This is a genomic window from Tissierellales bacterium (genome assembly GCA_025210965.1).
Classification (GTDB): domain Bacteria; phylum Bacillota; class Clostridia; order Tissierellales; family JAOAQY01; genus JAOAQY01.
Genome location: JAOAQY010000034.1, coordinates 1 through 115,343, shown reverse-complemented (window position 1 = coordinate 115,343; position 115,343 = coordinate 1). Strand labels below are relative to the sequence as shown.

At 32.8% G+C, this 115,343-nt stretch carries 109 protein-coding genes, 1 other RNA gene and 3 riboswitches (1 of these 113 running past the window's edge); of the genes, 8 read left to right on the top strand and 102 right to left on the bottom strand.

The window, feature by feature from the left end:
- From N4A40_02485 to N4A40_02400, 18 genes are all read right to left on the bottom strand, one after another.
- Positions 1-984: the 5' portion of a nucleoid-associated protein gene (locus N4A40_02485; protein MCT4660701.1), read on the bottom strand. The gene continues 24 nt to the left of window position 1, outside the view; 984 of the gene's 1,008 nt are visible here — the first part of the coding sequence; its start codon is at positions 982-984; its stop codon lies beyond the left edge, outside the window.
- A 143-nt stretch (positions 985-1,127) separates the two neighbouring features.
- Entirely contained in the window at positions 1,128-2,300 is a 1,173-nt protein-coding gene (locus N4A40_02480; GenBank protein ID MCT4660700.1) for a phosphopentomutase, read from the bottom strand.
- A 176-nt stretch (positions 2,301-2,476) separates the two neighbouring features.
- Positions 2,477-2,632, bottom strand: a complete 156-nt coding sequence (locus N4A40_02475) for a hypothetical protein (protein ID MCT4660699.1) — start codon at positions 2,630-2,632, stop codon at positions 2,477-2,479.
- Positions 2,633-2,769: 137 nt separating this feature from the next.
- The gene (locus tag N4A40_02470) at positions 2,770-3,804 is read right to left on the bottom strand and encodes a hypothetical protein (protein MCT4660698.1); all 1,035 of its coding nucleotides are present in this window, start codon (positions 3,802-3,804) and stop codon (positions 2,770-2,772) included.
- Between the two features lie 27 nt (positions 3,805-3,831).
- Positions 3,832-5,427 carry a proton-conducting transporter membrane subunit gene (locus tag N4A40_02465; GenBank protein ID MCT4660697.1) on the bottom strand — a complete coding sequence of 532 codons (1,596 nt, stop codon included), beginning with the start codon at positions 5,425-5,427 and terminating at the stop codon, positions 3,832-3,834.
- Positions 5,428-5,760, bottom strand: a complete 333-nt coding sequence (locus N4A40_02460) for a cation:proton antiporter subunit C (protein MCT4660696.1) — start codon at positions 5,758-5,760, stop codon at positions 5,428-5,430.
- A complete protein-coding gene (locus N4A40_02455; GenBank protein ID MCT4660695.1) occupies positions 5,760-6,137 on the bottom strand; it encodes a hypothetical protein in 378 nt (125 codons plus the stop codon). The genes N4A40_02460 and N4A40_02455 overlap by 1 nt, the downstream gene beginning before the upstream one ends.
- Before the next feature lie 11 nt (positions 6,138-6,148).
- Positions 6,149-6,412 carry a hypothetical protein gene (locus N4A40_02450; protein MCT4660694.1) on the bottom strand — a complete coding sequence of 88 codons (264 nt, stop codon included), beginning with the start codon at positions 6,410-6,412 and terminating at the stop codon, positions 6,149-6,151.
- Positions 6,396-6,947 (bottom strand): DUF4040 domain-containing protein, encoded by a 552-nt coding sequence (locus N4A40_02445; protein MCT4660693.1) that lies wholly within the window; start codon positions 6,945-6,947, stop codon positions 6,396-6,398. The genes N4A40_02450 and N4A40_02445 overlap by 17 nt, the downstream gene beginning before the upstream one ends.
- A 4-nt stretch (positions 6,948-6,951) precedes the next feature.
- On the bottom strand, positions 6,952-7,239 hold the full coding sequence (gene mnhG, locus N4A40_02440) for a monovalent cation/H(+) antiporter subunit G (protein MCT4660692.1): 288 nt from the start codon (positions 7,237-7,239) through the stop codon (positions 6,952-6,954).
- Positions 7,236-7,493, bottom strand: coding sequence for a monovalent cation/H+ antiporter complex subunit F (locus N4A40_02435; GenBank protein ID MCT4660691.1), 258 nt, complete (start codon positions 7,491-7,493; stop codon positions 7,236-7,238). The genes mnhG and N4A40_02435 overlap by 4 nt, the downstream gene beginning before the upstream one ends.
- Position 7,494: 1 nt before the next feature.
- Positions 7,495-7,986: a Na+/H+ antiporter subunit E gene (locus tag N4A40_02430; GenBank protein ID MCT4660690.1), complete on the bottom strand. Its 492-nt coding sequence runs from the start codon at positions 7,984-7,986 to the stop codon at positions 7,495-7,497.
- Positions 7,987-8,136: 150 nt separating this feature from the next.
- Positions 8,137-9,888: an EAL domain-containing protein gene (locus N4A40_02425; protein ID MCT4660689.1), complete on the bottom strand. Its 1,752-nt coding sequence runs from the start codon at positions 9,886-9,888 to the stop codon at positions 8,137-8,139.
- A gap of 154 nt (positions 9,889-10,042) precedes the next feature.
- Positions 10,043-10,400: a transfer-messenger RNA gene (ssrA, locus tag N4A40_02420) on the bottom strand.
- Positions 10,400-10,861, bottom strand: a complete 462-nt coding sequence (gene smpB, locus N4A40_02415; GenBank protein MCT4660688.1) for an SsrA-binding protein SmpB — start codon at positions 10,859-10,861, stop codon at positions 10,400-10,402. The genes ssrA and smpB overlap by 1 nt, the downstream gene beginning before the upstream one ends.
- Positions 10,862-10,915: 54 nt before the next feature.
- Positions 10,916-11,278, bottom strand: coding sequence for a YccF domain-containing protein (locus tag N4A40_02410; GenBank protein ID MCT4660687.1), 363 nt, complete (start codon positions 11,276-11,278; stop codon positions 10,916-10,918).
- A gap of 147 nt (positions 11,279-11,425) precedes the next feature.
- Positions 11,426-12,391, bottom strand: a complete 966-nt coding sequence (locus tag N4A40_02405) for a carbohydrate kinase family protein (protein ID MCT4660686.1) — start codon at positions 12,389-12,391, stop codon at positions 11,426-11,428.
- A 101-nt stretch (positions 12,392-12,492) separates the two neighbouring features.
- Positions 12,493-13,065 (bottom strand): DUF502 domain-containing protein, encoded by a 573-nt coding sequence (locus tag N4A40_02400; GenBank protein MCT4660685.1) that lies wholly within the window; start codon positions 13,063-13,065, stop codon positions 12,493-12,495.
- Between the two features lie 222 nt (positions 13,066-13,287).
- Here N4A40_02400 and N4A40_02395 point away from each other — a divergent pair, with 222 nt between their 5' ends.
- Positions 13,288-14,505 (top strand): dicarboxylate/amino acid:cation symporter, encoded by a 1,218-nt coding sequence (locus N4A40_02395; protein ID MCT4660684.1) that lies wholly within the window; start codon positions 13,288-13,290, stop codon positions 14,503-14,505.
- Positions 14,506-14,594: 89 nt separating this feature from the next.
- Here the strand turns inward: N4A40_02395 and N4A40_02390 are convergent, their stop codons facing one another.
- From N4A40_02390 to N4A40_02210, 37 genes are all read right to left on the bottom strand, one after another.
- Positions 14,595-15,965: an NAD(P)/FAD-dependent oxidoreductase gene (locus N4A40_02390; GenBank protein ID MCT4660683.1), complete on the bottom strand. Its 1,371-nt coding sequence runs from the start codon at positions 15,963-15,965 to the stop codon at positions 14,595-14,597.
- 110 nt (positions 15,966-16,075) lie between these two features.
- Positions 16,076-16,747, bottom strand: coding sequence for a TetR/AcrR family transcriptional regulator (locus tag N4A40_02385; GenBank protein MCT4660682.1), 672 nt, complete (start codon positions 16,745-16,747; stop codon positions 16,076-16,078).
- Between the two features lie 127 nt (positions 16,748-16,874).
- Positions 16,875-18,674, bottom strand: a complete 1,800-nt coding sequence (gene pepF / locus N4A40_02380; protein MCT4660681.1) for an oligoendopeptidase F — start codon at positions 18,672-18,674, stop codon at positions 16,875-16,877.
- Positions 18,675-18,716: 42 nt separating this feature from the next.
- Complete coding sequence (locus N4A40_02375; GenBank protein ID MCT4660680.1) at positions 18,717-19,169, bottom strand: YaiI/YqxD family protein; 453 nt, start codon at positions 19,167-19,169, stop codon at positions 18,717-18,719.
- Position 19,170: 1 nt separating this feature from the next.
- The gene (locus N4A40_02370) at positions 19,171-20,073 is read right to left on the bottom strand and encodes a YitT family protein (protein ID MCT4660679.1); all 903 of its coding nucleotides are present in this window, start codon (positions 20,071-20,073) and stop codon (positions 19,171-19,173) included.
- A gap of 112 nt (positions 20,074-20,185) precedes the next feature.
- On the bottom strand, positions 20,186-21,379 hold the full coding sequence (locus tag N4A40_02365) for a dicarboxylate/amino acid:cation symporter (protein ID MCT4660678.1): 1,194 nt from the start codon (positions 21,377-21,379) through the stop codon (positions 20,186-20,188).
- Between the two features lie 166 nt (positions 21,380-21,545).
- Positions 21,546-23,669 (bottom strand): ribonuclease R, encoded by a 2,124-nt coding sequence (rnr, locus tag N4A40_02360; GenBank protein ID MCT4660677.1) that lies wholly within the window; start codon positions 23,667-23,669, stop codon positions 21,546-21,548.
- A 105-nt stretch (positions 23,670-23,774) separates the two neighbouring features.
- Positions 23,775-24,953 (bottom strand): D-alanine--D-alanine ligase, encoded by a 1,179-nt coding sequence (locus N4A40_02355; GenBank protein ID MCT4660676.1) that lies wholly within the window; start codon positions 24,951-24,953, stop codon positions 23,775-23,777.
- Positions 24,954-24,977: 24 nt separating this feature from the next.
- Positions 24,978-26,621 (bottom strand): UDP-N-acetylmuramoyl-tripeptide--D-alanyl-D-alanine ligase, encoded by a 1,644-nt coding sequence (locus tag N4A40_02350; protein ID MCT4660675.1) that lies wholly within the window; start codon positions 26,619-26,621, stop codon positions 24,978-24,980.
- Positions 26,622-26,648: 27 nt separating this feature from the next.
- A complete protein-coding gene (locus N4A40_02345; protein ID MCT4660674.1) occupies positions 26,649-27,419 on the bottom strand; it encodes an alpha/beta hydrolase in 771 nt (256 codons plus the stop codon).
- A 194-nt stretch (positions 27,420-27,613) separates the two neighbouring features.
- Complete coding sequence (locus tag N4A40_02340) at positions 27,614-29,608, bottom strand: sodium-translocating pyrophosphatase (GenBank protein ID MCT4660673.1); 1,995 nt, start codon at positions 29,606-29,608, stop codon at positions 27,614-27,616.
- Positions 29,609-29,633: 25 nt separating this feature from the next.
- A complete protein-coding gene (gene secG / locus N4A40_02335) occupies positions 29,634-29,864 on the bottom strand; it encodes a preprotein translocase subunit SecG (protein MCT4660672.1) in 231 nt (76 codons plus the stop codon).
- 104 nt (positions 29,865-29,968) lie between these two features.
- Entirely contained in the window at positions 29,969-31,258 is a 1,290-nt protein-coding gene (eno, locus tag N4A40_02330) for a phosphopyruvate hydratase (GenBank protein ID MCT4660671.1), read from the bottom strand.
- A 48-nt stretch (positions 31,259-31,306) separates the two neighbouring features.
- Positions 31,307-32,845, bottom strand: coding sequence for a 2,3-bisphosphoglycerate-independent phosphoglycerate mutase (gene gpmI / locus N4A40_02325; GenBank protein ID MCT4660670.1), 1,539 nt, complete (start codon positions 32,843-32,845; stop codon positions 31,307-31,309).
- A gap of 14 nt (positions 32,846-32,859) precedes the next feature.
- Positions 32,860-33,606, bottom strand: coding sequence for a triose-phosphate isomerase (tpiA, locus tag N4A40_02320; GenBank protein ID MCT4660669.1), 747 nt, complete (start codon positions 33,604-33,606; stop codon positions 32,860-32,862).
- Positions 33,607-33,618: 12 nt separating this feature from the next.
- The gene (locus tag N4A40_02315; GenBank protein ID MCT4660668.1) at positions 33,619-34,812 is read right to left on the bottom strand and encodes a phosphoglycerate kinase; all 1,194 of its coding nucleotides are present in this window, start codon (positions 34,810-34,812) and stop codon (positions 33,619-33,621) included.
- A 244-nt stretch (positions 34,813-35,056) separates the two neighbouring features.
- Complete coding sequence (gene gap, locus N4A40_02310; GenBank protein ID MCT4660667.1) at positions 35,057-36,067, bottom strand: type I glyceraldehyde-3-phosphate dehydrogenase; 1,011 nt, start codon at positions 36,065-36,067, stop codon at positions 35,057-35,059.
- A gap of 20 nt (positions 36,068-36,087) precedes the next feature.
- Positions 36,088-37,113 carry a sugar-binding transcriptional regulator gene (locus N4A40_02305; GenBank protein ID MCT4660666.1) on the bottom strand — a complete coding sequence of 342 codons (1,026 nt, stop codon included), beginning with the start codon at positions 37,111-37,113 and terminating at the stop codon, positions 36,088-36,090.
- A gap of 157 nt (positions 37,114-37,270) precedes the next feature.
- Entirely contained in the window at positions 37,271-38,671 is a 1,401-nt protein-coding gene (gene rpoN / locus N4A40_02300; protein ID MCT4660665.1) for an RNA polymerase factor sigma-54, read from the bottom strand.
- A gap of 195 nt (positions 38,672-38,866) precedes the next feature.
- On the bottom strand, positions 38,867-39,838 hold the full coding sequence (locus N4A40_02295) for an ABC transporter permease (protein MCT4660664.1): 972 nt from the start codon (positions 39,836-39,838) through the stop codon (positions 38,867-38,869).
- Positions 39,831-40,955 carry an ABC transporter permease gene (locus N4A40_02290; GenBank protein ID MCT4660663.1) on the bottom strand — a complete coding sequence of 375 codons (1,125 nt, stop codon included), beginning with the start codon at positions 40,953-40,955 and terminating at the stop codon, positions 39,831-39,833. The genes N4A40_02295 and N4A40_02290 overlap by 8 nt, the downstream gene beginning before the upstream one ends.
- Positions 40,948-42,477 carry an ABC transporter ATP-binding protein gene (locus tag N4A40_02285; GenBank protein ID MCT4660662.1) on the bottom strand — a complete coding sequence of 510 codons (1,530 nt, stop codon included), beginning with the start codon at positions 42,475-42,477 and terminating at the stop codon, positions 40,948-40,950. Before N4A40_02285 ends, N4A40_02290 begins: the two co-directional genes overlap by 8 nt.
- Positions 42,478-42,672: 195 nt before the next feature.
- The gene (locus N4A40_02280) at positions 42,673-43,770 is read right to left on the bottom strand and encodes a BMP family ABC transporter substrate-binding protein (protein ID MCT4660661.1); all 1,098 of its coding nucleotides are present in this window, start codon (positions 43,768-43,770) and stop codon (positions 42,673-42,675) included.
- Between the two features lie 249 nt (positions 43,771-44,019).
- Positions 44,020-45,330 (bottom strand): glycine reductase complex selenoprotein B, encoded by a 1,311-nt coding sequence (gene grdB, locus N4A40_02275; GenBank protein MCT4660660.1) that lies wholly within the window; start codon positions 45,328-45,330, stop codon positions 44,020-44,022.
- Positions 45,331-45,366: 36 nt separating this feature from the next.
- The gene (gene grdA, locus N4A40_02270; GenBank protein ID MCT4660659.1) at positions 45,367-45,825 is read right to left on the bottom strand and encodes a glycine/sarcosine/betaine reductase complex selenoprotein A; all 459 of its coding nucleotides are present in this window, start codon (positions 45,823-45,825) and stop codon (positions 45,367-45,369) included.
- 44 nt (positions 45,826-45,869) lie between these two features.
- Positions 45,870-47,156, bottom strand: a complete 1,287-nt coding sequence (locus N4A40_02265; protein MCT4660658.1) for a glycine/sarcosine/betaine reductase component B subunit — start codon at positions 47,154-47,156, stop codon at positions 45,870-45,872.
- Between the two features lie 41 nt (positions 47,157-47,197).
- Complete coding sequence (gene trxB / locus N4A40_02260; protein ID MCT4660657.1) at positions 47,198-48,133, bottom strand: thioredoxin-disulfide reductase; 936 nt, start codon at positions 48,131-48,133, stop codon at positions 47,198-47,200.
- Between the two features lie 47 nt (positions 48,134-48,180).
- Entirely contained in the window at positions 48,181-48,555 is a 375-nt protein-coding gene (locus tag N4A40_02255) for a GrdX family protein (GenBank protein MCT4660656.1), read from the bottom strand.
- A 153-nt stretch (positions 48,556-48,708) separates the two neighbouring features.
- A riboswitch (glycine riboswitch) is annotated at positions 48,709-48,807 on the bottom strand.
- 258 nt (positions 48,808-49,065) lie between these two features.
- A riboswitch (glycine riboswitch) is annotated at positions 49,066-49,164 on the bottom strand.
- Between the two features lie 160 nt (positions 49,165-49,324).
- Entirely contained in the window at positions 49,325-50,965 is a 1,641-nt protein-coding gene (locus N4A40_02250) for a Na/Pi cotransporter family protein (GenBank protein ID MCT4660655.1), read from the bottom strand.
- 127 nt (positions 50,966-51,092) lie between these two features.
- A complete protein-coding gene (gene trmL, locus N4A40_02245; protein ID MCT4660654.1) occupies positions 51,093-51,563 on the bottom strand; it encodes a tRNA (uridine(34)/cytosine(34)/5-carboxymethylaminomethyluridine(34)-2'-O)-methyltransferase TrmL in 471 nt (156 codons plus the stop codon).
- 28 nt (positions 51,564-51,591) lie between these two features.
- Complete coding sequence (locus N4A40_02240) at positions 51,592-52,062, bottom strand: chemotaxis protein CheX (protein ID MCT4660653.1); 471 nt, start codon at positions 52,060-52,062, stop codon at positions 51,592-51,594.
- A gap of 84 nt (positions 52,063-52,146) precedes the next feature.
- A complete protein-coding gene (locus tag N4A40_02235) occupies positions 52,147-52,965 on the bottom strand; it encodes a Cof-type HAD-IIB family hydrolase (GenBank protein MCT4660652.1) in 819 nt (272 codons plus the stop codon).
- Position 52,966: 1 nt separating this feature from the next.
- On the bottom strand, positions 52,967-53,653 hold the full coding sequence (locus tag N4A40_02230) for a DUF2225 domain-containing protein (GenBank protein MCT4660651.1): 687 nt from the start codon (positions 53,651-53,653) through the stop codon (positions 52,967-52,969).
- A gap of 22 nt (positions 53,654-53,675) precedes the next feature.
- Positions 53,676-55,652, bottom strand: coding sequence for a rod shape-determining protein (locus N4A40_02225; GenBank protein MCT4660650.1), 1,977 nt, complete (start codon positions 55,650-55,652; stop codon positions 53,676-53,678).
- A 26-nt stretch (positions 55,653-55,678) separates the two neighbouring features.
- On the bottom strand, positions 55,679-56,320 hold the full coding sequence (gene nth / locus N4A40_02220; GenBank protein MCT4660649.1) for an endonuclease III: 642 nt from the start codon (positions 56,318-56,320) through the stop codon (positions 55,679-55,681).
- A gap of 219 nt (positions 56,321-56,539) precedes the next feature.
- A complete protein-coding gene (locus N4A40_02215) occupies positions 56,540-57,727 on the bottom strand; it encodes a glycine C-acetyltransferase (protein ID MCT4660648.1) in 1,188 nt (395 codons plus the stop codon).
- An 89-nt stretch (positions 57,728-57,816) separates the two neighbouring features.
- Positions 57,817-58,656: a deoxyribonuclease IV gene (locus N4A40_02210; protein MCT4660647.1), complete on the bottom strand. Its 840-nt coding sequence runs from the start codon at positions 58,654-58,656 to the stop codon at positions 57,817-57,819.
- A gap of 123 nt (positions 58,657-58,779) precedes the next feature.
- Between N4A40_02210 and rodA the strand changes: the two genes are divergently transcribed.
- Positions 58,780-59,889 (top strand): rod shape-determining protein RodA, encoded by a 1,110-nt coding sequence (gene rodA / locus N4A40_02205; protein MCT4660646.1) that lies wholly within the window; start codon positions 58,780-58,782, stop codon positions 59,887-59,889.
- Positions 59,890-59,959: 70 nt separating this feature from the next.
- Here the strand turns inward: rodA and N4A40_02200 are convergent, their stop codons facing one another.
- Both N4A40_02200 and N4A40_02195 read right to left on the bottom strand, forming a co-directional pair.
- Positions 59,960-61,315, bottom strand: a complete 1,356-nt coding sequence (locus tag N4A40_02200; protein ID MCT4660645.1) for a CCA tRNA nucleotidyltransferase — start codon at positions 61,313-61,315, stop codon at positions 59,960-59,962.
- Positions 61,305-62,966 (bottom strand): nucleoside kinase, encoded by a 1,662-nt coding sequence (locus tag N4A40_02195; GenBank protein MCT4660644.1) that lies wholly within the window; start codon positions 62,964-62,966, stop codon positions 61,305-61,307. Before N4A40_02195 ends, N4A40_02200 begins: the two co-directional genes overlap by 11 nt.
- A 213-nt stretch (positions 62,967-63,179) precedes the next feature.
- Here N4A40_02195 and N4A40_02190 point away from each other — a divergent pair, with 213 nt between their 5' ends.
- Positions 63,180-63,728, top strand: a complete 549-nt coding sequence (locus N4A40_02190) for an endolytic transglycosylase MltG (protein MCT4660643.1) — start codon at positions 63,180-63,182, stop codon at positions 63,726-63,728.
- An 87-nt stretch (positions 63,729-63,815) separates the two neighbouring features.
- Here N4A40_02190 and N4A40_02185 read toward each other — a convergent pair whose 3' ends face one another.
- The 15 genes from N4A40_02185 to N4A40_02115 form a co-directional block, all read right to left on the bottom strand.
- Positions 63,816-64,355, bottom strand: a complete 540-nt coding sequence (locus N4A40_02185) for a hypothetical protein (protein ID MCT4660642.1) — start codon at positions 64,353-64,355, stop codon at positions 63,816-63,818.
- A gap of 7 nt (positions 64,356-64,362) precedes the next feature.
- Positions 64,363-65,205, bottom strand: coding sequence for a YihY/virulence factor BrkB family protein (locus N4A40_02180; GenBank protein ID MCT4660641.1), 843 nt, complete (start codon positions 65,203-65,205; stop codon positions 64,363-64,365).
- 13 nt (positions 65,206-65,218) lie between these two features.
- Complete coding sequence (locus tag N4A40_02175) at positions 65,219-66,184, bottom strand: TIGR01212 family radical SAM protein (protein ID MCT4660640.1); 966 nt, start codon at positions 66,182-66,184, stop codon at positions 65,219-65,221.
- A gap of 65 nt (positions 66,185-66,249) precedes the next feature.
- Positions 66,250-66,990, bottom strand: coding sequence for a peptidylprolyl isomerase (locus tag N4A40_02170; protein ID MCT4660639.1), 741 nt, complete (start codon positions 66,988-66,990; stop codon positions 66,250-66,252).
- Between the two features lie 69 nt (positions 66,991-67,059).
- Positions 67,060-68,361: a M18 family aminopeptidase gene (locus N4A40_02165; GenBank protein MCT4660638.1), complete on the bottom strand. Its 1,302-nt coding sequence runs from the start codon at positions 68,359-68,361 to the stop codon at positions 67,060-67,062.
- A gap of 84 nt (positions 68,362-68,445) precedes the next feature.
- Positions 68,446-68,769: a DUF1292 domain-containing protein gene (locus tag N4A40_02160; GenBank protein MCT4660637.1), complete on the bottom strand. Its 324-nt coding sequence runs from the start codon at positions 68,767-68,769 to the stop codon at positions 68,446-68,448.
- Between the two features lie 42 nt (positions 68,770-68,811).
- Entirely contained in the window at positions 68,812-69,462 is a 651-nt protein-coding gene (locus N4A40_02155) for a TIGR01906 family membrane protein (GenBank protein ID MCT4660636.1), read from the bottom strand.
- Positions 69,463-69,544: 82 nt separating this feature from the next.
- The gene (locus N4A40_02150; protein MCT4660635.1) at positions 69,545-70,708 is read right to left on the bottom strand and encodes an AI-2E family transporter; all 1,164 of its coding nucleotides are present in this window, start codon (positions 70,706-70,708) and stop codon (positions 69,545-69,547) included.
- 36 nt (positions 70,709-70,744) lie between these two features.
- Positions 70,745-71,413 (bottom strand): amino acid ABC transporter ATP-binding protein, encoded by a 669-nt coding sequence (locus N4A40_02145; GenBank protein MCT4660634.1) that lies wholly within the window; start codon positions 71,411-71,413, stop codon positions 70,745-70,747.
- 3 nt (positions 71,414-71,416) lie between these two features.
- Entirely contained in the window at positions 71,417-72,058 is a 642-nt protein-coding gene (locus tag N4A40_02140; GenBank protein MCT4660633.1) for an amino acid ABC transporter permease, read from the bottom strand.
- Positions 72,059-72,862, bottom strand: coding sequence for an amino acid ABC transporter substrate-binding protein (locus N4A40_02135; protein MCT4660632.1), 804 nt, complete (start codon positions 72,860-72,862; stop codon positions 72,059-72,061).
- A gap of 237 nt (positions 72,863-73,099) precedes the next feature.
- The gene (ugpC, locus tag N4A40_02130) at positions 73,100-74,212 is read right to left on the bottom strand and encodes a sn-glycerol-3-phosphate ABC transporter ATP-binding protein UgpC (protein ID MCT4660631.1); all 1,113 of its coding nucleotides are present in this window, start codon (positions 74,210-74,212) and stop codon (positions 73,100-73,102) included.
- 115 nt (positions 74,213-74,327) lie between these two features.
- Positions 74,328-76,697 carry an AAA family ATPase gene (locus N4A40_02125; protein MCT4660630.1) on the bottom strand — a complete coding sequence of 790 codons (2,370 nt, stop codon included), beginning with the start codon at positions 76,695-76,697 and terminating at the stop codon, positions 74,328-74,330.
- Between the two features lie 33 nt (positions 76,698-76,730).
- The gene (locus tag N4A40_02120) at positions 76,731-78,281 is read right to left on the bottom strand and encodes a response regulator (GenBank protein MCT4660629.1); all 1,551 of its coding nucleotides are present in this window, start codon (positions 78,279-78,281) and stop codon (positions 76,731-76,733) included.
- 198 nt (positions 78,282-78,479) lie between these two features.
- A complete protein-coding gene (locus N4A40_02115) occupies positions 78,480-79,637 on the bottom strand; it encodes an iron-containing alcohol dehydrogenase (protein MCT4660628.1) in 1,158 nt (385 codons plus the stop codon).
- A gap of 221 nt (positions 79,638-79,858) precedes the next feature.
- Between N4A40_02115 and N4A40_02110 the strand changes: the two genes are divergently transcribed.
- A complete protein-coding gene (locus N4A40_02110; protein ID MCT4660627.1) occupies positions 79,859-80,689 on the top strand; it encodes an AraC family transcriptional regulator in 831 nt (276 codons plus the stop codon).
- Positions 80,690-81,272: 583 nt separating this feature from the next.
- Entirely contained in the window at positions 81,273-81,947 is a 675-nt protein-coding gene (locus N4A40_02105; protein MCT4660626.1) for a GGDEF domain-containing protein, read from the top strand.
- Between the two features lie 47 nt (positions 81,948-81,994).
- Here N4A40_02105 and N4A40_02100 read toward each other — a convergent pair whose 3' ends face one another.
- The 21 genes from N4A40_02100 to N4A40_02000 all read right to left on the bottom strand — a co-directional run bounded on the left by N4A40_02100 (position 81,995) and on the right by N4A40_02000 (position 102,087).
- A complete protein-coding gene (locus N4A40_02100; GenBank protein ID MCT4660625.1) occupies positions 81,995-82,336 on the bottom strand; it encodes a hypothetical protein in 342 nt (113 codons plus the stop codon).
- Positions 82,337-82,349: 13 nt separating this feature from the next.
- The gene (locus tag N4A40_02095; GenBank protein MCT4660624.1) at positions 82,350-82,985 is read right to left on the bottom strand and encodes a ribonuclease HII; all 636 of its coding nucleotides are present in this window, start codon (positions 82,983-82,985) and stop codon (positions 82,350-82,352) included.
- 67 nt (positions 82,986-83,052) lie between these two features.
- The gene (locus N4A40_02090) at positions 83,053-83,436 is read right to left on the bottom strand and encodes a response regulator (GenBank protein ID MCT4660623.1); all 384 of its coding nucleotides are present in this window, start codon (positions 83,434-83,436) and stop codon (positions 83,053-83,055) included.
- On the bottom strand, positions 83,429-84,631 hold the full coding sequence (locus N4A40_02085; protein ID MCT4660622.1) for a pentapeptide repeat-containing protein: 1,203 nt from the start codon (positions 84,629-84,631) through the stop codon (positions 83,429-83,431). Before N4A40_02085 ends, N4A40_02090 begins: the two co-directional genes overlap by 8 nt.
- A gap of 122 nt (positions 84,632-84,753) precedes the next feature.
- The gene (locus N4A40_02080) at positions 84,754-86,160 is read right to left on the bottom strand and encodes an APC family permease (GenBank protein ID MCT4660621.1); all 1,407 of its coding nucleotides are present in this window, start codon (positions 86,158-86,160) and stop codon (positions 84,754-84,756) included.
- Positions 86,161-86,483: 323 nt separating this feature from the next.
- The gene (locus N4A40_02075; protein MCT4660620.1) at positions 86,484-87,026 is read right to left on the bottom strand and encodes a YcxB family protein; all 543 of its coding nucleotides are present in this window, start codon (positions 87,024-87,026) and stop codon (positions 86,484-86,486) included.
- A 22-nt stretch (positions 87,027-87,048) separates the two neighbouring features.
- Positions 87,049-87,966 (bottom strand): EamA family transporter, encoded by a 918-nt coding sequence (locus tag N4A40_02070; GenBank protein ID MCT4660619.1) that lies wholly within the window; start codon positions 87,964-87,966, stop codon positions 87,049-87,051.
- Between the two features lie 113 nt (positions 87,967-88,079).
- Positions 88,080-89,576, bottom strand: a complete 1,497-nt coding sequence (locus N4A40_02065) for a YjjI family glycine radical enzyme (protein MCT4660618.1) — start codon at positions 89,574-89,576, stop codon at positions 88,080-88,082.
- Positions 89,577-89,858: 282 nt separating this feature from the next.
- Complete coding sequence (locus N4A40_02060) at positions 89,859-90,029, bottom strand: hypothetical protein (GenBank protein MCT4660617.1); 171 nt, start codon at positions 90,027-90,029, stop codon at positions 89,859-89,861.
- 98 nt (positions 90,030-90,127) lie between these two features.
- Positions 90,128-91,459, bottom strand: a complete 1,332-nt coding sequence (locus N4A40_02055; protein ID MCT4660616.1) for a sigma-54 dependent transcriptional regulator — start codon at positions 91,457-91,459, stop codon at positions 90,128-90,130.
- 81 nt (positions 91,460-91,540) lie between these two features.
- Entirely contained in the window at positions 91,541-92,029 is a 489-nt protein-coding gene (locus tag N4A40_02050) for a prolyl-tRNA synthetase associated domain-containing protein (GenBank protein MCT4660615.1), read from the bottom strand.
- Positions 92,030-92,033: 4 nt separating this feature from the next.
- Positions 92,034-92,504 carry a glycine/sarcosine/betaine reductase component B subunit gene (locus N4A40_02045; protein ID MCT4660614.1) on the bottom strand — a complete coding sequence of 157 codons (471 nt, stop codon included), beginning with the start codon at positions 92,502-92,504 and terminating at the stop codon, positions 92,034-92,036.
- Positions 92,505-92,516: 12 nt separating this feature from the next.
- Positions 92,517-93,275 carry a proline reductase cluster protein PrdD gene (gene prdD / locus N4A40_02040; GenBank protein MCT4660613.1) on the bottom strand — a complete coding sequence of 253 codons (759 nt, stop codon included), beginning with the start codon at positions 93,273-93,275 and terminating at the stop codon, positions 92,517-92,519.
- Between the two features lie 247 nt (positions 93,276-93,522).
- Complete coding sequence (locus N4A40_02035) at positions 93,523-94,914, bottom strand: sigma 54-interacting transcriptional regulator (protein MCT4660612.1); 1,392 nt, start codon at positions 94,912-94,914, stop codon at positions 93,523-93,525.
- A gap of 27 nt (positions 94,915-94,941) precedes the next feature.
- Positions 94,942-95,313: a DUF1667 domain-containing protein gene (locus N4A40_02030; protein ID MCT4660611.1), complete on the bottom strand. Its 372-nt coding sequence runs from the start codon at positions 95,311-95,313 to the stop codon at positions 94,942-94,944.
- 15 nt (positions 95,314-95,328) lie between these two features.
- Entirely contained in the window at positions 95,329-96,585 is a 1,257-nt protein-coding gene (locus N4A40_02025) for an FAD-dependent oxidoreductase (GenBank protein MCT4660610.1), read from the bottom strand.
- Positions 96,586-96,600: 15 nt separating this feature from the next.
- A complete protein-coding gene (locus N4A40_02020; GenBank protein MCT4660609.1) occupies positions 96,601-98,046 on the bottom strand; it encodes an NAD(P)/FAD-dependent oxidoreductase in 1,446 nt (481 codons plus the stop codon).
- A 181-nt stretch (positions 98,047-98,227) separates the two neighbouring features.
- Positions 98,228-99,727: a glycerol kinase GlpK gene (gene glpK, locus N4A40_02015; GenBank protein MCT4660608.1), complete on the bottom strand. Its 1,500-nt coding sequence runs from the start codon at positions 99,725-99,727 to the stop codon at positions 98,228-98,230.
- 76 nt (positions 99,728-99,803) lie between these two features.
- Entirely contained in the window at positions 99,804-100,148 is a 345-nt protein-coding gene (locus N4A40_02010) for a hypothetical protein (protein ID MCT4660607.1), read from the bottom strand.
- Between the two features lie 23 nt (positions 100,149-100,171).
- A complete protein-coding gene (locus N4A40_02005; GenBank protein MCT4660606.1) occupies positions 100,172-100,519 on the bottom strand; it encodes a hypothetical protein in 348 nt (115 codons plus the stop codon).
- 158 nt (positions 100,520-100,677) lie between these two features.
- Positions 100,678-102,087 carry a PLP-dependent aminotransferase family protein gene (locus N4A40_02000; GenBank protein MCT4660605.1) on the bottom strand — a complete coding sequence of 470 codons (1,410 nt, stop codon included), beginning with the start codon at positions 102,085-102,087 and terminating at the stop codon, positions 100,678-100,680.
- 126 nt (positions 102,088-102,213) lie between these two features.
- Between N4A40_02000 and N4A40_01995 the strand changes: the two genes are divergently transcribed.
- Positions 102,214-102,972: an ECF transporter S component gene (locus tag N4A40_01995; GenBank protein ID MCT4660604.1), complete on the top strand. Its 759-nt coding sequence runs from the start codon at positions 102,214-102,216 to the stop codon at positions 102,970-102,972.
- 20 nt (positions 102,973-102,992) lie between these two features.
- Here N4A40_01995 and N4A40_01990 read toward each other — a convergent pair whose 3' ends face one another.
- Both N4A40_01990 and N4A40_01985 read right to left on the bottom strand, forming a co-directional pair.
- Positions 102,993-103,910 carry a hypothetical protein gene (locus N4A40_01990; GenBank protein ID MCT4660603.1) on the bottom strand — a complete coding sequence of 306 codons (918 nt, stop codon included), beginning with the start codon at positions 103,908-103,910 and terminating at the stop codon, positions 102,993-102,995.
- Positions 103,894-105,822 (bottom strand): ATP-binding protein, encoded by a 1,929-nt coding sequence (locus N4A40_01985; protein ID MCT4660602.1) that lies wholly within the window; start codon positions 105,820-105,822, stop codon positions 103,894-103,896. Before N4A40_01985 ends, N4A40_01990 begins: the two co-directional genes overlap by 17 nt.
- Before the next feature lie 134 nt (positions 105,823-105,956).
- On the opposite strand from N4A40_01985, the gene N4A40_01980 reads away from it, so the two are divergent.
- Both N4A40_01980 and N4A40_01975 read left to right on the top strand, forming a co-directional pair.
- Positions 105,957-106,382, top strand: coding sequence for a MerR family transcriptional regulator (locus N4A40_01980; GenBank protein ID MCT4660601.1), 426 nt, complete (start codon positions 105,957-105,959; stop codon positions 106,380-106,382).
- A gap of 351 nt (positions 106,383-106,733) precedes the next feature.
- Positions 106,734-106,829: riboswitch (glycine riboswitch) on the top strand.
- Positions 106,830-106,939: 110 nt separating this feature from the next.
- Complete coding sequence (locus N4A40_01975; GenBank protein ID MCT4660600.1) at positions 106,940-107,983, top strand: PTS sugar transporter subunit IIC; 1,044 nt, start codon at positions 106,940-106,942, stop codon at positions 107,981-107,983.
- 72 nt (positions 107,984-108,055) lie between these two features.
- Here the strand turns inward: N4A40_01975 and N4A40_01970 are convergent, their stop codons facing one another.
- The 7 genes from N4A40_01970 to N4A40_01940 all read right to left on the bottom strand — a co-directional run.
- Complete coding sequence (locus tag N4A40_01970; protein MCT4660599.1) at positions 108,056-108,811, bottom strand: hypothetical protein; 756 nt, start codon at positions 108,809-108,811, stop codon at positions 108,056-108,058.
- A gap of 1 nt (position 108,812) precedes the next feature.
- On the bottom strand, positions 108,813-111,269 hold the full coding sequence (locus tag N4A40_01965; GenBank protein ID MCT4660598.1) for a phosphoribosyltransferase: 2,457 nt from the start codon (positions 111,267-111,269) through the stop codon (positions 108,813-108,815).
- Entirely contained in the window at positions 111,259-112,452 is a 1,194-nt protein-coding gene (locus tag N4A40_01960) for an HpcH/HpaI aldolase/citrate lyase family protein (protein ID MCT4660597.1), read from the bottom strand. The genes N4A40_01965 and N4A40_01960 overlap by 11 nt, the downstream gene beginning before the upstream one ends.
- A gap of 72 nt (positions 112,453-112,524) precedes the next feature.
- Complete coding sequence (locus N4A40_01955) at positions 112,525-113,130, bottom strand: TerD family protein (GenBank protein ID MCT4660596.1); 606 nt, start codon at positions 113,128-113,130, stop codon at positions 112,525-112,527.
- A 26-nt stretch (positions 113,131-113,156) separates the two neighbouring features.
- Entirely contained in the window at positions 113,157-113,732 is a 576-nt protein-coding gene (locus N4A40_01950; protein ID MCT4660595.1) for a TerD family protein, read from the bottom strand.
- 53 nt (positions 113,733-113,785) lie between these two features.
- Positions 113,786-114,364 carry a TerD family protein gene (locus N4A40_01945; GenBank protein ID MCT4660594.1) on the bottom strand — a complete coding sequence of 193 codons (579 nt, stop codon included), beginning with the start codon at positions 114,362-114,364 and terminating at the stop codon, positions 113,786-113,788.
- Positions 114,365-114,461: 97 nt separating this feature from the next.
- A partial coding sequence (locus tag N4A40_01940; protein ID MCT4660593.1) for a hypothetical protein occupies positions 114,462-115,343 on the bottom strand: 882 nt, incomplete at its 5' end.

The following is a 115,343-nucleotide window of genomic DNA, read 5'->3' as shown; positions in this document are numbered from 1 at the left end:
TATTATGAATGATAAGCTACCATCTGGGTTATTGATTATCTCAATCTTATCCTGCCTATCTAGATATTCTACTGGAAGTTTTATTTCAATACCTTCATCTATCAATATTTTGTGTTTTTTTGTGAGTGTCTTTTGCACTGGTTCGCTAACCTCTATCTTATCTTTAAGTAATCCTTTTTTATCCATTTCATCCTTGCATATTTCCTTTATTTCATGCTGTTCTTTAAAAACTGCATCTACAATTTCTTCAAATACAATTTCTTCATCTTCAAATGCTTTTCGAGACATCTCTGATTTAAATTTTTGCATAGCTTTTTGCTCATCATCACAATATTTTTTTACAACTGATTTCATTGTTTGCTCACATTGTTTCATTTTTTCATATGTTGACTTGCCCTCTTCAACCTCTAATACTAGTTCTGAAAGATAATATCTTTTTTCACCATCAATCTCGCATTTTTTTTCCTTTAGATATACCTCTAGTGTATTTAGATTGATTATAAAGCACTCTCCTATCTTTTGCTTTAATCCAGGAAGTGTAGTCATTTGCCTTATAATTTTATTTTGTTGACCATTTTCACTACTCTCTACATAATGAATATAACTCTCCTTATATGGAAATTTAAACATTCCAAAACATGGATCTCCATTCATATCGAATTTAACAAAAATATAGTCTCCAGCACTTATATCAACATATTTATCAAGTAATCCATAAAAAATTTGACCAATTTCTTTTGTAGCTTCTAAAAAATACTCCCCATCTTCACTCAATTTTTCAGCTATTATCCTGACCTTGTTGTCTTCCTCTCTAAAAAAAAGTTTCTTAACTTTTAAATCATCAATTAAATTCAATATGTGAGCATAAACGAAATCTAAACTCGCTTCATCATCCTCTAGAAAATTATCCGAGAAAATAGGCATACCATTTTCTATATCTAATATATGTAAAATCCCTCTATCAATTTTTATCTTATCATCCATATTAAAATCTCCTCATCTGCATTATTCTTTTATAAAACTTCGTCCATTCTTTATTATAAAGTTAATCAAGCAAATTGTCCATTAATCAAAAAAGAGAGGTTTTTAACCTCTCTCTAAAATACTATATTTATATACAATATAATTTATTTTAATATATCCTTTAAGAAACTATCTCCATTCTTGATAGATTCTACCTCGAATATATCAGCTATAGTTTGACCCATATCTGCAAAACTATTTCGAGTTTTTAAATCAAATCCTGCCTTTAATTCCTTTCCGTATGCCAAAAATGGAACATATTCTCTAGTATGATCTGTTCCTGGGTGCGTTGGATCACAACCATGGTCTGCCGTTATAAACAACACATCTGTATCTTCCATTTTGTCCATAAGTTCTCCTAAGCGTACGTCAAACTCTTCTAGACCACGACCATATGCTTCTACGTTATTTCTGTGACCCCATTGCATATCAAAGTCAACTAAATTTGTAAATATCAAACCTTTTTCACTTTGAGCCATATACTCTAATGTTTTGTCCATACCATCCATGTTATTCTTGGTATGAACAGCATCTGTAACACCTTGACCCAAGAATATATCTTCAATTTTACCCACTGCCATTACAGGATATCCTGCATCTTTTAAAGAATCCAAGACCATCTTGTGTGGTGGCATAAGTGAAAAATCATGACGGTTAGCAGTTCTTGTAAAGCTTCCCTTTGAACCTATAAATGGTCTTGCAATTACCCTAGCGACCCCATGTTCACCTTGTAAGAAATCTCTTGATTTTTGGCAAATATCATATAATTTTTCTAATGGAATAATTTCTTCATGTGCAGCTATCTGAAATACGCTATCTGCAGAAGTATATACTATAGGTGTCCCAGTTTTTACATGTTCTTCACCTAGTTCTTCTATAATTGCTGTTCCTGAAGCAGTTTTATTTCCAAGCATATCTAAACCTGTTACTTCCTTAAATTTATCTATAACATCTTGTGGAAATCCATTTGGATACGTTGGAAAAGGTTTTTCAGATACTATACCAACCATCTCCCAGTGACCAGTAGTTGTATCTTTTCCATTGCTCTGCTCTGCAAATCTTGCATAACAACCAATTGGTTCATTCACTTTTTTAGGACCAACTATCGACTCTATGTTTCCATAACCTAACTTTTCCATATTAGGTAAATTAAGCCCACCCATAGCTTCGCAAATATGTCCTATTGTATTTGCTCCTACATCTCCATATTTTTCAGCATCTGGCATGTAACCCATACCTACGCTATCCATTACTATCCATATTACTCTTTTAATCATATTTTATTCCCTCCTAATAACCTATACCTAAACTAATTATATGATACTTTCTCAAAGCCTTCCTGTCAATGATACTTATCACACTTTTACATTTATATTTTACTTCTAAAAACAAAAATAGAGCTTCGATTAATTTCAAACACAAAATCAATCAAAGCTCTAAATATTTATAGCTCCTAAGCTGGATTAAATACCAATGCATTTTTCTTTTTAGATCTCCATTCAAGCACTATCTCAAAATCTCCAATTTTAAAATTTAAAGTACAGTTTTCGTACTCAACGCCTTGTTCTTCATCTTTACTAATTAGTTCAAATCTATTAATATTTTCCATAAAATTCACATCCCATTCAAATTTATATATAATAAAAATCAGTTATTTTCTATGTTTTTAACTTATACCCTGATTATACTATTTAAATATGAATTTTTGATGAATAAAACAGTGTAAAATGTTAATTTTTTTAAACTTTAGCTAAATTCTATTGTAACTCCTTTATTCTCTTCATACATTCTGTATATCAAATTATAGTTTTTATCCATTTTGGAAACAAATCTTTGATTATAAACAACACTGCTTAACAAGAACCAATCGTCAGCTTTATGCTCATTCACCGATATAAAATTTATAAAATCGCCTTCTATATTTTTTATTATACCAGTATCTATAATTTCTCCGCTACTATCATATAAAACCGTGAAATCCTCTATAAATATTCCAAATAAATAATCTAAATATGTCATTATCAATATAGCTACATAATTTAGTACCAAAAATACTAATTCTATCAAAGCTAAATAAAATATGATCATAGAATTGTAAGGCTGTATATCACTAACTTCCAATATATTGTCATTCGAATCAATTTCTGAATCAACATAAGATATAGTAAGTATAGGACTCACTCTAAATTCATCAAATACAATTATAGTAAAGTGAAGCATCATGGATGCAGTAACTATATTAGCTAATATCATATTTATAAGAATTATATATTTGATTTTCTTGTGTAGTTGATGCAATCGTTTTTTTCTTCTCAGTAAGTAGATACTAATTGATATAACAACAATACCAGCCAATATTCTTTCTTTAGCTATAAAGCTAAAAAAGCCTAATACCTGTATACAATTTACAAATAGCACTCTGCTAAATTGACTATTGTATTTTTTTAAAGATATTTTGGAAGCATTGTTTAATCTCCATAGAATAAAAAATGAGTAAAAAAAAGGAATAAGGCATAATATATAAACAAAAAATGCTTGATTTTGACTTTCAAATCTAAGTATATTTCTGCTAACATTCGCCTTCATAAATATGCCAATCAGTACTCCAATTATAATCCAATAGGCATAATAGTATAATTCACTATTTTTATTTACTAAATGGCGTATAGAATGACTCCTTTTTAATTGTTTGTTGACCTGTCTTTGCAAGAAGAAAAAAAACACCATCGATAGTATAAACAATGCGATCATAAGAGCAATTACAACGTCTAAATCATTCATTAAAAATCCCCCTAAGTACATTACTTTTTATTTTAATTTAACCGAATAATAAACTTGAACTATAATCATAAACCAGAAAAAAATCACTGCACCCGTTGCTTCTGGGAAAGTTAATTTTCTTGAACGAATATACCTAACTATAGCTCTGTGACTAAGTTTGAGTTTTCTATATCCTATAGCTATTATAATTAAGAATAAAAAATAAATTCCTAATTCAGAAATAATGTTTCCAAAGTTAAGCCATTTATGAAGTAATTTTGTATCTATTACAATTGCTTCTATTGCTACCGATACTATTATAACTAAGCTCATCATTACAAAAACTAATTTTTGCTTAAATAACAAACTAGCTCTCTTGATAGTATCTCCCATAAGTATTTTTATAAATCTAAAATATACTGCCATTGTACCTAAATTCATCAAATAAAAAAATGCTGAAATATTAGTATCATAATAATTCTTTTTAACCAAGAATTTACTTAAAGCACCCGCCGACAAAGGTGCCCCTGTCATAGAAAGTATGGCTATAATCAATGCAAACGAAAGCATCGGGCTATATTGATATAACGATTTAATCTTTCTAATATCTCTCTCTTTAGTAAGTGTTATTATAGTTCCTACAATCAAAAATAACAAACTCTTAGAAAAAAAGTGATTAATCAAATGAAGCATAGTTCCACTGCTAGCTATCTCTTGTCCTGTCAAACTTATTATTATAAGCCCCATTTGAGATATTGTTGAAAAAGCTAATATGCGTTTCATATCATTATCTATAATAGCCATAAATATACCAAACAAAGCTGTAACTATTCCAACAATAAGCAAGAATGAATTCATATCGTAAATAGGCATCATCATTTGTATTCTAATAAAACCATATACTCCAATTTTTACAAGTAACCCAGATAAAAATGCCGAAATCGGAGTCATAGCAGAACTATGTGCTAGGGGCAACCAACTGCTCATCGGTACAACCGCAGACTTTAAGCAAAATGCAGTTATAAATAATCCATAGCATAATAATAGCTCTGGAGTATAACCTAACACTTCGACTGCATCGTGAACTAAGTCTATATTAAGAGTTCCTATCTTTACATATAGTAGTATTATTCCTAATAGATAAAATATCATTCCCACACTATTGTATAATAGATAATACAGACTCGCTTTCAATGATTTCGAATCCTTCTTTAATAAAATCATCAAACTAGAAAGTATGGTAACTAACTCGAATCCAACAAACATAGAAAACAAATCGTTAACGATAAAAAGCATATACAATGCTCCTTGTATGAATTCTATAAAAAACCAAAACTTTGTATTTTCAGCTTTTTCATCCCAAGAGTATAAAAATATTATCCATATGCCTATATTAGTCATTCCCATAAATGTGAGACTTATATTATCTAAACTAATCTCAATTCCAGCTATTTTGTCTAAATCACCTATGACCCACGAATAATTGGAGTATAAGTGCAATTTATAAATAAGCAAAATTATCCCCAAACTAAAAATTAATTGAAATATAAAAACAAATCTATTAGACTTTTTGCTGTCTAGAAGATATAAAAATATACCAAGAATCATTGGGATAAATACAAGTCCTAGTGCCAATACATTCATTTAATCAACCCTTTCAAAGATTCTCTTCCATTCTAATGTCCCATAATAGTGAAAAATTTTTATAGATATCATAAGAGTAAGAGCTGTAATAGATGCTCCAATCACTATGGCCGTAATCATTAATGCCTGTGGTAGTGGATCAACTGCAATACCTTTTCCTATTCCCTCTATAGGAAGTGTATTTCCTGTCTTATCCATAAAAAATACAAACATAAGTATCAATGCGCTCTGTATTGTACTCAATCCAATAATTGCTTTTATTATGTTTTTTGAAAAAACAATCATATAAAATCCAAGTGCTATTATAAAAAATACTAATACATATTTAATCATTAAACTTGCCCCTCTCCCAAGAATAGCCCTATTATTCCACCTACACCTAACGCAACTTTAAATCCTATGATTAAATTTAATATCATGAGCATCCATCTTCTCAGATCTCCAACATATGATCTATTAAATAGAATCATTGTCGAAAGTACTACCAGTAATAAAAATAAGAATTTCTCATATATAAATATTTTTTTTACATCTAGTATCTGTTCTCCCTTTATGAAATACAACAAAAAATATGAAGTAGCAAGTACTACCCCACCTTGAAATCCTCCACCTGGCGACAAATCGCCATTTATTATTATATACAATCCAAATATAAGTATATATGGAAAAAGTACTCGACTAATAGCTTTTAATACATTATACTCACTCACGCAAACTCCCCCTATTTTTCACTATGCCCTAGATAAGAAACGCCTGCTGCTACTATGAATAATATAGTAGCTTCAAATATCGAATCAAATAATCTATAGTCTAAGTATATAGCTGTCACATAATTTCTAGCTCCAGTCTCTGCAAAACTATTCGCTCTATAATAATTTGCTGCGCTAGTATTATATCCTGAAAATTCATTTAAAACTATATCTATTATCATAAAGGAAATTAACAATAAAAAAATACTAACCATTATCTTAAAATATTTTCTCATCATTTACCTCCTCTTTCAATTGTATTGATTCGTAAGACATCAATAGATATTTCAGTCTATTAATCATAAGATTTTGACTATTTCCCTCTATTTCGAGAAAATTTTGCTTTCCATTGTATGTTACCAATAAATCAATATGACCTTCTCTCAAAGCTTTTCTTCTTGAGGGTCTGTAATTTGCCTTGTAATGATATATTTTTAGTTTCAATTTGTAATACTCTGAAAACTCATTCATCAGATCTTCAAATTGTTTTTCTATTTTATCATCATTTAGCTCGCCTCTACCAACACCTCTAAATACAACAACTACGAATGTCTTCTGTTTTGAAACAGCAATTATATATATAAGTGGTACCAAACCACAACCTATAGATACTTCAGCTAATGATAAGTCTGGAGCATTGTATATAAAATATATGCTCGCCGTAATTAATGAAAAGAAAAAAGAATACATTATCAGGTAAAGATTGTTTTCCACTCTAATCATGCAAACCATAAGTATTATCAAAATAGCGAGTAAAAAATATACATACATATTATCACTTCCTATCTTTTGGTTCTATTCCATGCTTGTATGCCGAACTTGCAACAATTTGACTAGCTATAGGATTAGTCATGAGATAAAAAATCAATATAATAACAAGTTTCAACGACATTTCACTCCATCCTGATCTAACTATTAAAGCAAGCATCAATGTAAGAAATGTAACAGAATCTATTTTGCTGCTATTTAATAATTTTTCGTATATTCCCTTTAACCTAAATAATCCAGCAAGGCCAATTAAAAGAAAACACCAAGCTAAGACTATAAGTATTTCATCTATCATTTCAACCTACCCCCACTCAATAAAAACCGTGATATAAGTGTTATAGCAACAAAACCTATGATGCTATATGTTATTGTAATATCTAACATCACTGGCAAGTCCATTAAAACAGCAAACACAGTTATAAGCAATATGGTTTTTATACTAAGTAAATTAATAACCATGACTCTTTCCCAAACGTTTTTACTCCTGAGTAAATATATGACCAGTACTAATATCGCAAATATCAAAATATAACATGTAGCCTTTAACATATTACTCTCCCCTAATCCTCTGTTTTTTTACAAATGGTTTTTGAAACCTTGACAATATAGTGTGCCTTATTGCTTCTTCCTCAAATGAATCTTTTGCAAATCCAAGAACCGTAAGTTTTGACCCTTCCACTTTAAGTGTAATAGTTCCTGGTGTAAGAGTTATAGCATTTGCTATTAGCATGGTAATAAATGGATCTTTGAACTCGAGCTCTACTTCTAATATAACTGGTGTGTCGTCACCTATCATTATTCTTACTATATGCTGAAATGCAGCTTTAAACATCTCTACCATTACAATTTCTAAAAACCAAATAGTTCTCCAAATAGCTTGTCCTTTCAAATATTTAACATCATTATTTTTGAAAATTTTATTTGAAAACAAAAGAACTATGCTAGCAACTATAATCCCTTTTACCAATGATTCTATGGAAAAAGAAGATTCTAATATCATCCAAAAAAACAAATAGGACACCCATTTAAGCAATTTATTCATCAAAACCACCCTTATAAATACCGTATATTTTATTTCTATAACTTCATTTATAATCTTTTACCCCTTTTATGGAAAAGTCTAACATTTTTTGTATCTAAATTTTGTAAAAAAATAAGAAAAATCAATGATAATCATCGATTTCTCTTTCATCTAATCAACTAGTTTTTTATCAGGTCTACCAATATAATAGCCCTGCAAATAATTTGCACCCATTTTCTCCAATTCGTCTCTTAATTCTTTTGATTCTACAAATTCGGCAACAATCTTTACACTCTCTAATTTTAACATATTTATAATGCACTGAAGCCTCTTACGTGCTTTTTCATCATCTAATACATGTCTAACTAAACTTCCATCAATCTTTACAAAATCGACATCCAACACACGAAGTAAATTGAAATTTGAAAAACCAGAACCAAAATCATCTATCGCTATTTTAAATCCCTTATTTTGTAATTTTTTTAGATATCTTACAAAATTATCATTGAAATCATAAGCACTAGTCTCTGTAATTTCAAGTGTAATCAGACTTTCTGGTATATCATAACATTTTAGTTTTTTAACTAACTCATCTATAAACCTTTCATTTAATTCTATACCTGACAAATTTATAGAATATTTATACTTTGAAAATTCACTACTATCGCTTGTAAGTTTTTTGAAAAAGGCCTCATACAATTGCATATCTAGTACAGAAATCAAACCATGCTTCTCGGCAAAACAAATAAATGGATAAGGAGCTAACACTTCGTCTTTGTACTTAAAACGCATAAGTACTTCGTATCTTGTTATACTCTCATCTTTTACACTATAAAGTGGCTGAAAATAAGGTATTATAGATTTTTCGCTATATTCTAAGCATTCATCTAATATCCTCCCTATATTTTTCTCTCGTTCTCCATAGTGAATAACAGCATTCATACTAATCTGGCTTACGACTCCTAAATCATGATATTTGATATACTCATCTAATTCTTTTATATCTCCCGGATCAATATCCACATCAAATTTAATTTCAGAATACAATATTTTTGCACTCTTTTTTTTATTCAAAATCAAATCAGAAAATTCTTCGAAGAACCCTATCCAATATTCATTCTGATTTTTCGACAAAAACAAAAACGTTCCCTTTCTCAAATATATACATTTGATTTTTGTGTTCATTATCAAAAACCTTTTAATCATTCCAAAGCATTTTTTCATTGATCTTTTTTCACATATTACATCGAAATTTACAATGCTTACAATCAATGCTTTTCTATTAAGTTTTTCAGAATTAATCTTTCTTCTGTAAAAAAAGTCAAACGCTAAATAGTTTTTCATACCACTTTCGTCATTCATAAAATATCCTTCATAAATGTATACTAAAAACACAATTAAATATATGAGTAAATTGATAAGTATAGGATGCATGCTTACCATGAATTTCTTTCTAGCATAATTTATTATACTATCTGTATTCAAAAAATAAACTCGCTGTATTCCAAATTTATCTACTATTTCCCCATATATAACTTGATATGTTCTGCCATTTTCTTCTAGTACCTCTCTGTTATACCCTTCACAAATATATTTGTTGTTAAAAGTGCCTTTGCTATAATTACTCTGTCTAAATACACTTTTATCAAATAAATAAACATAATCATCTTCTTGCAAATACCTATATCCATATTCCACTCTAGAATCGCAATCTCTTCGATAAAATAATCTTTTTACCTCATCTATATTTTCTAAAGCCAATTTGTTATAGTATTCCGTATTTATAGATATTTGGTGATGTATTTCTTTTTCTGCACTTCTAATAAAGTCTTCACAATTTTGATTCATTCGTCTACTTAAAAAAAACATCATTTCTACGAAAATAAATATCATCAAAATAACATAGCGCTTCTTTATCTTCATTAAATTTCCTTTCCCCCGATACCACTAGTTTTTATTATAGCATATTTATTTTAAATTTATGTGTTCTTTATTACTTTTATTATCAAAACATTTTACTATATTCCGTATTTAACGTAACAAAAAAATCTCAGACAATGTCTGAGATTTTTTAATATGGTGGAGTCGGTGGGAGTCGAACCCACGTCCGAAAACATTTTCCACAGAGCTTCTCCTGATACAGTTGCTAATTTATATTTAACTTCAATGAACTCTTAGCAACAAGATTTCAAATCCGCGAGCCTATAATACAGCCATCTAGTCTAGACACCCTAGATGCCGTTTCCTGCTTTAATTTGAGACTTAAGCTAGACTAGGCAGGTCTAATCTAGTAAGTCAGCTGCAACTTAGGCAGCTAATGCGTAATTATTATTATCTGCGTTTATATTTATGTTCTAGTTTTTGAAGTGAACCCGAACGTAAACACTACCAGCTACTCTATGTTCCACATCCCCGTCGAAACCATTTTCGACCCCTAATATTTCTCACTCATATGCTTTCTCATTCGGCGATCAGCATCTTTTTTAGCAAGAGTCTGTCTTTTATCATGAAGCTTCTTACCCTTTGCTACTGCCAATTCAATCTTGGCTCTACCACCTTTTAAGTAAAGCTTTAGAGGAATCAAGGAATATCCCTTCTGCTGAACATATCCTATCAGTTTTCTAATTTCTCGCTTATGAAGCAATAACTTTCTAACTCTCAAAGGATCAACATTGTAGATATTACCTTGCTCATAAGGACTAATGTGCATAGAATACACAAATATTTCTGCATCCTTTATGCTAGCATAGCTATCTTTCAAATTAACTTTTCCTTTTCTAATAGACTTTATTTCAGTTCCAGTCAAAACAACTCCAACTTCAATAGTATCTTCTATAAAAAAATCATGCCTAGCTTTTTTGTTGTTTGCTATCACTCTGTAATTTTCACTTGCCATGCTCAACACTCTCCTTACAAGACTTCCCTATTATAGCAAATTTCAACGAATAAGTCAATTAATCTTGGCACCAAATGGTAATAATGCAAGTTTTGCTAGTTTAAAATGTTGTAATCCAAATGGTATCCCTATTACAGTCACGCATAATAACGCTCCAAATATCAAATGTCCTAAACATAATTCCCATCCAAGGAATATTATCCAAAGAATATTTAAAAGCAGACCGCCTGCTCCAAATTCACCAACTTCAGCGTTTCTGCCAAATGGAACTAAAGTAAGTCCTGCAATCTTGAAACACTGCATACCAAATGGTATCCCGACCACAGTTATACACAAAATAATTCCTGCTAATGTCCAGCCAATAGCTGACAACAGTCCTCCAAATATTATCCAAAGTAAATTCCCTAATAAACTCATTTATTTATTCCTCCTTTTTATTTCACATTTAGTATATCAAACCTCAAAAACTTAACCTAGTTACCAAAGTCATGATTGTAAATCACTCTAGTCATAAAAAATAGCCCTGCGGTAATTACCACAAGGCTATAAATCAACTAAAATAATTTAATTCGAAATATGTTTAAATGACTCCCATACCCATTCTGTTGTTTTCATGTATTCCCTAACCATAGATTCCTTCATATCAGGATTAATCGTCTCTTCATGTGCTATAGCTATATTTGCCATTGCAATTGCAAATTTAACAGTTTCTACTATGTCCACGTCATTATAATATCCATAGCCCAATCCTGCAACAAAAGCATCTCCAGCACCCGTAACATTTTTAATTGTCACTTCCATGGCTTTAATTTTCCCTTGATCTATACCATCAGAATAAAATATTCCATCTTCATCAAGACTTATAAATACTTTTTCGACGCCCTCTTCATGGAAGACTCTAGCTGCTCTGACTAAATCAGAATCATCTTTTATTTCAAATCCTAGTAATTTTTCTGCCTCAAATCTATTTGGCTTTATAGTATGAAAATATTTCACTAGATGTTTAACACTCTTTGCTTTTTCAGCTGATACTGGATCCAATACAAACTTAGTTTTATCACCAAATTTTGTTAAAACATATTCCAATATTTCTGGATCATCAGAATCAACAACAACATATTCAGCATTCTCAAAAATTGTAGCTTTTGAATCTATGAATTCAGTATTCATTTCATGAATACTGTCCAAATCTGCTATTGCAGATACCATTACACCTTTTTCGTCTAGTATTGCCAAATAAGTAGGCGTTCCTCCATCTTTTAGGACTAATGAATTTGTCATATCATATCCAATAACTTCAGCATGATCTAGCATTCTTCTACCTTTTTCGTCATCTCCTAATATCGAGATGAATTGTGTATTAATACCAACTCTTGCCATATTCTCTGCTATGTTACGACAAACCCCACCAAATGACATTTTCACTCTGCCTGGTGTTGAATTATATTGTCTAAATTTAGCTTTACTAAATCCAAAAATATCAACTACCGATGCTCCAAAAACTAAAATATAAGGCTCACTACCGCTCATTACCCCGTCTCCCTCCTAATACAAATACCTATGTATTGTACCACATTATGATACATTTTTATAGGAGAATCGCCAAAGTTTATAAAAAAATAATATAGACTCTAAAGTGCAGAGCCCACACTTCCCATACTCATAACCGTTTTAACTGCTTCATCTATAGTCAATTCAGATGGCTTTACTTTATCTGGATCGACCATGATTAAAAATCCATTTGTTGGATTTGGTGTTGTGGGAATAAATACAGCTACTTTCCCATCTTTATTTACTGTAATCTCTTCATTAGTTATAAATCCAATACTTAAAGTGTCCTTCATTGGAAATTCAACTAAAACCACCCTTGAAAAACCTTCTGTTGATTTTTTCGAAAGAGTCGTACTTACATCTTTTATTGCCTTATACACTAAATTAACAAATGGAATTTTTCCAAATAAATGTCCAAAAAAATCAAACAACCTCTTACCAATTACGTGATTTGCTATAATACCCACTATAAATATAAGCCCTAGTGTCAACAAAAATCCAAGACCTGGTATATAGAATCCTACAAAGTTCTGTATCACGTTTCTCGACATATTATCGAAAAAATTAAACACCAATTTTATAATATACAGAGTTAGTGCTAGTGGCAAAAGAGTAAACACTCCTGCCAAAAATGTTTTTTGTACTTTTTTCATTTTTTCCTCCTTTTAGATTGCAATTTCAAGCTTTTTATGTTTTAATAGTATTCATGTAATAACTTATTTACAGTTTCGTCATATTTGCATTTTCTATTTATGTATTACCCAATTTATACTTTAATAGTGACAAATAAAATGAATACAATACGATAATGCTAACACGAAAAAATTAAGTTTTCATTAATTTCATCAATTTTTAATTTTAGGAGGAGAATTTTTATGAAGCAACAAAATTTTTATTTTAAACACCTTGGCTTTATAATCATATTTGCTATGATTACCGGAGCTCTTATGGGATACTTTTTCCCAGAACAAGTTCATCTTGTAGCACCTTTAGGCGGCTTATTTATGAGTCTAATCAAAATGCTTGTAGTTCCACTTGTATCTGTTTCAATAATTGCAGGAGCAGCATCGCTTGGAAATACAAAATCAGCTGGTAAAATTGGTATTTCAACATTTGCATATTATATGCTAACTACTGTAGTTGCAGTATCCATTGGTCTGGCATTAGGTTCTATATTTAACATCGGCTCTGGACTCGACTTGGGAAATCTTACCTCCTCATTTTCCAATGAATACGCAGATCGCGGTGGCACTGCTGGTTTTTGGGCTACTATTCAAGGATTCATCCCTGAAAATCCATTTGATGCTCTTTCGAAGGGCTTTTTACTTCAAATCTTGTTTTTCTGTCTATTTTTTGGATTTGGAGTGGCCTCTTTAGAAGCTAAAAAGAAGGATAGTTTAATCTTTGGTCTTAACTCAATAACCGAAGCATTGATATGGATGGTTGAAAAAGTAATGTATATAGCTCCTATTGGAGTATTAGCTCTAGTTGCTGATGCAATAGCTACTTTCGGATGGCCAGTTTTCGCCAAGCTATTAGGCCTAGTTGGAGTTTATTTGATCGGAGTATTCATTCATACGTTTATATTCTATCCTGTTATGATAAAATGTTTCTCTAAGTTAAATCCATTTAAATTTATCAAGTCTATAGCTAAAGCTCAATTAATTGCATTTTCAACAGCATCTTCTATGGGTACACTTCCTGTAACACTAGATGTATGTGAGAATGATTTAGATGTTTCACCTGAAACTGCATCTTTCGTTTTACCTCTAGGTGCAACTATAAATATGGATGGAAATGCTATTTATTACGCATTAGCAGCTTTATTTTTTGCCCAAATGTTTGATGTCGAATTAACAGCTGCAAGCTATATTGCAATTATTGTAACCGCAACTTTAGGTTCAATCGGACAAGCTGGAGTACCTGGTCCTTCACTTTTGGTTGTTGCTGTCTTGATGGCTGCCGATATACCAATTATAGGATTACCACTACTTTTTGGAGTTGATAGAATTTTCGATATGATTCGTACAGCTGTAAACATCACTGGTGATGCTTCATGTGCTGTCATTGTTGATAGATTTTCAAAAGAATAAATAAAAATGAAAAGCTTAGCTAAAATAGAATTAATTATCTATTTTAGCTAAGCTTTTTTATTTACAATGATAAAATCATAAGATCTCTTTTAATTGTTAATTAGTTTTCTAGCAACATACACTCCACTCGCTGATGCTTGTGACAGTGAATGTGTTACTCCAGAGCCATCACCTATGGCATAAAGTCCTTCTATCTTTGTCTCTAAATTCTCATCCACTACTATTTTTGAGTTATAAAACTTGACTTCAACTCCGTAAATCAAGGTATCTTCATTTGCCGTTCCTGGAGCAATCTTATCTAAAGCATAAATCATTTCTATGATATCATCTAATTGTCTTTTTGGCATTACCAAACTCAAATCTCCAGGCGTTGCCTTTAATGTAGGTCTAGTAAAACTCTGTGACATTCTATGCTCATTTGTCCTTCGTCCTTTTATCAAATCACCAAATCTTTGAACTAATACCCCTCCGCCTAACATATTACTAAGTCTAGCTATCGATTCTCCATATCCATTGCTATCTTTAAAAGGCTCAGTAAAATGATTTGAAACAAGAAGTGCAAAGTTCGTGTTTTCTGTATGAAGTTCTGGATTTGCATAACTATGACCATTTACAGTTATGATTCCATTTGTATTCTCATTTACAACCTCGCCTCTAGGATTCATGCAAAATGTTCTAACTAAATCTCCATATTTCTGAGTTCTATACACTATTTTACTTTCATATACCTCATCTGTTATATGTTCAAAAACAGCTGCTGGAAGTTCTACACGAACTCCAATATCTACTCTATTACTTCGAGTATCTATTCCCATTTGCTCTGATATCTTAGACATCCATTTTGATCCAGATCTTCCTGTTGCCAATATTACTTTTTTAGCCTTAAAATCGCCTTTATCAGTTTTTATTACAAACAATTCGCTCTCTTTCTCTATGCTAATTACATCTGTATTAAATCTTATATCTATTTCATTTTTTATATTTTCATATATATTTCCTAGTATATCTAGGTTTCTGTCCGTTCCTAAATGGCGCACTCTAGCATCTAATAAATGCAAATCATTTTTGAGTGCTCTATTTTTGAGGTCACTTGAAGCTGTAGAATATAGTTTTGCCTCTGCACCACCCATTTTACATAGTACACTATCAACATATTCCATTAATTCTATTGCTTTTTTTTCACCAACATATTTGTACAATTCTCCGCCAAATTTATTAGTGATATTGTACTTGCCATCTGACAAGCTTCCAGCTCCACCAAATCCGTTCATTATATTACAAGGCTTGCACCCTATACATGATTTTATTTTTTCTCCATCTATCGGGCATACTCTTTTCTCCAATGCTCTTCCTTTTTCAAGCATTAGTACATTTAAATCTTTTTCACTATTGGCAAACTCATATGCAGAGAACAATCCACCTGCACCAGCTCCAACTATTATAACATCAAACAATTCCATCTGAACTCCTCCTATCACGAACGTATAATCAAATTGTATCAGTATTGTTCGTGTTTTGTCAAGGCATCAATATAAATTATTGCAAATAAAAAACGAGCTAATGCTCGTTTTTAAAATGGTAACTTTTTAGATTCATCTGCATAGACTTCCAAAACTTTCTTTATATAATACATTGTTTTTTGCTCTAATGCTTCATCTACTTTAACACTACCCTTTATAACTTTCTCTAACATTCCCTTATATGCAAACAATAGCAATTCAGAAAGATCATTTAAATCTTCCTCTTTGAAATAGCCTTCTTTCGCACATTCGCTAGTCAGAGTATGAACTCGTTTCTTCAAGTCATGGTCAAAAATCAATTTATATGCTAGACTATCCTCAGCTGATACCTCTTCTGGATATAACTCATAATACTCTTGCATATATTGACCAGCCTTGCCCTCAGTATCATTGAAAAATATAGTTGAAAAAATCTTAGGCTTTTGGAATGAGTAGTGAACAAAACAGTTCCAAATCTCAATCAATTTCCCTAGCGAATCTCCTTCTTTATTTCCAATCTCAGTTAATGCTGTAACATATTCTCGAGTTCCCGACAATGAAGATAGAAACAATAGGTGATTAAGATTGTCAAAGTACAAATATATAGTTGCGCTATTGTACTTTGCAAGTGCCGCTATCTTCCTAATTGATACTGCTTCAATACCGTTACTCATAATTATGTCATTAGTAATGTCAATAAACTTTCTTTTGATTTTAATTCTGTGTTGATCTTTTTCTGCCATAGCTCTCCCTCCATATTAATAATATCACACTTTATTAATACCCAACAATAATTAAAGGAAAAATATTATTTTTCTTGAAGGTGTAAATTAAAACATTCCTACCAAAACCTGTGTTAATTTAGCTTTTTTATTGAAAAAGTAGCCTTTCGAATTCGTCTACCAAATCAGAAAATAGGTTTAATGCATTTTCTACTGGTTCACTTGAAAGCATATCTGCTCCTGCTTTTTTCAAAATATCTATTGGACTTTGAGAACTTCCAGCCTTTAGAAATTCTAAATAATCAGCAACTGCCGCTTCGCCCTCTTCAATTATTCGCTGAGATAATGCAATCGCTGCTGAAAATCCAGTAGCATATTGATAAACATAAAAATTATAATAAAAATGCGGTATTCTCGCCCATTCCAATCTAATTGACTCATCACTTATCATTTCATTTCCATAATATTTTTTATTAAGCTCAATATAGTGATTACTCAATAACTCTTCTGTCAAAGCTTCTCCATTTTCAACCATTGTGTGTATATCTCTTTCAAATTCTGCAAACATAGTTTGTCTATAAATTGTTCCTCTAAACTGTTCTAAATAATGATTTAATATAAATAATTTCTTTTTTGGATTCTCTTCATTCTTGATAAGATAATGATTGAGTAAAGCTTCATTTGTAGTAGATGCAACTTCTGCAACAAATATACTATAATTTCCATATACGTATGGCTGATTTTTTCGTGTAAGATAACTATGCAACGAATGTCCCATTTCGTGCACTAAAGTAAATGCATTATCCAATGTGTTATGATAATTCAAAAGCATATACGGCTTGCTATCATAACTTCCCCACGAGTAAGCACCACTTCTTTTTCCCTTGTTCTCATAAACATCTATCCATTTATCTGAAAAACTTTTTTCAACTACATCTATATATCTATCACCTAAGGGTTTCAGTGCCTTTAGAGCCAAATCTTTTGCGTCTTCATACGAAACTTCTATTTTAGTGTTTTCTACTATCGGAGTATATATATCGTACATATGTAACTCCTCGACTTTTAGTGCCCTTTTCCTAATATCCATGTACTTGTGCATTGCAGGAAGCTTTTTATGTACAGCTTCTATCAAATGGTCATAAACACTCTCTGGTATATCATTTTCAAAAAGTGCTGCCTGTCTTGCAGTATCAAATCTTCTTGCTTTAGAATAGAAAATATCCTTTTTTACATTACCACTTAACATAGCTGCATATACATTTTTGTGATCTTCATAAACCTTGTAGTATGCCTCAAATGCATTTTTTCTAAGCAACCTGTCGCTTGATTCTAATGTTGGAACAAAATTTCCATGAGATAATTGTATTTTTTCTCCATTTGAATCTTCTACTATAGGAAATTTAAGATCAGCATTGTTTAGCATTCCAAATGCATTTTGAGCAACGGATCCAACTTCTCCCATTTGTGCCAACAGCTTTTCTTCTGATTCAGACAATATATGAACTTTTTTCTTAAATAAATCTTTAAAATACTTCTCATATAATTTTAACTCAGGGTCTTCATTCATATATTCTTCAATCACTGAGTATTCATTAGCTAGTAATTCAGTTGTCATAAAAGCAGTAGCTTCTTCAACCTCAAACGACAAACTCTCAGCTCTAGCAGTCATCGCTTGATAATCTGCTATTTGAGTATTTTCATCTTGTTTCATTTTCGCGTAAGTAAATAATCTAGAAACATTCCTGCTTAGTTCTAACTCTAATTCTATAGCTTGTTTAAAAACATTACTAGAATCAAACAAATTACCCTTATATTCTTGAATATTTTTAATTGCACTTTGAACATTTACATAAGATTTTTCCCACAGTTCATCATTTTCATAAAGAGAACTCAAATCCCATTTATATATTTCTTCTATTTCTTCTCTACTTTTAAGTTTTGACATTTCATCCTCCTAAATAGCTTAGATTTTTATACTCATTTTACTCTAATTATTAGCTTCATTCAAATGTTTCTTGATGATTTCGTCCAAATTTGAATAAAATACCTCATTTTGCATCTTAGTTCTCTTTTTAGGGCCTTTAGTTCTTGCTCCTTTTCGTCTTTCTTTTGCAGAAACATGACGCATCATGAGTAATTTATCCATATTATCATTTGTGTATCTCCAGCCATCTTGATGTAAAACATACTTTGTTTTTCCAAGAGCCATAGCTGCCAATCCATAGTCTTGTGTAATCAATATATCACCTTGACTAATCCGAGATACTATTTCAAAATCAGCCATATCTCTTCCCTTTCCAACCTGTACTATAGTTGCATAATTTTCTTTCCACTCATGACTGATGTTACTTACTAATACTATTTCTAAACCATACTTTTTAGCAATTTCTACACTTTCGCGAACAACTGGGCATCCATCTGCATCTATATATATTTTCATATTAATTTCCCATAAACCCTTCTCCCATTACTTCTCTAACATTGTGAGCTATTACAAAAGCGTCTGGATCTACTTTTTTTATATGATGTCTAAGTGCTATAAATTCTTTTCTACTCATAACTGCATGTAATACAAATTTAGGAGATCCTGTATAAGCACCTTTTGCTTCATACAATGTGGCACCTCTCTCTAAATCATCTATTATAAATTTCTGTACCTCATCCAATTTATAACTCACTACAGATATATTAATTTTCATATCTAATCCTTCAATCATATTATCTATGACTACCGCATTCATTATAACTCCAAGTAAGGCGTACAATCCTTTTGTAAGACCAAATATAAAGCATGCACCAAGCACAATAAGAAAATCTGACAATAATAATGCCTTTCCAATATTCATATTTGTAAATTTGTTTATAATCTTAGCAACTATATCTGTTCCGCCAGTTGAAGCTCCATAATAAAAAATAATTGCCATTCCAATGCCTTGTATCAATATTCCGAAAAATAAATTTAAAAACATATCATCTGTAAGCGGTTGTGTTACATGAAATAAATTTCCAGTCACTTTTACCAAATAAGATAAGAGCAAGCTTGAAAATATAGTTTTAGCACCAAATTCTTTTCCTATTACTATAAATGCAACTATAAATAGAACTATATTCATTATAAGCATCGCATCTCCAGTTTGGATACTAGGTATCATTTTATTAACAAGCATTGCGAAACCAAAAACTCCTCCAACTGCCAATTCTGATGGTTCTAAAAAGAAACTTAATCCTAAAACCATAATCAATATTCCACCTGTAATTACTGCATAATCCTTTAAATTCTTGATAATCTCTTTTTTGTCCATATCAATCACCTCTTCATAAGTCATATTGCCATACACAATCATCTTATCATGTACTAACTGGACTAGGAAACCCTTTTATCAAAAATAAATAATGACAAAAATTTAAAAATTAAAAAAGAGATGCTCAGCATCTCTTTTTTAATCAACTCTTTATTTATGCAGTTTTTTTAACTTTTTCACTCTTTGCATTCATTTTTGAATTTACATAATTCATTATTATAGCAATTGCTCCATCACCTGTAACATTAGTCGCTGTTCCAAAACTATCTTGCGAGAAGTGAAGTGCAATCATAAGTGCTTGTTGTGGTCCTGCAAAGCCAAGCATATTTTCTAAAAGACCTAACGCTGCATAAACTCCACCACCTGGTATCCCCGGAGCTGCAACCATTGTAACTCCAAGCATCAATATATATGGAACTATTTCTTGCAAGCCTGGCACAGTTCCAGATACCATCATTATACCCATAGCTCCAAGTACTAATGTTATAGTGTCACCAGCCAAGTGAATAGTTGCACAAAGTGGTACAACAAAATCTACGATATCATCATCTACTCCATTTTTTCTAGATGCCTCTAATGAAACAGGAATAGTTGCTGCTGAAGATTGTGTTCCAAGTGCTGTAAAATATGCTGGTAATAAATTTTTTATTGCTTTTACCGGATTCTTACCAGTTATAGCCCAAGCCAATGTATATTGAATTATCAAATACACCACCTGTAATATAAGTATCATTGCAAATACTGACGAAAATCCTTTAATAGTATCAAATATCTTACCTGTAGCTGACAATTTAGCAAATACACCAGCTATATAAATTGGTATACATGGAATCAATACATTGTTTACAACTAGCATAACTATAGATTGAAAATCCTTTATAACTCCAAGTAAATTCTTTTCCTTAAGAACCGCCATACCTAATCCTATAACAAATGCTGTTACAAGAGCTGTCATAACTCCCATAGCTGGTGGCATTTCAATAGTGAAAAATGCAGATACATCTGCTCCATTTCCAGCGGCTTCTTCACCAATTTTGATAAAGTTCGGTAAAATAGTACTTCCAACAAAAAATGCCATAAGTCCTGCTAATACTGCAGAAACATAGGCAAACACAGCTGTAATACCCAATAATTTACCTGCCTTATTTCCCAAGTCAGCTATACCCGGTGCAACAAATCCTACAATAATAAATGGAATAATAAATTTAAGAAAATTGCCAAATATACTACTAAATGTGGATAATATTCTCACCACTTCAAATCTTCCAGCTTGCGCTGATAAAAGTCCAATAGCTATACCCATTATAATGCCGATTATCAGTCTCGGCAGTAGCCCTATTTTTTTCATCTTGTTCCTCCCTTTTGTCTTCTCTGCGTCGACAAGTGTTTTTTGTTATTATACACATTTTATTAACATTTTGCAATACTTTTTGTGAAATTAATAAAAAGAAAAGGCTTTCCTGCTGTTTTTGTACAAAAAAATAGCAGCATAAAACTGCTATTTCAAAAATTATCTATTCGCTTTCAACGATTACAAAATCAATCTCTCTTTTAGTAACATCCGCTCCAGCTACTCTTATTCTTATTGTATCGCCTAATTTATATTCTTTTCCACTATTTTCATCATACAATGCAAATTCGACTTCATCAAATACATAATAACCTGGCATTTTGTTTACATGTACCAAACCTTCTATAGTATTATCTAATTCTACAAATAATCCAAATGAAGTAACTCCTGATATTATACCTTCATACTCTTCTCCAATATGAGATTTCATATACTCTGCCATCTTCATCTTTACACTCTCACGCTCTGCTTCTTCTGCTCTTCTCTCCATAGTAGAACTTTGCTCTGCAACCTTAGGTAGTATTCCACGATAGTGAAAATCTCTCTTAGTATTAAGCTCTGCATTAATAAATTCTTTTATTATTCTATGGATCTGAAGATCTGGATACCTTCTTATAGGTGATGTAAAATGACTATAATACTCTGCCGATAATCCAAAATGACCTTCTGGAACCGAACTATACCTTGCCTTTTTCAGCGATCTAAGCATCAAAGTATTTATTACAGCCTCTTCACGCTTTCCTTTTACTTGATCAAGTATTTTCTGTAATTCTTTTGGATGTATCTCACCATCTTCAATCCCTTTTATTGTGTATCCAAAATTATTTATAAATCTTATAAATACATTCATTCTCTCATCATCAGGATCTTCATGAATTCTGTATAAAAACGGCGTCTCAGTCCAGAACATTGCTTCTGATACAGTTTCATTACAAACTAGCATAAATTCTTCTATCATTCTATTTGCAACTCGTCTATCGTATTTATCTATACTCGCAACTTTTCCTCTCTCATCAAGTATTACCTTTGCTTCATCAAAATCAAAATCGATAGCTCCTCTTTGCTCTCTCTTTGATCTAAGTATCGCTGCTAACTTCTCTGCTGTATACAGATCCTCTAAAATGTTATCATATCTCATTTTAAGCTGTTCATCATCATTCTCTAGTAGATTTGATATATCAGTATAATTTAATCGTTCTACAGAGCATATAATTGTTTCCTTTATATCATGTGAAACAACCTTTCCCTGTGGTGTAATAGTCATAAGAACAGATAATGTCAATCTATCTACATTTGGATTTAGAGAGCATACCCCATTTGACAATTTTTTTGGAAGCATAGGTATTACTCTATCAACTAAGTAAATACTAGTTCCTCGATTTAAAGCTTCTACATCTAAAGCGCTTCTCTCTTTAACATAGTGTGTAACATCTGCTATATGCACTCCTAATAAATAATTTCCATCTTCAAGTTTCTCAATAGATATAGCATCATCTAAATCCTTAGCATCCTTACCATCTATTGTAAAAATTTTCTTAGATCTTAGATCTAGTCTACGCTTAATTTCATCTTCCGAAATAACTTCTTCAACTTTTTTTGATTCCTTGTGTACTTCCTTTGGAAAATCTTCTGGCAAATTAAATTGCTTTATTATTGCTTCTACATCTACTCCCGGCTCACTCATATATCCAAGAATCTGAACTATTCTTCCCTCAGGTTTTCGTCCCTCTTCAGGCCACTTTTCAATCTCAACAACCACTACTTGGTTATTTTTAGCACCACGATTTTTCTTATTTGCTACATAAATATCTTGCTTTAGTTTTTTGCTCTCAGGAACTACAAATCCAAAGTTAGTATTTTGCTGAAACTTACCAACTATTGTTTTATTTGCTCTTTCTAATATTTTTATTATTTTCCCTTCAGCTCGTTTATCTTCTGTAGCTTCACGAATTACCATAGCAAGTACAGTATCTCCATCCATAGACGATTTTGTAGCTTCTTTTCCTATAAATAAATCTTTTAAATTTTTATCTTCTGGTATCAAAAAAGCATAGCCCATGTCGCTCATTTGAACCTTGCCCTTAATATAACCCATATTCTCAGGTAAACCATATTTGTCATTTGTAGATTTTAATATATATCCTTCTTTTTCCATTTGATCAATCAACTTGTAAAAATCTTTTCTCTGGTACTTATTGATATCAAATATCTTGGCCAATTCTTGTTTTTTTAATGGCCTGTACCCTTTTTCTCTCATCAATCCTACTAATACCTCTTTTATATTCATATACACCTCTCCGAATTTTAAAAAGGAGCCCAAATACTACAAGCATATCCTATAAAGCATGCCAATCAAACTGAGCTCCTTTCTATATTATTAATTTATTTTCAATTACTTAGTTGTTGATTTTTTACCCATATTATTGTACAAGTCAACATCATAAGTATACATATTTCCATGCTTTTCACTGCTAATCTTTATAGCCATCTCAACCATCTCTGTAAGCATTGGTTTAAATTCAAGACCTGAAGCCTTCCAAATATGAAATGAAAGAGAACCAGGTAATGTATTTATTTCATTTACATAGATATCCTTGTTATCACCAATCATAAAATCAATTCGAGCATTCCCTGCACAATCTAATGCTATGAATGCTTCTTTTGCAAGTCTTTGAATCTCACTGCTCATATCTCCTGGCAAATTTGCTGGAATTTGATGATTATCTGCTCCACCATCTTTTGTCCCAGCCTTTGTTCCCTTGCTACCTGACATATATTTGTCTGCAAATGTTTGTATTTCTTCCCAACCTATTGGTTCTTCGCAAAGAGAAGCCTTAACTTGGTCTTCATATCCCATAACTGCACAATTTATCTCTCTTAAGTTTTGAACTGCCTCTTCAACTATTATTTTTCTGTCATAACAAATAGCAACTTTAATTGATTCTAAAAGTTCTTCTCGATTGCTTGCCTTACTTATTCCTATACTAGATCCTAGATTCGCTGGTTTAACAACTACAGGATATCCTATATTCGTTTCTATATCCGCAATAATTTTCTCGCTATCTTGCTCCCATCGTTGTCTATAAAACCATGCATAATTTACTATAGGTAGATTCTCCGCTTTAAATACTGACTTCATAACGATTTTGTCCATTCCTACTGCTGATGCCATAACTCCACACCCTACATAAGGAATTCCTATAAGTTCAAATAATCCCATAAGTGATCCATCTTCACCATTTGTCCCATGCATAGCCGGGAAAATAACATCTAATCTTTCAGAATAATTTTTTCCGATTCTCTTCATCTTGTTATGATGAGTATACAAATTGTAATCTCCATAAACAGGATTCATTGTAACCTCTATTAAGTTTTCTAATTTTCTATTTTTAAAATTATTGAAATCTTTAAGAGAGTCTCCCGTATACCATTTACCATCTTTATCTATAAAAACTGGTACTACATCATATAATTCGTGATCTATGTTTTCCATTACTTGATGACCCGTAATTACTGACACCTCATGCTCTACGCTCTTTCCGCCAAAAAAAACACCGATTTTCTTTTTCATTTTTTCCACCCTCTCTAGTCTATATTATTCTGCAAAAGTATCTGGCAAATCATTTTCAAACAATACCACATCACCAACACGTACTATTTTCCCTATAATCTCAGTAGCCTCACTCAGTGAATTAACTATATATAAATTTTCTTCATCAAAGTTTGCTATTTTAAGGCCATTTTGTATCGGTTTAGTTTGATTTTTTCCCACCAATATTACCGTGTCACAAACACCCGCAATCACTTCGCCAAATTTTCTATTTTCTTCTTCTCCAAATTCACCAAGTTCTATCATCCCTGGTGTAACTATTATCTTACTTCCTGTTGTAAACTCATCTAAAACCTCTAGTGCAGCTCTTGCACCATGAGGATTCGAATTAAAAGCATCATCAATAACCAACACTCCATTACCACTATTTATAAGCTGAAGTCTGTGTTCAACTGGTTGCACTTTTTCTATACCTTTTGCAATTTCGACAAGTGACATACCCATAGCAAGACCTGCACAAGCTCCTGCCAATAAATTCAATATATTATGCTTTCCTAGAAGCCTAGTATGGCATTGTACTTTATTTCCAAATTTATCAGCCATCATAAAGCTCGATCCTGTCTCCGTAACTTTTATATCAGTTGCATACAAATCTGCATCATCACTATCTATTCCATATGTCAATTTTTCTTTGTATGTCTTGTCTGCCAATTTTCTCGTATACTCATTGTCATAGTTAAATATTGCTATACCGTCTGCTGGCAATGATTCTATTAGCTCATATTTTGTTTTAGCTATGTTTTCCAAATTTCCAAAAGTCTCTAAATGTGCAGGTCCAACTGATGTAAGTATACCAATTTTAGGATTACAAAGCTCTGCAACCTCTTCAATTTCCCCTATTTTTCTAGCTCCCATTTCAGCTACAAAAACTTCATATCTTTCATCCAAGTCATTATTTATTACTTTACTAAGTCCCATAGGCGTATTATAGCTACTCGGTGTAACCAATGTTTCATACTTGCTAGCTAATATTGTTCCTGTAATAAATTTTGTACTAGTTTTACCATAACTACCAGTAATCCCAACTATTCTTAATTCTGGAAACGATCTAACTTTTTCATGAGCCATATCGAAATAATGTTTTGCAATCATTTTTTCCACTGGTTTCATAGATAAATTTGACAAATAAACTATAATTGGAGCTAATATATATATTATACCTAGAATTCCAATCAATGATATATCCTTCTCTATAAAATATTTATTTTGAAAACTATATCCAAGCATCAAAAATAAAATCACATTCCAAACAAAACTACTTGCAACAAGTCGTTTCATTCTCATAGTATATACCAACGGTTTTCTTACTTCTGGTTTTTTTCTAGTATAATCTGCAATTAACAGATAGGCTATAAATATAATTTCAGCCCCTACCGTTACTTCAATTCCAGGCATTTTAATCCCAACAAAAATTAACAAACTAAATAGAAGAGCCAAAATCGCTTCTCTAATAGTAAAAACTTTAGTCGAAAAATGTTCTTTATTCCAATTGATATAGTTTCCTTGATCATATTCATTTAGCTGTAGCATGTGAAAAAAGTACGTCAACCTTTTAAATTGTGGATACATCCAAATCAAAATAATTCCAAACATCGCAATATAGTAATACTTCTCTAACACATTTATCATTTTAACACCTCTTACATTTTAGTTGATTTATCTAGATATCTCAAAAAAGTGTTTCATAACCGCATCAAATTGAGCATATTGGTCAATATATGAAAAATGACCTGCATCTTTTAACACAACCAAACCACTATCTTTTATTCTAGACTCCATTAATTTACCCATATATAGTGGAGTTGCATCATCATTTTCTCCCCAAATCAGCAGCGTTGAACATTCAATTTCGCTCAAATAATCCGTAAGATTATTTCCAAGCACAGCAACCATTATTTTTCTCATTATACCATCGGCATTTCTATAATCATCAGATCCAAATTTTTTATAAAAAGTTTCCATAGTATCCTCTGAATTTTTCCAAAAAAACATCAACTTATAAAGTCTTTTCAAACATTTGAATCCAAATACTTTCAAATGATATTTTAAACTTTTTTTAGATGGTATTCCAGCACTATCAATCAATACCATTTTTGAAACTCTCTCTTTATTTTTAGATCCAACTACTATTGATGTCCTTCCACCATGAGAATGTCCTACTAAAGTAACTTTATTTAGCGAAAGCGCATCCATAAAATTTATGACAAATTCACCATAATCAAATGCATCCCAAACACTCTTTGGCTTATCACTTTGACCAAATCCAGGCAAATCAACAGCTATTGTCCTATATTTTTCCTCAATCGTTTTCATAGCCGGAATCATAGTATCTACATTTGCCCCCCAACCATGCAAAAACAGCACTATCTCATCTCCGCTACCTCTTTCTATGTAGTGAATGTTCATTTTATCTACTTGTATTATCATTTCCTTCTCTCCTTACGTCCTATTAGATTATACCAAATATAGATGCTCTTTGCTATATATTGAAGCAATAAAACGAGAATAAAGCTACAATCATACACTTTTTACTTAGTATTTTATTAATGAAATTATTTTTCACATAATATTCTAGCCAACAAAAAAAGAGCGGGAATTCCCGCTCAAAATTTCTATAAAAATTAGATGAATAATGGTGCGAATACTAATGCTACAATTGTCATCAATTTGATTAATATATTAATTGATGGACCAGATGTATCCTTGAATGGATCTCCTACTGTATCTCCAACAACTGCTGCCTTGTGTGCATCACTACCTTTACCACCATGACTTCCTTCTTCAATATACTTTTTCGCATTATCCCATGCTCCACCAGCATTTGCCATGTAAATTGCTGTCAATACTCCTGTTACTAGCGCTCCTGCTAATAAACCACCTAATGCCTCTTTTCCAAGTATCAAACCAGTAGCAACTGGTGCTGTTACTGCTAATATTCCTGGAATAACCATTTGCTTAAGTGCTGCCGTTGTACTGATTTCAACACATTTTTTATATTCTGGTGTTGCTGTTCCTTCCATCAAACCTGGAATTTCTCTAAATTGACGTCTAACTTCTTCAATCATTTCATTAGCTGCTTTACCAACTGCACTCATTGTAATAGATGAGAACAAGAATGGTAACATACCACCGATTAACAATCCAACTATTACTGTTGGTTTAATTAAGTCGATTGAAGCTAATTGAACTGCTTGCGTATAAGAAACAAATAATGCCAATGATGTAAGTGCTGCTGAACCAATAGCAAAACCTTTACCAATAGCTGCAGTTGTGTTACCAACAGCATCAAGTGTATCAGTAACTTTTCTTACCTCTGGTGGCAATTGAGCCATCTCAGCGATACCACCTGCATTGTCAGCAATTGGACCATAAGCATCTACTGCAATTGTCATACCAGCTGTTGATAACATACCTACAGCTGCAAGTGCGATACCATATAATTCAGCTACATTAAATGCAACAATAATTCCACCTGATATTACTAATATTGGTAATGCAGTCGATCCCATACCTACTGATAAACCAGCAATAATATTTGTTGACGCACCAGTTTCAGATTCTCTTGCAATGTCTTTAACTGGCTTGTATTCTGTTGACGTATAGTACTCTGTAATTTTTGCTACAACCAAACCAACAATTAAACCTGTCACTACAGCGAAGAATGGCTTAGTATCTTGTAACAATTGTGTACTTAAAGCATAAGCTGCTATAACTGTTATTATAGCACTTATCATAGTTCCCATGTTTAATGCTTTTTGAGGATTTGAACCATCTTTTCCACGAACAAACATTGTTCCAATAATTGAAGATATAACACCAACAGATGCCAATATCAATGGGAAAAATGCTCCATTTAATCCAAATGCTAATAGTCCTAATGTAATAGCTGATATAATTGATCCTACATAAGACTCAAATAAGTCAGCTCCCATACCTGCTACGTCACCTACATTATCTCCAACGTTGTCAGCGATAACTGCAGGGTTTCTTGGATCGTCTTCTGGTATTCCTGCTTCAACTTTACCTACTAAGTCAGCTCCAACGTCTGCTGCTTTAGTGTAAATACCACCACCAACACGTCCAAATAATGCTATTGAAGATGCACCTAGTGCAAATCCAGTAATCCAGCTAGCTACTTTAGAATATTCTTCTACAGTCAAAGTTGTCGATCCTTTTGTATATACATATAAAAGTGAACCAACTCCTAATAGTCCTAGACCAACAACGCACATTCCCATTACCGTTCCGCCCGAAAACGCAATGTTAAGTGCTTTGTTCATACCGCCTTCTTTAGCTGCATTTGCAGTTTTCACATTGGCTTTTGTCGCAACTTTCATACCAATGAATCCTGCTAATGCTGAGAAACAAGCTCCTACCAAAAACGCAATTGCAGTTCTAGTGTTTATGGCAAAATTTAATATTACAAAAAGTAATACTACAAAAATCGAAAGAGTTTTGTATTGTCTCTCTAAAAATGCCATCGCACCTTCTTGAATATACGATGCAATCTCCTTCATGCGATCGTTTCCAGAACTAGTGTTTCCGATAACCTTTGCCTTATACAAAGAAAATAAAAGTGCTATAATACCCACTATGGGTGCTACTAAGTAATACATGATATTCCCCCTAAATTATTCAGTTTTATTGTACGGCAGCTAGTGCCAATGATGCCAAGATAAAGATTGCTGCTGATATTGTTGTAAGTTTTTCAAGAACTGCTTCATAGCTACGTCCCTTATTCTTACCCCAAATGCTTTCAGCTCCTCCAGCAATACTACCAGATAGCCCAGCTGATTTACCTTGTTGTAATAGTATACTTGCTATTAATATTAAACTAACGATTACAAGTATGACGATCAAAGCCGTTTTCATGTCTTTCACCTCCTATTTGTTCACACAATCTTACACTACATTTTATCACATGAGTAGTATAGAATCAATAAAAAAAGAGAACCATTGGTTCTCTTTTTTAGAAATTATTTCAAGTTATAGAATGTTTCCAATCCTTTGTATTCAGATATAGTACCCAAACCTTCTTCTATTCTTAATAATTGATTGTATTTTGCAACACGATCAGTTCTTGATGGTGCACCAGTTTTTATCTGACCTGCATTAGTTGCAACAACCAAATCAGCAATAGTCGTATCTTCAGTCTCTCCAGATCTATGTGAAACAACTGCTGTATAACCTGCTCTTTTAGCCATTTCTATAGCATCTAAAGTCTCAGTAAGTGTTCCTATCTGATTCAATTTAATCAATATCGAATTAGCTATTCCAAGATCAATTCCTTTTGCCAAACGTTTAGTATTTGTAACAAATAAGTCGTCCCCAACAATCTGAAGTTTGTCTCCTAATTTTTCAGTAAATAACTTAAATCCATCCCAGTCTTCTTCAGCTAATCCATCTTCAATAGATATAATTGGGTATTTTTCGCAAAGTTCTGCATAGTAATTTACCATCTCTTCTGATGTAAGTTCTCTGCCTTCACCTGCTAATACATATTTTTTCTTATCAACATCATAAAATTCCGTTGATGCTGGATCCATTGCTATTCTAATATCGTCACCTGGCTTATAACCAGCTGCTTTAATTGCTTCTACGATTATTTTCAAAGCTTCTTCGTTAGATTCAAGATTTGGTGCAAAACCACCCTCGTCACCAACTGCCGTATTCAAACCTTTAGATTTAAGTACCGATTTTAAAGAATGGAATACTTCAGCGCACATTCTTAGAGCTTCTTTAAAACTTTCTGCTCCAACAGGCATTACCATAAATTCTTGGATATCTACATTATTATCTGCATGTTCTCCACCATTTAATATGTTCATCATAGGCACTGGTAATTGTTTTGCGTTACAACCGCCAATATATTGATAAAGCTCTAAACCCGAATAATCTGCTGCCGCTTTTGCCACTGCTAATGAAACACCTAACATAGCATTAGCTCCAAGCTTAGCTTTATTATCTGTATCATCAAGTTCTATAAGCATTTGATCTATACCAGCTTGATCTCTAACATCCCAACCAACTAGTTCAGTTGATATTACTTCATTTACGTTATCAACTGCCTTTTGAACTCCTTTACCTAAATATCTTCCTTTATCTCCATCTCTAAGTTCAACAGCTTCAAATGCACCTGTTGATGCTCCTGAAGGAACCGCTGCTCTACCTACAGATCCACTCTCCGTTACTACCTCTACTTCTACAGTTGGATTACCTCTTGAATCTAATATCTCTCTTGCCCACACATCTACTATTACACTCATCTTAAAATCCTCCTTTTAATCTCAAGGTTATTTATATACAATCCATCTCTACTTGATTATCAAAGATTCTCCTGTCATTTCACTAGGTTTTTCAATGTCCATCATATCAAATAAAGTTGGCGCAATATCTGCTAGTTTACCATCATTTCTAAGTTTCACATCGCCAGCTCCAAGTACTAAACAATGAACTGGGTTTGTAGTATGAGCTGTCATTGGATCACCAGTCTCAAAATCAAGCATCTGCTCTAAATTTCCATGATCTGCTGTAATTATCAATTTACCACCAATAGATTCAACTGCCTCTACTACTTCTTTAACACAAGAATCTACAGTCTCAATCGCTTTCATAGCAGCCTCCATTATTCCAGTATGACCTACCATGTCTGGATTAGCAAAATTCAATACCATTGTATCATATTTTTCTGACTTAATTAGATTAACAGCTTTCTCTTTGACTTCTATAGCGCTCATCTCAGGTTGTAAATCATAAGTAGCAACCTTTGGAGAACTAATTAGCTCGCGGTCTTCACCTTCATTCGGCTCTTCTACTCCACCATTGAAGAAAAATGTAACATGAGCATACTTTTCTGTTTCTGCTATTCTAAGTTGCTTCAAACCCTTTTGGCTAATATATTCACCAAACGTATTATTTATAGTCTCTGGTCCATAAACCACATTCACATTTTCTATAGTTTTATCATATTGAGTCATGCAAGCAAAATAAATATCCTTTAATTTTTCTCCACGATCAAAACCATCAAAATTTTCATCTACTATAGCTCTCGTGATTTGACGAGCTCTATCCGGTCTGAAATTGAAGAAAATAATTGAATCACCATCTTCTATTTTAGCGACAGGTTTATTTTCATTTTGCATAACAATTGGATTAATAAACTCATCTGTTATATCTTTTGAATACGAATCCTTCAATGATACAACCGCATCACTTGAAGCAATTCCATCTCCATTAACCATAGCTTTATAGGCTCTTTCAACTCTATCCCATCGATTATCTCGATCCATAGCATAATATCTGCCTATTACTGTAGCTAACTGTCCAATATTCTTTTCATTCATTTCACTAACTAATTCAGCAATATCATTTTGTCCAGACTTTGGATCAACATCTCTACCGTCCATAAAAGCATGAACATACATATCATTGAAGTTATTCTTTTTGCCAAGCTCAAGTAAACCAAACAGATGCTTCATATGGCTGTGAACTCCACCTTTAGACATCAATCCCATAAGATGTACTTTCGAATTGTTTTTCTTCGCATGTTCTATTGCATCTAATAATTCTTTTTTTTCAAAGAAATCTCCATCTTCAATTTCTTTTGTAATCTTAGTTAATGATTGATATATAATTCTCCCCGCACCTAAATTCATATGTCCAACTTCAGAATTACCCATTTGTCCATCTGGCAATCCTACATGCAATCCACTAGCTTCAATAGGCACATGAGGGTACTTTTCTAGCAAAGCATCTAGGTTTGGAGTATTAGCTTTAAGAGCAGCATTACCTTCATAGTCTCTTCCTATTCCCCAACCATCTAAAATCATTAATCCTACAAAATTATTTTTCATATTAGACAACCTTCCTAAAAGTTAATAATATCTGTAAATGAATCAGCTTTCAAGCTAGCTCCACCAACCAAAGCTCCATCAATATCTTCTTGATTCATTATCTCTGTAACATTAGCAGGTTTAACACTTCCACCATATTGTATTATAACCTCTTCTGACACTTCTGAACCATATTTTTCATTTAATGTTTCTCTGATAAACGCGCACATTTCGTTTGCTTGTTCACTAGTAGCTGTTTTACCTGTACCGATAGCCCAAATTGGTTCATATGCTATAACAATCTTAGTCATATCATCTTCTGATATTCCTTCAACACCTTCTAGTATTTGAGTTTTCACCCAATTTTTTTCTTCATTAGCTTCTCTAGTTTCTAATGATTCTCCACAGCAAAGTATAGGTCTTATTCCATGTGCCAATGCCGATTTAACTTTTTTGTTTACAGTTTCATTAGTCTCTCCAAAGTACTCTCTTCTCTCCGAATGACCCAAAACTACAAGTTCAACACCAATTTCATTTAGCATAGTTGGAGATACTTCTCCTGTAAATGCTCCATTTTCTTCCCAATGCATATTTTGCGCACCCACTAAAAGTTTTGAATCTTTTGTAAGTTCTACAATTTCTTTAAGTCCCAAAAACGGAACGCAAACTGCTACTTGAACATCAGTAGCATCTGCTATAGGCATTAACTTTTTAACTAGTTCAACACCCTGCTCTATAGTATTATTCATTTTCCAATTTCCTGCAATAAAAGGTACTCTCATTATTCTGCCTCCTTAGTTTTCATCAATTGCGTCTATTCCTGGTAATACTTTTCCCTCGAACAATTCAAGTGAAGCTCCACCACCAGTAGATATATGTGTCATTTTTTCTGATAATCCTGTTTGAGCAACAGCTGCCGCACTATCTCCGCCACCGATTATAGTAACTGCATCAGAATCAGCCATAGCATCTGCAACTGCTAATGTTCCTTTTGCAAAGTTTTCCATTTCAAAAACTCCCATAGGACCATTCCAAATTACAGTTTTCGCTTCTCTTACTGCCGCTGCAAATATTTCTCTTGTTTTCTCACCAATATCTAATCCTTCCATATCACTAGGAATTTCATTAGACTCTACAGTAAAGAACTCTGTATCATTTTTAAATTCTTTAGCTACAACAGTATCCATAGGTAGTAATAGTTTAACGCCTTTTTCCTCTGCCTTCTCCATCAATGTTTTTGCTAATTCTACTTTATCTGTTTCTAAAAGTGATTTACCCACTTCCCAGCCTTTTGCAACAAAGAATGTATAAGCCATTCCACCACCGATAATAAGCGTATCTACTTTATCAAGTAAATTTTCAATTACACCTATTTTATCAGAAACTTTTGCACCACCTAAAATTGCTACAAATGGTCGCTCTGGTGCTTCCATAGCTTTACCCATTATATCTAATTCTTTCTTCACTAAGTATCCAACTGCTGATGGCAACAAGTTTGAAACACCAACATTAGATGCATGAGCTCTATGTGCCGTTCCAAATGCATCATTTACATAAAGATCCGCAAGCTCTGCTAATTCTTTTGAAAAATCTTCTCCGCACTTCGTTTCTTCTTTTCTATAACGAGTATTTTGTAACAACACTACATCGCCAGCATTCATTTCTTCAACTGCTTTTTTCGCATTGTCACCAACTACTGTATCATCATCAGCAAATACTACACTTTTGCCTAAAACTTCACTTAATCTAGCAGCAACCTTATCTAAGCTATATTCAGCCTTTGCTTCTCCTTTTGGTCTTCCTAGATGAGACATTAAAATTACTTTTGCTTCATTATCAATCAAGTATTTGATAGTTGGTAATGCCGCTTGTATTCTAGCATCATTTGTAATATTTCTCTCTCCATCCATAGGAACATTGAAATCGCATCTTACTAAAACTCGTTTTCCTTTTACCTGAAGATTTTCAACTGATTTTTTGTTTAACATTGACGTTCCTCCTCGACTTACATTTCATATAGAAGTCCTCAGACTTCTCTCTTCTATATTATATATCTAAACGTTCGATTTTAAAACTATAAAAAAAGCTATTCAGATACATATATGCATTTAAAATAGCTTGGCATGATTCAGCCATTCAGCAAATGGCATATCTAATATTAACTTTCAGTAAAAATAATTATAATCAAAAACCGTGCTTAGCCAAGTGGCTAAGCGCAGTTTTTATTTCTATTTATAAGCTTTTAGCTACTAAAGCTGTTAAATCAACAACTCTATTTGAGTAACCCCACTCATTGTCGTACCAAGATACGATTTTAACTAAGTTATCTCCAACGATCATTGTTGATAAGCTATCAACGATTGAAGAGTTAGGATCTTTTCTGTAGTCAATTGATACTAATGGCTCATCAGAATATCCTAATACACCAGCTAATTCACCTTCTGCAGCTTCTTTAAGAGCTCCATTGATTTCTTCAACTGTTGCTTTTTTAGATAACTCAAATACCATATCAACTAGTGAAACTGTTGGAGTTGGCACTCTCATTGCCATACCATCTAATTTACCAAGCAATTCAGGAATTACTTTACCAACTGCTTTTGTTGCTCCAGTAGTAGTAGGAATAATTGACTCAGCTGCTGCTCTTGCTCTTCTCATATCTGAATGTCCAGCATCTAATATGTTTTGGTCATTAGTGTATGAGTGAACTGTTGTCATCAAACCTCTTTCAATACCAAATTTCTCAAGAATCACTTTTGCAAATGGTGCAACACAGTTTGTTGTACAAGATGCATTTGAAATAATGTGGTGATTAGCTGCATCATAATCGCCTTCGTTAACGCCCATTACGATAGTAATGTCTTCATCTTTAGCAGGTGCACTGATGATAACTTTCTTAGCTCCAGCAGTGATATGCTTAGCTGCACCTTCACGATCTCTAAAGAATCCAGTTGATTCGATAACGATATCAACACCTAATTCTCCCCAAGGTAATTTAGCTGGATCAAATTCTCTAAGTTTCTTAACTTCTTTTCCATTGATGATCAATGCATCATCTTTAGCTTCTACTGTTCCATTGAACTTACCAAAGCATGAATCATATTTTAATAAATGTGCTAAACTTTTAGCATCTACCCCGTCGTTGATTGCTACTATTTCAAAATCTTCAACGCCTCTTTCTACAGCTGCTTTTAATACATTTCTACCAATTCTTCCAAAACCATTGATTGCAATTTTAGTTGCCATATCAAATTCCTCCTTCAAACTTAAAACAATTTATCTAAAAGAGCTCTAGCTGCTCCTTCATCCATAATTAGCACTAAATCTTTCTTTAATCTAGAAATAGCCATCATTGCCTCAGCCTTTTCTTTACCACATGCAACTCCAATAGCTAACTTTATCTTTTTAAAATCATCTAGTTGAAGCCCTATAGTGTTAGACTCTCTAATAATATTTGCATCAATATCAAAGTAATAGCCAAAAGCCTCTGCTACTGCATTACCTTTTTCAAGCTCTTCAAACTGTTCATTTGACAGATTTCTTCTCTTTGCCATCTTGTCAGCCCTGCCGATTCCAAACATGAGAATATCTAATTTCTTTATTATTTCAACCAATTCTTGAATTTCTGGCAATCTGACCAACGATTCAAACGCTTCTTTATTAACATTATCTGGCGCTTGCAACAATTTGTATTCTCCCCCGAGCTTTCTAGCAAATGTTGCTGCAATATTATTAGCTTGAATTTCTAAATTTGCTCCAACTCCCCCGCGAGCAGGAACAATAAGAAATGATTTATTTATATCTGTTGATTGTAGTGCTTCAACCACTTCATACATCGTCGTCCCACCTGTTATACCAGCTATACAGCCTTCAAACAATTGTTTTTTGACAAATAATGATGCAATCTTACCGATATCTTTCACTACACATGAATCTTCATCATAGATACCAGGCACTATTATTACTTTCTTTATATTAAGCTGATCAGCAATTGTTTTCTCTAAATCACTTAATCCCTTAACATCATGCATAAAGTCTTGCAAACTATTCAAGATGTCAATGCCTTCATCAGTGAGTTTCATACCTGATGAATCTATATCTATCAAACGACTCTCTCTTAACATAGTCGTTTCAGTTCGTATGACTCGCTCTCCTAACTCCAATGAATTTGCTAGAGTCCGTCTTCCGATTGGCTGACTAAAATATATACTACGTAATATATTATACCTCTTCTCTAACAGTTCAATCATTTCAGGAATAACTTTTTTCTGAACTTCTAAAATATCATTCATCTTGACCTCTCCTACGGATCATTTTTGTCCCTGGGGACGTTTTTCGTCCCAATTGTTACAAAAAAAGATTGCATCTCCATGCAACCTCATTATAATATACTTACTAAAAAAATACAAGTCATTTATTAATTTCTGTCACTTTTTTTCATTTGTTCACTTAGTCAAATCTTTTTCGCTTAGACGATGATAGTATTCCAAGCTCTTCTCTATACTTTGCAACCGTTCTCCTTGATATTGTGAAACCATTTTCCTTCAATTTTGAAACTATTTTTTGATCACTAAGTGGCTTCTTAGTATCTTCTTCCTCAACTATCTTTTGTAGTTCCATCTTTATCTTCATTGTAGAAATCTCCTCTTCCGAACCTCCACTTCCCTGAGATAATCCTGTAGAGAAAAAATACTTTAGTTCATAGGTACCTTTTGGCGTTAATATATACTTTCCATTAGTTGCTCTACTAACTGTAGACTCGTGCATTTCGATTTCTTCAGCTATATCTCTTAGTGTCATTGGCTTAAGTGCTTGCTTGCCATCTTTGAAGAAATCAACTTGTCTTTTATATATTGCCTCTGCAACTCTTTGAATTGTACTTCTTCTTTGTTCGATTGTTTTGATAAGCCATGCTGCAGAATTTAATTTTTCACTTATAAACTCCGAAACTTCTTTTTGATCTTGACTCTGAAGCATCTTTCTATAAAAATCATTAATTCTAAGTCTAGGTGCTGCACTATCTTTGACCAAAATGACCATTTCACCATCTATTTCTTTTAGTTCTACATCTGGTTGTATAAATTTAATCTCCTCATTCGAAAAATTAAATCCACTCCCTGGTTTAGGTTGAAGTGTTTTTATATAGTCAAACAAAACTTGTACCTGAGATGCTTCTAGCCCCATTTTTTTTGCCACTTGTGTGACTTTATTACTCGCAATATCTTCTAAATAATCTTCAATAATTTCTCTAGCTTTCGGATCCGACTCATTATCTCGCTCAACCTGAAGAAGTAAACACTCCTTTAAATTTCTGCACCCTACTCCTACTGGCTCACACGATTGTATTATATAAAGCATATTCTCTATTTCTTCAACGCTTTTTCCCAAAAATTCAGCGATATTTTCAATTTTGAAAGACAAATAGCCATTAGAATCTAGACTTTCAATTATAAAACTTCCAATTTCAAACTCATCTTCAGTAAGTTTATAATTATTTCTTAATTGATGAATCAAATAGTCTCTAAGTGTCTCTTGTTCTGCAACCATATTTTCAAATGAGTTTTCATTATCGTTGTTTTTACCATGCTGAGAATAGCTGATATCATCGTATTGATTTGCATACTCTTGCCAGTCAATTTCTTTATCATCATTTTTAGTTTTTTCTTCAAACTCTTCACTTTTCTCTTTTTTTTGATCAAATTCAAGCAGAGGATTTACCTCCATTTCGCTTGTTATATAATCATTAAGTTCAATGCTAGTATATTGTAATAATTGTATTGCCTGCTTTAATTCTGTTGTCATTATTAACTTCTGAGTCTGTTCCAAATTCAACCCAAATCCAATATTCATATAACTCACTCCAAATCGCTATACCAACTAGTATCCCTTTTCATACTTATATTATATATAAGAAACAGTACCAATATCAATCTTATTTAAATATTTTAGTCAATAAAAATATTACAAAACAAATCTCAACTATATCATTTCAAAAAAAAACTGCTCTTACCATAACAAGAGCAGTCTTTCAATTAATCGATAGTTTTAAACTCTACCTTCACCATCTTTTATATAAGCTTCACCATCAGCACTTGGTGCTGTCGCTTTACCAATGAATCCCATAAGAACAACTAATGTCAAGATGTAAGGAATCATCTGTAACAAGTGTGATGAAACATTAACATTCTCAAGCGATCCGATGTATATAGATAATCCAGTTGCAGCTCCAAAGAATAGAGATGCTCCCATAGCTCCTTGCGGCTTCCACTTTCCAAATATCATAGCAGCAAGAGCGATAAATCCTTGTCCAGATATAAGCGCAGGGCTGAATCTTGAGACAACTGCTATACTAAGTGATGCTCCACCAAATCCAGCTAATATACCAGACATGATCACAGCTATATATCTTATTCTATATACATTTATACCCAATGTATCTGCCGCTTTAGGATGTTCTCCACAAGCTCTAAGTCTAAGTCCAAATCTAGTTTTATAAAGCATAAACCATATCACAAATACTAAGAAAAACGCTAAATAAACTGTAGTATATTGGTTAAATACAGAATCTAAGAACGATCCCTGAGTAAACAAACCATTCAATGGTCTCTCAATTTTATTCTTCAAATCAAGTGCCTTTGTTGTAGTTGCATTTTCAAAGAATACGCGAGATAAAAATAATGCAAGACCAGGCCCTAAAAAGTTAATCGCAACACCTGATATAATCTGATCCGCTGCAAGTGTAACACTAGCAATAGCGTGAAGTAACGCCATCAGTCCTCCTGCTGCACCACCTGCTAAAAATCCAAGCCAAGGATTACCTGTAAAGTATCCAACTGCAGCTGCCACAAAAGCTCCGATTGCCATCATACCCTCTAGACCAATATTTACAACTCCTGAGTTTTCACTCACTGTACCACCAAGTGATGTGTATATCAATGGTGTCGCGTACATAAGTGAAGTTCCTATAATAAAACCTAAATCACCAATTGCACGAGCTAAATCAAAACCACTAAGCATTTATATCACCACTTTTCTTTTTTTGTAATAATTTATTCAATCCTCTAAACAATCTTGGAATAGCAACAAAGAATACTATCGTTCCAAGTACTATGTTTACAATCTCATAAGGAGCTCCTAATCTAGGCTGAATCTTAGTCCCACCATATTTAAGTCCTCCAAAGAAAAGTCCTGATAAAATAATTCCAAATGGATTACTTGATCCGATAAGAGATACTGCGATACCGTCAAATCCATGTCCTTCTTGTACACTAAGCAGTGCAATACCTTGAGTTCTACCCATTACCTGTAGCGCTCCTGCTGCTCCTGCTAAAGCTCCTGAAATAAACATCGACGTTACCATTTTCTTTTTCACATCTATTCCACCATACTCAGCTGCATCCTTGTTATGTCCTACAGCTTTCAATTCGTATCCAAGTGTAGTTTTGTTTAATATAAACCAAACTAAAACAGCTAACAATATAGCTATGATAAATCCTATATTAACTGGCGTAGTAAATACACTGTTAAAAAACGGGTGTTCCCCTCTCCAAGCTCTACCAGCCTCTGTTAATTTCCAATCACCTAAAATATCAACTCTAGCTGTCTTAAGTATCTTCATAGATGCATCGTTGTTAGGATTTTTGAAACCTTTTAGTCCGACTATATAATTGCTCAAATAGAATGCTATCCAGTTGAGCATAATAGTAGATATAACTTCATTTATTCCAAATCTTGCCTTCATCCATCCTGCAATACCGCCCCAAACGCCGGCTGCAAGACAGGCCAAAACAAATACTACTATAACATGAATTATTACTGGAAGGTGTAAGAAATATCCTGCTAAAGCAGCTACTAGAGCACCAATTATAAATTGACCCTCTGCTCCGATATTAAATAAACCTGTCTTATCAGCAAAAGCAACTGACAAACCAGTCATAATAAGTGGAGTTGCCGTAATTATTGTCCAAGACATATACTTAGGCTTTCCAAATATACCATTTATCATAATCCCATATGCTTCAAATGGATTATAACCAATTGCTAATAATATAATTGCCCCAACAGCCATACCAAGTAAAATCGATATAATGGTCATCACAAGCGGGCTAAGTTGTTTATTTTGATTACTACTCATCAGATGCACCTCCTGCCATCATCAAACCGATTGTATTTTCATCAGCTTCTGCTGCATCGACTATACCTACGATTTTTCCTTCGTAAATTACTGCTATTCTGTCAGAAACATTCATAACTTCGTCTAACTCTAATGAAACTAGTAAAACACCTTTATTCTTATCTCTTTGTTCTACTAATGACTTATGAACATATTCTATAGCTCCAACATCTAATCCACGAGTAGGTTGCGCAGCTATAAGCAAGTCTGGATCATTTGTAACCTCTCTTGCAATGATTACCTTTTGCTGATTACCACCTGATAGTGCCCCTGCTGGCAACGAGCCATTTGTTGGTCGCACATCAAACTTTTCAATCAACGCTTTTGCATGTTCTTTTATTTTGTCATGATTTAAGAACCTTCCTTTTTTAGAAAATGGCTCTTTCATATAATTTTCTAATATCATATTTTCTGCTACTGAATATTGAAGAACTAGACCTCTTTTCTGTCTATCTTCAGGTATACTAGATAGTTTACTGTCAATGATTTTTCTAGGTGGTTTATTTGTTATATCTTCACCATTCATAAATACTTTTCCAGACTCAGATTTTCTAAGTCCAGTAAGTGCCTCTACAAGTTCACTTTGACCGTTTCCATCAACTCCAGCTAAACCAAGAATTTCTCCACGTCTAACCTCTAATGACAAACCATCTACTTGTGGGATATCTCTATTATCTTTTACCACAAGATTTTCAATCTGAAGAACAACATCTCCAGCTTCACGCTCTTCCTTCTCAACGATGAAGTTAACTTCTCTACCTACCATCATTGATGCAAGATCGTTTTCAGTAACCTTTTCAACTTCTACTGTATCTATATGTTTACCACGTCTTATTATAGTACAATAGTCAGCAACAGCTTTAATTTCCTTCAATTTATGCGTTATTATTATAATGCTTTTGCCTTCTTCTGTTAGATTTCTTATAATTTTTATAAGATCTCTAATTTCCTGAGGCGTTAATACCGCCGTCGGCTCATCTAATATGAGTATATCCGCACCTCTATAAAGTGCTTTTAAAATTTCAACTCTCTGCTGCATACCAACTGTAATATCCTGAATTTTAGCATCAGGATCTACTACCAAACCATATTTGTCTGATAATTCTTTAACTTTTTTTCTAGCAGCGTTAATATCAATATAACCGCCAGTTTTTGTAACTTCCATACCTAATATAATGTTTTCTGTTACTGTAAATGGTTCTACCAACATAAAATGTTGATGCACCATACCAATCCCATGCTCTATTGCAACATTAGGATTATCCATAGACACTTTCTTACCATCAATGTAAATTTCCCCCGTTGTCGGTCTATACAAACCATACAATGTGTTCATAAGTGTCGTCTTTCCAGCACCATTCTCTCCCAAGAGGGCATGAACTTCACCCTTGTGAATCGTCAAATCAATGTTATGATTCGCCGTAAAATCTCCGAATTTTTTTGTAATATTCTTCATTTCTACGACTTTACAACCAAAATCAATATTGTTGCCCAAGAATAAAACCTCCATTCTATCTTATATTACACCCTAAACATAATACTTAAAAATTTAAGAGCCAAAACCCTTTAGATTAATTTAAATACAATAAAATCAACCTCAAAATTAAAACAGCTCAGACAGTAGGCCTGAGCTGTATCTAAAACATACTAACCCTATATAAACTTACTAATCAAATTATTATTCAGCGTCAGTTGCATCAAAAGCTTCTGCTTCTTCATTTGTCAAAGGTACAACGATTTCACCTGAAGCAATTTTACTTTCGATATTAGTAACTTTTTCTAAAATTTCAGCTGGAACATGGTTTGGTGATGTAGGAGCAATACCAACACCTTGCTCTGCAACACCGTAATCTACAGTAGTTCCACCAGCCCACTTGCCGTCCATTAAGTCTTTAGTAATGTTGTAAGTTCCTGATCCAACTAATTTCATAGCTGATGTCAATACGTGATCTGGAGCCAAGTAGTTTTGGTCTCTGTCAACACCGATTGCCCATTTACCCATTTCATTTGCTGCTTCAATAACACCTGATCCTACGTTTCCAGCTGCGTGGAATACGATATCAGCGCCATCATTATACATTTTTTGAGCAATAGCTTTACCTTTTGCTGCGTCTGAGAAAGACTCTGCATATTGTGAAGCAATTTCTGCATTTGGATTAGCATACTTAACGCCTGCTTTGTATCCAGCTTCGAATTGTTCGATTAATGCACCTGTCATACCACCAACAAATCCAACTTTATTAGTCTCTGTCATTTTACCTGCGATATATCCAACTAAGAAAGAACATTGTTCTTGATGGAATACAACACCTACGATATTCTCTGGAGTAGAATCTCCGTAAGAATAGTCGATAATTGCATATTTTTGATCTGGATTTTGCTTAGCTGAATCTAAAAGAGCGTCACCCATTTTGTATCCAATACCCCAAATCAAATCATTTTCACTGTCGATCATAGTTTCTAAGTTTGTTTGGTAGTCAGCATCTTGTTTTGACTCGATGTAGTTAACTTCAATTCCTAAGTCATCCTTAGCTCTTACAAGACCTTCCCATGCTGATTGGTTAAATGACTCGTCATTTACTCCACCAACATCAGTAACCATACCTACTTTTAATGCCTTTTCAGCAGCTGGTGCTTCCTCTTTTGCTGCCTCTGTTTGTTCTGCTGGTTTTGTTTCCTCTTTAGCTGGCTCAGTTTTTTCTCCACCTGAACACCCTACTGCAGATGTTAAAACTAATGCTGCTGCTAAACCTAAAGCAATTTTTTTCTTTAACATATTAACCCTCCTCATGCTATTTAATTTGAAAAAACGTGAATACGTTTTCCTCAAATCTTCCATCTTCTATTATATGGAGTTTTTCTTACTTTTGCAAGCGAAACTTAACAATTTCAATACAAAATCCATATATCTTACACACTATATTTTAACAGAAACCATCTCCATTGAAAACTACTATAATTTTTTTTATTTTTTAACTATTAAAAAAGGGCGATTTCTCGCCCTTTCAAAACTACACACGACGTATTAGTCTTCAAATACAGTCTGTCCGTCTACTTCTGTTTCTAATGCTTTTAATGCTTTAACTACTAAATCTCTTCTGATAACTTTTTCTTCTTCCATTGTTAATGCTGGGTTTCCAAGTGGATGTGGAATAGCAATTGTTGGTATAATTCTATTCGCTCCAACTGTCAATGAAATAGGAACTACTGTACACATGTGTACTACAGGAATTCCCGCTCTTTCAATTTCTTTTACCATCGTTGCACCGCAACGAGTACAAGTGCCTCAAGTAGAAGTTAATATAACTGCATCTACTCCATCAGCTAGTAATTCTTTTGAGAATTCTTCTGCAAATTGCTTAGAACTAGCAACAGCAGTACCATTACCTGTTGTAGTATAGAAATATCTGTGAAGTTCACCAATTTTTCCTTCTTTTTCAAGATCTCTTAATACGTCAACTGGCAATACTCTATCTGAATCTTCATTTGCATAAGTTGGATCATATCCACCATGTGCTGTTTCATAACCTTCTTCAGTCAAATCCATTACTGAATCTATATCGTATTTACCATATTTTGATGCACTTGATGCTTCAATATGATCTGGATTGTGCTTAGGCACTATACCACCTGATGTAACCAAAGCAATTTTAGCTTTAGTGATATCTTTAACAGCTGGATTTGGAGCTACGTGATCAAATACTGGCATTGGGAATTCTGTTTCAAATTCCTCACCTTTTAGCTTTTTAACAAGCATATTTACAGCACGAGTTGCACCGCGTTCTTCTGCAAAATAATTCACACGAACGCCTCTCTCCATGTATCCTTCTTCTTTAGGACTTCCAATTTCTTCACCTTTAGCTAATTTAAGTGTAAGTGGAGCCATAGTTTTCACAGCAGATCTCATACCAGCTGCATTGTTTTTAGTTGCAACAACATGCAAGTTTTTCTTAAACATGTCTGCACCTGGATTTTCTTCATACATACCAGTGATAACAGGTATATTTAACTCTTCTTTAACTGCATCCGCAATTGTTCCGCAAGCAACACCGTATCTACCTGCATTAAATGCTGGACCTGCAACAAATACATCTGGTTCATATTTCTTAACGAAATCAAGAACTTCCGCCTTAGCTTCATCTAAGTTTTCGTTGAAATAAGAATCTCCACAAATAATTGTCGCTACGATTTCTGCTTCATCTCCGAATGCCGCCTCTAACGCTGCACCTGGACCTACTACCTCTTCTCTTAATTCTGGTTTGTAATCTGCTTTCTCCTCGCCGCCAATACCAGCAAAGAATTGATTTATATAATGTACTACTTTTAATTTGCCCATTGTGACACCCCTCTCTCTCTTGGGATAATGATTTTTTTAGCTTTCTCTAATATCAGTCATTTCTCCGATGATATCTTCTACATCTAATACCATTTCCATCATGCCTACTTGCTCATCATAAATTTCAGCATCAACGTTATCTTTAATTTCTGATTCTACTATATGATATACATCTAACCCTAAAGCTACATTAGATAATGGTCCTGCAAAAGTTGGATCTCCAACTCTTACTGTTTCTGCTGCAAGCCCAGAAGCTTCACCTTCAGCTGCACCTAAAATAACCAATAAATTTTCTTTTCCGTATTGCTCTGCAAAGTCTTTAATTCTTTTTTGATTTTCCAAATCCATCGCACCCGCAGCCGTTCAAACAAAACACTCTGTTGATGAGAATATAACTTCTGCAGTAGTTCCTTTTAAGCATTCCTCAATAGCAGGTCCCGGTACACCGTCGCGGTCCCCGATAATGATAACTTTTTTATTATCGATAACGCTCATCTTATAACATCCTCTCTATACATATTATTCCATATTAAATCAAATTAGTATGTCTTAGCAGTTAATTTATTGAAACCTAATTCATTAGTTGCTCCAGTAATAGCTTGAAGTTCAACTTGAATAGATCCATCTTTTCTAAGACTTCCATCGAATCCACCTGCAATTATATCAACCTTAGTTGGATCTCCAATAACTCTATCCAATGCTGGTAAATCAATAACTTGGTTGGCATTTCCACCTGTAACTACAGCATTTGCCTTAACATCAGCATCTGCCAATCCCTGACTAGCTCCATCTCTACCTGCATACTCATCAGTAATAATAACTGTTTTAATACCTTTGTCTTCGATTTTTTTGCAGTTCATTATCAAGTCTGTATCTGGATTACCAAATCCTTCTTGAGAAATAACTACACCATCTAATCCTAAGAATTCTGCTAATTTAGCAGTACAATTAGATGATCTTTCTTTATCTGCTAGATAAACATTTTCATTTGTTATAATCATACCAACAAAATTAATTTCTTTTCCATGCTGAGCAAATAAATCTTTAATAACTGGGTTATTTAAGTGGTGGTAAGTTGTATTTTTATCGCAAGCCGATACACAGTTACCACTGATAATTGCTCCATCCATAATTTCAGTTGGGCTTATAAGAGTAGGAATTATACGCTTAGCGTCTACACCATATACATAAGTATCATGTAACAATCCCTGACTTTGAAGCATTTGTACATATGCTACCTTCGGTAAATTAGGGTACTTAGCAGCACCTTCAAATAATGGAAGTGTTTCATATGTGTCGATTTCGTCTGGTGTAATTTCTCTACCAAACTCACCTAAATATTTAGCAGTTTTAAATCCAGCTAAACGAACTGATTTTTCATAATCATGTGCTTTTAAACCATCAATTGGCTCACAAACAACTACAAGATTATTTAATTTTGAAAATGGTGTATACTCTGCACCAGTACCTGTCATATCTATAATTCCTTCTTGGAATCCAACAATATGACCAGTTGTTACAACTGCTGCTCCTTGTAATACGTGAGTTCTACCAGAACCTACTGTATCAACTTTTGATAAAACGCCTGGGAAAATTCCACCTTGACCTTCTACCTTTACTCTTGGTTCTACAACATCTTTTACTGGTGTAATTCTGATACTTTGACCAGGTTTTGCGATTTCTAAGTCAATTGACTTAAAATTCTCGTCCTCTTTGATTAAGTCGAGCACTTCCTGCTTATTGACGTGAAGTGTTCCATTTTTAACCTCAGTTTTTTCTCCAAAAACCATATCTTTGATAAATATTTTTCCAAGTTCCAAACGCATTTACGTCACCCCCAAAAGGTTAAAGATAATAAATTATCTTTTTAAATTTTTTCTATATATTTTTCAGCTTGAGTTGCTGCAATTGCACCATCAGCACAAGCTGTAACAACTTGTCTGAGTGATTTAACTCTACAATCTCCTGCTGCAAATATCCCATCTACATTAGTTCTCATTTCTGTATCTGTAACAATGTATCCATGTTCCATTTCCAATAAACCTTCATAAATCTGTGTCTGTGGTTCATATCCTACAAACATAAATACACCAAACATACCATCATCTTCATCAGCTTTGATGATTTCTTCTTCACCAGTCTGATTGTTAAATAATGTCATTTCTTGCACTATACCATCTCCGGCGATTTCTTTTACCTCAGTAAACCATTTAACTTCAATTTTTTCATTATTCAAAGCTTTATCTGCCAATGACTTAGCAGCTCTAAATACGCCTTTTCGGTAAAGTATTGTTACCTTTCTAGCAAATCTTGATAAATAAATTGCCTCTTCAACAGCAGAATCTCCACCGCCTACTACGAATACTTCGAAGTCTTCGAAAAAGGCTGCATCGCAAGTAGCACAATAAGAAACCCCTTTCCCAGTAAATTCCTTCTCTCCAGGACAACCAAGTGTCTTTGGCTTAGCACCTGATGCAACAATAACAGACTTAGCTTTGTAGGTTGCTTGACTTCCTACAACTAGCTTATATTCGCCTTCAGTTTTAACTGATTTCACAGTATCAATAACTCTTTCAGCACCAAATTCATCTACTTGTTTTACCATTCGAGAAATTAGTGTTGGTCCAGTAGCATTTTCTATTGAACCTGGATAATTTTCAACTTCTTCAGTTATAACTATCTGTCCTCCTGCTTTCGCTTTTTCTATAATCAAAGTTTTCATCTTTGATCTTCCAGCATAAAGTCCAGCAGCAAGTCCAGCCGGTCCAGCTCCTATAATAACTATGTCATAAACTTCACTCATCTTTTTCACTTCCTTTCGCTTATAAAATAAAACCTTAATTCTATATCTTAAAACAGCATATTTTGCAATGCGTTTTCAAGCACTGATAAGTCAATCGTTTGAAAGTCATCTAAAACTTTTTCAGTCCAGTCTGGTGTAACAAAATCGTTCAAAAACTTTTCTGCCACCTGTATAGACTCCTCAATAATTTTCACTGAATCTAAACAAACTAAATTTCCCTCTTTCAACACAACACTCTTATATGGTGTCTCATTAGGCTTTATACTACTTGACAAAGGGTGTGTTAACAATTCATCTCCTTTGTGAATCGCATCTCTAGTTCGCTTTATGATTTCATACAAGCTAACATCAAAATACTTGACCTCAATTTGGTCCTCTAAACGTTGTTTTACTTTTGGATTATTCGTTAATACATAATTCATAGGAGCCCTCACCTTCACTAAACCACCTAAACTTCTGCAATAAAAAAACAGAGCATAGGTAACAATATAGCCTATGCTCTGTTTTGGGACCTGAGAGATTCTATTCTCCTAGAGAATATTGCTCCGTCGGTGACAATTCGCTTTCCAGAGTTCTGTCCACATACGGTCCTTTTGCCTGAGAGTTTCAAAATATTTTTGGCAAAAATAAATCTTACTCCTTCGGCGCCTTTCGGTCTCTCCCGTATGTTTCATTCAGATATATTAATTTTATTAATCGCATTTCGTTTTTTATAACTAGTGCTTATACATACAGTATAACGTTTTTTTTGAAAAGGTCAATGCTTTTTTATGAATTATTTCGATAATTCAATTTTTCGATCCAATTGATTATTTCAGAGCCTAAAAAAAGCGCAAGCAAAATTAATTTGCCTGCGCTCTGTTCCTTAACCTGAGAGATTCTATTCTTAAAAGAATATTGCTCCATCGGTGACACTTCGCTTTCCAGAGTTTCGTCCACACACGGTCCTTTTGCCTGAGAGTTTCAAGCTATCTATGGCATAAATAACTCTTACTCCTTCGGCGCCTTTCGGTCTCTCCCGCATACTTCATCCGATTGCTATAGTAAGATAAATTAATGAATTTCAATCACCAATCTTTCTTATAGCACTAGTATAACTCATTGTGAAAAAAACGTCAATCACTTTTTTCATTTTTTGTTATTATTGATAAAATTTGATCACGATTGTATTTTCTGAATATTTCAAGATTTTTAATTTATATTTTGAGCTATAGCCTTGCTTCTAACTCCTTCAAGTATTGATTCTGCTATATTCGCCGAGTGGTCACCTATTCTTTCAAGGTTTCCAATAACCTCTAGATATATTATACCAGATTCTGGCTTACATGCCTTATCATTTAATCTTTTTATATGATTTTTTCTATTTTCTTTTTCCAATTGATCAACTTGTTCTTCAAAATCAAATACTTGCTTTATCATAACTTCATCGCCTGTTTTAAAAGAATTCAAAGCAGTAGTATATGCTCTATCAACTTTTTCAAACATCACATCTAATTCAAGAAGTGCACCCTCAGAAAATTTAATTTTATTGTCAATTCTATATTGAGCTAATTCCACAATATTTTCTGCATGATCCGCAACTCTTTCTAAATCATTTACAGTATTAAACAAGGTAGTAACAACTGCATGTTGTTCATTGGTCAATTGAGCATTCAACACTTCGCTCAAATAAGAAACTATATCCTTTTCAAGTGCATTTATATTTTTCTCTCTTTCAAGCACTTTTTCTATTTTCTTTTCATCAAGTTCCAAAAACGCTTCTTTCGTCAATTTTAAAGATTTATTAACAGTCTTCCCCATTCTTAACACCTCTTTAGATGCCATCATGACAGCAATCGAAGGCGTTTCTATGATTCTAGAGTCAATGTATTTAAGACCTGTTTCGTCAACATCTTCACCCTGTATAACTTTTTCTGCAATTCTAACAAACCAGTTAGCAAATGGGAACAATAACAATGTATTCAAAATATTAAAAGATGTATGTGCATTTGCTATCTGTCTCGACATATCCTCTGGAGATAGCTCATGAATCATCTGAGTTATAGGGAATATTGCGACTATGGTCATAAAAATAATTGTACCAAAAACATTAAATAATAAATGCATAAATGCAGCACGTTTTGCTGTCTTATTTGCTCCAAAACTCGAAATCATAGCTGTAACACATGTTCCTATATTCTGCCCACATAGTATAGGTATAACCGATCCTAAATTTCCTATAGCTCCTGCACTAGCAAGTGCTAAAAGCATCCCAGTAGTCGCACTACTACTTTGTACTACTGCAGTAATTATAAATCCAACTGCTATACCCAAAAATGGATTTTCTAAATTCGCAAGTAAACTTTTGAAAGTCTCGTCAGTTCTAAGAGGTTTCATAGCTCCTGACATCATGCCCATTCCTAAGAATAATATACCAAAACCAATTAATATCTCTCCAATATCCTTGTGTTTCTTTTTAGATGCTCCAAGCCATATAAGAACCCCCAAAGCAATTACAAATGGCGCCACATCTGTTAGCTTAAATGCAACTAACTGCGCTGTAATCGTTGTACCAATATTAGCTCCCATAATAACACCAATAGCTTGTCCAAGCGTCATCAAACCAGCATTTACAAAACCAACAACCATTACAGTTGTAGCACTACTACTTTGAATCAACATAGTAACTATAGCTCCAACAACGACACCTAAGAACCTATTATTTGTAAGCACTCCAATAAGCTGCTTCATCTTCTCACCAGCAACTTTCTGTAACGCCGTCCCCATAAGGTTCATGCCATACAAAAACAATCCCAAACCACCTAAAATACCTACTAACATTTCTTTTTGCATAAAAATCCTCCCAAACAAAAAATTAACCAACAGCTAACACAAGTATGATAACTGTTGATTTGTATAACATGCAATTAATATTATACTAGGTTCTAGACCTAGTTTTGTTAAGATTTTGTTAAGTTTGTTAAACAAGACCCGGACAACCCAATTGCCTCATCGCCTCATATGCAATAATTGCTACTGAATTTGATAAATTGAGTGATCTAGCCGCTTCATTCTTTAGCATTGGTATACGAATGTTTTGGTCTTTATATTGATTCAAAAGAGATTCTGGTATCCCTGCAGTCTCTTTACCAAATACTATATAGCAATCATCCATAAAATCTACATCGTAGCAGCTAGTACCACCTTTAGTTGTAGCATAAAAGAACTTACCTTCATCTACTTTATCTAATAATTCTTGAAAACTATCGTGATATGTTATATCTAATAAGTGCCAATAATCTAATCCTGCTCTCTTCAAATACTTATCATTAACCGAAAATCCTAATGGCTTAACAAGATGCAAAGATGCTCCTGTCAAGGCACATGTTCTCGCTATATTTCCTGTGTTTTGCGGAATTTCCGGCTCTATCAATACTATATTAATACCCATACGTCAACTTTCTCCTTCCAAATGTCCACTACTCTTTATCTTCTACTAATGAAATTGCAACTCTAACATTAATTTCTTCAGATTCAAACGGCATTTCAATTATATTTTGGTCCACTGTAGAATATATTATACCATCCCCCGATAATATACTTGGTGGCGTAATATCAATTGTATAACCAAGAGAATACAAATTATTTGCCGAAGTTCCAAGTATCATGTTTCCAAGCTCAGAAATAGCACTTTTACCCATGCTATCAATTTCTGTAACTTCAACTCCACCCATCATCTTAGATATTACAGTCTTAGCATCTTCAATTTTCATCCTAATTACAACTTGACCACGAATTTCTCCAGTCAAACCAATTACTATGCCAATATCACTTTCTAATTTTATATCCTCTACCAATCTTGGTGTTCCTTTTTGCAAATTAATCTGAGTCATCATCGAAATAATATCAACACTTGCCTGAACAAAAGGATTTATCAATTCTGCCTTCATCATATCACCTCATTCTTATTTATACACACACTTTTTACAATAATCTATTCTGATTATACCATAAAACATCTCTTTCTAAACATTTCATGAGCATAGATTCCTTAAAAACTTTGCAACTCCTTGATTATCATTAGACTCAATAACTAAGTCTGCTTTTTCCTTTAAGCACAGTTCTGCATTACCAACTGCAACTCCTAATCCTGCAAATTCAATCATAGATATATCATTTTCATTATCGCCAATTGCTATTATCTCTTCTCTATCAATTCCCATCTCATCAGCTATGCATTTCAAAGCATTACCCTTAGTCGCACCTTTTTTCATTATATCAAAAGACTCAGCAATAGAACTAACAACCTCAAGACCCAAATCAGCAATTTCTGACTTTAATTTAGAAATCAATTCACAGTCTTTATCATGCACCACTATTTTGTAAACAGGCATATTAGTATTCTTTATCAACTCAATAGGATTATCAATCACACTCATCACTATGCGATCTTCTTCGTTTAAGCTTTTGTTCCACTTATCATACATTTTAGCTCTATATGTCATCTCTTTAGTATAATAGTGTATGTGATCATAAAAATGATAATAAACACCTGAATCTTCTAAAATACTAAATGTTTTTTCAACAAGTTCTCTATCCATTTCACAACTCAAAATCGAATCACTCATATCATATTTAGCTACAAAAGCTCCATTACTAGAAACTATCCAAGTATCTGTCTCTAATTCTTTAGAAAAATATCTAGCCGATCCAAATATGCGGCCAGTACAAACTATAATTTTAATGTTTTTTCTTTTGACACAATTTAATACTCTTCGAGTCTCTAACTCTAATACACCATCACTATTTAATGTCGTACCATCTAAGTCAAGCGCTATCATTTTATAATCCAATCTAACTCTCCCCCGAATCACTTTGCTTCTTTTCTTTTATTTTGAGCCATTGTTCCTTTGCTAATTTTTCTATTTGAGGATGATTTTTTAAATTTCTATTAGAAATCAACGAACTCATCCACTTTGTTGCAAGGTCAAGTTCTCCTAATCTAAAAGCTAACTCCGCAATCAAATAATTAACAGTGATTTCATTGACTGCTCCTCTACTTAAATCTTCAGTTTCAAATGCCTCTTGATATAAAGCCAAAGCCATCTCTTGAAATTTTATTTCTTCTTCTGCTTCTCCAAGTATCCTATACAGCCAAGAAATTTTGAGAATAGTACCTGCTTTTTCATAATGCTTTGCTCCAACTAAATTTTCGCAAAACAACATAAGCTTGTATGTCTCAATACCTTCCCTTACTGTTCTCTCTCCAGTATAGTCTTTTTCTTTCCAAATTTTCGACAAATTTTCTTGATATAATTGCTTCTTCTTATAATTCAATTCTTCAAACTTGTTTGCCAAATTAGAATATCCACATTTTTTACAAACAACAATACTATACACCATAGGATTCTCAGCATCATAATGAACCATTAAATCCGAATCCCTCTTCAAAACTTTAATATGCTTTTTCTTAACCTGCTTCGTAGTAAACTCATCCTTGCAAACCGGACAAGTAAAATGCTTATCATATAATGCCTCCATTTAAACACCTCTATATTAAAAATTACACATTCTCTTTTGTCCAATAAACATCCAAAAGATCCCCATCTTTTAGTTCCCTAGTAAAATCAGCTTTTTCTCCATTTAACTTAAGTATTAATTTACCATGCGGTTGTTTCAAATCAATATCAACATAGTCAAATATATCAACAAAAACAAATTTTTCTTTTTCAGTTTCAAGTTTTTTAGTTTCACCATTTATCTGTACAATAATCGAATTCTTATTTTCAATTTTTTTTTCAAAACTAAGAACATCTCCATCTTCAAACAAATATTGATTTTCAACAATCTTTCCGTTTACAATAGGTATAAATTCGTTTGAGCTTAGCTGGTATCTTCTCATAAACATTTCAACATTTGCAATTTCATCAACTTCCACAGAATCTTTTTCATTTAACAGAAACTCATCATCTACATCATTTCCGTTAACTTTAAAATTTTCAATTAAATCTACATAAGATTCATCAAAGTAAATTCCATACTGTTTAACAACATCTGAAATTTTTGGGACTACAGTTTTACCCTGAGTTGCTTCATCTACCTCAATTATATCCCCATCAGAGATTACAGTTTCTAGATTACCATCCTCTCCATTGACTTTTATAATTGCTGGTTTTCCAAGTAATCCTCTCACCCTTTTCAGTTGGCCATTGTAGAAGTATATAAAATCATCGCCCTTTTTAGGTATCAATTTTCTTGGATTATATCCAACCAAAACCAATGCATCGGATATCTTAACATCCTTAGCCTGCATAAGTTTAATCTTCTCACCATTCACAGAGACCTCTATGAAATTTTTCACACTAGCACATCGTCCTGCAGTAGTTGCTATACCTATAGGTGTAATCCCTTGTGGTCCCTCTAGTACGCTTCCTATTCCGTCTACAGAATCTATGATTTCAGCACTCTTCGTTACGACTCTCTCTGCCGGCATATCCAATTCCCTAGCAACATAATCTGTCAATCTAGGTATTTGACTTCCTCCACCAATCATGAGCACCGCACTTGGAGCCTTCTTGTTACAACCCTTTATCTTAATTGCTATTTCTGTAGCTAGTTTACTTATACCCTCATCTACTTCATTTAATATTTCTTCTGAATCTATTTCATATGGAATCCCAACTACATCATTGAATTTATGCTTTACGTTTTTGTACAAATTCTTCTTTATTTTCTCTGCCATATCAAAACCAATTAGGTATCTCTTTGCTATCCTCTCAGTTATTTCATCTCCAGCAAGAGGTACCATATCATATGCAACTATACGCCCTTCTTTTGTTATGGCAATATCCGATGTCCCAGCTCCAATGTCGACTAGGCAAAGATTTAATAATCTCAAATCTTTTTTTATCGCTACGTTTATGGCTGCAATAGGCTCCAATGTAAGATTCATAACCTCAAGCCCAGCTCTATCCATAACAGTATACAAACTATCAACTACAACATGTGGCAAGAATGTAGCAATAATTTCTACCCCTATTTTATTCCCACTATGACCTTCAAGACTCTCAATGAAATTATCATCCAAATAATAATTCATAATAGAATGTCCTACACAATAATAACGTGGCTCATTTGTATCATTTTCTTTTTCTAATTGTTCTTGAGCTTTTTGTATAGTTTCCATTTCAAGGCTATTTATCATCCTTTGATCTATCTTTACACTCAAGTCAATTTCTCTATCAAATCTTTCTCTATATGTCTTTAATGCTCTACCAGCCGCTGCAATAGCAACCTTATCAAATTTTAAACTAAGTCTATTTTCCAATTTTAGTTTTACATCAATCACAACTTCTGCAACTTCTTGAATATTGTGAATTTGTCCATCGTACATAGAACGCTTCTTGTGTTCTACCAATTCCGAATCAAGTATTTTAAAAACATCACCTTCGTAGTATCCGACTACTCCAATTACAGTCTTCGTACCTATATCTAACGCAAATATGACTTCTTTTTTTATGTTACTTTTATCTGTAGGCATAATTTTTCACCTCTACTCTAATATATCTATTTAATATTTGAATAATATTTACACAATGCATTAATTGGACAATCTTCGCATAGTGGATTTCTAGCTTTACACAGCCTCCTGCCATGAAAAATTAACCAATGATGAGCTTTTGACCACTGCTTTTCTGGAATATTATCCATCAATTGATTTTCCGTTTTATTGACCGTACTAGCCTCTGCAATCCCTATTCTATTTGATACCCTAAATACATGCGTGTCAACAGCAATAGCTGGTATATCAAACCAAACACTTAGCACAACACTCGCAGTTTTTCGTCCTACCCCTGGCAATCTTTCCAAATCACTTCTATTATCAGGCACCTCTGCATCGTACTCATCAATCAAAATTCTACATGTTGCCAAAATATTTTTACTTTTATTTTTGTACAATCCTGCAGTCTTAATCAATTCGCCAAGTTCTTCTACTGTCAATTCAATCATTGTCTTAGGAGTATTGTATTTTTTAAACAATTCTCTAGTAACTAAATTAACCCGCTTATCTGTACATTGCGCACTAAGCATCACTGCTATCAAAAGCTCAAATGCTGTAGTGTATTCTAGTTCTGGTTTTGCATCAGGATAAGTTTCTTCTAGTATAGCTAATACTCTTTTAATCTCTTTTTTTTGCAATATCCGCATAGCCACTTCCCCTTATATTAATCACTCTTCCTATTCTATCATACTTCTTTTTATACTGTAAATGAAGAATCATTTGTTAACTACAAACAAAATCACGTATATAACATTTCACTCTCTTACTTAAACATACAAAAAACATGTAGTTTATCTTCAGATTATTTAACTAAAAAAAGAACTAAATTTGAATTTAACAAATTTAGCTCTCTCGCTTCATAATTCTTAAATCAAAGACATTTCTGATCCAATCTTTTCAAAAATATCTACTGCTTTATCAAGTTGTTCTTTTGTATGTCCTGCTGTAACCATGCATCTTAAGCGACCTGTTCCTTTTGGAACTGTTGGAAATACAATTCCAGATACATAAACTCCAGCATCTAAAAGCTTTTTACTAAACTCCATAGTTTTAGCTTCATCTCCAATTATAACAGGCGTAATAGGAGTTTCGCTATGACCTGTATCAAATCCTAATTTGCCTAATTTAGATTTAAAATACTTTGCATTATCCCACAATCTATCAGTATATTCCGTCGATTCCATAAGCATACCAAGAGCTTCTAATATAGCTCCTACAGATGCTGGTGGAAGTGCTGTACTAAATAGAATCGGTCTTCCCCTATGATTTAACCATTCATAAGCAGTTTTACTACAAGCTACATAACCGCCAACAGAACCAATCGCTTTAGAAAGTGTTCCGATACTAAAATCCACTCTGCCATGAAGTCCAAAGTGATCAACCGTTCCTCTTCCGCTTTCACCTAACACCCCTGATCCATGCGCATCATCAACATATGTCATACAATTATATTTTTCTGCTAACTCAACTATTTCTGGTAATTTAGCAATATCACCATCCATACTGAATACACCATCTGTTATGATTAAAACATTTCTATACTGATCTCTCTTTTCCTTTAGCACTCTCTCTAGATCTTCCATATCAGAATGTTTAAATACAGTCTTATCAGCTCTACTAAGTCTCGCCCCATCAATTATACTAGCATGATTTAATTGATCTGATATGATTAAGTCCCCTTTTTCTGTTATAGCTTGTATAGTTCCTGCATTACAATTAAATCCAGATTGAAATGCTATAGCAGCTTCTTCTCTTTTAAATTCAGCCAACTTTTTATCTAATTGTTCGTGTATATCCATATTACCAACTATAGTCCTAACAGCACCTGCTCCTACTCCGTATTTGTCTATAGCTTTCTTTGCAGCTTCTTTAATTCTAGGATGATTCGCAAATCCTAAGTAGTTATTAGAAGATAAATTTATAACATCTTTTCCGTTAAGTTCTGCCTCTGCATCACAAGCCCCTCCTAATACTGGTAGCTTTCTATAAACACCACTTTCCTTTAGGTCTTCTATTTTATCTTTCAAATAAGCTAATTCATGTACATTTGACATATCATAATCCCCCTTTAAAGATATCCTTCTCTATATAAACTATACTACATCATTCCTTTTATTTCCTACTCTTTCGATTCATTTTTTTGTTAATTATTCGTCACAAAATTTCTAACAATCTCTATTTCGCGTTTATATCCCTCCAACTCATTAGGAGTTTCCAAATTAAATACTATATTCTCAAACGCAGTATGATTGACAATCGATTCAATTGTATCCCATCCAAGGCTACCTTCGCCTAATTTTTCATGACGATCTTTAAATGATGCAAATTCAGTTTTACTATCATTTAAATGCATGGCTTTAACTTTTTCTAATCCAACTATCTTGTCAATTTCTGAAACTACACCATTTAAATTATTTTTTAAATCATATCCCGAAGAATACAAATGACAAGTATCTAAACACACTCCTAACTGCTTATTATACTTAACTCCATCAATTATATTCTTTATTTCATTCAAATTCCTGCCAACTTCACTTCCTTTTCCCGCCATAGTCTCAAGCAATATATACGTCTCCGTATCCTCTAGTAATATTTCATTAAGTGCACTAATTATATATTCTATTCCTTTCTCACTACCTTGTTTTACATGAGAACCTGGATGAAAAATATAGTATGATCTTGGCAATTGCTTCAACCTCTTTAAATCATCTCTAAATAATTGTTTTGCAAAGTCTCTAGTATCTTCATTATTTGAGCACAAATTCATTGTGTACGATGCATGTGCGCACAAATTGCTAAATTGATGTTCTCTCATTAGCACTTTCAATTTATCTATATCTTCAGTATCTAAAGCTTTTGCTTTACCACCTCGAGGATTCCTAGTAAAAAATTGAAATGTATTTGCTCCAATTTCGCATGCTTGTAATCCTGCTTTATAAAATCCTTTTGCAACAGATAAGTGACACCCTATATTCAATAACATCAACTCCTATAAATATTGATTTACACAAAATACTCATATATTCTAGTATTATTTTATGATATAATTTTTATGATTAATAATCTAGTCTATTTTGACTTTTTGTACTTGAAACGGAGTGATTCTGTGTTTAATTTTGATAAAAAACTTTTAAAATATTTTGACTGGCCATTATTGATAACAACTATTGTTATTTCTTGTTTTGGAATGGTCACTATATATGTTGCTACTGTAAATTCCAGTTCAGGCTTTTTTAGATACCTAAAACCTCAAGGTGCTGCATTAGTTTTGGGAATCTTTGCTATAGCTCTTTTGCTTTTTATCGACTATGAATTTATAGGGAAACTATACATCCCAATTTACATAATCACTTGTTTTTTACTAATTTTAGTTATGTTAATAGGTGATGAGGCTAATGGAGCGAAAAGTTGGCTAGTTATAGGTAGTTTTATAAGATTTCAACCCTCAGAAATAGCAAAAATTTCAATTATAATCTGTGTAGGTAAATTCATTGATCTAAATAAAGAGCATATAAACGAACCACTTACACTTATAAAAGTTTTAGTATTTTCATTTTTCCCAGTTGCTTTAATTCTTGAAAACGACTTTGGAACAGCTATGGTATGTACTTTTATAATAGCTATAATGCTATTCGTTGCAGGCTTAAATTGGAAATATATTCTTTCAGCTATCTCTGTTGTGCTTTTGAGTATGCCTTTACTTTGGCTTAAATTCGACGAATATCAACAACAAAGAATACTTGTCTTTCTTGACCCAACAAAAGATCCTACCGGCAGTGGCTATCAAGTTTTGCAAGCTAAAACAGCTATCGGCTCGGGAATGCTTTTTGGCAGGGGCCTTGAAGATGCAAAATTTATAAAATATGGTTATCTACCTGAAAATCATACTGATATGATTTTTTCAGTAATTGGTGAGGTTTTTGGTTTTGCTGGTGGCATGTTTCTATTATTTCTCTATCTAGTTATTTTTTATAGATTAATCAAACTAGCTAGGGACAGTAAAGATCTTTATGGTTCTCTCCTAAATATGGGAATTTTAGCTATGATTCTATTTCATGTTATCGAAAATGTAGGTATGAATATGGGGCTTATGCCTGTTACCGGAATACCTCTTCCATTTATAAGTTATGGTGGAACTGCATTGCTATCAAACTTATTGGGAGTAGGTATGGCACTAAGCGTTGGTATGCGTAGAAAAAATTTACTATTTGATTAGCAATATAATGAAAATATAAAAAAGAGTTCTGAAAATCTATTTGATTTTCAGAACTCTTTTTTAATGCTTTTTAATTCAAAAATTTAGTCTCAGCAATCTTCATAAGTTTCTTCTTCCTATTTAAATCGGGGTTTTCAAGAACTTTTTCCAATATATATTCCAATATTTCTCCAATAATTGGTCCTCGATCAAACCCAGCATTCATCAAATCATTACCATTTATATCCAAGTCCTTTAGTGAAAACGCCTCATTTCTTTCTAGTATAGCTTCATATCGTCTTTTAAGTACCTCTAAAAATTCGGTTTCACCTCTATGCGTAGTACTCATGACATCTGCCCATTGAAGGTCTATAAAATCATACAACGTATTTGGCTTTAACTTATTCACAAACTTCTTTATAGCTTTATCCGTGTATTCTCCTCGGTATACATGCATATGATTTTTTACCAAATTCACAACACTTTCCGTCATTTCATTACTATACTTTAGCCTCTTCAAAAACTCATTAGCTAAAATCGATGATTCTTTCTCATGACCATAAAAGTGACCAACACCTGTTTCATCCTCTAAATAACATTTTGGCTTTGCAATATCATGTAAAAGCGCCGCTAACCTTATATTCAATCTACACGGTGTCTTTTCAACAACGCTAATCGTATGGTCAAAAACATCCATATCATGATGGGGTGTATTTTGCTCAAATCCTATCATATCTTTTAATTCAGGAAATATAACTTCAATAATTCCAGTCTTTACAAACAGATCCAAGCCTTTTCGCGGATTATTGCTAAGGAGTATTTTATTTAATTCCTCCCTAATTCTCTCCTCGCTCAAAAATGTAAGCAAATTCTTTTTTTTCAATATAGCATCCATTGTTCTACTTTCAATTTCAAAATTCAATTGTGCTGCAAATCTTATAGCCCTAAGCATTCTAAGTGCATCTTCTTCGAAACGTTCCTCTGCCTCTCCAACACATCTTATAATTCTATTTTTCAAATCACTTATTCCTTCAAAATAATCAACAACGCCCATTTCAATATCGTAAGCTAAAGAGTTAATTGTAAAATCTCGCCGTTTCAAATCCTCAATCAAAGAATCAGAATAATATACCACACTTGGTTCTCTATGGTCCACATAGTCCTTTTCGATTCTATAAGTTGTCACTTCATATTTTTCATCATTGATCAAAAGTGTAATTGTTCCAAATTTTTTACCTGTAGGAATTGATTTAACGCTGTTTTTTCTTGCTAATTCCAATATTTGATCAGGATTGGCATCAGTCGTGAAATCCCAATCATTTACGCCTCTGCCAATCAACTTATCCCTAATCGCTCCGCCAACAATATAACATTCATATCCACTTTTTTTAAATATTTTAATTATACTCTCTACATCATCATTTAATTCTATAACATTACTCTTCATCTCTTCTAAAACAACTTCCTCCTACAAATTCTTTCACTATGGAAGTGCTAGGTATTACTCGCTCATCCTCTATTGCTTTAAAGTATTTTAAGAACTTCAAAAGTCTCCTCGCTTCTGAATAATACTTCGAATTTGCATCTATCGATTTCAACAATGGCTCAGCATATTTCTTTAGTACACCTAATTCATAAACTAATGCAGAGTTAAATATCGCATCAGCACTCTCTTGGAATGGGAATATATTTTTGTTCTCCCCTCTTCTAACTGACGCCCACAAACTAAATGTACGCTCAGCATCACTTCCTCTATATTTAAAATCTCTAACCATTCTTCTTAAGATTCTAGTATCTGTAGTTGGTATTCTATTGTGCCTATCAACATTCAATTGAGTCAATGCACTTATATATATTTTGAATTTTTGATCATGTGATATAGCAGAAGTAAGTCTATCATTCAAGCCATGTATCCCCTCTATTATAACAATTTGATCTTCATCTATCTGTATATAATCGCCGTGATATTCTCTTCTACCTTCTTTAAAATTAAATCTTGGCAATTCAACTTTTTTTCCTTGTATTAATTCAAGTAAATCTTTATTGAATTGTTCTAAATCAATAGCTTCTAATGCTTCAAAATCATAATCGCCATTTTCGTCGACCGGTGTATTTTCTCTATTTACAAAATAATCATCTACCGATATAGCAACTGGCCTCTTTCCATTCACTTGTAATTGCACAGACAACCTTTGTGCAAAAGTTGTTTTACCTGATGATGAAGGTCCTGCAATCAATATTATTCTCCTATTTGGTTTTTCACAAATCTGATCAGCTATCATTGCTATTTTCTTTTCTTGAAGCCCTTCACTAACTCTTATTATATTGGCTATAGTGCAATTATCTATATGCTCATTTAGACTTGCAACTTCACCTACACCTAATATTTTGGCCCATGCCTCCGATTCTCCAAAAACTTGAGCTAATTTGTCAGTATTTTCAACTGGTGGAATCTTATACTCATGCTCTCTATCAGGAAAATGAAGTATTATCCCACCTCTATATGCTCTCAAATCAAATAAATCTATATAGCCAGTAGAAATTGCTAAGTATCCATAAAATTTATCATAATAATCTCCAAGCTTTGACACATGAATCATATCTTGCGCTCTGTATTTGGAAAGTCTAACTTTATCTTCTAATCCTTCTTCTTCAAAATATCTATTTGCAACTTGAAGATCCAAATAAACTCTTTCAATAGGCTCATCATTACTAATTATTTTTTTCATTTTATCTTTAATTTTAATCACAACCGCTTCATCTACTTCTATATCTGAAGACAATCTAGTCGATAAACCTCTGTTAAGCGAGTGTTCTATAACCACACTTTCATTTGGAAAAAGCTCTCTCACTGCTTTTATATAAATCAAAGTTAACGTTCTTATATAAACTCTCCATCCGTCTTTATTTCTAATATTCAAAAATTCAATTTCGGCATCTTTTTCAACAAAGCTTTCTAAGTGTTCAATATTATTATTCGCTTTTACACATAGCACACTTTTATAATTATCTTTCAAAAAATGTTTAACAACATCTATATATTTACTCGTTTTACTCACTTCACAAGTCCCATAATTTTTCACATTAATAATAGTCATAAATATAGCCTCCTTCAAAAGCATCATATTAAATTTCTAGTCTTTTAACTTTATACCCATTCTAGTATTATTCTACCATAATTTACTAATATCTACACTATAAGCTATTAGAATCACTAGACAATAATTTTTATAAAAATTCTACATAGTTATTTCATGGTTTTTTGTGATAAAATATGGTATGATCAATAATGTAAGACAGGGGGATTTGATATGAGAACATTTTCAGATAAGGCAAAAGATTTTTTCTATGATATTGTCGATTACATAATAATTGGTGTTGTTGTAATTTGTGTTTTAGGTATTTTAGATTGGCGGTTAGGCATAGTTTTCGATAATAAGATTGCAGCTGTAGAATCTGCTGAAACTGGAACATCTAGTGAAGTTATACGTGAAATCGAAACAGTTACCGAAGCTGGTATTATTGACGATGAAGATAAACCAATTAGTGTAAGCATCGATTTATCAGAACAAACTGCTTCAAATTCCAATGAATCAACAACAGTTTCCAATAATTCCCAAGCAAATGCAAACTCAGGAAACAAATCTTCTGTTGTTTCTAAAAAAGTAAAGATTCCTAGCGGTTCTACTAGTCAAAAAATCGGACAAATTTTAGTTGACTCAAATATTATTGCTAGCAAATCTGAATTTTTGAAAAGAGCTGGTGAGTTAAAATTGGATACGAAATTACAATCTGGAACATTTGACCTTAGCTCAGATATGTCTCTAGACAATATAATAAAAAAAATTGCAGGAAGATAAACATTAACAAAAAGCAGCTGAATAATAAAATACCTCCAAAATAAACGATCTAGTTAAATTAGATTGTCTACTTTGGAGGTATTTTTATTAATATTTATCATTTACATATGAATCTATAATTGACTTTTGAGCTTCTTTTTTAAATACACCATTTCGCTTTAGATAGTCACGTATTTTATAATTTTTAGAATGAAAGACTGCACGATCATAGTTACAAATTTTTATTTCAAATAGCTTACCACTTAAACTCTCAGACGATAACTTTATATAATAAGCTTCTACATTCTTCAAATTTACTATTTTAATTATTTCAAATGTAGCCCTATCTTTTATCTTGTAACATTCATAGGCTTCATCTAAAAATGATTGCATGTATTTTTCTTCACCTTTTAATTCACATTCATGCGCTTCTATATAGTAATACTTAGCTAACATATTATAATATTGATAATTGAACATTCCTTGTTCGATTGTCGTTATATGGTCATATGGTTCTAAGTTATTGTCCTTAAAAAACTTCATACATTCACACACATATTCAGTTTTAGTAATATTACCTTTTTCATATTTATCTATCAATGAATCTCTATTTAAAAAAAATGCTTCTAAATAATTTTTATCTTCCACTCCAGCTTCATCCCTTCTTCTTTAATGCCCAAATAACCGCATTTAATTCTCCACCCAACACTATTGCTACACTCAAAAACCAAAACCAAATCATCGCCAATATCAATGCTCCTAGGCTACCATAAATCGTAGTATATCTAGTAAAAAATCTAACATATAACAAATAAAAATAAGACATAAAGGCCCAACTCGCTAACGTAAATATAGTTCCTGGTAAAATACTCTTAAATGTCAACTTAGGCTTCGGTGCAACGTAATAAAGCGACGCTAATACCAAACCTAATATTCCTGCAAATATGATCCACTTAAACCTTGCTATAATCCAAAGAATAAAGTTATTCTCAATTTCTAACTGCGTTAATCTAGAAAAAACAAACTCCCCTAATATAGGGAAAAATATAATTGCAACAATACAAACGCCTAGCATCACAGTATATAGATACGCTATACCTCTTCTTCTAAAATACGACCTTGATTCTACAGTGTCATATGCTGAATCTAATGCTCTAAATATTGCATTTACTCCTTTTGATGCTGCCCATATAGTAAATATCAGCGAAGAAAAAAGTACAACATAGTGTCTTTCATTCAACAAATAATCTAGATAATTCTCCATGAAACTTAGATCAATCCACTTTGCTGGTACATATCTATATATGTAATCTACTACCAAATCTGACGACAGATTAGCAAAACTCAAAAGCGTCATCAAGAACATTAAAAAAGGAAATATTGACATAAGCAAAAAATAAGCTATTTCAGATCCTAATGCTGTCGCATGATGATCATTAAATCGCCTATACATTTCAACAAAAACTTTTATAGCATGGTTTCTATTAAATACAAGCATACGCAATCTCCTTCTAAATATCTTTCAATGCTCTTCCGTTTAAATAGTTACACTTCATACCCTGTCTATACCCATTTATAATCATCTTCTCAAGTAATTCGTCTTTAATTTTCCACCAACTAGTATTCCAATTCGCTGTTATGGTATCCTTTTCTGGAGCTCTGCCAATCAAACGCTGAAGAACTATATCTTTATCTAGATACATTAAAAATTCAATAACTCGATTTATATAATCTTCTTTCGTTAGCAATGTTACTTCCTCATTTGCATACAACTCTGCCAATCTAGTATTCTTAACAATATAAAGAGCATGTAATTTCACATAATCTACTCGCAGTGCAGACAAAACTTTTGCAGCTTCAATTACATCCACAATATCATCCCATGGTAAATCTATTATCAAATGAGCACAAACTTTAAAACCATGTGATTTAATTCTATAAACTGCATCTATAAATTCAGCTAATCCATGTCCTCTATTTATAATTTTTAAAGTTTTATAGTTTACTGTTTGTAAACCAAGTTCTATTGTTATCTTGACATTATTCTCATTTGACAATGCCTTTAAATATTTCAAGTACTCATCACTTATACAATCTGGCCTCGTTGATATAGCCATTTCAAGAACATCTTTCTGTATTCCAGCTTTCATAAACTCTTTAAATTGTTCAATCGGCATATATGTATTTGAGAAGTTTTGAAAATAAGTAATAAATTTCTTTGCATTATATCTCTTGCGAATATACGCTGAATTCTGTTCAAATTGATCTTTAACTGAAATATTAGATTCTAGTGATTCATGACCTGCCCCCATGCTGCCACAATAAATACATCCTCCGGTTCCCACTTTTCCATCTCTATTAGGGCAAGTAACGGGTAAGTTAATTGGAATTTTATAAACCTTTTCTCCATACATTCTCTTTAATTCACTTGAATACACTCTATACAATTCGTCTTCATTAATTACATTTTTATCCATATTATACCTCTTCTAAAATAGAAAAGGTAGGGTTTCCCCTACCTATCAGTTCTGAATTCTAGGTGTTACTTGATTTCTACTTTGTATTCGCTTCTCAATCTTTCTGATTCTTCCAAATACAATTTATTTTGCTTCATAGCTACCAATTGACCTTTGATTTGCTCTTTAACTTCATCATAAGTCTTCTCACCAGCTGGTTTTTTATCAGTAACTTTGATAATGTGGTATCCGAACTGTGTTTGAACAGGACCTCTAACCTCATCAATATTCATGCTAAATACAGCTTCTTCAAATTCTGGTACCATTTTACCTTGGTCAAATGAACCTAAATCTCCACCTTTAGCACTTGATGGACAGCTTGAATGTTCTTGAGCTGCTTCTTCAAAGCTTTTTCCACCTTCAATTTCGCCCATAACTGCCTTTGCTTTTTCTTCTGAATCTACAAGAATGTGGCTAGCACGAACTGTCTCATTAACTTTGTACATTGACTTATGCTCATCGTAGAACTTCACAGCTTCATCTTCTTCAACTGTAGCTGCTTTTAATAATTTTGCAATAGCATATTGCTTTGTAAAATTTTCTGTAACTTTTTTTAATTCGTCTTGATATTCTTTATCTGCTTCGTAATTTTTATCTTTTGAGTCTACTAAAAACAACTCCTGAGTTACTAATTCGTTAATTAATTGTTTTCTACCTTCTTCGCTACTAAATTGCATAGCTCTCTGACCCAAACCTTGCATCAATAAATGAAGATCTTGCTCTGTTATTTCTCTACCTTCAACAACGGCTAAAACTTTATTTTCCATCTAATTCTCTCCTTTATTATAAGTCATCATCTTTACCTTACTACAAAAATCACTTTTTTGCAAGAATTACTAAGCTTCAAAGAACGTTTTAAACACTTTATATACAGATCTATGGTCTTCGACTCCGCCAAGTTCTCTAACTGAATGCATTGCAAACATAGGATTTCCAATATCAACTGATTTTATATCTAATTGAGTAGAGCTAATAGGACCTATAGTAGATCCACCACGTTTATCAGATCTATTTGCCATGTACTGCAAGTTCACATCAGCAGCTTGGCAAAGTGCTTTAAACACAGCTCCTGATTGACCATCTGTAGTATAAGCCTGACTTGCATTAACTTTCAATACTGGTCCTTTATTTATTACCGGTCTAGTGACTGGATCATGTGCCTCACCATAATTAGGGTGTACTGCATGTGCCATATCTGCAGATATCATAAATGATTTGTAAAGTGCAGTCATAAAGTGTTCTCTGTCTTCATCGTAAGACAAACAAATTCTCTCTAATATATTTTTCAACATTGGTGAAGCTGCACCTTGTTTTGTTCTACTTCCAACCTCTTCATTGTCAAAGCAAATCATGACATTTGTAGAATCTACATCTTTAGATGTTTTAAGTGCTTCGATTCCTGCATGAACCATAGCCAAATCATCTAATTTACCAGATGATATAAATTCTTCATTGAATCCTACCAAACTACCCTTTGCAAATTCATAAAGTGTTAGTTCAAAATCTAGTATTTCTTCTGCTTTGACACCTATGTGTTCTGCTAATTTTTTTACTAAGTAATTTTCTTTTTCAAATTCATCATTTATCATTTCAACAAGTGGCAACAAATCTTTCTGCGCATTGTATTTATATCCATTATTTACTTCTCTTTGGAAATGTATAGCCAAATTTGGAATTATCATAAGAGGTTTATTCATATCAACAATTATAGTTGTAGGTTTTAATGGTGAATCTGATTTCACGCAAACTCTACCAGCTATAGAAAGTGGTCTATCCATCCATGTATTATATATTGGTCCACCATATACCTCTGTATTTAATTTCAGATATGATCCTTCCGCTTTTATTTCAGGCATTGGCTTTATACTAAATGTAGGAGCATCAGTATGTGCACCAATAAGCTTAAATCCAGTTTCTGATGGTAATTTTGCCCCAGTTTTAAAAGCTACTAATGCTGAATCATTTTTTGTTACAAAGTATTTTTTCTCTCTATCTAACTTCCATGGTTCAGATAAAACTAATTCTTGATAACCTGATTCTACCAAATCCTTTCTCAAATTTTCAACAACATGAAATTTTGAAGGCGAATCATCTATAAATGATAAAAGGTCTTTAGCAAATTGTTTTGATTGTTCCATAGTTATAACTCCCCCTAGTTTATTAAAATTTAATTTAAACGAGCAAAAAGAAGGGAATTCTCCCTCCTTCCTTAACTCAATTAATTATTCGCAACCGCAGTTTCCGCCACACTCGCACTCATGTTTCTCTTCGTCATCGTGACAGCCACAACCACATTCATGGTCATGGTCATGCTCTTCTTCTAATATAGCTTCGAATATCTCAGCTACTTGCTCGTATTCTTCATCTGTTTCTATATTATCTAAGGCAATAGCGCCATCTTGTTCTTCATATCTATACAAGAATACCTCTTCTCCATCTTCTGGTAGTAATGCGATATATTCATGCTCATCTGTTTCAAACAAGCACAATACGTCACAAAGTGCCTCTTCTCCGTTTTCAAACTGAATAGTAATTTTATTTTCCATAGTCAAATACCTCCTTTTGTTCTAATGATAACAGAAACTTAGCTATAATGAAACACTTTTCTCTTTAACTCTTTGTATTATTTTCCTCTCAATATAAAATACAATGACATTGAATCCTAAATAAATACTTAAAATCAAATACAAACTATTTATAAAAAATTTCTGTGGTAAAACATAAATAATAGGATCTATTCGCGGATCAAAAATCCAATATTCATTTTTAAAAACAAGTCTGTGAAAAAATTCAAATGACCAATCCTCAAAAAATAAAAAGCTAACCCCAATTATCAACAAAATTACTATTGAGCTAATCATTGCATACTTTAAATATCCTTTTCGATTTCTTGCTATAATCCAAACTACAATTGCTAATACAAATGGTGTTGCATATATGACAATTTGATTTATGCTATTTACGATATGCTTTACTTCTTCAAAGTGATAGGCTGAATCACTTGATAGCTCAAAATAGTTTAATCTAAGCTCTTTAATTTCAGCATTTAGCGTGTATTCTATTAAATGAGTTATTTCTTTCTCAACTGTATCTCTTTCTAAATTAACATACCGTTCTAAATGCATTTCTGATAATATGCTTTTGTACATATTTATTTCAAAATTTCCTGCAATAACTACGCTCAAACTTGCCATATATAGTGCTAATAATATTCCTACAACTAATTTTTTTATTTTCATAATAAAACACCTCTTATTGACATCAAAATAGGAGCATTCGCTCCTATTTTTAATACCACTGTTTTCTAATAAAAATCAGCATTTATTTTTTTACAATTATTTTTTTTATAGCCTTAAATTTCTCTTTTTTATCTAGCAAATCGTCCTCACAAAAATCAGACATCTCTAACTTTTCAAGTCTGCTCTTTATTTTACGCTCAAGTATACTTTTAATAAGTACCACAAAAGGAACACCCAAAAGCATTCCAACAACCCCCATCACTTTTCCGCCAAGCGTAACGGCAAGTAATATCCAAAAAGGTCTAACTCCAACTCTATCACCTAATATTTTGGGTCCTAAATACAATCCATCGAATTGTTGTAACGCAAATATTATAATCATAAGCCAAAGTGCTTTTATAGGATCAATAAGAAGTGTAATCAATACAGATGGTACAGCTCCTATAAACGGGCCAAAATAAGGTATCATATTGGTTATACCTACAATTGTACTTATCAAAGCACCATTTGGTATCTTAAATATAAATAACACAAGGAAACAAATAATTCCAATTATTAGAGAGTCTATGAATTTCCCCACTAAGAATTTAGAAAAAATATCATTTGCTTCTTCCAAAGTATTCATAAATTGATCAGCAGACTCTTTTTTCTTAAACGCATAAATAAACCGCTTCACTCGTGCCATCAAATCTGATTTATCTACCAACATGTATATAGCCAAGAAAAAACTGATAACTACACCAAAAACACTAAGTGTAAAATTCAAAGCTTTATTAAGCACAAGCGGCGCAATATCAGGTACCCACGTCCCCACAGATTCTGCAAATTTATCTATATACACTCGTATCTTCGCTGTTATTTGATAAACTTCTGGTCTATTAAAGGAAGTTTCCACCTTAGTTAGTATCTCATCAACTTGCCCCATATAAGAAGATAGTGCATTGAAAGAATCAGTTAAACTTTTAGCCAAATATGGTAATCCTATCATAACTAAAAAGAAGACTACACCTATAACTATTATTGTAGTCAACGCTATACTTATTCCTCTTGATACCTTCAAGTTTCTCATAAAAAAGCTAACCATAGGATCTAGTAAATACGCAATAGCAAATGCAGTAAGTAGTGGAGTCAATATACTCATAAGCCATCTAAACTTTTCCGCATCATTTACGACATTGAAAAATATAATACCTACAATTACAATAAGCAATAATTTTGCATAAGAAATTTTAACATTCGCTTCCATTTAATTCCTCATTTCTAAATTTTCTAGTTGATAGAATTAAATTTTCAAATATTCTCTAATCCTATCACTACTATTATAGCTTATTTCATCTATATGCGCATCCATTATTATTTCGCCATCTTCCATAAATATTATTCTATCAGAAATTGCCTTTGCGAATTCAACTTCATGGGTTACTATAACTAAGCTAAGACCTTCATCAGCTAACGATTTAATTGTTTGCAAAACCTCTTGAGTAAGTTCTGGATCTAATGCCGCAGTAGGCTCATCAAATAATATTATATCCGACGACATAGCAAGAGATCTCGCTATAGACAACCTCTGTTTTTGACCACCTGAAAGTTGATTCGGATAATGATTTTCTCTATCCGCTAAACCAACCTTCTTTAGTGAATCTCTTGCAATTAATAGCGCTTCTTCACTAGTATTTTTTTTCACGTCTTTAAGACCAATAGTTATATTTTCTATTGCATCCATATTTTTAAATAAATTATAGTTTTGAAATACCATCCCTAAAGAACCATTAGTTTCAATGATCCCACTATCTATACTCTCAAGACTAGCTATAACTTTAAGCAATGTACTTTTCCCCGATCCAGATGGCCCTATAATAGATACTATTTCTCCTTTTTTTATATCCAAATTTATAGCTTTAAGCACCTCTAACGAATCATACTTTTTGCTTACATTTCTACATTTAATCATATTTTAACCCCATTTTTCATAATATTTTTCAATTTTCTTAAATCCAAAAACTACTATAGCTGTAAAAATCAAATAGAACACTGCCGCAAGTATAAATGGATATATAACTATGTCTCTAGTAACTACTTGTTTTGCAGCTCTTAGGACATCTCCCATACCTATAGCTGCGACTAACGCTGTATCTTTTACCAGTGTTATAGATTCATTTGCTATAGAAGGTAAACAATTCTTAATAGCTTGAGGTAATATTATTTTCATATACAAAGTTTTTTTAGATAATTTTAATACTTTGGCAGCTTCCCATTGACCTTTGTCTATAGCGTTTATACCGCCTCTTATAATTTCCGTCATATAAGCTCCGTAGTTCAAAACAAAAGCCAGCAATGCCGATTGAAAAGCTCCTAAACGAATTCCTATAGCAGGTAAACCAAAATAAACAAAAAATAATTGCAATAGAAGTGGCGTTCCTCTAAAAAGCCATGTATATAAAAATATAATGTTCTCTACTATTTTATTTTCTCTTTTCCTTAAAAATGCCAGAGCTATTCCAAGTGGATATGCTCCTAATATTGTAAATAGATAAAGGGCTGTCGTTAAGCCAACGCCCTTTATCATGAATTGTATTGTTTGAATTACTTCATTCATTTATTCTGCCTCCGTCAATACTATATCTTCTCCAAACCATTTTTCTGAAATCTCTTTCGATTTTCCTTCTTTTTTCAGCTCTTTCAAGTACTTATCAATTTCTTTTTTTAGAGTATCATCTTCCATTCTCATACCAATTCCGTACAACTCTTTTCCAAGATCCTCTTCAAGAACTTTGAAATCAGATTCTGATTGTTCAATGTAATATCTTCCCAAAATTTCATCCACCACAAGCGCATCTACTCTTCCAATTTGCAAATCCATGAACGCTTCTGTATTCGTAGGATAATACTTTACATCATTTAGTGATTCTTTAAAACCAGCCTTTGAATCTATAGCTTCCGAACTACTACTTTCAAGCTGTGCTGCAACAATTTTCCCACTCAAATCTTTCAAACTATTTACTTTTGAATCTCCATTTACAACAACAATTTGTTTATTCGCCATATATGCTCCTGAAAATCCTATTTTCTTTTTTCTCTCTTCTGTTATAGTGAGCCCATTCCAAATTAAATCTATATCTTTATTTATAAGCGATAATATAATGCCATCCCATTCAACTGGCTTAAATTCAACTTCAACGCCAAGTTTCTCTCCAACAGCTTTTGCCAAATCTATATCAAAACCAACTATTTCTCCAGTTTCATCTACAAATCCCATAGGTGGAAAATTATCATCCAAACCTACCACTATTTTACCTTTTTCCTTTATCGCTTCTATTCCAACTTTAGATGTATTTCCACTACATCCTGCTAACCCCAAAACAATCATCGCTGCGATGACTAATACTAATATCTTTTTCATTTTCAATTCCTCCATTTTTATGTTTGTCTTCTACAATTCTTTTTATAATAGAATGATGATGGTCCATAGTCATCCCCCCTTTTTACTTTAGTGAACTAAACTATGAATCTAATTATACTTTAGTTTGATAAAGTTGTAAAGCTTTTTATTTTATGAAAATAAAAAAAAGCGAGAGATTTCTCTCTCGCTAGCATGAGGTAGGGGCCTTGTAAAATTGCGAACTCAATGCCCCATAGCTTATATTATACTTTCCTCAGTATCTGCATCAAATAACTTAATTCTATTTTTGTCAATTGCTAATTCTATAACTTCACCCATAGCCGGAGAAAATCTAGAGTCCACCCTTGCAATTCCTCTATTACCATAAACATCTATATACAAGTAAGATTCAGACCCCATCATTTCAACCACATCAACCTTTACCTTCATCACAGAGTCTCTTGATAAATCTATAAATGCCTGCTCTTCATGCAAATGCTCTGGTCTAATTCCTAAAAAAACCTTTTTCCCTAGGTAACCCTTCTCAACTACAGTTTCTGCTTTTCCTTTAGGTACTTCAAAAGAAACATCTCCAAAATTAATTTTACAATTCTCAACTGATGATCCACTAATTTCAGCTGATATAAAATTCATCTGTGGACTTCCAATAAAACCTGCGACAAACATATTAGCTGGGTTATCGTAAACTTCTTTAGGCGTTGCCGCTTGTTGCATAACACCATCTTTCATTACTACAATTCTATCAGCCATGGTCATAGCCTCTGTCTGGTCATGCGTTACATATATAAATGTTGTTTCAAGCTTTTTATGAAGTTTAGATATTTCTGTACGCGTTTGAACTCTAAGTTTTGCATCCAAGTTTGACAAAGGTTCATCAAGTAAAAACACCTTAGGATTTCTAACTAATGCTCTTCCAAGCGCAACACGCTGCCTCTGTCCACCTGACAACGCTCTCGGCTTTCGGCTAAGATATTCTTCTAGTCCTAATATCTTAGCTGCTGATTTCACCTTTTCATCTATTTCACTTTTTGACACTTTTCTAAGTTTCAATCCAAAAGCCATGTTATCATAAACTGTCATGTGAGGATAAAGCGCATAATTTTGGAATACCATAGCAATATTTCGATCTTTTGGCGGAACCTCATTCATTAATTCATCATCAATATAAAGTTCACCACCACTAATTTCTTCCAAACCAGCTATCATTCTCAAAGTTGTAGATTTCCCACACCCTGATGGTCCTACAAACACAATAAACTCTTTATCTTCAATCTTTAAATTAAAATCATCTACCGCTTTCACATCTCCAGGATAGATTTTCTCAATATTTTTTAATACCAATCCTGCCATATTAAGCCCTCCAGTTCTTGTTTATATCTTTAGTAATATTTTACATTACACTTAATAAAATCTCTATTGACAATATATACAAAATCTATAGGCCGTTTTGACAGATAAAACAAAATTAATAATCTTTTCTCAAATTTGCATAGTACTCTAACTTTTTCTGAACTAAATAATTTATTGTACCCTCTGGATACTCACCTTCATCATTTTTTTCTCCAGCTTCTACTCCAGTAAGAAGTTCTATCCCTTCATCAATAGTTGTCACTGCGTATATGTGGAATTCACCACGTTCTACAGCATCTATCACTTCATCTGATAGCATCAAATCTTGAACATTTTGATGAGGAATCATAACCCCCTCATGTCCATTTAGACCCTTAAGCTTACAAACCTTGTAGAAACCTTCTATTTTTTCGTTTACTCCTCCAATCGGCTGTATATAACCCTTTTGATTTACGCTTCCCGTAACCGCTATGGACTGTCTTATAGGAATCTCTGACAAACTTGATAATAATGAATAAAGTTCTGTACTAGAAGCACTATCTCCATCAATCATACTATATGATTGTTCAAACGTTATGCTTGCTGTTAGCGAAAGTGGTAACCCTTGAGCAAATCTATCTCCCATGTACCCCTGTAATATGAGCATTCCTTTGTCATGTATATCTCCACTTTGATTTACTTCTCTTTCAATATTGAGTATGCCATCTTCTCCAGCAAATGTAGATGCAGTTATTTTACTAGGTCTACCAAATGAATATTGGCCCGAATCTATAACCGCTAGTCCATTTATTTGACCAATTTCACTTCCATCAGTCTCTATCATTATAATTTCTTTATCTATCATCTCTAATAGATGTTCCTCGTATTTATTGTTTCTTTGATTCTTTTCATGTATTGCCTTGTCTATATATTCTTCCGTAACAATTTCTGCTCCAGAAAAATCAGCAAGTGCCTCAGCTTCATAAATCGTCTCAACCAACTCATTAAAATGAGCCGTCAATTTATCCTGACTAGACGCTAATCTTGAACTATACTCAACTAATCTAGCCAATGCATCTCTTGAAAATTTCATTATATCTTTTTGCTTACAATGACCTGAAACAAACGTTGCAATCTTTTTCATATTTTGTTCTGATCTATCCAAGTCTACGTCAAAATCAGCTCTAATTTTAAATAGTTTTTTAAAATCTTCGTCATAGTAAAATAATGTCTGGTATGTCCTTGTATCTCCTATTATTATAATCTTCGTATCTATAGGAATCGGCTCTGGTTTTATTGTTTCAGCCAAAACAGTTCCTTTAGCTGCTATATTCTCTATTTGTATTTCGTTAGACACTAGAGCACGTTTAAGACCAGCCCATGCATATGGACTTACCAATAAATCTTTTGCTTGGAGTATTATATAGCCGCCATTAGCCGTGTGCAAGCTTCCTGGCTTTATTCTAGTGTGATCAGTTCTATAATAATTATTTTCATTAACATACTCTATTTTACCTAGCAAATTATAGTAATTTGGGTTTAGTTCTTTTATTACTGGTGCATTTTCCTGTTTGCTATTATCTATAAATAAATTAACCTCATACCTTGTAAAAAATAACTCTCTCATATACGCTTCTTTTTGATCTGCTACTTCGTTAGATGTGAAATTTTTTATATTTTCTATTATATCTGACGATGTTGACTTTAAATATTGCTCTATTTTTTTATTGCCTTTATAAGACTCATATATATTTTCTAAGTGCAATCCTATATGATCTAATGCCATTTTTTCAGTCAATTCTTTTATTTTTTGTCTAAGCTCTACTTCTAAATTTTTTAGTGCTTTTACAGATTCATATACTACTGAATTTAACTGTAGCGACCTATCACGCAGTTCTGCAATTTCGTCATCATCCATTTCACCCATTTCTTTTTGTGTTAAAGGATGATCATCCTTTAGTGGATATGATATCAAACCATTTTCAGTCATTTGAAACTCAAATTCATATGGGGCTGATAATTCATTTAAATCTCCAATTGCATCATTCATCAATTTATCATATTCAACATATATATTATTTTTCTTTTCTTCATATTCTTTAGAAGTAAAAACTTTAGGAAACTCTTCTTCAAGTTTTTCTATAAAAAATTGCATATCTTTCTGAAAAGCTTTCCCTTTTCCAGCTTCTAGATTTATTGCTTTTGGTTTTTCTGGTTTCTCATAATTGTACACATAAATCCAATCGTCAGGTGTATGACTTTGTTTTGCAAATGTACTTGCAAGTGCATATACATAACTATTTCTTCCTGTTCCGGGTAAGCCTGTTACAAATATATTGTATCCTTTTCTCTTTATTCTAAATCCAAATGCAAGTGACTTGACAGCTCTTTTCTGTCCTATAATTTCAGTTTCTTCCAACTCTCTGCACAAAAGTTCTTCCTCAAAAATATTTGGATCACACCTTAATTTCAATTGTCCTGGTTTCAATTCTAATTTTTTATTCATGCCATCTCCCCCTTAAAACTTAAGTTATCATACTTACAAGTTGTCAATACTAAACTCATCTATTTTTTGATATAACTCGTCAGCCTTTACAGGTTTTGACAAGTAATCATTCATCCCACTATCTAAACACATTTTCTTGATGTTAGAATGTGAGTGTGCAGTCAGTGCCACTATAGGTATTCCTTTATAATCCGGCATTTTCCTAATCATTTTTGTTAATTCTATGCCATCTATTATTGGAATACTTATATCCATAAAAATAAAATCATATTTTTTATTCTTGGTCATGGTCAAAGCTTTTTCTCCATCCATTGCTATATCTACATTATCTGAAACTCTTTCGAGTAAACTAGATATGACTTGCTGATTTATCAAATCATCTTCCACTAAGAGTATTGACATGGCATTATTTATATCTAATTCTTGTTTCCCCTCTTCTAAATACAAAATTCTTATTATTGCTGAAAAGAAGCTTCCTTCACCTAGTTCTGACACCACGTCGATTTCTCCATCCATCAAATCTACATAACTTTTTGCAATTGCTAATCCCAATCCACTTCCGCCAAATTTTCTTGTATTTGACTCATCTTCTTGTGTAAATATATCAAATATCCTGTCTTTTGCTTGATGCGTCATACCAATACCACTATCTTCAACTTCAATCTTTATATAATTTGTCTTTTCTCTTTTCATGCAAAATCTTACATAACCCTTAGGTGTAAATTTAATTGAATTATCTAGTAAAATAGAAATAATCTGATATATCTTATCTCTATCTCCTAAAACATATTCAGGCATCAAAGGATCCATCTCATAATTGAATTCAATTCCCTTCTTTTCAAATTCATATTGGTATTTATTTACAATTTCCTCATACAATTTCTTTAATCCGAAAGGATTTTTTTTCAATACTATAGTCCCAGATTCAATCTTTGATAAATCGAGTATATCATTTATAGTATGCATCAATCTCTCTGCCGAGTCCTTCAATAACTTCACATATTCTTCTTGTTGCTGCGTCAAATCTGTATATTCCAAAAGTTGCGTAATTCCCATTATCCCATTCATTGGCGTTCTAATTTCATGACTCATATTTGCCAAGAATTGAACTTTAACCTGATTAGCCTTGTGGGCTTCTTCCTTAGCCCTCAACGTCTCTCCTTTTGAATTTTTAAGTGCCATCAAATCTTTATAGTTTCTGATAGACATAAGCAATCCTGTTATGAGTTTTTGATAACTTAGGTCTGTTTTCTCCCTATAGTCATTTATATCATATTTCAAAACAACTTCTTTTTCTGGAGCTGTTCCTGGTTGACCAGTTCTAATTATAATGCGTAATTCTTTATTTTTAAGTTCCTCTCTAATAAATCTAACCAAGCGGAATCCACTATCTCTATGTTCCATAACAACATCAAGTAATACAACCGCTATATCATCATTCTCTTTTAAAATATTCTTTGCTTCTTCTTCAGAATACGCACTATAAAATTTTACATTTTTATTCTCAAAAACAAGTTTTTTACTAACTAACTTGGTCATCGCATGAACAGATTCCTCATCATCAACAATCAATATTTTCCACATATCATTCACGCTTAAACCTCCTAATTTCATTTACTACCATCTTATTCCAACCTATACCCATAAATCAAAACACAAATACAAAAAATAGTATTTTTTTTTGACAAAATTATACAAATTTAGCTTTATAGAGTAAAAAATGATTTTGAATAAAAAAAAACTAGCCTATTTAAGCTAGTTTTTTAATAATTTTATAGTTAATTAAATTTCAAGAGCTGATTTTCCATAGTATGCACATTTAAAAATTTGCTTAACATCTTCTGGAGATGACTCCCTTGGATTCGTTAAAGTGCAAGGATCTTCAAATGCATTTTTGCTCATTCTATCCAACACTTCCAAGAATTTATCTTCTGGAATATCAACTTCAGTAACTTCTTTTAATGTAACTGGTATATCCAATTTTTTATTAAGTTCTTTAAGTGTCTCTGGTAAACTGTCTATTCCAAAGAACTTCTCTAATTTATCAACCTTATCAGTTGCTTTTCTATTGTACTCAACTATATATGGCATCAATATAGCATTTGCCAAACCATGAGTTATACCAAATTCTCCACCAATTTTATGAGCAGTACTATGAACCAATCCAAGCGATGCATTTGTAAATGCCATTCCAGCAAGTGCTGATGCATTGTGCATATCTTCTCTTGCCTTTATGTCGCCTGCATTTTCATAAGCTTTTGGTAAATTATTCTTAACTAAATCAATAGCCTCTAAAGCTAATGGGTCTGTATAGCTTGTAGCTGCAGTTGAAACATAAGCTTCTACAGCATGCGCCATAACATCCATACCAGTATTAGCTGTTATATGCTTAGGCATCTTAGCTGGAATATTTGCATCCAAAAGTGCAATATCAGGTGTCATTTCATAAGATACTAAAGGATATTTGATATGATTTTTTGTATCTGTAATTACTGAAAACGCTGTTATTTCTGAAGCTGTACCGCTTGTAGATGGACAAGCAATAAATTTAGCTTTAGTTCTCAATTTAGGGAATTTTCCAGCAACCAAATCTTCAAATTTTGTATCTGGATACTCATAATATACCCACATAATCTTTGCTGCATCTAGTGCTGAGCCACCGCCAACTGCCACTATCCAATCTGGATTAAATTCAGCCATTTCACGGCCACCTCTTACCACTGTTTCTATTGATGGGTTTGGTTCTACACCATCTACAATTGATACTTCCATACCTGCTTTCTCAAGTTGTTTTTGTGTCTCTTCCAAGAAACCAAAACGTTTCATTGAATTTCCACCAGTTACAATTGTAGCTTTTTTACCTTCTAATGTAGCTAAATGCTCTAATGCATTTTCTCCGAAAATAATATCTTTAGGTACTCTGAATGCTTGTAAACCCATTTTAATTCCCCCTTAAAATTTATATGCTCTAATTTCTTAAACACACACTTGTTGACTTTTTGTTAATATTCTAACAAAGTTCTTGCTTGTTTAAGTGTTATTGTTTATAGTTGAAGTATAACAAATAAATTTTTTCAAAACTAACTCTATTTTGAAAAATTAGTCGTTTTTTCAAAAAATATGATATTTTTTTAGCAATCTTTTGTATTGGGGGAATTAAAATGCTACACAATTTCAATTCTAGGTTAGAAAATTTAGATGGATTTGAAACCGAATATGTAAAAACACTCTACTATGATTTACCAAAAAATTATACTGGAACTTATAAATCAAAAAACCATTTGCGCTTTTGTACCATCTTAGAAGGTGAAAAAGAATTGAATTTAGGAAGTAAATCTTTCAAATACACTTCTGATCAATTTCTTATAATGCCAGCAAATACATCTGTAGATATGGATATTCCAATTCAAACAAAAGCTTTAGTTTTCGAACTAAATGAATCTTTAATAAAAAAAGTAGCCTCAAATATGCCTATATATAATAATTCTAGCAAAAAACAAAATGATAATTTTATTTTAGGAACTCATAATTACGACTTAAAACAAGATATAAAAAATATCCACAATTTAACTAGATCAAAATCAAAACAAGAAGCTTTTCTAATAGACTTATATGCACAAAAACTGGTTTATGACCTACTAAAGTTGTATTCTCCTGAGCAATTACTTAGCATGAAAAGTTCAACACATATAGACCAATCCATCCACTATATAAGAAAACACCTTCATGAACCTATTTCAATCGAAAAGTTATCAGATATGCTTGGAATGAGTTGCTCAAATTTCTCTCATAATTTCAAAAAAAATTATGGCATGAGTCCACAAAAGTACATTAACGAAAGCAAACTAAAACTCGCTACTGAACTTTTAAAAGATCGCTCTGTTACCGAAGTTTCATTTGAGTTGGGATTTGAAAGCATGTCTTATTTCATTAAATTATTCAAAAAAAAATACAAATTGACGCCAAAACAATTTCAGCTCAATTGTTTATAGTTCAATTTCAAATCCATTTTATGAAATATTCCACAAGCTCTTGGGTATCAATTAAGAAACAATTATAAATTATATGTTATAATTTATATATGCTTTTTACAATTTATTCAAGATAGGGTGGTTACTTATGTATGGTATATTTTTTACATTTTTAGGTGCAATTATGCTTTCTTTAATATCCCGAATGGACAAATTAAATTATATCTTAAAAAAACTAGTTTTATCAGGTTCTTTACCACTTTTAATCTGTGCGAGTTCTCCTTTTTTCAGCATTGATATAACAAACCCAAAATTGTTAGTGTTCTGTCTCGCTGGTTTCTTGTCTAGTTTTTTAATTTTGAATTTATTCAACAACCATGAAAATTTTGTATTTTTCTTAATTGCGATATCTTCTATTGCCGTATTTGTTTTCTATTTTCAAACAATTCCAGTCAATATTTTACTTTATATCATTCTAGCCTGTTCTATTGGCCTACTAATTATTGACTATATAAAGTGGAAACATCAATTTTATATTTTGCAATTATTTTTTCTCGGCTCAATACTAATATCTTTTTTCACAATTAGCTCCCCAGAACTAGTATTGGATCCACGTTTTGAACTTACATTATTGGTTTATTTTTTACCATTATATGAATGTCTAAACCAATGGAGATCATATGAGTCTCAAAACGACGCTAAGTATAAAAAATTGGACGAAGAATTTGAAGATGAACTCAGAAGAGAACTAAAGATACGGACATGGAGTATCGAAAGACACAACATGGCGCTTCGCGAGAGCAATAAGCTTGATAAAATGACTCAGGCATATAACAAAAATGCATCTCTTTCTATTGTTAATTCACTCATAAACGATGAACATTCATCTGAATTTTCACTTTTAATGTTCGATATAGACAAGTTCAAATCTGTAAATGATACCTACGGACATGTTGTTGGAGATAAATGTATCAAATTTCTTGCCAAGACTGCAATTTCAACTATTAGAGATCATGACTACTTGGGCCGATTTGGTGGTGATGAATTCATGATAATACTTCCAGGACTCGGAACACGAGAAGCTTTTCTAGTTGCTGAAAGACTTAGAAAAGAAGTCTCTGCTAATTCTGATCCTCATTTCACCGTTTCAATAGGTATTGCTTCTTATCCTGAAGATGGGAATACCTTGAAAGGCTTACTTGAAAGTTCAGATCAAGCATTGTATATGTCAAAAGAAAGTGGACGAAATCAAGTTTCACATGTAAATAAAAATAATTAAACTCAACAAAAAAGCAGAAGACGCGAAATACAAATCACGTCTTCTGCTTATCTTTTATATACCAACATCTTTAAGAAATTTATCAGTAAACCAATTGTAAATACAGCAAATAAAATCCTTTTAAATATCGGACTAAAACTCAAAACAGCAATAATAATAGCTACATCCAATAATATTATCAATATAGGATTTCTAAATGAAAACTCTCTATAGTAAGCTCTACTAACATATTTTAAGTCCCTTATTTGAACAAAAATATGTATACCAATAAGTAAAACTATAATTCCTATAAATACTGTAGATGCAACAAATAGACCCAGATACATGATCATTATCGATACTATTGTTGCTATAAAAACTTTTCCAATTTCTCTTATATCTCCATTCATAATTTAATCCTTTCTAAATATATTTACCGCAAAATGATTTTCTATGATACGGTGTCAAACCAAGCTCCTTTATCTTCTCTAAATGCTCTTTTGTGCCATAACCTTTATTTTTTTCAAAATTATATTCTGGATATTCTTTATGACATACATCAACTATATAAGAATCTCTAGCCGTTTTTGCTAATATAGAAGCCGCCGCGATACAAGCACTTTTCGAATCACCTTTAACAACTGTTTCATGATTTTCTATATCAATATTCTTATAATTTCCATCAATCAAACTATAATTTATCACTACTCCATCATCTTTAAGTTTCGAATATGCTCGTTCAAAAGCCATATAATTTGCTTTCTGAATTCCAAATTCATCAACTTCAGCACTAGTAGCATATCCTATTGCCCATGCTTTCGATTTTTCTTTTATAGTCTCAGCTAGTATATATCTTTTCTTTTCTGATATTTTTTTACTATCTCTTACTCCTATTATAGGTTCTTCTCCAAGTATTACTGCAGCTGCTACCACAGGTCCCATCATCGGTCCACGTCCTGCTTCATCTAAGCCACAAAGATTTTCAACTCCAAATTCTTCATCAAACTTTTTCAAATTGATATATTCTTGCTTAAGCTGTTCTTCTCTTTTGCTCAACATTGCCAACTCCTCATAATTCTTTATTGATTCATTATAGCACGATTGAAGCTACATTTCCATAATACTATTATTCTGCATCCCCATAGAGTTCCCATGTCTGCGTTATAATTTCACGCATCTCTTCTTCTGATGAATTTTTGACTATATAATTGGCTGCTCCTAGATCCATACATTTTTGGACTATCAATATATCCGATACAGAAGTCATCATTATAACCGTTGAATGAGGATACTCATTTATAATTTCTTCTACTGCCTCTATCCCTGTCATCCTAGGCATATTTATATCTAAAAATATCAAGTTCACATCTTTTTCCTTTAATGCTTCTATCGCTTCTACACCATCTCCCACAGTCTCTATTACATCGAATCCTAGCGACTCAACTAAGGTTTTAATATATTTTTGGAAAAATTTGCTATCATCTGCAATCAACACTCTAGCTTTATTCATTCTTATGACCTCCCTTGTATTTTATAAAAGCTCGCTCCGGTAAGCCACCCTGAAATAGAATACCCAAACGAACCAATAATGCCCCAAGCATTACATAACCGATTAGTATTTGTATACTGATAATTAAATAACTAAATACACTAGTACCATTAGCGTATATATCGCCAAACCCAACAGATGTCATTACTACTATTGAAAAATAAATATTTCTTATGAACTTTATACCCCATGATGCTTCATGTATCACAAGATCTGTATTATTTAGAGATGGAAACAGGCTATATATTATACTAAATACCAAGACACTGATAAAAAATGCTCGTATGAGTGCAAATGTCGAAGCTCCATATCCCGTTAAATTCCAAAAAAACTTTATAACATTCTCTTTAGCATAACTCATAAACCACTTTGTTATCCTATAAAAATACTTAACAGGATATCCCTTTATGGATTTTATTATATTTATTCTTATATTCTTTTCATTTTCATAATATCGTTTCCACCATATTCTTCTTATATTATTTTCAAAACCAGACTTCATCTGAGGATCAATCCTAATATTGCCAAGTCCAACACCTGTCAAATCTGTATTCTGAGAAAATTTGCAATCCCAAAATATAGTTTCTCCATTTACCATGCTAGCTACAAAGCTTGCATCTCTAAGATCTGCATATATAAACTCTGCCCCCTTCAAATTTGTATTTTTCAAACTAGCCTTCTCTAATCTACTGGCCTTAAATACAGATTTTTGCATATTTGAATAATCAAACACGGTCTCTCCAAGTATTGCTTCATGAAATTCCGCCCTTAAAAAATTTGCAAATCTACAATCACTCTTATACAAATTTGTAGATGAAAAATTTGCTTTTTCAAAATTTCCTGCCATCAAAACTGCCTTGGTGAAATCAGCACCGTGAACTCTAGCTTCTTTCATATTTACATTATTCAAAATAGACATATTAAATTCCGAAAAACTCAAATCAGAATATTCTAAGTCTATATTTCTCAAATTAAATCTTGAAAAATTGAGATTTTTTAAATTCGCGCCTTTCAATTTTATCTTTTTTATTTTATTAGATCTCAAGTACTTATACCACTTTTTATAATCTCCATTGCTTCCACATTCTACAAGATAGTCATATATCTCTTCATTAAATTGATCTTTCCATTCATCTTGCAAAAGTCGTGTCTTCATTTTCTCACCTCCATTTTATATTTTATACCCAGTTATTGTGGGAAAATAATTTATATGTACACAAAAAAGGAGCCATCTTGAAATAAAATAACTATCTATTTCAAAACAACCCCATGCATTTTCTATCTAATTTTCGCTCTAATTAATTCACGTTTCGCTCTTTTTTCTCTAACTAATATTTTCAAAAAGAACACTCCACCAAGTCCGAACCATCCAATTACTATTCCCCATTCATAAGGCCATTGCATAGCGGATGGAAATCCTGGTAAAAACAGAATAAATAGCGCCGAGCTTAAGAATATAGCCATAGTACCAACAAATCTCCAATTTTTAACTTCATATGGTCTTTTGAGATTTGGTTCCTTAATTCTTAACTTCACAAAAGCAAGACCAACCATTAAATACGCTAAAATCACTGTAAAACTACCCGCATTCACAAGCCAAGTCAACATATTTCGTCCAAATAATGGTGCAATAGTTGTTATACCGCCTATAAGTAATATTGCATTTCCAGGTGTCTTATGCTTAGGATGTACTCTTGCCAAAAATTCAGGCAATCTACCTTTTTCAGCCATAGCCTGAATAGCCCTACTTCCCCCAATAAAAAACGCATTCCAACTAGTAATAATTCCGCTAAGACCTGCAAGCACTAGTATTTTAGAAGCCAAATTACTTCCTCCAAATACCTTTGCCATAGCAGTAGCAGTAACCAAACCCGAACCTACTATCTCACCATGGTTCAATGACCTTACAACACTAAATATTATCATAATATACCAAAGAACTGCCATAATAACTGCCAATATCATTATTTTTCCTATCTTCTTATATGGCACATTCATCTCTTCAGCAGCCTGTGGTATTACGTCAAATCCCATAAACATAAAAGGTGTCATAACTGCCACCCCTAGTATTCCTTTCAATCCAGTACTAGCTAACGGTTCTATAACTTGTGCATTTCCATTAACTACACTCCCACCAAATAGAGCTAACCCAACTGCTGCGATTAATACAGTACAACCAGTCTGTATGATTGCAACATTCTTAGTGCCAAAGTAATTTAATAATGTCACTATTATAGAACTCCCTACTCCAACTAAAACCCAAGTACCATATACATCATATCCTTGTATCGTATACAAATACCCCTTTAGATATCCAGATCCAATAAAATACTCTAAAACAGTCGGAAAAGCTACTACCTCAAATGCAACTACCGAAACATAACCTAGTATTATTGCCCATGAGCTTAAGAAAGATGCTTTCCAGCCAAAAGCACGCTCTGTGAAAACGCTTACCCCTCCATTTTCAGGAAGTGCCGCAGTAAGTTCAGCATAGGTAAGCCCTACGAACAAAATCATAATTCCGCCAATAATAAATGATATAATTGCACCAAATGCACCTGCTTTTTGAATCCATTCACCGGTAAGTACTACCCAGCCCCAACCTATCATTGCGCCAAATGCCAGCGCAAAGATATCTTTCTTTGACAATACCTTTTCAAATGATTCTTCAGATCGTCCTTTCATCTAACCACCTCAACTTTCTTTATGCTTAGATTATACATTGCACCTTTGCTTTTTGCAATTGTTTTTATGAAATTTTTTGACTTTTTCAACCAATCAAATATTGTAAAATACTCGTTTATTATTTTGTAATCCAAGATTATTTTTTAACCCATTCTATATTATAATTAACGATTATAATATAATCTTGTAATTTTTATTCATTTTGTGCATATATATTCGTGTACTCTTCTTATTTATTTTATACCCATATTACCGTCTATTATAAAAAAATAGGCTGAATAATATTAGCTCGCTACTAATTTATTTAGCCTATCTTACATACACTAAATCATATTAATTTTTAAATATTTTTTCCCTATTTTTCTCTCAAATAAATCTCTAAATTTTAGCTCAATATCGATGTCCATATCTTCTTTTCTAACTATAGCTGCTTGGTTCGCATTGAAATATACAATAAAATAATCTTTGGACTCCAAAACCTGGTATATCTTTTCATACTCTATTGTAGATTGTGATTTCAAAACCTCACTGTTAACTTCAAATTCATTTTCAAAAAACAGAAGTTCATTCACTGCACCAAAAGTTCCTGTTTTATCAGTCTTTATTCGTACTTTGTTCTTTCTTTCAATCTGAAATGCTGTACTAGCAATACCTACTAAAAGAAGTACTAACCAAAACACAAGAAAAGCACTTATACTAAAGCCATTCTCACTTATTGATAATAAATAAGCCATAGCTCCACTAAGCAGTAAAATCATCGGTATCACCATTTTTTTCCTAAAAAAGGTTGCGATATATAAAAATTTTCTATAATCCTTTCCTTCAATTCGAGTTTCAATACTAAATAACAAATTCTTTTCGTCCATAGTCAATCTCCTTTCGCATAAATCAAACAATATCTCTAGCATGAGTATTTACGTTGGTCTCGTTGTTACCCGTAGCCTCTTTCTCTTTATCAAATGTAAGCAGTATTATGGCTACAAATATGGCCACACATCCTATTATCTTTGTTATAGATAAATCTTCATCAAACATGAAGTATCCAACCACAACACTTGTTATAGGCTCTATCAAACAAAATAATGCTGCTGAAGTAGCTCCTATTTCTTTTATACCAACCTGCAATAAAACTGTTGCTACAAATGATGTACTCACAGCAAGTACTATTATAAGTAAATATGCTTTAATTGGCAATTCAAAAACCAAAAAACCACCAAATATATTTGCAACTAGCAATGCCAATGAGCCAACTAATGCAATATAGAATGATACCTTGTATGGATTTAGTAAAACTAATTTTTTTTGTTCCATTCCAACCATATAAAACGCATAGAATATACCTGATGCTACAGCAAATACTACTCCAACTAAATTTGATATGTTTTTTAAATCCATGAAAAAACAAACACCAATAGATGCTATAACCAAACAAATAACTTTTCTCTTAGTCAGTATTTCTCCAAAAACAAATCTCGCCATTAGTGCTACAAATACAGGATACATAAAATGTAATGTAGTAGTCGCTCCAATTCCAATATATTCATATGATGAATATATTAATATATTGCACAAAAGAACTCCGAACACTGCAACTATAGCAGTATTTTTCAGATCACTTTTTTTTATCTTAAAATCAACTTTAGTCATAATCATAAACAATAATAATGCAATCCCTGCAAAGAAATTTCTAAAAAAAGTCATCGAAAGAGAATTATTTCCCATTCCATATGTCATTTGTGCTAATGCTGGTGTTGCTCCATACAAAAATGCTGACGCTGCTGTACAAATTACTCCTTTTAACTTCATTTTTGCTCATCCCCTTTTCCCTAACATGATTATTGTAGTGTTTTTTGAAGAAGAAATCAATATTTATTTGCACAAAAAAAGAGTCATCTTTGAATGATAACTCTTTTTTCTTTTTATATTTTTCTAACTTTTCTATCTAATACGCCATTATTGCGCACTGAGCCTTGACCTAAAACTACTGTATCTCTAAGAACTTGATTTCCCTTATCTAATTTTTCTATTTCAGATTTTTTAACTAGATATCCAGTAATCCTTATAACATCAGCATCTGATCCATATAAAGAAAAATATCTCATTCCTTCTTTAAAAGAACCATCTATTATATTTTGTATAAATTTAGTATTTCCTTTTGCAGTTTCGTCAAAAGCAAATATATCGCCAATTCCTGATGTAAAATACTTATGAAATTTAGCCGACTGTTTTATATGAATTGGCAATTCCGGTTCTTCACCTATAGGTATTCTACATCCTGGGCTTATGCCTATATCACTGTCGATACCTACTTGAGAATGCATAAGTAATTTCTTATTTGAAATCTTGCAATTTGGACTTTCATAACCATCAACCAATTTTGCTAGCGAATCTATAATCTCAAGTCCTAGCTCATCCGCTTTTGAGTCATTTCCAAATCTGCCAGACTCGCCTTCCATTTTCATCAATGCATTAGTCCCTTCTGCCAATCCAAAAACACCAAACATTGCAGAAAATCTATCTTTTTCAATCAATCCTTCTCTTATAAGAAAACTACTCTCAAAAAATCCACTCTCATCTACCAAAAATCTTATCCTTTCATTGATATAATCTGCCATCAATTTCGATGTATTAGGTAATACTCTTTCAAAGAAATCAGCCTTTGACTTAGCTTTTTTTGCCAAATCAGCTAAATTAAGTCTTACTAAAGTATAACTACCCCCACCTATATACAAACCATTATAACAACTAACTATAGCATATTCTCCGCCAAAATCAGCTCTATACATCTCATCATTTGCAAATGATGGTTTAGCCGTAATCATAGCTGTTTCAATACTATCTAGTGCTAGTCTTTCAGGTGTGCTTTTAGAATATTTTATAGTTATATTTGGTATAGATGTCTGCATTTCCCTTTGGGCTTTCAATATCAATCTTCCAGCAATAGTATCTCTAGGTCCAATATTAGCATGACAAAATGAATCTGTTAGAGTTCTATCTATATGCTTTATAAACAATTTGATAGCTCGATACGCTTCGTCTTCATCTTTTACAAATGGTTCTAGTAGCTCATCAATATTACCAATATAAACAGGAAATGATGTTATAGATGGAACGTGTTTATACAAAATAAGCAAATTATGTGTAGCTTCCCATATATCTTCAGGTGGGTCTAATTCTAAAAATTTACTTCCTTGCTTCATAAACTTTTCATAGTCTGGAACTATGTATCTAGGTCTATAAGGAGCATGTCCTTCAAATAAATCACATATAATTCCTTCATCTCTAAGATTTTGTGTTTCTTTCGGAATATTGAGCACTTCAAGCGAGTCCTCAGCAGCTCTAGCTAAACTGAGCACTTTCTGTTCATAAGTTATCGTTTGGTCTTTTACAATTTTTAATACTTCTTCTTTACACATTCTACTCCACTCCATTTAATATATTTTAACCTAGTTCTCATTTTATGGAACAAATCTATTCAACATATAGACGGTTGTTTAATACATCATACGGATATATTGTTAGTTTTATTATATAACTTTTTTTAATTTTTTTCAATCTTATTTGTAATCATTACAAATAAAAGAAGAGAAAGGCGGCGACCTTCTCTTTTCTTTCTTTGTTAGAATTGCGGCGACAATCTAACAACATTCGTATTGTAATACTTAATAGTAGAACTGAAAGGGATTGATTATTTTAAATCACACAATCTCAACAAACCTATATGGAAAACAATATTGCTCTTTATGATTGTCATCAATAATTAGATAGTCTCCAAAAATGTTTTGTGACAATACTTCATATGTTTTCCCTTTAGTTATTGCAACTGCAAATGTTCTAAAATTATCAATTGCTTGTACTTTTCTTACCATACTACCACTCCCTTTTCTTAGAGTAAAGTTTGATAAATTTTTAACTTATTTACAATATTATAATACATCATTGTTATAATTTTGTCAAACATTTTTTGTTATTTTTTTCTCAATCCATATTCTTCTATTTTATTTACCAATTGTCTTCTGCTAATTTCAAGTATTTTAGCCGCTTGTGTTTGATTTCCGCCATAATATTCAAGTACTTGCCTAATATATTCTTTTTCAAATTCTTTTCTTTTTTCTCTAAGTGGCTTTATTTCAAGTTCAGTACTACAAGCATAATTTTCTTTTTTCTTATACCCAAAACATATTGGTAAATTTTCAGTAGCTATAATTCCGTTTTCAGAAAGCACAATTAATCTATCTAATATATTTTTCAACTCTCTTACATTTCCTGGATAGTCATATGAATATAAGAAGTTCTCTACTTCTTTTTCAATATAGTAAATTTCTTTTCCAAATTGCTTAGAAATTTGCTCCATAAAAAATTCTATAAGCATTTTTAAATCTTCTCTGCGCTCTCTAATCGGCGGAATCTCTATAACTATAGTACTTATTCTATAAAAAAAATCTTCTCGAAAACTTCCATTAAAAATATCCGCTTGCAAATTTTTATTCGTGGCACTTATCAATCTAAAATCAACTTTTTTCGTCACATTGCTACCTATTTTTTCAACTGTTTTATTTTCTATAGTTCTAAGCAATTTCACCTGTATATCAATAGGAATGTCTCCCACCTCATCTAAAAAAAGTGTTCCTCTACTCGCTTCTTCAAATTTTCCACTTCGAGAATTAATTGCCCCTGTAAAAGCTCCCTTTTCATGGCCAAACAGTTCTGACTCAAGCAAACTCTCCGAATATGAATGGCAATTCACAGGAACGAATATCTCTTTGCTTCTTTCACTACAATAATGTATATACTTTGCAAAAACTTCCTTGCCAACTCCAGACTCTCCTAGAATTAATATATTAACATCACTTTTCGCTGCTTTTGCTGCAATTTCAACACTTTTTTTAAACTTTTCATTATTAGATTTTAGTAGTATTCCCTCTAATTCTTCCGTAGTTTCTTTCCTAGTTTGATTTTCAATCAAAGATATTAACTCTTCTGTAGGGTGACTTTTCAGATGATAATAATCCATTCCATTTTTTCTAGCAATCATTATTTTTTCTATATCATGCTTAGATGATAATCCAATTATATGACTATGTTTATTATTATTGACCTCTTTTAATTTTTCAAACATATCTATTGTGAAATTTTTTTCATCCAAATTAACAAGACAAATATCCGCATCAACCCCTTTTTTCAGAAGTTCATCCAAATATCTGTAATGAGTTAACTCATATATTTTTTCTTCCAAAACAATTTTTAATGCTTCTACATACTTTATATCCTCTTCTACTATCGCTAATCGACACCTCATATCAATTTCTCCCCATATTGTATTCACCCCTATTATATCAAAAAAGTGGTACAGTTTAAAAATAACTGACCACTTTTAAAATTATATTGCTATATATTCATAATCATTTCCGGATGCTTTTAAATATTTTTCAAAATCACTATATGAAAGTTCTAAAGTTACGGTGTTTATATTTGGATGAAAACTAATCTTTTTTTCCTTCTTTAAATCCTTATCAATCTTTAGCTCTACTAGATTTTCTTCATCATTTATTAGTCCAAAAGGAGATACTGCACCAGGTTTTAATTTAAGATACTTATCTAATCTTTTCTCCGATGCAAAACTTAATTTTTTCTCCCCTAATTGTTCTGCTAATTTACTCATATCCACTTTTTTATTTTCTTCTACAACTACTAGGTAGTGCCTCTTACCTTTTTGGTCTCTCAAAAATAGGTTTTTACACTGAGCACCATCTATACCTTTCCAGTACAATTGTGCTTCCTCAACAGTTCTAACTGCTGGATGTTCATGTTTCTTATAATCTATACCTAAACCATCTAAATAATTATATACTTTTTCTGCTATCTCCATATTACTACCTTCCCATCTTTCTCATTTTTAATTTCAAAAGGGCTACAGCTTTTCTTGCATCAGAACTGATTAAATTATTTTCTCCAACAACTTCAGTTTCTATTCCCTCTTTTGATTTATTTATATCCACTATAGTATCCATATACTGATTTGTTACTACAAATTTAGCCTGTGTTCCTTGAAATGTTATTCCAACTGTTGGTATATTTCTAGAACCAAGTTGTTCAAAAGTATTTGCATAATCTACATGCGAATTTCCCCATCCATCGCAAGAAAACACAACTCCATCAGCTCTCATAGCTTCTGCCCAAACAGCAGCACGTTCTCCTACAAAATATTTTTCGGTGTTATCTTGTGGTGTTCCCACAACCATAACCCCAAGTAAATCCAAATCCGTATCCTGCTCTATAACCTCAAGTAACGGATCTCTAAAATAATGTAAACTCGTCTCTTTAGTCGAAGGTCCTATTCCCATTTTCCATTCCTCCTATTCTAAGCTCCTAAGAGCTCCGTCTCTATATTCATTTGGACTTAATATGACTGGTACATTTCCCATATCTATAATTGATCTACCACCAATAAATCCACTTGGCTCACTAGCTAACAACCTATTGTCGTACATAGCTCCTTGACCAGCTATTTGTTTTATTAGTACAACTTTTTTCTTTCCTGGTCGGATCTTATCATAGTATTCATGTGATTCAGTACATTCCCTACCATCTATTCTCTTTAATATCTGTCTAAAGTTTTGTATAAATTTATCCCCAGCTTCAAACGCTGCATTTGCTAGTTCTCTGGAAAATGGTACTCCTGCTCTTAATTTTACGTCCATGTGAATTATATAATCTCTTTTGCCAGGTGTTCCAGCTCTATCTAGCACCAATTGATTACTTAGTAACCCTTCACTTGATCCAAATTCATGCATTTGGTTTCCTTCTTCATCTGCTCCTGTAAGCATGAAATATGCTCCAGTAATAGTATGAGTTATTCCTTCGCCAATTTTTCCTATTACTTTTGTAGATATTGGCACTATATCCATGATAGTATTAATTTCTCTATTATGATCTCCAGGCTCTATAATATCAACTTTTATATCAATTATATTTTCATTTGCCTCTTCTATTTCCTGAATTCCATCTAGTGATATTTCTAAAACCTGATTTTTAAGACGATCTTTTTCTCCTAAAATCACCTTTTTCACATGAAATGCCTTGATCACCAATCGCCTCAATTCAATTTCATTCATTGTTTACACCCCCAAAATATAATTTATTCCTTCATTCTCTAGTAATGCAAATTACAAGCCAAAATAGTATTCTTTATTTTTCAACACTTTACTATACTTTTCAAATCAAATTAGTGAAATTTTTTTCTCTAATGAGAAATTTATATCACTAAATTATTTCTGTAATATACGTAATTAAAAACTAAAAAACTGTCTCAAAATAGATAAATGAAACTATTTCAAGACAGCCCTTTGATTCAAGCATATATCAATATTCTATTCCATACTTTCTTACTTTCGAGGCTACTGTTTTATGAGTGATTCCCAATGCTTTACCTGCAGCATTGAAACTCTTGTATTTCTTCATCGCTCTCATTATAACTTCACACTCATACTCTTCCATAGTAGCAATTTCTCCCGAAGAACTCATATTTATAAGACCACTATAATCTGTTGTCTTTGGATTGTATCTATAAACATTTGCAATATGACTAGGAACATCAGCAAAACCTATTATACTATCTTCACTCAATATTGCCATTCGTTCTAGTATATTTTCCAATTCACGAACATTTCCTGGCCAATCATATTGCATTAATGCTTCCATTGCTTTGGAATCTATATCTAGCTCATCAACACATAAACGGTTTTTAGTCTTCTCCAAAAAATAATCAACTAAAAGGGGTATATCTTCCTTTCTTTCACGCAATGCATCCAATTCTATTGGAATTATATTTATTCTATAGTACAGGTCTTCTCTAAATTCACCTTCATCAATCATTTTCTCCAGGTTTTTGTGAGTAGCTGCAACTATTCTTACATCCACATTAATACTTTCATTTCCACCAATTCTCTCAAACTCCTTCTCCTGGATAACTCTAAGAAGTTTTACTTGAACCTCAAGTGGTAAATCACCTATTTCGTCTAAAAACAAAGTTCCACCATGAGCTAATTCAAACTTACCAATTCTTTGGTGATTTGCACCGGTAAAAGCCCCTTTCTCATAGCCAAATAACTCTGATTCTATAAGATTTATTGGAATAGCCCCACAATTAACTGCAACAAATGGTTTATCATTTCTATTTCCGTATTTATGAATAGCTCTTGCAACAACTTCCTTTCCAGTACCACTTTCTCCTCTAATCAGTACAGTCGAATTTGTCTTAGCAACCTTATAGGCTATATTCATTTGTTCTACAAGTGATCTACTTTGCCCTATTACATTATCAAATGGATTCGTAAGCTCTTTTTTATCCTTTACTCTAAGAACTGCAGTTTCTCTCTTAATAGATTTTGAATCTAATGTATATAATCCAACTACGCCTTGATACTCATTATCTTTAAAGAAGGGAAAAGCCATTCCAAAAACACCATCTTTTCGGCCATCATAATTGACGATTCCAGTATATTTTTTTCTATTTTTATATGCCTTTAGAAGCATTTCATCCTTTACAGTATTGAAAATACTTCTTCCTCTAACTATGAAATCACTCATATTAAAAATATCTTCATAAGCTCTATTAATATAGACTATTCGCCCACTAGCACTTACAACACATATTCCTTGTTCAAATGCGTTTAAAACATCTTCATAGTCTTTTGCTGTAACTTCATCTACCCATGAAAATCGATCATTTTTTGGCGTCCTGATAATATTCATACGCTATCTCCCAACCCTTCTAAATATTTATACTCGCTCCATAGTTCTCGTAGCTACTACATCTATTCCCGTTCCTAAAATATTTTCAACAACTACATCACCAGTTTTTATAGGAGCTTCAACTTCCACCTTATTTATAACCTTCATACATTCAAATATGAGTTCTTTTGGAACCGCACCATTTGTTTTAACTGGCAATCTATTTAATATACCACTTTTAATTTTTACAGTTGTAGGAATAACTCTTTTAGGATTTGTCTGCTCTTCTATTGCATAATTATATCCTCTTTTACATGTATTACCATCAACTCTATAGCCATCTGGCTGATTATCATCTTTTATCAAAGTCATTCGACATCCCATAGGGCATACGATACAGATCATTTCTTTTTCACTCATATTCCTCTTCCTCTCTTAAGCCTCTATTTCTATAGAAATCTCTTTGTAATTTTTATCTTCAAATAAAGATTTTTCTAATATAACTTTTTCCATCTCACCAGGTGCCAAATGACGTTTTTTCATACGCTTGATTTCTTCACCATCTGCTTTCACAACCATCTCTGCATTGTGATATACATCTCTAACTCTCATAAATAGAGTTACTTCCTTTTGAACATTTATCTCTCTAATTTTTTGTGGAACTATATATCCTATTCCACTCTGTGGTTTTGTAAGAATAATATTTCCTTCATTTTTAAGCTCTTTATTAACATATTTAGCTGCCATTTCACCAGCTCTTCTACTCTCTGCTGTCACAAAATCAACTAAATCATGAACATGAACGACATTACCACATCCAAAAATTCCTTCAATAGATGTTTCCATACATTCATTTACAATAGGACCACTTGTTCGCCTATCAATTTGAACCCCAGCTCCTCTAGACAATTCATTTTCCGGAATTAAGCCAACAGAAAACAACACTGTATCACAATCATAATGTTTTTCAGTTCCCGATATAGGACGTCTATTCTCGTCAACTTCAGCTATAGTAACACCTTCCACTCGATCTTTCCCTCTTATATCTGTGATTGTATGACTCAATAGCAAAGGTATATTGTAATCATGCAAACACTGAACTATATTTCTATTCAGTCCACCCGAGTACGGCATAAGCTCGGCTACAGCTTGAACCTCAGCGCCTTCTAATGTCATCCTTCTAGCCATAATTAGACCGATATCTCCCGAACCAAGTATAACTACTTTTTTCCCAACCATGTATCCTTCCATATTAAGGTATCTCTGGGCTGTACCAGCACTAAATATTCCTGCTGGTCTATATCCTGGAATAGCAATTGCTCCACGAGTTCTCTCTCTACATCCCATAGATAATACAACTGCCTTCGCTTGTATTTCAGTATACCCATCTTTTGTATTTATCATAGCTATTTTTTTGTCCTCTGATACATCTAATACCATAGTATCTAATTTATAATCAATATTTTCCTTTTTTAATTCCAATATAAATCGTTCTGCATATTCAGGACCTGTAAGTTCCTCTTTAAATTCATGAAGTCCAAATCCATTGTGAATACATTGCTGCAATATACCACCAAGTTCACGATCTCTTTCTATAACTAAAATACTATCTACTCCATTTTTTCTTGCTTCTATAGCTGCTGCAAGCCCTGCTGGACCGCCTCCAATTACTACAATATCATAATTCAACACGTCGATACCCTCCTACTAAATTTCCTTTGTTCTGCCAACAAGTATTTTGGATCCTTCATTTTCCTGTAAAACATCTTCCATATCCATCTTTAACTCTCTAGCTAATATCTCCATTACCCTTGGTCCACAGAATCCACCTTGGCAACGTCCAGCTCCAGGTCTAACTCTTCTCTTTATACCATTTAATGTTCGTCCACCTGCATTTCTGTGTATAGCATCAACTATTTCACCCTCTGTAATCATCTCACACCTGCAGATAATTCTTCCATATCTAGAATCTTTCTTTATCATTTCCGCTTTTTCTTCAGCATTAAGCTCTTCAAATTTTACTCTAGGGCGTCTTTTCGGATTATAGTCTTTATTCTGTTCCAATCCTCCAGATAATTCTTCCACTAAGTCTGCTATATGACATGCTATCGCAGGAGCTGATGATAATCCTGGCGATTTAATTCCAGCACAATTGATAAAATTCTTTGCAAATTCAGATTCTCCGATTATGAAATCTCCAGTAGATGGCTCGGCTCTAAGACCCGCAAATGTAGTAATATTTTTACCAAAAGGAATATCTGCACACGATTTAAGCGCCATATTTCTAACAAACTCAAGACGATCACCAGTAGTGTTTGTTGCTTCTTTCTGATTTTGATCTAAATCTTCTGCATCAGGCCCTACAATAACATTTCCGTCGACAGTAGGTGCAACCAATACGCCTTTTCCAAGTTTTGTAGGACATTGGAATATTACCTTATTAACTAAACCATTAACTTCTTTATCTAGGAGATAGTACTGTCCTCTTCTCGGCTTTATTTCAAATTCTGGGTTATCAACTACCATATTATAAATCTTATCTGCATAAACTCCCGCACAATTGATTACGAATTTTGATTCGAAATTTCCTTTATTAGTCTTGATACTGTAAACGTTTTCCTTCTTCTCAATATCAACGACTTCTGTATTCAAACTAAGTTCCACTCCATTGTCCATTGCATTTTCCGCATACGCTATAGCCAATTCCCAAGGCTCTACTATCCCTGCTGAAGGAGCATATAATGCAGCTACTATCTCATCACTTAAATTTGGTTCCATTTCTTTTATTCTCTTTTTTCCTATGATTTCAAGGCCTGGTATCTTTAGTTCCTTACCATTTTCAAGTAATTCTTCTAATGTAGGAATATCTTCTTCATCAAAAGCAACGACTAACGAACCAATTCTTTTAAAAGGAACTTCTAACTCTTTGCATACATCTCCATACATCTCGTTTCCAAGCGCATTAAATTTTCCCTTATTAGTCCCTACATGTGCATCATATCCAGCATGAACTATTGCACTATTTGCTTTTGTCGTTCCACATGCTACATCATTTGTTTTTTCTAAAATAATCGTCTTCAAATTAAATTTTGATAATTCTCTAGAAACAGCAGCTCCAATTACTCCAGCTCCAATTACCACTACATCATACATTTCGTATCCTCCTCTAATTTCATAGGCATTAAAAAAGCCACACTGAACAGACCCATCATTCCATGGGTGTTCCGTGTGGCTCTCATCATCTCCGCCAACATCTTTAATTGTAGGTCTGTACGGACCTAAAAGACTTTCGTATACTCTAAGTATACACTATCTATTTAATTAAGGCAAGAATTTATGCTTCTTCCCATCCTTTTGCTCTACCAATAGCTCTCTTCCAGCCATCATAAAGTTTTACTCTCTCATCGTTTTCGATTTCTGGCTTAAATTCACGGTTCATTGCCCAACGCTTAGCAATAGTTTCTTTACTATCCCAGAAATTAACTGCCAAACCAGCTAAGTAAGCTGCTCCTAATGCTGTAGTTTCAGTAACTTCAGGTCTATGAACATCAACACCTAATATATCTGATTGGAATTGCATCAAGAAATTATTTGCTACAGCCCCACCATCTACTTTCAATGTGCTAAGAGTAATTCCTGAATCCTCTTCCATTGCACTTAAAACATCTTTTGTTTGATATGCTATAGACTCTAACGTAGCTCTAATTATATGATTTCTATTTGCACCGCGAGTAAGTCCTACTATAGTACCTCTAGCGTACATATCCCAATAAGGTGCTCCAAGTCCAGCAAATGCAGGTACTACATAAACTCCATTTGTATCACTTACTTTTGTTGCAAAGTATTCGCTATCTTTAGCATCACTTATCAATTTCATTTCATCTCTAAGCCACTGAACAGAAGCTCCTGCAATAAAAATACTTCCTTCCAATGCATACTCAACTTTGCCATCAACTCCCCATGCAATAGTTGTAAGCAATCCATTTTTAGATGGAACCATTTTCTCGCCTGTATTCATAAGCATGAAACAACCAGTTCCATAAGTATTCTTAGCCATTCCTTCTTCATAGCAAGCTTGTCCAAATAACGCAGCTTGTTGATCCCCTGCTATACCAGCGATAGGGATAAGTGCTCCACCAAAAGTTTTCTCATCAGTTTCACCATATACTTCACTTGATTGTCTTACTTCTGGAAGCATAGATGCCGGGATGTTTAATTCTTTCAACATTTTCTCATCCCATTTTAAATCTTTAATATTGTAAAGCATTGTTCTAGATGCATTTGAATAATCTGTAACATGTACCTTTCCTCTAGTAAGATTCCAGATCAACCAAGTGTCTATATTACCGAATAAAAGTTCTCCCTTTTCCGCCTTTTCTCTTGCACCTTCAACATTATCTAATATCCACTTGATTTTTGTTCCAGAAAAATAAGCATCTACTACCAATCCTGTATTTTCTCTAACATAATCTTCTAAATTTCTAGCTTTTAACTCATCACAAATCCCAGCTGTTCTTCTACACTGCCAAACTATAGCATTATAAACTGGCTTACCTGTGTTTTTATCCCAAACTACTGTAGTCTCTCTCTGATTTGTAATACCTATCGCCGCTACTTCAAAAGGACTTACTCCAGCTGTTTCCAATACCTCTCTAGCCACTCCTGATTGAGTTCCCCAAATTTCCATTGCATCATGCTCTACCCAGCCTGGCTTTGGATAAATTTGAGTAAATTCTTTTTGTGCTACTTTTACAATTTCACCATCATGATTAAATAATATAGCTCTTGAACTAGTTGTTCCTTGGTCTAACGCTAGAATGTATTTCTTTTCCATTTTATAAATCCCCCTCAATGAGCTTATTTATGGGGGCTAGATGCCCCCATTTCATTTTATAAATTCTACTATATAATTACTTTAGAAAATAATCTGCATTTGATAAAATAAATCCGCCTAAAGTTCCACCAATTACTGCAAATAATGCATTAACTAAACCTTTACTTACATTGTCTCCAGATAATGCTGAAGCTACAAATAATCCAACACCAGCTGCCCATGCCATATCTACCCATGCGCCTGTCTGATGAATTAATCCAATACCATGTGTTAGTGTCCATGTTGTTCCAACGATAAAACCAGCTGCCATCCAGCCACCAATAGCGCCCCAATTCTCTACCATTTTGCCCCAAAGCAAACGAATTAAGAAAGGAAATATAAACGCTCCTGCGAATGTTGTTATAACTTGACTCATTGTCATTTACAATCCACCTCGTTTCCCGATTATTGTTTGTTTAGTACTTTTGACTCTAGCATATAAGCTGTGAACCCACCAACTACGCCACCAATGATTACTACTATCCAAGTTGGAAAAGTTGCTGCCATAGTAGCATTTCCTAAAAATAAATCTTTAGTAGTTCCTGCCACACCTATTCCTAGCGCCATATCTACCCAAGCACCATCGTTGTTGTGAATCCCAACAAAGTGATTCAAAAACCACATTGTACCGATGATTGCAAATCCTGCAAACCAACCACCAGCTATTCCGTATGAGCCTGCAAACTCACCCCATACGCTCATGACAAACATACCAGCTATCGCTGTTCCTAAGATTGTTCCTAAGTGTTTCATCAATCCACCTCCTGATATTTTCGACGGAAAAGGGTTTCCCTGTCGTCAATTATATTTAATGCAATTTGCGTGCCAAGTTGTTTTTGCATTTTTGAACGCATTATCGCAGTAAATCGTATAAACACATTGGTATTTTTTATCAATACCTACTCTTCATTCTATAACTTCTGGTATTTTTTATCAAGTTTAATCCATTCGCGAAGTTTTTCTATGTTATTTTCTATCTCTTCATCAGAAACGCCTGCATATGACAATAAAAAATATTTCGTTTTTTTTATATCTTTCTTACTATAATAGTAATAATCCAGCGGAGTTAATGTCATATTGTTATTATTCCAATTAGTATTTTCATCTATTTTTCGTTTTATACCATTAAATTTGACCAAAATATTCAAACCAGTTTCTTGACCTACTATATCTACATCATCTCCAAATATTTTTTTTAATGAAAGTATCAGTATTTCATTTTTCCTACTATAAATTTTTCTAATACGCCTTATATGTTTTTCAAAATTCCCCTCTCTCATTATATTAGCCAAAACAATCTGGTCTATAGAAGATGCTGTTTGACTATATCTATCTCTTTTACTCTCATATAATTTGCAAAGTGTTTTTGGTAAAACCATATAGCTGATTCTTATGGCAGGCGTAAGCACTTTTGATATAGAGCTTATATATATTACTCTGCCACTCTTATCAATCCCTTGTAAACTAGGTATCGGATTACCTTTATATCTAAGTTCACTATCGTAGTCATCTTCTATAATGTATGTATCATTGTCAATAGCCCAGCGTAATACCTCTATCCTCTTAGCTATAGGCATAACCTGCCCCATTGGGAATTGATGTGAAGGTGTCAAATATAGCAAATCCAAATCCTTTTCTTTTTGTATATTTTTTATAAGCATACTATTTTCTACTTCTATAGGACATATTTTCAAACCCAAATCTTCAAAACGCTTGCTAGCTTTTCTAAATCCTGGCTCCTCAATGCCCACTATTTTAACGTTTTCTCCCAATATCATAACCAATAATGTCAACAAATCTTGGACTCCAGATCCAATTATAATCTGATTTACATCACAATTCACACCTCTAGAACGATGTAAATAATTCATAAGTTCTATCCGCAATAGCTTAGAACCTTGTACTTCACCATATGATGTAAATACTTCTGGACATTCCCTCATAACTTGATTATATGATTTTTTCCAAATACTTATTGGTGCTGCGCATAAATCAATAGACTTTGTAGAAGACACACTATTAACTTCATAATCTACACTCGACTTCACCATATTTTCAGTTTCGACATCATACTTTTCTACAAACTTTGTAAAGTAACCTCTGTGCGGCTTACTTTCAACATATCCCTCCATTATTAATTGTGTATAAGCAGCTTCAACAGTAGTTTTGCTTATGTTCAAATTCTCTGCTAATAGTCTAATTGATGGCAACTTTTCATCAGTTTTTATTTTCCCTTCTAGAATCTCATTTTTTATGTAGTCGTATATTTGTATGTATATAGGCTTTTTTATTTTAAAATCAATATAAGGCAATAATTCCAAAGTGTCCCCTCCATTTATTTCAAATTGTCTCTTTTTTTATGTACAGTTTTAGTGTAACATATCTATAGCAATTGTTAAACAATACTTCGAAGTTAAAATATTAAATCTATAATTGAGGTGACCAATATGACATCTATCAGAAAACTTGTTATCAGTGGACTTATGATTGCACTTGTATTTATTGGAACTTTTTCTATTCGAATACCCGTTCCATTCACTCAAGGTTATATTCATGCAGGTGATAGTATGATTTTCTTATCTGCAGTACTATTTGGTTGGAAAACTGGAGCTCTAGCTGGCGGTATCGGATCAGCTCTTGCTGATGCTATGGGCTATCCACATTGGATTATTCCTACCCTGATAATAAAAGCTCTAATGGGAGCTATAATAGGACTTTTATGTGAAAATCGTAGCGATATGAAATTTCGAATGATACAGGGAGGCCTAGTCGGATTACTAATTTGCCTTACAACAGCACTGAGAATTTATATACCGAGATTATCTGCTAATGCTGTTTTAAGTGCAAATGATGAATTATCCTCTATCTCTGAAGCTAGTAGTTTAATCCAAAATGCAACAACTAACTTTCTTTATATTTTGCTATTTCTAGTTTTAAGTTTTATGCTTTTCATGATTTTCAAGAAAAAACAGCATTCAACTTTGATATCAATAAATCATTATATAGCAATGATAATATCTGGAAGTTTTATGGTTTTTGGTTACTATTTAGCTGCTAGTCTTATGTACGGTAGCTTTGTAACTCCATTATTCAGCATTCCTTCAAATGTGTTTCAGTTTACAATTGGTGGTGGCTTAGCTTTAATACTCATCGTACTAATTGATAAAACACATGGTATTGATAGATTAAAATCATTTTGTAATTGATAAAAACGGATCGATCCAAATTACTTTTGGATTGATCCGTTTTTTAAACTTTCCCAGTATCTTTCTAAAGGTTCTGGTCCTCTAACCACATTTCGTTCAATACTCAGTCTCCCTTTCTCATCGGGTCTTATTCTCCAATCTATTAACATTATCTCTCCATTTAAAATTTCCAGTCCTGTTATATTTCTAGGATGTACACAACAACCATCATTAAAATATGGTACCTCTCCTGGTAGTGGAAATTTAGGTCTATGTGTATGTCCTGCTATCAGTACCTGCTGATTTTCAACAATCCAATTAGTTAATTTTTTTTCTACTTTATGTCTCTTATGCAAATTTTTTGCTGGACTCGCAGGATTTCTAAATCCTATTATATGAAGATATCTCCATATATATCTCATAGTAAACATTGAAAATCTCCACAAATAGTCATTAAATAATTCGCCTTGATGCCCATGAACTACAAATATACTCTCATCGTTTTCTTCATATTCTAAAAGTAATGATTCATATGTCTCTATATTTTTAAATAAATCCCTTTGCTGCTCTGTATATTCGTCAAAAAATTCGAAAAGTTTTTTCTCTACATTAACTGCTTTTTTCAACTCAACGTTATGATTTCCAATCAAATAATAAAACCGTCCCTCTTCGTACAACCGTTTCAATTGCATATATATATCACTATGTGCCCTTCGTATATCAGAAAAGTGTTTATGTTCCCAGAGTTCATCACCATCTCCGACTTCTATATACGTATATCCTTCTTTATAGTAATACTCCATTGCATGATAATAAATATTTTGATTGTGAGCAAATTCATCAGAGATGCTATTATCTCCACGATGACAGTCACTTAAAAATACCAATTTTGAATTTTTGTTAAAAGGTATCTTTTTTGCAGTTTTTAAGATTTTATTTAATCTACGCTCTCTCGTCATTATCTTTCACCTTCATTTTCTTTAAAAGAGTAACCATAAATTTCGTTCCTTTACCTATATCTGACTCAACCTCAATTTCTCCGGAATGTTTATTTACAACAAAGTCATAAACTATACTCATCCCTAAACCAGTTCCTTTACCTATTTCCTTTGTGGTATAAAAAGGATTATATATATCTTCCATCTGTTTTTCATCCATTCCGATTCCATTATCTTCTATCTCAAAGCAAACATTATCGTCGCTTTCATAACTTTTTATCCTCAGTATTTTTAAATTTTTACCACCCATTTCAATCGCATCCACTGCATTCACTATCAAATTAACTAATACCTGGTCTATTTGATTTCCGATAACTTCTATATCTGGCAATTGAGCTAAATCCACATCTACTTGAATATCATCTGTAATTCTATTTTTAGCCAAAAGTAAAGCTGATGTTATACCATAATTTAAATTATATTGTCTAATCTGTCCCTCAATTGATGGGTGTGAAAATTCTCTAAGCCCTTTCACCAAATTCGTCACCCTTCCAATCCCTTCATCTATTTCATCAAAAATACTGCCTAAATCTTCATTTATAAACTTTAAATTGTTTTTATCTTCAATAAGTTTCATTTTATCAATATATTTTCTATACTCTATCTTTTTAGTATCTTCCATAATTTTAGAAATTTGATGATAATTTTCAACTATATCCTTATAGCTTATGAAATAATCTTCCAACGTCTGAACATTACTCTTTACAAACCCTATAGGATTGTTTATCTCATGAGCCAATCCTGCCGAAAGTTGACCAATTGTTGCCATTTTTTCGCTAGCAATCAATTTCTTTTGAGTTTTTAGTAATAATTCATTTTTCTCTACCAATTCCAAATTCTTTCTCTCTAACTTTTTTTCATACTTTTGCTGTTCACTGACATCTTTTATTATATAAACTAGTCCTATAACTTGTTTTTTAGGTCCGTAAATTTGTGATATTGAAACGCTTAGTGCTTTTTGATTTTCTTCGATAGTGTTACTTATTATATTTTTCTGATTTTGCTGTCTATCTTCTATATTTATCAAAGTTTCAATATTTTTCCCAGTATATAGTTCTTCGCTGTCATCAAAAAGGTTTACAAATGATTTATTATATCTACTTATTTCACCATTAGCTGTAGCAACAACTATTCCATCAGCAATATCATCAGCCAAATCCCACATTATATCTTCTAATTTAATTTTAAAAAACTCATACTTGCGAATAGCGTGCCATATAAAAATATTTTTCAATAAATAGGCCATACTAAAGAACTCTGGAATTGCTACACTATCATCACTTATCAATCCTGCACCTAAAGTGAAAAGTACTATATAGATTAATATACCCATTCCAACAAAATAAAATTGATTCTTAAGTCTATTTTTATTTTCACATCTATAACTCCTAAATATAACAAATAAACATAGCACAAAAACAACGCTCGTCCAAATTTGATTAAACATAACCCAATTGTTGATTGGCAGTTCATAGGACCATCCCGCGCTAGTATATTGTAAATTTCCCGATAAATAATTCGTTTTACTATCTACTAAAAATAAAATTGCTCCAGGAACGACTATGCATAGGCTCTTAAACAATGTGCAAAACTTACTAGTACATTCGGTTTTACTTATCTGAATTATAAAACTAAAAAACAATACTAATTCAATAGCCCAAATCGATGACATCTTGAGCCAAACAGTTGCTTCTGATATTGAAAATGAATGTCTCATTTGAAATGTAAAAAAGCACCAAAGCATCTCTATTATAGATAATACTAGAAATAATCTATTTGTTTTACTATGTTTATTCATATTATAAACATAAACTCCGAAAAGCAAAATAAGTATTCCCGCCAATAAATTTAAGTCAGCAATTGATTGCATCATGAAAATCCCCCTATTTTATGACTCTTCTTTATGATTCTATGATATAATAATAAAGCGTATTTGCCTATACGTATTTTTATATTGTAGAAATTAATTGCATGTATTTAACTTATATCAAGAAAGGACGTTTTACTATGGCAATAAAAAATTGTAAATCTTGTGGCAAAATTTTTAATGCTCTAACAGCTAAAGATCGTATTTGCCCAATTTGTAAGCAAGCTGATGTAGCTAATTTTAAAAAAGTAAAAGACTACCTTTATAAAAATAGAGGTGCAAATATACCTACAGTTTCTGAAGAAACTGGTGTACCACAAAAAGATATCGTCAGATATTTACGCGAAGACAGGCTTGAAGTAGCAGATTTAAGTGAAATTGGCATTCCATGCGAACGCTGCGGTGTAAATATAAAAAGTGGTCGTTTCTGCAAAAAATGTCTATCCGAAATGAACAAAGAACTTACTGGTGCTATAAAATCAAGTTCTCCACTACCTAGAATCCCTTCTGCTGACAAAAAAAGTAATAAGATGTTCACTGCTGATTTTAGACAGCGAAGATCTTAAAAATAATCATTTTGTTAAAACGTCTATTTTTTCAAGGCGTTTTTTATTTTGCCTAAAAATAAATCACAATTATTTTATGTGGTAATTAACGTAATTTTGTTTCTATTAACTACTTTTTGTTAAAATTTTAATAATTTCCTTGACAATTTATAGACAATTATGTTATCTTTTTATTAAGAGCTATCGCAATCTTTAGACAATACAATCATTGATTGTTTTTTCGAATTGCGATTTCGTAAAAATAAATAATTGTGTGGCAGATGACTATTGGAGATATGTATTCATAACCGTAGGCGCAAAGAATAGACGTGCTTAATCTATTCTGAAACTCTCAGGTCAGTTACAATAGTCGGACACGCCCCTGGAGAGACTCATTTAATTGGGCATCGAAGAAGCAACTCACTTTTTAGTGACGAAACTCTCAGATAAAAGGACAGGGACAAAAGCATTTTACAACATGTTTTTGCCTAATCGTTCTTTTTTTAATGCAGAAAATTTCGTCATCTTTTAAGTTGGTGCTTCTTTTTTGTTATTAAAAATTTCATTGGAGGTAGTTTATGGAAATTATTAAAGGATTAGGATTATTATTAGGGACACTCGCATTATTTTCGCTCTTCAGCCTCAAAATGCCAAAAGGTCAAAAAGCAATGTCAGGCTTAGCTGATGCTGCTGTTGCAACTTTTTTGGTTGAGGCCATCCATAAATATATCGCTGGCGGTATATTTAAAATCAATTTTTTCAACCAAGTCGGATCAGCAGCCGGCAGCATGGGTGGTGTTGCCGCTGTGATTCTTGTAGGGTTGAATTTAGGTATCAATCCAGTATATGCTGTTGCTGCCGGTGTTGCAGTTTCAGGTTATGGAATCTTACCAGGATTTATTGCAGGGTATATAGTTGCACTTATTGCTCCTAGAATAGAAAAAGTCTTGCCAACGGGATTAGATTTGATCGTCGGAGCTCTAGTTATAGCACCTTTTGCAAGATTACTAGCTAGCGCATCAGATCCGATAGTTACTCTTGTTTTAGAAAACATTGGAGTTACTATCAACTTAGCCGCAGAACAATCTCCACTATTAATGGGATTCTTACTTGGCGGTATGATCAAAATGATTTGTACTTCTCCACTTAGCTCTATGGCTCTTACTGCAATGCTTAGTTTACAAGGATTGTCTATGGGAATAGCTGCTATTGCATGTGTTGGAGGATCTTTCACAAATGGATTGATTTTCAAGCGTCTTTCATTTGGAGATAATAGTAATGTTTTAGCAGTAATGCTTGAACCACTTACTCAAGCTGATATAATAACTCAAAACCCAATACCTATTTATTGTTCTAACTTTATAGGTGGTGGATTAGCGGGATTAGCAGCTGCATATTTTGGAATAATTAATAACGCACCAGGAACCGCTTCACCAATTCCTGGATTACTAGCTCCTTTCGGATTTAATCCAGCAATACCAGTTATAATGGCTTTAATTTTTGCTATTCTCGGTGGTACATTCGCTGGCTTCCTTGGAAGTATGGTATTTAAAAGCTATAAGAAACAAACAGTAGCTGAATCTGAAGTTCAATTTAATGATAGTGAAATTCAATCAGCATAATATATTAAGATAAGGTTTTATAAAAGAAAGGCTGTCTCCCGGCAAAAGAGACAGCCTTTGTTTTGCAAAAAATTATTCAAAAACTTCTATAGTTCTTTTTAAAATCTCTACCGCACTCACTACACCTTTAGCTTTTGTTTTTTCATAGTTTTCAAGTTTTGAATGCCCTGGAGTTATAAACACTTCCGATACACAATCCATTGATTCATCAAGTTTTGAATCCCCTGCTGAAACTACTTTTATTGCATTGTATTTTTCTCTCAAATATCTTAGAGCTGCACCCTTACTAAGTCCTTTAGGTAAAAAATATATTTTTCTGCCTTGATCCGAGCATTTCCATTTCATCTCATCAATTTTATCCATAATATATTTAATATTTTTCCTATCAAATAGTTCTTCTTCAACAACCAAGTAAGCAAATAAATTTTCAGCTTGCCTTATTTTCAAAACACCCTCAACCGATTCGAGTTCGTTAAGTCTTTCCATGAATAAATTTAACGGCAAGCTCTCTGATATTTCAGATTTTATTCTTTCACTCCAAACCTCATCTATTTCACCATTTTCAATTATTATTCCACCATTTGCAACCACTGCTGTTTGAACCTCTACTGGTAATTTTATTCTATTATATTGCTCAATTGTTCTCGTAGTTATTGGTACAAACTTATTTCTTAGTAATATTTTCTTTAAATTACTTATGGCCTCTAAATCCATGTACGAAAGTGGCGAATCTTTATATATCTCAACACACTTTACATTTTTTTCATTCTCTATCCAGCGCTTTGAGTATATAAGCGTCTGGTCTAAATCACTTGCAAATATATTCATCTTACTCTCCCTTCAGCGCCTTTACTATTCCACAACATTGATACGCCTCTAATGGATACGTTTCTATTGGTATATTTTTTTCTCTAGCCAATTGTATTACATGCTCAATATTCTTTGCATCTTCACGAACTAAAATCTTCCAAGGTATTCTTCTAAGTAATACTCTAGTAGTCTCACCTATTCCAGGTTTAATGAAGTGAATACTCTCTATTTCAAAATCTTTCTCAATTCTTTTTACATCTTTCTGACCAATCCAATTCACATTTTCCAAATCAACATCAAACTCTTTCACTTCATTTTCAGCTTCAACTTTAATAGATTCAAATTCACGTTCTATCTCTTCAATGTAGTAATTAGATAAATCTTCATTTTTTAACTCTCTATAGAATTTCACACCATGATAATCATTTTTATCTATCATATCTTCTCTGTAGACAGTTCTACTCAATAACCCTGATATAGTTGAATTCAAGCATGCATTTGGAATCAAAAAATCTTCTCGAGTTCCATATATAGCTGTACATGCTCCTGGATCTGCTAAAACCGCTAATTCATCGCTTAAATTTTCTCTTTTCCCATAGATTTTGTCTATCTCTGATAATGCTTCTTTTAACTCTTTGGTTATTGAACCTTTTCCAGTCCATCCATCTAAAAATTGAATCTGAGAATTAGGGTGTCTCTGAAAAATATATTCCATAGCATTTTTGTCTATTCCGCGACCTCTAATAATAGATATACTATAATGTGGCCAATTGATTCCTCTGACTTGTTCCATATATCTCTTAACTAAAACCCCAGCTGGCGAACCTGCTCTAGCTAATGATACCAAAACTACGTCTTCCCCTCTAGCCTTCAATATTTTTTCTGCTGTAATCCCCACCGCTAGGGCTAATTTAGATTTAAATTTTCGAAGCGAATCATGAAATAAATCTAAATAAATTTTAGATGGTTTATATTCTATTGGCAACATTTCCGAATAGTGAACACCAGACTGTATTGCCTTCTCTCTCGTTTTATTATCTTTCTCTTCTATGCGATTGCCTAAATTTTTCAGCAAAAAAACTATATCTTTTTCATCATAGCTTCCCATTTGAGGTGGATCGCTTTTTAAATTATTTTTATTGCAACTAAAATAAAACATTCTAACATTGTCGCAGTATTTTTTTAGGCAATTATATAGATAATTATTTGCCTTACTTAATCCTTCTCCTTCCGTCATTATAAGTATAGTATTATATTCTTCTTTCTCAATATTATATACATAATTTACTACACCTTCATTATATAAGCTATAGTGGGCTATTCCATTTTCAATTGGATAATCTCCACCTTCATATGGATAGATCGGGCTTCTTGTAGTTGACTTAAAGTACACCTCTCCATCTAATTTATCAGCTATACACATAGGTACATATATAAATTCTTCTGTTCCAAGAATTAATGTTTTACCACTTACATAGGGCTGAATATTTTTGGATATATCATACATAATTTTTTTCCCACGTTTGTGAGTATTTCTATTTAATCCAAATCTTCCTGTATATCTCATATATTTCGAGCCTAAATCCAATAATTCATCATCTTTTTCTTTTGATAAAGATTCAACAAAGACACATTTATTCTTTTCATTAGTCTTTTCAAATTCCCTATTTAACTTTGACTCATCAAAAATTTCATGTTTTTTTATTTCATCTAAATTAATTTCACCGTTTTCTATATTATCAAAATAGCCATCTATCAAACTATACACCGACACATTTAATTCATTTTCTCTTGAAAACAAATCAAATTTATCTCTATATTCTTTTTTTCTCCAATCAAGTAAACTTAAAATATCAAAATTCTTTATGTGGAAAGTTTCATTTATTGATTTCATTATATTTAAAAGAGTATTACCTGTAGAAATTTCATCATCAACGAGTATGACTCTATTGATACCATCCAGTTTTAAATTTTCATTTTCATAAATTTTGTGTGCTGTAGCATGAGAATGTTCTTCTTCGAAACATATTGTATTTCCACTATGTCTTAGATTTTCTCTAGTAGTATGGTAAAAGCCCTTAACATTTTCAAATGCATCAAAAACGCCGTGAGAAAGACCTGTAGCAGTCTCTGCAAATCCTATTACTAATGTATCTTCATCAATTTCATATCCTCTTGACCTATCTATAATTCCTTCATGTTCATTTTGCCTAACTCTATTTATAAGATCTTCTCTATCAAAAGCAAATTTAGAAAATCTTGACTCATAATAATGCATAGCTAAAAGTCTGCTGACATCTAATGCTCTTTTTGGATTTACACTTAAATGTTTTCCAAGCACCTTAGATACAAACAAAAAACGTCTTTTCGGATTACATCTAGTTGCCATTTTAAAAAAATCATCTATATCTAATTCATATGGATTCCTCTCTACATTTAGTTCTATAGAGTAATGATTTTCAATATTATTTTTCACTAACCATACCTCCTAGTTGAGATATGATAGATAAATAATCATACCCCTTATTAAATACACCATAAACTTTAGCCCTTGTAAGTATTTTTCTAGCCCAATACGTATGTGGCTTAACTTCATTCATTTTATTTCCATAATCGCTTTTGAAAACTCCACCATTACCATCTTCTCCAATTATAGCAATTGCATCTAAATATTCTTCATGATTTACTGCATAAAGTGCGTTTACTATAGTAACATGTGATGGATGTATAACAGTTTTACCAACCATACCATTTTCTTTGTCTTTCAAAATCTCTCTTATTAAACCATCTAAATTATTTTCAATAAGTTTCGATCTTAAATCAAGACCTTGTTCTCCAAAAAATTCATGAAAAGGAGTCGCCCTAAGTAACGGCTTTAAAAGCCTGTCATTGTCAAAATACTCCCAAACCGTACCTGAAACAATGTAATTTTCTTCCTTTCTAATAAACAAATTAAGTATAGCGTTTATACAGTCTCTAACTAATTGGATTTCATAAACAGTATAATCCTTCCCTCGTCTTATCCCAAAGTAAGAACAAAAATCTGTAGCTCCAATCCTTATATTTAAAACATCATCTCTACAATTACTCAATAATTTCTTTATAAAATTAAGCGTCTCAAGTCGAGTTTCCACATACATTAAATCACTTGATTCTAAAATGGGCATAAAATAATGTTTAGTAGCCGTATCTTCATTAAATTTTTTAAAAACCTTCACATATTCTAAGCCACTTTTACTGTCAAATTTTGGAAAAACAAAACCAGTTAATAACGACTCTACTATATGTACTTTAGATGAAAGTTCTTCAAAATGTTTTGGTGATCTCACTCTTATAAATAAAAACGGTATTTCTTCCTTTTTTATTTTGCTATTTTCAACTGCTACTTTAATTTCATTTAATTGATTTATCAAATTCTGTTCAGCATATTCAACGTCTTCATCTTTTATAGCATCTTCTAAACATACAACTAAAGTTCTAACCTGTGGATATTTTTTGGAAATAATTATATCGGCTAAATCTCGTCTTGTAGCAGGCATATAGAGTGCTGCTCCCACAGCATATTTCAGTATTTCGCTATCATTGTAGTCAATTCTTTCTGGTTGCTTATAGAATATTTCACACCTAAGCTCTTCTGTTAAATAACCAAAGTACTTCATTTTTTAACCTCCCCGTTAGTTAAAAAACAGCTTCCTAAGAAGCTGTTTAGTTTGAATTTCTAAATATATGATCTATTGATAACGTGCAACTATTTCTCTAAGTCCTGGTTCGTTAGTTCCTTCACCGATAGCTCCAAATTTCCATTCGCTGCCATGTCTATATATTTCACCAACCACCAACGTAGTTTTACCAGCATAACTTTCAGTTAAATTATACTTACAGAGTTCTTTATTTCCAGTTGCATCAACAATTCTGATAAAAGCATTTTTTATCATACCAAAATCTTGTTTTCGCTTTACACAATCGTATATATTTACAACAAATATCGCTTTCTGAATCTCTTGTGGAATATTATTTAAATCTAATAATATTTGCTCGTCATCGCCCTCACCGTCTCCAGTAAGATTATCTCCTTGATGAATAATGCTACTATTTTGATTTCTTAGATTTCCAAAATAAATCAAATCAGCCTTCGATCTAAGCTTATTATTTGAATCTAGTAGTAATACTGATGCATCGCAGTCTACTTGTGCTGTTTTCCCTCCAAATAAACCACCTAGCATTCCTCCGCCACTTCGCTCTGCCGGATCCCAACCTAAACCGACTAAAATACTAGAAAGTCCAGCATTGCTCTTTGTTAAATCAATTTTTTGTCCCTTAACTAAATTAATACTCATAATTTCGTCCTCCTATAGGGTCTATTCTACACATCTAGTCCATAATTTCTACAAAGTGCTGCAAGTCCACCTTGGAATCCACTTCCTATGGCATTAAATTTCCACTCACTATTATGTCTGTAAAGTTCACAAACTACCATAGCAGTCTCCACAGAATATTCTTCTGTCAAATCGTATCTCAAAATTTCTTCATTAGATTCCTCGTTAACTACTCTAACAAAAGCATTGCTAACTTGTCCAAAATTTTGACTTCTTGCTACAGCATCATGAATTGTTACAGTAATAGCTATACGATCAACATGAGCAGGAACCTTGTCGAATTCAATTACTAATTGCTCATCATCGCCTTCGCCTTCACCAGTTCTATTATCTCCCGTATGAACAACGCCACCACTAGGATGCGTCAAATTATTATAAAAAACAAAATCTAACTCATTTTGTGCCTTTCCTTGCGAATCAACTAAAAATGCTGAAGCATCTAAATCAAAATCCATTCCACCATCATATCTATTTGTATCCCATCCTAAACCTATGATAGCTTTCTTTAAATTATTGTCCTTTGTTAAATCAATTTTTTGTCCTTTTACTAATGTTATTGTCATACGTCTCGACCTCCTGTTTGCAATCTGTTAGTGTATTATGCTATTTATATAGTTTATACGTTAATTCCAAAATTGTTGCAAAGTGCAGCTAATCCACCTTCAAAACCAGCTCCGATAGCTGCAAATTTCCATTCACCATTGTGTTTGTACAATTCACCAATTACTACTGACGTTTCGATACTATAATCTTCACTCAAATCGTATCTAATCAACTCTTCGTTAGTAGCTTCATCTAATACTCTAATAAAAGCATTACTTATTTGACCAAAATTCTGACCTCTAGTATCAGCTTCATGAATAGTTACAGTAAATGAAATCTTTTCAACATCTCCTGGCACCTTTGACAAGTCAATTTTAAGCTGCTCATCATCACCTTCACCTTCACCAGTTAAATTATCTCCTAAGTGCTGAACCGATTGTGATGCGTGCATCAAGTTATTATAAAATACGAAATCTCCGTCACTTGCTACCTTTCCAGTTGCATTTGTTAAAAACGCTGCTGAATCTAAATCAAAATCATTTCCACCATCATACTTATTTGTATCCCATCCTAAGCCTACAACTATCTTCTCTAGTCCTGGATTAGTTTTTGTTAAATCTACTTTTTGTCCTTTTGATAAACTTACAGCCATAGTTTCTTTGATTAAGCAATTTGCCTAACCAAATTCACCACCTTTCTAAATATTTTTTATTTATAATTAAAGTTAAAAACATGCTTCAAATTTAATTTTACCACCATTTCACCGCTATGCCAACAATGTAAACTAAAAATGTTATATATCCCATAAGCATAACAAATGCATCGTTTTTCTTGACGCCAGATTTTTTTAAAAGTACCCATGCCGTTATTAGCATAGAAATTACTAAGAAGAAAAGCGCCCCTGCATTTTGAGCAAATGAAACTGGTATACTCTGCCCAGCAACTAGCATTGGCAAACCTAAACATATACAGATATCAAATATGTTTGATCCAACTGCATTCGCTATAGCTCCATCAGCATCGCCACGCTTAGCTGATTTTATAGATAAAAATGTATCCGGAATAGAAGTTGCTGCTGCGATTATTATTACAGATGTAATAAACTTAGGTATAGACAAGAATTCTGCCACAACACCAGTTGATGCAATTATAGCATCTACACTAACCCAAACAGCTGCCATCGTTACTACAATCCAAAATATAATTTGAGGATAACTCAAATCTTCTACCTCTTCATCGTCATCTTCTTGCTCTTCTAACTTTTTTCTATGCGCAAGAGTTTGTTTGTGTAAAAACAAAATATATCCTACATAGACAGCCACTAACAACAATCCCGTTGTAAAATTAAATTGTCCAGTATACATTGACACTCCTAAAACTACTAGTGACAACAAATAGAAAAACATGTCTCTATAAACATTTTGCTTTTGAACTTTAAGTGCTAATACGCCTTTGAACGCTAATATACTAGCCATTGGTATAAGCAATACGTTAAATATACCAGAACCTGCTATAGTAGGTACACAAACATCTGCAAACTCTTTATAAATAAGAACTGCAATCATCGCTGTAGCAAATTCAGGGAATGATGATGCAATGGCATCGAACGTAGCTCCTCTTACTGTTGAAGG

Bases quoted from the DNA above. Each gene is read 5' to 3' on its own strand.
- N4A40_02480 (MCT4660700.1), bottom strand. From the start codon at position 2,300: ATGATTAAAAGAGTAATATGGATAGTAATGGATAGCGTAGGTATGGGT.
- N4A40_02475 (MCT4660699.1), bottom strand. From the start codon at position 2,632: ATGGAAAATATTAATAGATTTGAACTAATTAGTAAAGATGAAGAACAA.
- N4A40_02470 (MCT4660698.1), bottom strand. From the start codon at position 3,804: ATGAATGATTTAGACGTTGTAATTGCTCTTATGATCGCATTGTTTATA.
- N4A40_02465 (MCT4660697.1), bottom strand. From the start codon at position 5,427: ATGAATGTATTGGCACTAGGACTTGTATTTATCCCAATGATTCTTGGT.
- N4A40_02460 (MCT4660696.1), bottom strand. From the start codon at position 5,760: ATGATTAAATATGTATTAGTATTTTTTATAATAGCACTTGGATTTTAT.
- N4A40_02450 (MCT4660694.1), bottom strand. From the start codon at position 6,412: ATGAGAAAATATTTTAAGATAATGGTTAGTATTTTTTTATTGTTAATT.
- N4A40_02445 (MCT4660693.1), bottom strand. From the start codon at position 6,947: ATGTATGTATATTTTTTACTCGCTATTTTGATAATACTTATGGTTTGC.
- mnhG (MCT4660692.1), bottom strand. From the start codon at position 7,239: ATGATAGATGAAATACTTATAGTCTTAGCTTGGTGTTTTCTTTTAATT.
- N4A40_02435 (MCT4660691.1), bottom strand. From the start codon at position 7,493: ATGTTAAAGGCTACATGTTATATTTTGATATTTGCGATATTAGTACTG.
- N4A40_02430 (MCT4660690.1), bottom strand. From the start codon at position 7,986: ATGAATAAATTGCTTAAATGGGTGTCCTATTTGTTTTTTTGGATGATA.
- N4A40_02425 (MCT4660689.1), bottom strand. From the start codon at position 9,888: ATGAAGATAAAGAAGCGCTATGTTATTTTGATGATATTTATTTTCGTA.
- smpB (MCT4660688.1), bottom strand. From the start codon at position 10,861: ATGGCAAGTGAAAATTACAGAGTGATAGCAAACAACAAAAAAGCTAGG.
- N4A40_02410 (MCT4660687.1), bottom strand. From the start codon at position 11,278: ATGAGTTTATTAGGGAATTTACTTTGGATAATATTTGGAGGACTGTTG.
- N4A40_02405 (MCT4660686.1), bottom strand. From the start codon at position 12,391: ATGAGCGGTAGTGAGCCTTATATTTTAGTTTTTGGAGCATCGGTAGTT.
- N4A40_02400 (MCT4660685.1), bottom strand. From the start codon at position 13,065: ATGAAAAAAGTACAAAAAACATTTTTGGCAGGAGTGTTTACTCTTTTG.
- N4A40_02395 (MCT4660684.1), top strand. From the start codon at position 13,288: ATGAAGCAACAAAATTTTTATTTTAAACACCTTGGCTTTATAATCATA.
- N4A40_02390 (MCT4660683.1), bottom strand. From the start codon at position 15,965: ATGGAATTGTTTGATGTTATAATAGTTGGAGCTGGTGCAGGTGGATTG.
- N4A40_02385 (MCT4660682.1), bottom strand. From the start codon at position 16,747: ATGGCAGAAAAAGATCAACACAGAATTAAAATCAAAAGAAAGTTTATT.
- pepF (MCT4660681.1), bottom strand. From the start codon at position 18,674: ATGTCAAAACTTAAAAGTAGAGAAGAAATAGAAGAAATATATAAATGG.
- N4A40_02375 (MCT4660680.1), bottom strand. From the start codon at position 19,169: ATGAAAATATATATAGATGCAGATGGATGCCCAGTTGTTCGCGAAAGT.
- N4A40_02370 (MCT4660679.1), bottom strand. From the start codon at position 20,073: ATGATTGTGTATGGCAATATGACTTATGAAGAGGTGATTGATATGGAC.
- N4A40_02365 (MCT4660678.1), bottom strand. From the start codon at position 21,379: ATGAAAAAAATAGGGCTACTGCCGAGACTGATAATCGGCATTATAATG.
- rnr (MCT4660677.1), bottom strand. From the start codon at position 23,669: ATGAATATAAAAGAGGTATTAGTAGGATTGATGAGAGAAAAAGGGTAC.
- N4A40_02355 (MCT4660676.1), bottom strand. From the start codon at position 24,953: ATGAAAAAGAAAATCGGTGTTTTTTTTGGCGGAAAGAGCGTAGAGCAT.
- N4A40_02350 (MCT4660675.1), bottom strand. From the start codon at position 26,621: ATGATAAATGTGTTAGAGAAGTATTACTATATTGCGATGTTTGGAATT.
- N4A40_02345 (MCT4660674.1), bottom strand. From the start codon at position 27,419: ATGATAATACAAGTAGATAAAATGAACATTCACTACATAGAAAGAGGT.
- N4A40_02340 (MCT4660673.1), bottom strand. From the start codon at position 29,608: ATGTATTACTTAGTAGCACCCATAGTGGGTATTATAGCACTTTTATTT.
- secG (MCT4660672.1), bottom strand. From the start codon at position 29,864: ATGAAAACGGCTTTGATCGTCATACTTGTAATCGTTAGTTTAATATTA.
- eno (MCT4660671.1), bottom strand. From the start codon at position 31,258: ATGAGTGTAATAGTAGATGTGTGGGCAAGAGAGATATTAGATTCAAGA.
- gpmI (MCT4660670.1), bottom strand. From the start codon at position 32,845: ATGAAAAATAATTTTGTAGGATTAATGATTTTAGATGGTTGGGGAATA.
- tpiA (MCT4660669.1), bottom strand. From the start codon at position 33,606: ATGAGAGTACCTTTTATTGCAGGAAATTGGAAAATGAATAATACTATA.
- N4A40_02315 (MCT4660668.1), bottom strand. From the start codon at position 34,812: ATGTTAAACAAAAAATCAGTTGAAAATCTTCAGGTAAAAGGAAAACGA.
- gap (MCT4660667.1), bottom strand. From the start codon at position 36,067: ATGGCAACTAAAATTGCAATCAATGGTTTTGGAAGAATTGGTAGAAAT.
- N4A40_02305 (MCT4660666.1), bottom strand. From the start codon at position 37,113: ATGAATGATATTTTAGAAGTTCAGAAAAAAGTTATTCCTGAAATGATT.
- rpoN (MCT4660665.1), bottom strand. From the start codon at position 38,671: ATGAATATTGGATTTGGGTTGAATTTGGAACAGACTCAGAAGTTAATA.
- N4A40_02295 (MCT4660664.1), bottom strand. From the start codon at position 39,838: ATGCTTAGTGGTTTTGATTTAGCTCGTGCAATTGGTGATTTAGGTTTT.
- N4A40_02290 (MCT4660663.1), bottom strand. From the start codon at position 40,955: ATGAGTAGTAATCAAAATAAACAACTTAGCCCGCTTGTGATGACCATT.
- N4A40_02280 (MCT4660661.1), bottom strand. From the start codon at position 43,770: ATGTTAAAGAAAAAAATTGCTTTAGGTTTAGCAGCAGCATTAGTTTTA.
- N4A40_02265 (MCT4660658.1), bottom strand. From the start codon at position 47,156: ATGCGTTTGGAACTTGGAAAAATATTTATCAAAGATATGGTTTTTGGA.
- trxB (MCT4660657.1), bottom strand. From the start codon at position 48,133: ATGAGTGAAGTTTATGACATAGTTATTATAGGAGCTGGACCGGCTGGA.
- N4A40_02255 (MCT4660656.1), bottom strand. From the start codon at position 48,555: ATGAATTATGTATTAACGAATAATCCAAAAGTAAAACAACGTTTAGAG.
- N4A40_02250 (MCT4660655.1), bottom strand. From the start codon at position 50,965: ATGCAAAAAGAAATGTTAGTAGGTATTTTAGGTGGTTTGGGATTGTTT.
- trmL (MCT4660654.1), bottom strand. From the start codon at position 51,563: ATGGGTATTAATATAGTATTGATAGAGCCGGAAATTCCGCAAAACACA.
- N4A40_02240 (MCT4660653.1), bottom strand. From the start codon at position 52,062: ATGAAGGCAGAATTGATAAATCCTTTTGTTCAGGCAAGTGTTGATATT.
- N4A40_02230 (MCT4660651.1), bottom strand. From the start codon at position 53,653: ATGGAGGCATTATATGATAAGCATTTTACTTGTCCGGTTTGCAAGGAT.
- N4A40_02225 (MCT4660650.1), bottom strand. From the start codon at position 55,652: ATGCCTACAGATAAAAGTAACATAAAAAAAGAAGTCATATTTGCGTTA.
- nth (MCT4660649.1), bottom strand. From the start codon at position 56,320: ATGCGGATATTGCAAAAAAAAGAGATTAAAAGAGTATTAGCTATACTA.
- N4A40_02215 (MCT4660648.1), bottom strand. From the start codon at position 57,727: ATGTCAAATGTACATGAATTAGCTTATTTGAAAGATAAAATAGAAGAC.
- N4A40_02210 (MCT4660647.1), bottom strand. From the start codon at position 58,656: ATGTTATTGAATATAGGGTGTCACTTATCTGTTGCAAAAGGATTTTAT.
- N4A40_02200 (MCT4660645.1), bottom strand. From the start codon at position 61,315: ATGAAGAGTAATGTTATAGAATTAAATGATGATGTAGAGAGTATAATT.
- N4A40_02195 (MCT4660644.1), bottom strand. From the start codon at position 62,966: ATGACTATTATTAATGTGAAAAATTATGGGACTTGTGAAGTGAGTAAA.
- N4A40_02190 (MCT4660643.1), top strand. From the start codon at position 63,180: ATGAGAACATTTTCAGATAAGGCAAAAGATTTTTTCTATGATATTGTC.
- N4A40_02180 (MCT4660641.1), bottom strand. From the start codon at position 65,205: ATGCTTGTATTTAATAGAAACCATGCTATAAAAGTTTTTGTTGAAATG.
- N4A40_02175 (MCT4660640.1), bottom strand. From the start codon at position 66,184: ATGGATAAAAATGTAATTAATGAAGACGAATTGTATAGAGTGTATTCA.
- N4A40_02170 (MCT4660639.1), bottom strand. From the start codon at position 66,990: ATGGAAAATAAAGTTTTAGCCGTTGTTGAAGGTAGAGAAATAACAGAG.
- N4A40_02165 (MCT4660638.1), bottom strand. From the start codon at position 68,361: ATGGAACAATCAAAACAATTTGCTAAAGACCTTTTATCATTTATAGAT.
- N4A40_02160 (MCT4660637.1), bottom strand. From the start codon at position 68,769: ATGGAAAATAAAATTACTATTCAGTTTGAAAACGGAGAAGAGGCACTT.
- N4A40_02155 (MCT4660636.1), bottom strand. From the start codon at position 69,462: ATGAAAATAAAAAAATTAGTTGTAGGAATATTATTAGCACTATATATG.
- N4A40_02150 (MCT4660635.1), bottom strand. From the start codon at position 70,708: ATGGAAGCGAATGTTAAAATTTCTTATGCAAAATTATTGCTTATTGTA.
- N4A40_02145 (MCT4660634.1), bottom strand. From the start codon at position 71,413: ATGATTAAATGTAGAAATGTAAGCAAAAAGTATGATTCGTTAGAGGTG.
- N4A40_02140 (MCT4660633.1), bottom strand. From the start codon at position 72,058: ATGAATGAAGTAATTCAAACAATACAATTCATGATAAAGGGCGTTGGC.
- N4A40_02135 (MCT4660632.1), bottom strand. From the start codon at position 72,862: ATGAAAAAGATATTAGTATTAGTCATCGCAGCGATGATTGTTTTGGGG.
- ugpC (MCT4660631.1), bottom strand. From the start codon at position 74,212: ATGGCAGGATTGGTATTAAAAAATATTGAGAAAATCTATCCTGGAGAT.
- N4A40_02125 (MCT4660630.1), bottom strand. From the start codon at position 76,697: ATGAATAAAAAATTAGAATTGAAACCAGGACAATTGAAATTAAGGTGT.
- N4A40_02120 (MCT4660629.1), bottom strand. From the start codon at position 78,281: ATGTGGAAAATATTGATTGTTGATGATGAGGAATCTGTTCATGCGATG.
- N4A40_02115 (MCT4660628.1), bottom strand. From the start codon at position 79,637: ATGGGTTTACAAGCATTCAGAGTACCTAAAGATATTATTTTCGGAGAA.
- N4A40_02110 (MCT4660627.1), top strand. From the start codon at position 79,859: ATGCTACACAATTTCAATTCTAGGTTAGAAAATTTAGATGGATTTGAA.
- N4A40_02100 (MCT4660625.1), bottom strand. From the start codon at position 82,336: ATGAATGGAGATATAAGAGAAATTGGAAAAGTTTTTATAGCAACAATA.
- N4A40_02095 (MCT4660624.1), bottom strand. From the start codon at position 82,985: ATGTTGAGCAAAAGAGAAGAACAGCTTAAGCAAGAATATATCAATTTG.
- N4A40_02090 (MCT4660623.1), bottom strand. From the start codon at position 83,436: ATGAATAAAGCTAGAGTGTTGATTGCAGATGATAGCAAATTTTTCCAA.
- N4A40_02085 (MCT4660622.1), bottom strand. From the start codon at position 84,631: ATGAAGACACGACTTTTGCAAGATGAATGGAAAGATCAATTTAATGAA.
- N4A40_02080 (MCT4660621.1), bottom strand. From the start codon at position 86,160: ATGAAAGGACGATCTGAAGAATCATTTGAAAAGGTATTGTCAAAGAAA.
- N4A40_02075 (MCT4660620.1), bottom strand. From the start codon at position 87,026: ATGGACGAAAAGAATTTGTTATTTAGTATTGAAACTCGAATTGAAGGA.
- N4A40_02070 (MCT4660619.1), bottom strand. From the start codon at position 87,966: ATGAAGTTAAAAGGAGTAATTTGTACAGCAGCGTCAGCATTTTTGTAT.
- N4A40_02065 (MCT4660618.1), bottom strand. From the start codon at position 89,576: ATGTGTAAAGAAGAAGTATTAAAAATTGTAAAAGACCAAACGATAACT.
- N4A40_02060 (MCT4660617.1), bottom strand. From the start codon at position 90,029: ATGGTAAGAAAAGTACAAGCAATTGATAATTTTAGAACATTTGCAGTT.
- N4A40_02055 (MCT4660616.1), bottom strand. From the start codon at position 91,459: ATGAGGTGTCGATTAGCGATAGTAGAAGAGGATATAAAGTATGTAGAA.
- N4A40_02050 (MCT4660615.1), bottom strand. From the start codon at position 92,029: ATGGAGATAGCAGAAAAAGTATATAATTATTTAGATGGTTTAGGTATA.
- N4A40_02045 (MCT4660614.1), bottom strand. From the start codon at position 92,504: ATGGGAATAGGACCTTCGACTAAAGAGACGAGTTTACATTATTTTAGA.
- prdD (MCT4660613.1), bottom strand. From the start codon at position 93,275: ATGAATGAAATTGAATTGAGGCGATTGGTGATCAAGGCATTTCATGTG.
- N4A40_02035 (MCT4660612.1), bottom strand. From the start codon at position 94,914: ATGAATATTATCAGGACGCCAAAAAATGATCGATTTTCATGGGTAGAT.
- N4A40_02030 (MCT4660611.1), bottom strand. From the start codon at position 95,313: ATGAGTGAAAAAGAAATGATCTGTATCGTATGCCCTATGGGATGTCGA.
- N4A40_02020 (MCT4660609.1), bottom strand. From the start codon at position 98,046: ATGTATGATGTAGTGGTAATTGGAGCTGGAGTAATTGGAGCTGCTGTT.
- glpK (MCT4660608.1), bottom strand. From the start codon at position 99,727: ATGGAAAAGAAATACATTCTAGCGTTAGACCAAGGAACAACTAGTTCA.
- N4A40_02010 (MCT4660607.1), bottom strand. From the start codon at position 100,148: ATGACAATGAGTCAAGTTATAACAACATTCGCAGGAGCGTTTATATTT.
- N4A40_02005 (MCT4660606.1), bottom strand. From the start codon at position 100,519: ATGAAACACTTAGGAACAATCTTAGGAACAGCGATAGCTGGTATGTTT.
- N4A40_01995 (MCT4660604.1), top strand. From the start codon at position 102,214: ATGACATCTATCAGAAAACTTGTTATCAGTGGACTTATGATTGCACTT.
- N4A40_01990 (MCT4660603.1), bottom strand. From the start codon at position 103,910: ATGACGAGAGAGCGTAGATTAAATAAAATCTTAAAAACTGCAAAAAAG.
- N4A40_01985 (MCT4660602.1), bottom strand. From the start codon at position 105,822: ATGATGCAATCAATTGCTGACTTAAATTTATTGGCGGGAATACTTATT.
- N4A40_01980 (MCT4660601.1), top strand. From the start codon at position 105,957: ATGGCAATAAAAAATTGTAAATCTTGTGGCAAAATTTTTAATGCTCTA.
- N4A40_01975 (MCT4660600.1), top strand. From the start codon at position 106,940: ATGGAAATTATTAAAGGATTAGGATTATTATTAGGGACACTCGCATTA.
- N4A40_01970 (MCT4660599.1), bottom strand. From the start codon at position 108,811: ATGAATATATTTGCAAGTGATTTAGACCAGACGCTTATATACTCAAAG.
- N4A40_01960 (MCT4660597.1), bottom strand. From the start codon at position 112,452: ATGAAGTACTTTGGTTATTTAACAGAAGAGCTTAGGTGTGAAATATTC.
- N4A40_01955 (MCT4660596.1), bottom strand. From the start codon at position 113,130: ATGAGTATTAATTTAGTTAAGGGACAAAAAATTGATTTAACAAAGAGC.
- N4A40_01950 (MCT4660595.1), bottom strand. From the start codon at position 113,732: ATGACAATAACATTAGTAAAAGGACAAAAAATTGATTTAACAAAGGAC.
- N4A40_01945 (MCT4660594.1), bottom strand. From the start codon at position 114,364: ATGGCTGTAAGTTTATCAAAAGGACAAAAAGTAGATTTAACAAAAACT.